General features: G+C 42.9%; 76 protein-coding genes (2 of these 76 only partly in view). 47 read left to right on the top strand and 29 right to left on the bottom strand.

What is annotated here, in order from left to right; translation table 11 throughout:
* The 23 genes from FGG15_RS10795 to FGG15_RS10685 all read left to right on the top strand — a co-directional run.
* Positions 1–90 carry the 3' portion of a Fur family transcriptional regulator gene (locus tag FGG15_RS10795; protein ID WP_138836106.1) on the top strand. Its footprint begins 339 nt before the window's first position, so only the last 90 of its 429 coding nucleotides appear in the window; the start codon falls outside the window, past its left edge; it ends in the stop codon at positions 88–90.
* A gap of 108 nt (positions 91–198) precedes the next feature.
* Positions 199–3,333, top strand: coding sequence for a tetratricopeptide repeat protein (locus FGG15_RS10790; protein WP_138836104.1), 3,135 nt, complete (start codon positions 199–201; stop codon positions 3,331–3,333).
* A gap of 277 nt (positions 3,334–3,610) precedes the next feature.
* A complete protein-coding gene (locus FGG15_RS10785) occupies positions 3,611–4,126 on the top strand; it encodes a hypothetical protein (RefSeq protein ID WP_138836102.1) in 516 nt (171 codons plus the stop codon).
* A gap of 99 nt (positions 4,127–4,225) precedes the next feature.
* The gene (locus FGG15_RS10780; RefSeq protein ID WP_138836100.1) at positions 4,226–4,996 is read left to right on the top strand and encodes a sterol desaturase family protein; all 771 of its coding nucleotides are present in this window, start codon (positions 4,226–4,228) and stop codon (positions 4,994–4,996) included.
* The gene (locus FGG15_RS10775) at positions 4,989–6,308 is read left to right on the top strand and encodes an NHL domain-containing protein (protein ID WP_138836098.1); all 1,320 of its coding nucleotides are present in this window, start codon (positions 4,989–4,991) and stop codon (positions 6,306–6,308) included. The genes FGG15_RS10780 and FGG15_RS10775 overlap by 8 nt, the downstream gene beginning before the upstream one ends.
* Positions 6,309–6,328: 20 nt before the next feature.
* Positions 6,329–7,603, top strand: coding sequence for an IPT/TIG domain-containing protein (locus FGG15_RS10770; protein ID WP_138836096.1), 1,275 nt, complete (start codon positions 6,329–6,331; stop codon positions 7,601–7,603).
* Between the two features lie 25 nt (positions 7,604–7,628).
* Complete coding sequence (locus tag FGG15_RS10765; RefSeq protein ID WP_161991957.1) at positions 7,629–8,963, top strand: IPT/TIG domain-containing protein; 1,335 nt, start codon at positions 7,629–7,631, stop codon at positions 8,961–8,963.
* A 241-nt stretch (positions 8,964–9,204) separates the two neighbouring features.
* A complete protein-coding gene (locus tag FGG15_RS10760) occupies positions 9,205–9,726 on the top strand; it encodes an AAA family ATPase (RefSeq protein ID WP_138836092.1) in 522 nt (173 codons plus the stop codon).
* Between the two features lie 11 nt (positions 9,727–9,737).
* Positions 9,738–10,661: a homocysteine S-methyltransferase family protein gene (locus FGG15_RS10755; protein WP_138836090.1), complete on the top strand. Its 924-nt coding sequence runs from the start codon at positions 9,738–9,740 to the stop codon at positions 10,659–10,661.
* 106 nt (positions 10,662–10,767) lie between these two features.
* The gene (locus FGG15_RS10750) at positions 10,768–11,208 is read left to right on the top strand and encodes a nucleoside deaminase (protein WP_138836088.1); all 441 of its coding nucleotides are present in this window, start codon (positions 10,768–10,770) and stop codon (positions 11,206–11,208) included.
* 1 nt (position 11,209) lies between these two features.
* Positions 11,210–11,839 carry a pyridoxamine 5'-phosphate oxidase family protein gene (locus tag FGG15_RS10745; RefSeq protein WP_138836086.1) on the top strand — a complete coding sequence of 210 codons (630 nt, stop codon included), beginning with the start codon at positions 11,210–11,212 and terminating at the stop codon, positions 11,837–11,839.
* Positions 11,840–12,015: 176 nt separating this feature from the next.
* Positions 12,016–13,380: an aldehyde dehydrogenase gene (locus FGG15_RS10740; RefSeq protein WP_138836084.1), complete on the top strand. Its 1,365-nt coding sequence runs from the start codon at positions 12,016–12,018 to the stop codon at positions 13,378–13,380.
* A gap of 322 nt (positions 13,381–13,702) precedes the next feature.
* Entirely contained in the window at positions 13,703–22,585 is an 8,883-nt protein-coding gene (locus FGG15_RS10735) for a PKD domain-containing protein (RefSeq protein ID WP_138836082.1), read from the top strand.
* A 37-nt stretch (positions 22,586–22,622) separates the two neighbouring features.
* Positions 22,623–23,543 carry a PorP/SprF family type IX secretion system membrane protein gene (locus FGG15_RS10730; protein WP_138836080.1) on the top strand — a complete coding sequence of 307 codons (921 nt, stop codon included), beginning with the start codon at positions 22,623–22,625 and terminating at the stop codon, positions 23,541–23,543.
* Positions 23,544–25,493: an OmpA family protein gene (locus FGG15_RS10725; protein WP_138836078.1), complete on the top strand. Its 1,950-nt coding sequence runs from the start codon at positions 23,544–23,546 to the stop codon at positions 25,491–25,493.
* Between the two features lie 263 nt (positions 25,494–25,756).
* On the top strand, positions 25,757–26,296 hold the full coding sequence (locus FGG15_RS10720; RefSeq protein WP_138836076.1) for an RNA polymerase sigma factor: 540 nt from the start codon (positions 25,757–25,759) through the stop codon (positions 26,294–26,296).
* Positions 26,296–26,841 carry a hypothetical protein gene (locus tag FGG15_RS10715; protein WP_138836074.1) on the top strand — a complete coding sequence of 182 codons (546 nt, stop codon included), beginning with the start codon at positions 26,296–26,298 and terminating at the stop codon, positions 26,839–26,841. Before FGG15_RS10720 ends, FGG15_RS10715 begins: the two co-directional genes overlap by 1 nt.
* On the top strand, positions 26,822–27,910 hold the full coding sequence (locus tag FGG15_RS10710) for a DUF4097 domain-containing protein (protein ID WP_138836072.1): 1,089 nt from the start codon (positions 26,822–26,824) through the stop codon (positions 27,908–27,910). The genes FGG15_RS10715 and FGG15_RS10710 overlap by 20 nt, the downstream gene beginning before the upstream one ends.
* A 50-nt stretch (positions 27,911–27,960) precedes the next feature.
* Complete coding sequence (locus FGG15_RS10705; protein ID WP_138836070.1) at positions 27,961–28,674, top strand: hypothetical protein; 714 nt, start codon at positions 27,961–27,963, stop codon at positions 28,672–28,674.
* Positions 28,664–28,843 (top strand): hypothetical protein, encoded by a 180-nt coding sequence (locus tag FGG15_RS10700; RefSeq protein WP_138836068.1) that lies wholly within the window; start codon positions 28,664–28,666, stop codon positions 28,841–28,843. Before FGG15_RS10705 ends, FGG15_RS10700 begins: the two co-directional genes overlap by 11 nt.
* 18 nt (positions 28,844–28,861) lie before the next feature.
* Entirely contained in the window at positions 28,862–31,204 is a 2,343-nt protein-coding gene (locus FGG15_RS10695) for a TonB-dependent receptor (protein ID WP_138836066.1), read from the top strand.
* 15 nt (positions 31,205–31,219) lie between these two features.
* Positions 31,220–32,053, top strand: a complete 834-nt coding sequence (locus FGG15_RS10690; protein ID WP_138836064.1) for a GIN domain-containing protein — start codon at positions 31,220–31,222, stop codon at positions 32,051–32,053.
* 80 nt (positions 32,054–32,133) lie between these two features.
* Positions 32,134–32,730 (top strand): precorrin-2 dehydrogenase/sirohydrochlorin ferrochelatase family protein, encoded by a 597-nt coding sequence (locus tag FGG15_RS10685; protein WP_138836062.1) that lies wholly within the window; start codon positions 32,134–32,136, stop codon positions 32,728–32,730.
* Positions 32,731–32,740: 10 nt separating this feature from the next.
* Here the strand turns inward: FGG15_RS10685 and FGG15_RS10680 are convergent, their stop codons facing one another.
* From FGG15_RS10680 to FGG15_RS10620, 13 genes are all read right to left on the bottom strand, one after another.
* Positions 32,741–34,423, bottom strand: coding sequence for a DUF5723 family protein (locus FGG15_RS10680; RefSeq protein WP_237561805.1), 1,683 nt, complete (start codon positions 34,421–34,423; stop codon positions 32,741–32,743).
* 557 nt (positions 34,424–34,980) lie between these two features.
* Positions 34,981–35,922 carry an ROK family protein gene (locus FGG15_RS10675; RefSeq protein WP_138836060.1) on the bottom strand — a complete coding sequence of 314 codons (942 nt, stop codon included), beginning with the start codon at positions 35,920–35,922 and terminating at the stop codon, positions 34,981–34,983.
* 2 nt (positions 35,923–35,924) lie between these two features.
* On the bottom strand, positions 35,925–37,364 hold the full coding sequence (locus FGG15_RS10670) for a sugar MFS transporter (RefSeq protein ID WP_138836058.1): 1,440 nt from the start codon (positions 37,362–37,364) through the stop codon (positions 35,925–35,927).
* 71 nt (positions 37,365–37,435) lie between these two features.
* Positions 37,436–40,768, bottom strand: coding sequence for a VCBS repeat-containing protein (locus FGG15_RS10665; RefSeq protein WP_138836056.1), 3,333 nt, complete (start codon positions 40,766–40,768; stop codon positions 37,436–37,438).
* Positions 40,769–40,932: 164 nt separating this feature from the next.
* Positions 40,933–42,618 (bottom strand): SusD/RagB family nutrient-binding outer membrane lipoprotein, encoded by a 1,686-nt coding sequence (locus tag FGG15_RS10660; protein ID WP_138838248.1) that lies wholly within the window; start codon positions 42,616–42,618, stop codon positions 40,933–40,935.
* An 11-nt stretch (positions 42,619–42,629) separates the two neighbouring features.
* Positions 42,630–45,764 (bottom strand): SusC/RagA family TonB-linked outer membrane protein, encoded by a 3,135-nt coding sequence (locus FGG15_RS10655; protein ID WP_138836054.1) that lies wholly within the window; start codon positions 45,762–45,764, stop codon positions 42,630–42,632.
* Between the two features lie 228 nt (positions 45,765–45,992).
* Complete coding sequence (locus FGG15_RS10650; RefSeq protein WP_138838246.1) at positions 45,993–48,221, bottom strand: GH92 family glycosyl hydrolase; 2,229 nt, start codon at positions 48,219–48,221, stop codon at positions 45,993–45,995.
* Positions 48,221–50,563, bottom strand: coding sequence for a GH92 family glycosyl hydrolase (locus tag FGG15_RS10645; protein WP_237561804.1), 2,343 nt, complete (start codon positions 50,561–50,563; stop codon positions 48,221–48,223). The genes FGG15_RS10650 and FGG15_RS10645 overlap by 1 nt, the downstream gene beginning before the upstream one ends.
* Before the next feature lies 1 nt (position 50,564).
* Positions 50,565–52,811, bottom strand: a complete 2,247-nt coding sequence (locus FGG15_RS10640) for a GH92 family glycosyl hydrolase (RefSeq protein WP_138836052.1) — start codon at positions 52,809–52,811, stop codon at positions 50,565–50,567.
* Positions 52,812–52,832: 21 nt separating this feature from the next.
* Positions 52,833–53,921: a carbohydrate-binding family 9-like protein gene (locus FGG15_RS10635; protein WP_138836050.1), complete on the bottom strand. Its 1,089-nt coding sequence runs from the start codon at positions 53,919–53,921 to the stop codon at positions 52,833–52,835.
* A 7-nt stretch (positions 53,922–53,928) separates the two neighbouring features.
* Positions 53,929–54,918: a glycoside hydrolase family 130 protein gene (locus tag FGG15_RS10630; RefSeq protein ID WP_138836048.1), complete on the bottom strand. Its 990-nt coding sequence runs from the start codon at positions 54,916–54,918 to the stop codon at positions 53,929–53,931.
* A gap of 27 nt (positions 54,919–54,945) precedes the next feature.
* Positions 54,946–56,823, bottom strand: coding sequence for a sodium:solute symporter family protein (locus tag FGG15_RS10625; protein ID WP_138836046.1), 1,878 nt, complete (start codon positions 56,821–56,823; stop codon positions 54,946–54,948).
* A 21-nt stretch (positions 56,824–56,844) separates the two neighbouring features.
* Positions 56,845–59,094 (bottom strand): GH92 family glycosyl hydrolase, encoded by a 2,250-nt coding sequence (locus tag FGG15_RS10620; protein WP_138836044.1) that lies wholly within the window; start codon positions 59,092–59,094, stop codon positions 56,845–56,847.
* Positions 59,095–59,321: 227 nt separating this feature from the next.
* On the opposite strand from FGG15_RS10620, the gene FGG15_RS10615 reads away from it, so the two are divergent.
* From FGG15_RS10615 to FGG15_RS10585, 7 genes are all read left to right on the top strand, one after another.
* Positions 59,322–60,407, top strand: a complete 1,086-nt coding sequence (locus FGG15_RS10615; protein WP_138836042.1) for a sensor histidine kinase — start codon at positions 59,322–59,324, stop codon at positions 60,405–60,407.
* Positions 60,404–61,120 carry a LytR/AlgR family response regulator transcription factor gene (locus FGG15_RS10610; protein ID WP_138836040.1) on the top strand — a complete coding sequence of 239 codons (717 nt, stop codon included), beginning with the start codon at positions 60,404–60,406 and terminating at the stop codon, positions 61,118–61,120. The genes FGG15_RS10615 and FGG15_RS10610 overlap by 4 nt, the downstream gene beginning before the upstream one ends.
* A 140-nt stretch (positions 61,121–61,260) precedes the next feature.
* A complete protein-coding gene (locus FGG15_RS10605) occupies positions 61,261–63,609 on the top strand; it encodes a PSD1 and planctomycete cytochrome C domain-containing protein (protein WP_237561803.1) in 2,349 nt (782 codons plus the stop codon).
* Positions 63,610–63,611: 2 nt separating this feature from the next.
* Entirely contained in the window at positions 63,612–65,102 is a 1,491-nt protein-coding gene (locus tag FGG15_RS10600) for a DUF1501 domain-containing protein (RefSeq protein WP_138836038.1), read from the top strand.
* A complete protein-coding gene (locus FGG15_RS10595; protein WP_237561802.1) occupies positions 65,099–66,136 on the top strand; it encodes an NHL repeat-containing protein in 1,038 nt (345 codons plus the stop codon). The genes FGG15_RS10600 and FGG15_RS10595 overlap by 4 nt, the downstream gene beginning before the upstream one ends.
* Positions 66,133–66,984 (top strand): chitobiase/beta-hexosaminidase C-terminal domain-containing protein, encoded by an 852-nt coding sequence (locus FGG15_RS10590; protein ID WP_138836036.1) that lies wholly within the window; start codon positions 66,133–66,135, stop codon positions 66,982–66,984. Before FGG15_RS10595 ends, FGG15_RS10590 begins: the two co-directional genes overlap by 4 nt.
* A gap of 9 nt (positions 66,985–66,993) precedes the next feature.
* Positions 66,994–69,039, top strand: coding sequence for a DUF2231 domain-containing protein (locus FGG15_RS10585; protein ID WP_138836034.1), 2,046 nt, complete (start codon positions 66,994–66,996; stop codon positions 69,037–69,039).
* On the opposite strand, the gene FGG15_RS10580 is transcribed toward FGG15_RS10585, so the two are convergent.
* The 4 genes from FGG15_RS10580 to FGG15_RS10565 all read right to left on the bottom strand — a co-directional run bounded on the left by FGG15_RS10580 (position 69,032) and on the right by FGG15_RS10565 (position 72,935).
* Positions 69,032–70,168, bottom strand: a complete 1,137-nt coding sequence (locus FGG15_RS10580) for a formylglycine-generating enzyme family protein (RefSeq protein ID WP_138836032.1) — start codon at positions 70,166–70,168, stop codon at positions 69,032–69,034. The two genes, FGG15_RS10585 and FGG15_RS10580, sit on opposite strands and share 8 nt — an antisense overlap.
* A gap of 11 nt (positions 70,169–70,179) precedes the next feature.
* A complete protein-coding gene (locus tag FGG15_RS10575; RefSeq protein WP_138836030.1) occupies positions 70,180–71,220 on the bottom strand; it encodes a UDP-glucose--hexose-1-phosphate uridylyltransferase in 1,041 nt (346 codons plus the stop codon).
* Positions 71,221–71,222: 2 nt separating this feature from the next.
* Positions 71,223–72,353: a galactokinase gene (galK, locus tag FGG15_RS10570; RefSeq protein WP_138836028.1), complete on the bottom strand. Its 1,131-nt coding sequence runs from the start codon at positions 72,351–72,353 to the stop codon at positions 71,223–71,225.
* A gap of 252 nt (positions 72,354–72,605) precedes the next feature.
* Positions 72,606–72,935, bottom strand: a complete 330-nt coding sequence (locus tag FGG15_RS10565) for a YegP family protein (RefSeq protein WP_138836026.1) — start codon at positions 72,933–72,935, stop codon at positions 72,606–72,608.
* Positions 72,936–73,163: 228 nt separating this feature from the next.
* Between FGG15_RS10565 and FGG15_RS10560 the strand changes: the two genes are divergently transcribed.
* Entirely contained in the window at positions 73,164–73,994 is an 831-nt protein-coding gene (locus FGG15_RS10560; protein ID WP_138836024.1) for an amidohydrolase family protein, read from the top strand.
* Between the two features lie 6 nt (positions 73,995–74,000).
* On the opposite strand, the gene FGG15_RS10555 is transcribed toward FGG15_RS10560, so the two are convergent.
* From FGG15_RS10555 to FGG15_RS10535, 5 genes are all read right to left on the bottom strand, one after another.
* The gene (locus FGG15_RS10555; RefSeq protein ID WP_138836022.1) at positions 74,001–75,335 is read right to left on the bottom strand and encodes an alpha-L-fucosidase; all 1,335 of its coding nucleotides are present in this window, start codon (positions 75,333–75,335) and stop codon (positions 74,001–74,003) included.
* 29 nt (positions 75,336–75,364) lie between these two features.
* On the bottom strand, positions 75,365–77,509 hold the full coding sequence (locus tag FGG15_RS10550) for a GDSL-type esterase/lipase family protein (RefSeq protein ID WP_138836020.1): 2,145 nt from the start codon (positions 77,507–77,509) through the stop codon (positions 75,365–75,367).
* Positions 77,506–78,510 (bottom strand): metallophosphoesterase family protein, encoded by a 1,005-nt coding sequence (locus FGG15_RS10545; RefSeq protein ID WP_138836018.1) that lies wholly within the window; start codon positions 78,508–78,510, stop codon positions 77,506–77,508. The genes FGG15_RS10550 and FGG15_RS10545 overlap by 4 nt, the downstream gene beginning before the upstream one ends.
* Before the next feature lie 8 nt (positions 78,511–78,518).
* Entirely contained in the window at positions 78,519–81,299 is a 2,781-nt protein-coding gene (locus tag FGG15_RS10540) for an NPCBM/NEW2 domain-containing protein (protein WP_138836016.1), read from the bottom strand.
* 81 nt (positions 81,300–81,380) lie between these two features.
* A complete protein-coding gene (locus FGG15_RS10535) occupies positions 81,381–82,862 on the bottom strand; it encodes an alpha-L-fucosidase (RefSeq protein WP_138836014.1) in 1,482 nt (493 codons plus the stop codon).
* An 880-nt stretch (positions 82,863–83,742) separates the two neighbouring features.
* Between FGG15_RS10535 and FGG15_RS10525 the strand changes: the two genes are divergently transcribed.
* From FGG15_RS10525 to FGG15_RS10505, 5 genes are all read left to right on the top strand, one after another.
* A complete protein-coding gene (locus FGG15_RS10525) occupies positions 83,743–84,804 on the top strand; it encodes an aldose epimerase family protein (protein ID WP_138836012.1) in 1,062 nt (353 codons plus the stop codon).
* A gap of 216 nt (positions 84,805–85,020) precedes the next feature.
* A complete protein-coding gene (locus FGG15_RS10520; protein WP_138836010.1) occupies positions 85,021–88,425 on the top strand; it encodes a G8 domain-containing protein in 3,405 nt (1,134 codons plus the stop codon).
* Positions 88,426–88,427: 2 nt separating this feature from the next.
* Positions 88,428–89,144: a hypothetical protein gene (locus FGG15_RS10515; RefSeq protein WP_138836008.1), complete on the top strand. Its 717-nt coding sequence runs from the start codon at positions 88,428–88,430 to the stop codon at positions 89,142–89,144.
* 90 nt (positions 89,145–89,234) lie between these two features.
* Entirely contained in the window at positions 89,235–92,564 is a 3,330-nt protein-coding gene (locus FGG15_RS10510) for a T9SS type A sorting domain-containing protein (RefSeq protein WP_138836006.1), read from the top strand.
* Between the two features lie 29 nt (positions 92,565–92,593).
* Positions 92,594–94,522, top strand: a complete 1,929-nt coding sequence (locus FGG15_RS10505; protein WP_138836004.1) for a hypothetical protein — start codon at positions 92,594–92,596, stop codon at positions 94,520–94,522.
* A gap of 31 nt (positions 94,523–94,553) precedes the next feature.
* Here the strand turns inward: FGG15_RS10505 and FGG15_RS10500 are convergent, their stop codons facing one another.
* The 3 genes from FGG15_RS10500 to FGG15_RS10490 are packed head-to-tail and all read right to left on the bottom strand — an operon-like array spanning position 94,554 to position 98,217.
* A complete protein-coding gene (locus tag FGG15_RS10500) occupies positions 94,554–95,684 on the bottom strand; it encodes a hypothetical protein (RefSeq protein WP_138836002.1) in 1,131 nt (376 codons plus the stop codon).
* 14 nt (positions 95,685–95,698) lie between these two features.
* Positions 95,699–96,661: a sugar-transfer associated ATP-grasp domain-containing protein gene (locus FGG15_RS10495; protein ID WP_138836000.1), complete on the bottom strand. Its 963-nt coding sequence runs from the start codon at positions 96,659–96,661 to the stop codon at positions 95,699–95,701.
* A 2-nt stretch (positions 96,662–96,663) separates the two neighbouring features.
* Positions 96,664–98,217: a 7TM domain-containing protein gene (locus tag FGG15_RS10490; protein ID WP_161991956.1), complete on the bottom strand. Its 1,554-nt coding sequence runs from the start codon at positions 98,215–98,217 to the stop codon at positions 96,664–96,666.
* A gap of 98 nt (positions 98,218–98,315) precedes the next feature.
* On the opposite strand from FGG15_RS10490, the gene FGG15_RS10485 reads away from it, so the two are divergent.
* Genes FGG15_RS10485 through FGG15_RS10475 form a run of 3 tightly spaced genes read left to right on the top strand, consistent with a single transcriptional unit; the run spans position 98,316 to position 102,394 of the window.
* Complete coding sequence (locus FGG15_RS10485) at positions 98,316–98,831, top strand: RNA polymerase sigma factor (RefSeq protein ID WP_138835996.1); 516 nt, start codon at positions 98,316–98,318, stop codon at positions 98,829–98,831.
* Between the two features lie 51 nt (positions 98,832–98,882).
* Positions 98,883–99,800: a FecR family protein gene (locus FGG15_RS10480; protein ID WP_138835994.1), complete on the top strand. Its 918-nt coding sequence runs from the start codon at positions 98,883–98,885 to the stop codon at positions 99,798–99,800.
* Positions 99,801–99,808: 8 nt separating this feature from the next.
* Positions 99,809–102,394 (top strand): TonB-dependent receptor, encoded by a 2,586-nt coding sequence (locus FGG15_RS10475; RefSeq protein ID WP_138835992.1) that lies wholly within the window; start codon positions 99,809–99,811, stop codon positions 102,392–102,394.
* Positions 102,395–102,402: 8 nt separating this feature from the next.
* Here the strand turns inward: FGG15_RS10475 and FGG15_RS10470 are convergent, their stop codons facing one another.
* The 3 genes from FGG15_RS10470 to FGG15_RS10460 form a co-directional block, all read right to left on the bottom strand.
* A complete protein-coding gene (locus FGG15_RS10470; protein WP_138835990.1) occupies positions 102,403–103,623 on the bottom strand; it encodes an ROK family transcriptional regulator in 1,221 nt (406 codons plus the stop codon).
* 243 nt (positions 103,624–103,866) lie between these two features.
* The gene (locus FGG15_RS10465) at positions 103,867–104,289 is read right to left on the bottom strand and encodes an L-rhamnose mutarotase (protein ID WP_202619549.1); all 423 of its coding nucleotides are present in this window, start codon (positions 104,287–104,289) and stop codon (positions 103,867–103,869) included.
* Between the two features lie 33 nt (positions 104,290–104,322).
* The gene (locus FGG15_RS10460) at positions 104,323–105,210 is read right to left on the bottom strand and encodes a carbohydrate kinase family protein (RefSeq protein WP_138835988.1); all 888 of its coding nucleotides are present in this window, start codon (positions 105,208–105,210) and stop codon (positions 104,323–104,325) included.
* A 411-nt stretch (positions 105,211–105,621) separates the two neighbouring features.
* Here FGG15_RS10460 and FGG15_RS10455 point away from each other — a divergent pair, with 411 nt between their 5' ends.
* The 8 genes from FGG15_RS10455 to FGG15_RS10420 all read left to right on the top strand — a co-directional run bounded on the left by FGG15_RS10455 (position 105,622) and on the right by FGG15_RS10420 (position 114,828).
* Entirely contained in the window at positions 105,622–107,241 is a 1,620-nt protein-coding gene (locus FGG15_RS10455) for a sodium:solute symporter (protein ID WP_138835986.1), read from the top strand.
* Positions 107,242–107,304: 63 nt separating this feature from the next.
* Positions 107,305–108,324: a zinc-dependent alcohol dehydrogenase gene (locus FGG15_RS10450; RefSeq protein WP_138835984.1), complete on the top strand. Its 1,020-nt coding sequence runs from the start codon at positions 107,305–107,307 to the stop codon at positions 108,322–108,324.
* Positions 108,325–108,359: 35 nt separating this feature from the next.
* Positions 108,360–109,520, top strand: a complete 1,161-nt coding sequence (locus FGG15_RS10445) for an iron-containing alcohol dehydrogenase (protein WP_202619548.1) — start codon at positions 108,360–108,362, stop codon at positions 109,518–109,520.
* A gap of 123 nt (positions 109,521–109,643) precedes the next feature.
* A complete protein-coding gene (locus tag FGG15_RS10440; protein ID WP_138835982.1) occupies positions 109,644–110,888 on the top strand; it encodes an ROK family transcriptional regulator in 1,245 nt (414 codons plus the stop codon).
* A gap of 10 nt (positions 110,889–110,898) precedes the next feature.
* On the top strand, positions 110,899–112,407 hold the full coding sequence (locus tag FGG15_RS10435) for a sulfatase family protein (RefSeq protein WP_138835980.1): 1,509 nt from the start codon (positions 110,899–110,901) through the stop codon (positions 112,405–112,407).
* A gap of 15 nt (positions 112,408–112,422) precedes the next feature.
* Positions 112,423–113,145 (top strand): GDSL-type esterase/lipase family protein, encoded by a 723-nt coding sequence (locus FGG15_RS10430; protein WP_138835977.1) that lies wholly within the window; start codon positions 112,423–112,425, stop codon positions 113,143–113,145.
* Between the two features lie 49 nt (positions 113,146–113,194).
* A complete protein-coding gene (locus FGG15_RS10425) occupies positions 113,195–114,124 on the top strand; it encodes a sugar phosphate isomerase/epimerase family protein (protein WP_138835974.1) in 930 nt (309 codons plus the stop codon).
* 26 nt (positions 114,125–114,150) lie between these two features.
* Positions 114,151–114,828: a 3-keto-disaccharide hydrolase gene (locus tag FGG15_RS10420; RefSeq protein WP_161991954.1), complete on the top strand. Its 678-nt coding sequence runs from the start codon at positions 114,151–114,153 to the stop codon at positions 114,826–114,828.
* Positions 114,829–115,132: 304 nt separating this feature from the next.
* Here the strand turns inward: FGG15_RS10420 and FGG15_RS10415 are convergent, their stop codons facing one another.
* A protein-coding gene (locus FGG15_RS10415; protein WP_138835970.1) for a LamG domain-containing protein crosses the window boundary here: on the bottom strand, positions 115,133–115,343 show its 3' portion. Its footprint extends 1,976 nt past the window's final position; the window shows 211 of its 2,187 coding nt (coding positions 1,977–2,187); its start codon lies off the right edge, out of view; its stop codon occupies positions 115,133–115,135.

Here is a 115,343-nt window from a genome sequence, read left to right as displayed (position 1 = left end):
GGGATGACGGAAATTCAAATGAAGGTCCCCAGTGGATTTAAGGCCAAAAATATACAGACCATTATTAGGGGAACCTGTGCCAATTGTTAAAAGGTTCTTTATTCTTCAAAGGTAATCCGCTACTTCCCTAACAAACAGAATCTAAGCACGGGTCTACCGCTATAACCCAAGGGTAATTTTACTATCTTGTTCTTGACTATGGGAAGCGTTTCTACCACAAATAGAGTGTTTAGGCAGTTGTTGTGTTTTGTACTTTTTTGGAGTTCCACGATGGGTTTTGCCCAATCTGAAAGAAATGCAGAATTGGAAAAGCAATTAAAGTCATTGTCGGGGGAAGCGTATTTCTCTAAAGCCAATGATATTGCCGAAACCTACTACGCAAACTCAACAACACAGGCCCAAGATTTTATAGAAGAGCAAAGCTTGGAAGCCGGGATACAGGAATACCCCCTGCAACATGCAAGATATTTAATCTTAAAAGGAAAACTGCTCACCTTGCAAGGTAAATACGAGGAAGGCGGTTCGGTATTGAATCAATCCATCTCGATTTTACAAAATGGAGAAAATGCAAACTTCTTGGCACAAGCGTATTCGGGATTGGGAGGCCTCCTTATCAGGAAGGGAGATTACAAGGCTGCCCGAACGAATCTTGAAAACGGATTGGCTCTCTTTCAAACTGGCGAAGTCAACATTACCCTTGCCAATATCCATTTGCTATTCGGTAGGTTAGAGAATATTGAGGACAAACTAGATGCTGCTTTGAATCATTATGAACAGAGTATCCAAATCAACGAGCAATTAGATCACAAAAAGGGAATTTCGGACGTATACTACCGCATTGCGGTACTTTATCTGGATAAGAACAATGAAGAAAGGGCACTTCAGTATTTCCAGGATGGAAGGGCAATCAAGGAAGAAATCAAAGATGAAAGAGGCTTGGCAAATTTTAATTTGTCACTGGGTGTCTTGCACGAAGAGAAAGGGCTTTTTCAAACCGCTCTGGATTATTATGCCCAAAGCTTAAAGGGCTATCAACGTATAGGAGACAAGGCCAATCTGGCCAAGACTTTTAATAACATAGGAGTGGCTTATGTGGACTGGCAAAAATATGACAGCGCTCAAGCGTACCATGAAAGGTCAGTGAAACTTCACAACGAACTCAAATCTCCACTGGGGATGATTAGGGCATTGTCCAATCTTGGGGAAGTGCATTATCTGAAAGAGGATTACCCGGAAGCGCTCAAAAACCATTGGGCGGCCAGAAAAGTAAGTGAAACAACCGACAGGAAAATCATGTTGGGGTGGGTCACCAATAATATAGGGAAGGTACATTTGGCAACCGGGCGTTTGGATAGTGCAACTATATACTTGAATCGCTCCTTGCAAATCAAAAAACAACAGGATAATTACCTTACGCTTCGCCAAACCTACAAGGATCTTTCAGAGCTGAAAGAAAAGCAAGGGAATATGGCAGAGGCCTTGGCCTATTTTAAACTATATAAAGAAGTTCAGGACAGTCTTTCTAGAAAGACCAAGACCCGAGAACTGGCAGAAATGCAAGCGAGGTATGACAACGTTAGGCAAGAAAAGGAAATTGATCAATTGCAGCAAAAGAACAAAACCCAACGTTTATGGCAGAACATTTATGCCATTGGTGCACTGCTGGCCTTGATAGCCGTTGGATTTGTTTTTCAGTTCTTCAAGTTTAAAAATAAAAAGAACAAGGAGCTTTTAGCAATTGAAGCTCAACAACGCCAGCAACTGGAAGACATTGATCGGTTAAAATCCCGTTTTTTCAACAATATTTCCCATGAATTTAGGACCCCGCTTACCCTTATTTTGGGACCTCTTGACAAATTGAGAAAAGGTGTGGATAACACTTTGCGTCCCACTATCGACATCATTGACCGCAATGGCAAAAGATTGTTGAAGTTAATCAATCAGTTGTTGGAATTGTCCAAAATTGAGGCAGGAAAGACTTCACTAAAAACCTCATTTATTGATATAGTTCCATTGCTCAAGGGCTGGGTGTTATCTTTTCAATCCATGGCAGAAATGAAAGATGTTGACCTGTCCATCCAAACTGAAAAAGAGTCCTATTTTCTCTATATCGATAAGAGCAAAATAGAAGAAGTCGTTATCAATCTATTATCCAACGCCCTAAAATACACCCCTTCAGAGGGCAATGTTTCCGTAAGCCTACAGCAGATGAATAAGGACGGCAATGAAACTTTGTCCATTAAGGTTTCAGATACAGGCAAGGGAATTGCCAAGGAAGAACAACCTTTTATATTTGATCGTTTTTATCAAGCGGCCAATGCGGATGCAGATAATGTGGTTGGAACGGGCATTGGGCTATCACTCATAAAAGAGTTGGTGGATTTGCATAAGGGATCCATTTCGGTGAAAAGTGAACTGGGTGTCGGAAGTACTTTTGAAGTGCTGCTTCCCTTTGGGAAAGAACACCTATCTGAAGAAGAGGTACAGATGATAGCCACCACAACCCATTCTACTCCTATGGATATTCCAGCTGGGGATTCCAAATCCCCTGAGGTGGGTGAAACGGATATTGATGGTGAGGAACTGCCCATGCTCTTGCTCATTGAGGACAATGAAGACCTTAGGAATTACATCAAAGAGGTGCTTGGGAACGTATATGAAGTATTGGAAGCCAAAGATGGGGAAGTCGGCATACAACAGGCGCTGGAACATATCCCGGATGTCATAGTCAGCGATTTGATGATGCCCAAGGTGGATGGATTGGAGGTGTGTAAAATCTTGAAAGAAGACGTTCGAACCAGCCATATCCCCATTATTTTACTGACGGCACGATCCTCCAAAGAGGATAGAATAGAAGGACTTAAAAACCTGGCAGATGACTATCTTACCAAGCCGTTCGACAATGAGGAACTACTGATAAGGGTGGAAAATTTGATAGCCACTAGGAAAAAAATGCAAGAGTATTTTTCCACCGGGGATATACTTAAACCTAAAAAACTCAAATTCAGTTCCATTGATCAAGACTTCATAAAGAAGGTTACTGAAATATTGGAACTCGAAATAGACAATGAAAATTTTGGGGTGGTGGAACTTGCAGATGCAGTCGCACTTAGCCGATCTCAACTATTCCGTAAAATTAAGGCAATTACCAATCAGACCCCTATAGAATTTATTAGGTCTTTCCGTTTACATAGGGCTATGGACATGTTGCAACAGCAAAGTGGTACGGTGGCAGAAATTGCGTACAGTGTGGGCTTCCAAAATCCTTCCTATTTCTCCAAATGTTTTCAAGAACAATTTGGAATGTCTCCGAGTGCTGTTTCCCGGCGTTAAACACCTTTGAGGTACTCTGATTTTTGCAATGTGTTCCTAGACTCAATTTAACACTTTGCAACATTTGTTGCAGACTATGCAACATTTCTTCCATTTGCTGTAACAAATAGAACTTCAGCGATTTACATTCAACATTTTTAATTGATTTTGACACATCCCAGGTTGTCCTCAGGGATGGTGTACGGATACATTTGTCCCATGATTTTGAAATACTTGAAAGAAAAGAAAACAGTGTTTCAATAGATAACGAATTAGTAACAAACAAAAAAGTAAAATCATGAAAAATGTATTAATGGGCCTATTATTTATAGGTATGACAAGTATGGGTTATTCACAATATGACCCGATGAACGGTAACATCGAGAATGACAGCTTCGATTTTCTATTTGCAAATCTTGACTATCTGGATGGGGTACAAGGTAAGACAACGCCCGATCAGGTAAGATTTCTGGAAGGAATTGTTGCGGATTGGGACGTGAGCAAAGTGTCACAATTTGATGGACGTAGTGAGCTCTTCAGAGTAGTTTTTAAATCCAATAAAGGTCAAATAAACGTGGCATTTGATGGAGAAGGTAAAATTAAATTGGCCACGGAGAAGTTCAAAAATGTGAAAATGCCAGCGCATATCCAGCAAATGATTAAGGAAAAATACCCACAGTGGAAACCCATAGAGAATTTGTATTTGGTTACCTATAGAAATGGAAGAAAAACCACAAAAACGCTTAAGGTAAAACTTGAAAAAGGCAATAATACAAAACATTTAAAGGTAACGGACAGCGGACTTCTGCTTTAAGCCAACCCTTTAAGGCTTGGTGCAAGTAGGCGCGCCTTAAGCCGCCAACTGCCCGCTTAAATTCATTAAAAATAGTTGTTGAACAAAAATATATATATCATGCCAACACCATTAGAAATTTTATTAGACCCAGTATCGTTGGCAGTTTTGGCCATCTATGCGGTACTGATGATTTGGGAAGGATTGTTTCCCGCAAGAAAACTACCGAAAGTAAAATTTTGGAAATTGAGAGGGTTGGGTGCTTTTGCATTCTTCTTTTATTTATCGTCCTACTTACCCTTATTTATTGACCCCTATTTAGAACCTTTTCGGTTGTTGGACCTCACGGACTTAACAACAGTTATTGGTGGACTAATAGGTGTGGTGGTATATGAATTTGGGGTGTACATATGGCACAGAGCTTTGCATAGTTCAGAATTTTTATGGCGCACTTTTCACCAGATGCATCACAGTGCTGAACGGTTGGACACCTACGGGGCTTTCTATTTCAGTCCCATGGACATGATTGGATGGACTGTTTTGGGAAGTATTTGTTTTGCCTTGTTTGTGGGATTGTCTCCGCAAGCCATCACTTTTACCTTATTAGTGACCAACTTTTTGGGGATGTTCCAGCATGCAAACATAAAGACACCCACTTGGCTGGGATATATTATTCAACGTCCTGAAAGTCATACAGTACACCACGCGAAAGGGATTCACAAACACAACTATTCCGATTTACCCATATTCGACATCCTGTTCGGCACCTTTGAAAATCCAAAAAGATATGAGCACCATACGGGGTTCTATTTGGGAGCTTCCGCCAGGGTATGGGATATGTTGACTTTCAAAGATCTTAACAAGGAACAGCAAAAAAAAGACCATGCCTAAAAAAGTAAAAGAGCTTTTCTGGATACTGTTGATTATGGGTCTTATTGTTGGATGCAGCAAAGAGGAGACGACCCCAATTGAGCAACAACAGGAGTTGCCAGAGGAGGCTCATAATGGTCCAAAACTGGGCGAGGTGGCACCCTTGTCTGGAACTGCAGGAACCCTAGTGACCATAAAAGGAGAGTATTTAACAGGGGTGACGAAAGTCTATTTTAATGGAGTAGAATCTGCATCAATACTATCCGGAGGAGAAAACGCAATCATTGCGGAAGTACCCTTTCGGGCGTTCACTGGAACCATTAAAATTATGTTTGAAGAAGAAGAGCTCATTGGGCCAGAGTTTGAATACCTATCGAGTAACAGAGTGAGCACTGTGGCAGGCAGTAGGATGGGTTATGCTGACGGAAATGGTGAGGAAGCCGAGTTTAGCCACCCAAGAGGTATTGTTCTAACAGCAGCTGGTAACCTGTTAGTTTCTGACTATAATCACAGGATACGTTCCATCAGTTCGGAAGGTGTTGTTAGCACCTTGACAGGAAGCACTGCTGATTTTGAAGATGGGACTTGGGTGAATGCCAAGTTTAATAACCCAGGACCCATGGTAGCTGATCCATTTGGGCACATATTCATCTCGGATGTCTATAACCACAAGATTCGCAAAGTAATATCTACGGGTTCCGTAGTGACATGGTCTGGAAGTTCTAGAGGAAATGCGGATGGTTTCGCTATGGCCCAATTTAGCGAACCTAAGGGATTGGCAATGGACTCCGAGAACAACATTTATGTTGCGGATTCTAATAACCATCGTATTCGAAAAATCGGCATAACAGGAACGGTAACAACGATTGCAGGTTCTGATAGGGGATTCAAGAATGGTGTAGGGACGGAAGCCCAATTTAGTTATCCCACTGGCATTGCTGTAGACGATGAATACAATATTTATGTGGCTGACGCCATCAATAACCGCATACGGAAAATAAATCCCCAAGGAGAAGTAAGTACTTATGCAGGGGGCGACCTTGGGTTCAAGGATGGGCCAGCTTCGGAATCACAATTTGTATCACCAACAGGACTTGCTTTGGATACAGATGGAACACTGTATGTAGCTGATGCAAACGGCAATCGTATTCGGAAAATAAACCCTGACGGTATGGTTAGCACCATTGCGGGTGGGGAAAAAGGCTACTTGGATGGACCAGGGGAGGATGCCCAGTTTAACCATCCTTGGAACTTGGCGTTGGATAAAGAAAAGCACATACTTTATGTGACCGATTTTCACAACCACAGGATTCGAAAAATTCTTTTGGATTAAAAATAAGTAAAGAAACTAAAATGAAAACAGGTATAAAGATCGGCATAGTGATGCTGGTAATGGGAATACTTTGCAGTTGCAGCAAAGAGGAAGATGCAGCTTTGATACAAGATACCAAAGCATCAATATCGTCCTTAAGTCCTAGTAAGGGACCCAAAGAAACCTTGGTCACCATATCGGGCAAAAACTTTGGGGCAGATATAAACGGGCTAATGGTGTTTTTTAATGATAGGGAAGCTATTGTTGAAAGCATAAAAGATACGCAGATTGTTGTAAAGGTTCCGGTCATGGGCCAAACAGGGCAAGTGCACTTGCAAACAGCACTGGATGAGATTATAACAGGGCCTCAATTTGTCTACGAATACACCGCAGATGTGACCACATATATTGGGGCAGATGCGGAAATGAGAAGTCCAAGAGGGATTGCCATAGATTCAGATGGCCGATTGTATATCGCTGATAAGTTTAACAATAGAATCCTTACCAAAGGTCCTGCAAGTGAGGTTGAAGTATTTGCTGGATCAACCCAGGGAATGGTGGATGGCCCCATTGATCAGGCCAAGTTTTATAATCCTGAAGGAGTTGCTGTTGATGACCTTGGTAATGTTTACGTGGCGGATTCCGGGAACAGCAGAATTCGTAAAATCACTCCAGATGGAATGGTCAATACCCTTGCCGGGGCAAGATCCGGGGACGCCGACGGGAGCGGATTGTTTGCACAGTTTAAACATCCGGTAAGGATTGCAATTGACACTAGCGGTGATCTGTACGTTTCGGATGCGGGAAACAACAGGATTAGAAAGGTTTCTCCAGAAGGTGATGTGATCACATTTGCAGGCAGCTCCAAGGGTACTGCTGATGGGGTAGGGACCACAGCTCAATTCTATAATCCCATGGGGTTGACGTTGGATGACCAAGGAGTAATCTATGTGGCCGACAATGAAAACCAAAGAATCCGGGTAGTTACCCCAGAAGGTTTAGTGACCACTCTTTCAGGTTCAACCGAGGGGTTTGAAAATGGTGCATTGGAAACAGCGCTTTTTGATTACCCTTCTGATGTAGTCTTTGATACGTTTGGAAACTTAATCATCGCGGATACTGACAATCACCAAATAAGATGGATTTCTCCTGAAGGAAGTGTAAAAACATTGGCCGGTTCCTCACAAGGACAAATAGACGGAAAGGGCACTGAAGCAAAATTCAAAAACCCGTATGGCATTTGCAAAGGTCCTGATGGAATCTTTTATGTCACCGATACGGGAAATAACACCATACGTAAAATCACATTGGAATAAAATCAAAAGAATTAAATATCAAATTATGAAGACGTTAATAAAATTTAGTGTAATACTAATGATAATGTTGGCTGCTCATGGTTGTAGCAGCGATGACCGTGCAATAATAACGGAACCCGAAGGTACAGTTGAAGAGGTCAAGACACCAACTATATCCGAAATCAACCCAACAAAGGGTCCAAAGGAAACAGAAGTAAGCATTACAGGGAAAAATTTTGGGACAGACCCAAATAGGGTGGAAGTTTATTTTAATGACAATTTAGGAACTATAAAGGAAGTCACGGACAACCAAATAAAGGTTGTGGTCCCACAAATGCCGGGCTATGCCTCCGGAACTGGCAATATAGTGGTCAAAGTAGAAAACATGGTGTTGGACGGTCCCGAGTTCACTTACCTTTCCACAGGTTTGGTGAGTACCTACTCTGGAAGTTCGGAAGGTGATGACGACGGCCCTTTGGAACAGGCTAAATATAGCAGACCAATTGGGATTGCTATGGATAACCTAGGACATATTTATATTGCTGATGCGGAGAACCACCGAATTCGGCAGATAGCACCGGATGGATCCGTGATTACTTTGGCCGGTGGTAAAGCGGGCGATAATGACGGAGTAGTGTCATTAGCCCTTTTTGATAATCCACGAGGTATTGCGGTGGATGAATTGGGGACTATTTACATAGCAGATTTTAACAACCATAAAATCAAAAAAATAACCAATGTAGGTATAGTGGTAACTGTGGCCGGTAGTACAGAAGGATTTCAAGATGGGCAAGGAACAGAAGCTAAATTTGCCTACCCCGAAGATATTGCGTTGGATGGTCAGGGAAATATTCTTGTAGCGGATGGATATAACAGCCGAATCAGAAAAATAAGCCCGGATGGCGAAGTCACAACTTTGGCTGGTGGTGATGAGGGTTTTGCTGATGGCCCCTCTCATTTGGCCCAATTCTACTACCCCTCCGGTCTTGCCGTGGATGAGGATGGAAATATATTTGTGGTGGACGAAGGCAACCATAAAATCAGAAAAATTACGCCCGAAGGGATGGTGAGTACGTTGGCGGGAAGCGATAATGGATATGCTGACGGCTTTGGAATAGAGGCAGCATTCCAATACCCAAGCCGATTAGCTACGGATGCAAATGGCAATGTATACGTGACGGATTTGTTCAACTACAAAATTCGAAAAATCACTCCTGATGGATTGGTCAGTACACTGTCAGGCAGTGATAAAGGAAATAGGGATGGACTTGGAGAAGAGGCCCAGTTTGATGCCCTACACGGAATTGTGGTGGACGAGCAGGAGACTGTGTTTGTGGTGGACACCGGAAACAACAGCATCCGTAAGATAATTCAGGAGTAGAAGGTGAAAAATTTCAAGTTGCAAAACGCCTGTATCCTATTGGCTATAATCTGGATTGATGTGGTTGCATACGTATTGATGGTAGAATTGTTGTCTGGAGATCATTCCTTCAGACAGCTTTTATCCATGACCATATACCTATGGCATGGGGTAAATTTGATTTTAATAGGGTATCTTATTTACTTGACAGTCAAAAATATAGGTCGCAGGAAAACAGTGCAAATAGTAAAAAGCAACAAAAATGATATTCTTACTCATAGGCCAAAAAGGAAGCGGTAAATCCTATATAGGAGAGCTTTTTGAAACGTATTTCGATATCAAGTTCATTAGGGTGGAAGACTGGGCCAAAGCGCTCAAAAAATCCAGGAACGCCATGGACGGGGAGTATGTTTCGGAAGTTTTTCAAACCATAGAAAATGGGATTAAAGAATCCATGAAGCGCTATCCTTCGGTGGTATTTGAGTCCACTGGACTAACGCCTTATTTTGATAGAATGCTCATCCGTTTACATGCTGATTTCAAGGTTATGACCATAGGAGTGAAGGCAAATTCAAAAACTTGTATGGAACGAATTAAGACTAGGGATGCCAGCATCCATATTCCCATTCCACTAGATCAGATTGAATCCATTAATAAGCAGGTAGTAAGGAAAAATGTACAAACAACATATACAATAGAAAACAACAACGAATCCGAAGATACCCTAAAAGAGAAGATTGCAGAAATATTGAAAGGAACAGGTGCTGATCAATCGGATTTTTAAAATATAAGACCATGGAACAAATAACAAAAAATACAATACTAACAGATGGCGGATTGGAAACTGATTTGATTTTCAACCATCAAATTGAACTGGAACATTTTGCTGCTTTTCCATTATTGGAAAATACAGATCAGGTACAAACCTTGGAGAATTACTATCGGGAGTACCTGGAATTGGCAAAATTGAACGGAACAGGGTTCATTTTGGAAAGCCCTACCTGGAGAGCTAATTTGGATTGGGGCAAGGCATTGGGTTATGATGAAAAGAACCTCATCCGTGTCAATAAGTTGGCTATTCAAAAAATGAAACAGCTAAAACAAGAGTACAAAGCTTGTGTCGATAACGTCATGGTGAGCGGTCAAATTGGTCCGAGAGGCGATGGCTATCGGGTAGACACCGCGATGGATCCAGATGAGGCACGAATTTACCATAACCTTCAGGTGCAGGTATTTAAGGCAGCCAAAGTTGATATGGTCACGGCCATTACCATGACGTATATTAATGAAGCTCTGGGAATAGTTGAATCGGCCAAAATGCACAAGATTCCTGTAGTGATATCCTTTACAGCAGAATTGGATGGTAGTTTGCCCAGTGGGGAAACTTTAGAGAAAGCTATTACAACTATTGACATGGCCACGGACAATTATCCAAAATATTATATGATCAACTGTGCGCACCCAACACATTTTATGCCCGTACTTGAAGGAGCAAAAAGTTGGAAAGACCGAATTCAAGGTTTAAGGGCCAATGCTTCATGCAAAAGTCACGCAGAATTGGACGAATCAACCGAGTTGGATGTTGGTAACAAAAATGAACTGGGTCAACTGCACAAAAAGTTGCAACAGTTGTTGCCCAATTTGGAGGTATTTGGCGGTTGCTGCGGAACGGATGCATCTCACCTAAAGGCCATATGTGATCATATTTCTTTGGTATAACTGTTTTAGCTGCCAATTATTTGGTTGAATTTTGGAGAGCCGGGATTTTTGTCTCGGCTTTTTTGGTTAAAACTGGAAATCTTGTCTTCTATACCCTGTAAGGTTTTTGGCATTTTTATGGCTAAGGGATGTGATGAAGAACGCCACCTATTTTATGGAACGCTGCGAAGTATTGGCTGGCCAAGCCGCATCCAAGGGTAACAGCGCCGTTGGAAGCTTGATCGTTGTGGATGATACAATTATTGCGGAGGCCGAGGAAGCAGCAACCTCCCAACAAGATGTGAGCTGCCATGCAGAGATGGAGGCAATAAGAAGAGCCAGGGCCATTCTTGGTAAGGATATGTCCAATGTTGTCCTGTACTCCAACAAGGAGCCTTGTGTAATGTGCAGTTATGCCATACGGGTACATCGTATCGGAACAGTTATTTATAAGGAGAAATCTGGGGAGATGGGTGGAGCCAACGGGACTTTTGATGTGCTTGCATCGGAAAATGTTCCGGAAGGCTGGGGACCTCCTGTCCATTGTATTCAATTGGAACAAAATTAAAATGAACTATTCAAGATTAGCATTTACAGACACGATTAAGGAAATTCAAAAGGATCAGGGGAGCAGGCATGCTTATGAGCGGGTGGAACGCATGGAATTGCCGGATGGCCTCTCCTTTAGGGAGATGAGTTTTATTAAGGAGCGCGATAGTTTTTATATGGCTTCCTTTGGGGAAAATGGTTTTCCATACATACAGCATAGAGGAGGCCCAAAGGGTTTTGTAAAGATGATAGATGTGAAGACCTTGGCCTTCCTGGATTTTACCGGGAACAAGCAATACATCTCTACTGGAAATGTGAAAACACATAAAAAAGTTTCCCTTATCCTCATGGATTATGTCAATCGCGCCCGTTTAAAGATCTACGCGGAAGCTGAAATTGTGTCTTTGGAAGAAAACCCAGAGCTGGTTGAAAAATTGGAATTGGATTACGATTACAAGGCAGAGCGTATTTTTCTATTCCATATTAAGGCCTTTGATTGGAATTGCCCCCAGCATATCACCCAGCGATATACGTTTGAAGACATCTCCAAATTAAATAAGCAACGGGATGATTATATCCAAGACTTGGAGGAGCAAATAGAAGGACTCAAAAAGCAGATAAAGGAGAATTTTTCAGAGCAAAAGGGTTAACCACCTTTATCATTGTGTATAGTGACTTTAGTCTAATGTCTATCTAGACCTAGGCTTGCTTCTATGGCGCAGCCTAAGAGGTTTCGTCAAGTTTGTTCTATATTTAGGGTTGGGTAATTGGATTAAGTCGATTACCCTTGATTTTCCCAATACAAGGCACCTCTGTTTATGAATCTATGGACATACTAAACCTACATCGCGAATTCTTTTCAACCCAAAAAAGTAAAGATGTTTCTTTTAGAAAGAAGGCTCTGAAACGCTTGCAAAAGGAAATCGTTAAGCGGGAGGATGCCATTTGTGAAGCCCTTTATAAGGACTTTAAAAAACCCAAGTTTGAAACCTTGGTTGCGGAGACCCAATTTGTGCTAGCTGAAATAAAGACGGCATTAAACAACTTGGAACTGTGGGCACGCCCGGAACGGGTTTCCTCAATTCTGGCCAATTGGCCTTCGACGGATTATCTATACCGGGAGCCCTATGGCACTGTGTTGCTCATAGCCCCTTGGAATTACCCGTTCCAGCTGGTTTTTGCCCCCTTGGTGGGTGCGGTGGCAGCTGGAAATACGGTCGTAATAAAACCTTCCGAATTAACCACCAACACATCCAGAATTTGTAATGAAATTGTTGCTGCGGTATTTGAACCTGGACATGTTTCCCTGATTGAAGGTGGGGTGGAAACCTCACAGAAATTGTTGGCTCAAAAATGGGATTATATTTTTTTTACCGGAAGCACTAAGGTTGGACGAATTGTGTATGAAAGTGCGGCCAAACATTTAACGCCCGTGACTTTGGAGCTGGGAGGTAAAAACCCTTGTATTGTGGATAGTTCAGCTTCCATTAAACTGTCAGCTAAACGCATTGCATGGGGCAAATTCCTGAATGCAGGGCAGACCTGTATTGCACCAGATTATGTGTTGGTGCACAAAAGTGTAAAGAGCAAACTTATAGCTGCTTTGCAAAAAAGCATTGAAGAAGGGTTTGGGAGTCTTGAAGATCCTTCGGATGATCTAGCCAGGATAGTTAACGAAAAAAATTATACTAGATTAAAAAAACTGCTGGCTGATCAAAAAGTGATTTTTGGCGGTTTTTTTAAGGATGAGGAGAATTATCTGTCTCCAACTTTGGTTAATGAACCCGTATTGGATAGCTCCGTCATGCAGGACGAAATTTTTGGCCCTATTTTACCAATCATCGGTTATGAAACGGATGATGACTTAGCTGAGGTTTTGGAACGCTACGAAAAACCCTTGGCTACCTATGTGTTTTCCAATAAAAAATCTTTTCAGAAGAAGATATTGAAGAACTATAGCTTTGGCGGTGGTGCTATTAACGATACCGTCATCCAAATAACCAATAAAAAACTTCCTTTCGGTGGTGTTGGGGCTAGTGGACTTGGAGGTTACCATGGGAAAGCCTCATTCGAGATTTTTTCCAATGCAAAAGGAATCATCAAAAAGGCCAATTGGTTGGATGTCCCCTTACGTTATCCACCATATAAACTCCCCATAGGAATTGTGAAAAAAATAAAGCACTTGTTTTAAAACTTCTGCTGCTACGAATTAGCGGTTTTAATACTACATATTCCTCGCAATTTCATAATTCCAAACCCTTATTTCGATTGTCCATCAAACTAGTGCTAAAACACTAGCATTCAGTAGCTATAAGAGCATTTTCTGTCCTTTAAAAAAACAATTAGCACGTATAATCCTACAGAACACTCTGGAGTTCAGTTAAAACACCCATCGATTATCCGATGTTTCACAACAAATGATCGATGAAATACAACATATATTCTATTTAACCGATGCTAGTAGATATGTTTGAATATTCTTACATGCTAAGAAAAACCTCATTTTTTTGATTATGAAAAGACCGCTAACCCCCCAAAAAAAAGGAACTTCATATTTCTTTTTTTTGTTTTTGCTCGCTTCATTGCAGTGGAGTTATGCACAAAATTGTTCAGTTAATGCGGGAATTCCTGAAACCATATGTGAGAACATCGGAACGTACAACCTTTCGGGTTCCACTTCAGGATTGGTACAAAGTGGTCCAACATGGTCGCAAGTAGGTGGGCCATCCGTTATTATCAACGATCCTTCCAACCCAACCACTTCCATTTCCGGTCTTGTTGGTGGAAACACCTACACTTTTAGATTGAGTGCGGTTTGCACTGATGGAACACCACAATTTCAAGATGTTGATATTACGGTACAACCTATTACAGTTTCAAATGCGGGAACCAATATTGCGTCTTGTCCAGATAATACAGGGAGTGTAAGTACGAATGCTAAGACCCCATTGAATGCTGGTGAAACTGGGCTATGGAGCATTGTGGGAGCCAATAATGCAGGTGTAACCATTAATGCGCCAAGCTCTCCAACAACAACCTTGACCCTAGCCGAAACCAATGCTGGAACCACAACCTTACAATGGACTATAACAGGTCCGGATTTCGCACCAGGACAATCTTGCGAATCCAGTTCTACGATTACCGTAACCAATTACGGTGGGGAAACCCTAGTGGATGCAGGACCGGATCAAAGTTTGGATAATTGCTATTCACTTACCCAGTCGACTAACTTTGCTGGTAGTTTTGGCGGAAACAATATCAATGGTCAAGTAGGTACCTGGAGTTTTGTAAGCGGACCTAACACGCCAGTAATTGCAAACCCAAATAGTAATAATTCCAACGTTTCAAACCTCGTCGAAGGGGTTTATACTTTTCGTTGGTCGGTAAGCGGACCATGTGCCAATGGTCAGGACACTATGACCATAACGGTTGCTGGGGCAACCCAGGATATATCCACAGCGACCATTCAAAATAATGATATTCGCTTTTGTGATGCCAGTATTACAACAGTGACTCTTGTAGGCTCACTACCCTTATTTACAAATGAAACTGCAACTTGGACCCAGACGAGTGGGCCTGTAGCAGGTGTTAATATCATCAGCCCAAATTCCAGTACCACACAGATCACAGGATTGGATGGGAGTAGTACATATGAGTTTACGTACACGATTGAAAATGGAACAACGCTTTGTAGTGATTCAGATATCGCTAGCATTAATTATTCCACTACCCCGGTTACTATCTTGGCAAATGGGGGAAGTGACCTAACCGCGGTATGCGGTGTAACAAGTGTGGATATTCCATTCACGACCACTGGAAATGGAACCAACACCTATAGTATTATTAGTGGGCCAGCCAGTTCTACTTTGGTGGATCCTTCCACTTTTACCAATGCGGGAGGAACACCCCTAACGATCAACTTTGATGCAGAAGGGACATATACCGTCCTTTTTAGAAGAGCACTGAGCGGCTCCATCCAAACCGGATGTGATGTAGGCACCAGTACTATTAATATCAATGTTGCTTTAACACCAACAGCGGCCAACGCTGGAACGGACCAGACCTTGGCCTGTAATGTCACTGATACCGATATTACTGGAAACGCCGCCGCCGTTGGAAATACCCTTTGGTCGCAAATCAGTGGGCCCAATACAGCTACTATTGCATCTCCTTATGCCCAAACAACAAACGTTTCCAATTTGGTACCTGGAACCTATGTGTTCCAATATGCCATATCAGGAGGAAATTCTTGCGCACCCTCTGAGGAAGATACAGTCCAGATAGTTGTATCCTCGGATACAGCAGTGCCGACAGATGCTGGATTGGACCAATCCATCTGTTTTGGGGCGCCTACGCAATTGGCGGGTAATGCTCCACCAACCATAAACTTGGTTGGAACATGGACTGTTGATTCTGCTCCAGTTGGAGCCACCATTGTTTTTGCGGATGAAAATGACCCGAACACTTTGGTGTCCGGTTTGGATGATGCCAATGAAACTTATGTTTTCCGATGGACGATAGCCAATCCCAATGATGCTACTTGTCCAACCCCTGGAACGGATACGGTTACCATAACAACCGGTGCAACCCAAGGCCCTACTTTGGCAGATGCAGGTGCTGACCAATGTTTGGGAACTGGTATAACCACTACAACTTTAGCGGGGAATCAACCTGCTGTTGACGAGATAGGAACCTGGACGGCTTCTCCAGCTATTGGCATTGCTTTTGACGATGCTAATCAATTTGATACGGATGTAACTATTTCCGTTGAGCAGAGCTACAATTTGACTTGGACCATTTCGAAAATTGCTCCAGGTTGTCAAGATACGTTGGATGAAATGGAACTGACGATTGGACCGGATGCCGTTGCGGACGCTGGACCCGATCAGACGGAATGTCAGTCCATGTTTACCATGGATGCTACAGCTTCTGTGGGAAGTGGCGGGTTTTGGACCCAGATTTCAGGGCCAGGAGGTTACATCATTGATGATTCCACCAGCCCAACAACACAGCTTACATTTTCATTTTCAGGACAATATGTTTTTGAATGGACAGCCACCAATGGAAGTTGTTCTTCGGATACAGATCAGGTTACCCTTAATGTAGGAATTCCTCCGACCACGGCGGTTGTGACCACTCCTGCTGAAACCATTTGTTCATCCACTACGGTAATCCTCGATGGTAACGCATTTGACTCCAATATTGAAAACGGTTTTTGGACACTATTGTCTGGCGCACCAAATACACCCACTTTTTCAGATGTAAATGATCCAAATGCTACGGTAACCGGAATGGTATCCGGCTCTTATACTTTTAGATGGACCATTGCTGGGGATAGTAATTGTCCCAGCAGTTTTGCAGATAAGACCGTGGATGTTTATGTCCCTGCCAATGCTGGCCCGAATATGGAACTCTGCAACGTACAAAACTTTTTGTTGGAAGCCACTTTTGGCTCTACTGGAACCTGGACCCAGACCTTTGGCCCCGGTGTTGGTGGTGCTCCTGGAACTCCAGCGACCATTACCCAAAATCCTGCAGGCAGTAATGTTGCTGAAGTAAGTGATATTATCCTTGGGAGTTTTTACATCTTTGAATTTACTACGAACTATCCTGGCGCAACAGGATGCGGAAATACTTCCGATCAAGTTCAGGTGGAATCCAGTGGCCTGCCATCGGTTTTACCGGATGCAGGGCCAGACCAACTGCTGTGCTTGGGAGATTTGGTTGTACCTAATCAGACAACCTTGGCAGGAAACATGCCTCCGGATGATGTAGATGAGGCTACATGGAGCTTTACGGAACAACCTGCCGGGAGCACAGCTGTGATTAGCAATCCCAATGACCCAACATCCACGCTTACTGGATTGACGGTTCCAGGCATCTATATTTTGGAATGGAATTTTGAAGCTGGGTTTTGTTTTAATACCTCGGACATAGTTCGGATTGAAGTATATGAAACTCCGTCCACAGCGGATGCAGGACTTGATCAAGTCAATGCCTGCCAGTTAAGTGCTCAATTGAACGCGGTTCCGCCAACAGTGGGTACGGGAACATGGACATTTACCGCTGATCCATCAGGGGGAGCAGCCGTTATCGATAATCCCAATTCACCCACTTCCACCATTTCCAATATTACGACTACGGGTACCTATACATTAACATGGACCGTGGCCCATAACGGGGTGACTTTTGTAGATAGCCCTTCGGCTTGCGACCCTTCTTCCGATACTGTGGATATTACCTTCCCGGATAATGCTCCGTCTACAGCAGATGCAGGCCCTGATCAAGAATTTTGTGCCGCCACCCAAACTAATATGGCTGCCACAGCTTTAGTTATCGGAACCGGAACCTGGACCCAAACTACAGGACCGGGTGTGGGAGGAACCCCTGGAACACCAGCTAACATTGTTGCTCCAAACAGCGAAACAACATTAATCGACACCTTGGAACCAGGTACATACGAATTTACCTGGACGGTGGTAAATGGAGGATGTACTTTTGATGACACCATCGAGGTGATAATTTATGCAGACCCCATAAGTACCAATGCAGGACCGGACCAATCACTGGAACAATTTTCTTCAATTGTTTTGGCTGCTGATGCTCCCACTGTTGGGACAGGTATATGGACGCAGGTTTCTGGGCCTACCACAGTTGGCTTTGTCAACGAAAATGACCCGGCTACGGAAGTTTTTGGAGCCACATCTGGTACTTATGTATTTGAATGGACCATTAGCAATGGCAGCTGTACTCCAGTATCCGATACCGTTGAAGTGTCCCTGTTGGGAGTGGATTTGGAATTGACCAAATCGGTTTCTCCAACTACCGCCAATCCAGGAGATACTGTAACATTTACCTTGGACGTCTTTAATGATGATGCTTCCAGTGCCTCCAATGCCACAGGGGTTTCTGTGCGTGATGTAATTCCATCGGGATATACTTTGGTGCCTGGAACTGTTAGCAATGGAGGGGTCTATAACATTGGCGATTTTTCTATTACTTGGTCCAATTTATCCATAAGCAATGGAGCCACCTTAAGTTTGACATTTGATGCTACCGTAAATGCTTCTGGCCCATATCAGAATACTGCAGAAATTACAGCCAACGACCTTTTTGATATCGATTCCACAGAAGGCAATGGTATAGCAGGGGAAGATGATCAAGATTCAGCCCAAGTTACTATCCTTGCTTCTGATTTAAGCTTGACGAAAGATATTAGCGGTGCTTCCAGTGCCACACCCAATGTTGGCGATACCGTGGTTTTTGAACTTACAGTTACTAACGCTGGACCTGATGCGGCTACCAATGTAAGCGTAGAGGATGTCGTTCCATCCGGATTGACCATAGGAACCATAAACGATGGAGGCATAAATACTTCAGGTACCATTGCGTGGACAATTGCGAACCTAGCTGTTGGCTCCACTACCCTAAGCTATGAGACTACGGTTAATGCTCCTACAGGAGCTACCGATGAATACCGAAACACGGCTGAGATAACCGCTTCCGATCAATATGATTCAGATAGTGATCCAGGGAATGATGATGGAGATCAAAGTGAGGATGACGAAGCCTTTTATGTCATTACACCTCAAGTAGCTGATTTGGAAATATCGATGCAGGCGAGCAATCCAACTCCGGATGTTGGGGAAGTGGTGACTTTTACCATTAATGTCAGCAACCAGGGAACATCACCAGCTACGGGAGTATCCCTAGAAAATCTGGTGCCAGCGGGGTATGCAACTATCACAGGAATTAGCAACGGCGGCACATTTAGTTTCATAACAGATATTATTACCTGGACGGGACTGAATGTTCCTGTGGGAACCAATACCTTGTCCTTAACATTTAATGCAACTGTTCAGAATCCTACTGGAGCTGTTGGGGAATTTACCCATATAGCAGAGGTGACCTTTGCCGACCAATTTGATTCGGATAGTACACCCAACAATGATGATGGGGACCAAAGTGAAGATGACGAAGCTGCGATAACCGCAGCTCCAATTCAGTCTGATCTTTCGTTGACCAAAATTGTGGTTGACAATGATATAAATCCCAACGTAGGTGAGGAGATTAGTTTTGAAATAACAGTTTCCAATAGCGGTCCAGATGATGCTGCAAATGTGGTGGTGCAAGACCTGTTGCCTACCGGGTTCAACTATGTACTTTATAGCGCCACGGCTGGAACTTATGATGATGCTACGGGACTTTGGCAAGTGGGTACATTGGCCAATGGGACCAACGAGACTTTGATTATAGATGTCTTGGTAAATACTACTGGCGATTATACCAATGTAGCCCAAATTACTGCTTCGGATGGTTTTGATATTGACTCTACTCCAAGTAATGGAGTGGGTGCAGAGGACGATCAGGATGAGGTAACTATAGCCCCTGTTGCGGTGGCGGATTTATCCTTGACCAAAGATGTGGACAACGCCAACCCGGATGTAAATACCAATGTCGTATTTACGATAACCATATCCAATTCTGGACCGAGCGATGCTACCAATATTGTGGTAACGGATCTATTGCCTTCGGGTTATACCTATGTTTCGGATGATGCGGGTGGGGCGTATACTGATGGAACTGGAATCTGGAATGTCGGGGGCATCGTCAATGGAGGAACATCTTTTTTGAATATTACTGCCACTGTAAATCCGACTGGAACTTACACCAATATTGCTGAGATTACAGCAGTAGATCAGCCCGATAGCGATTCAACACCTAACAATGCCATTGCTGCCGAAGACGATCAGGATGATGCTGTGACAAACCCCAACCCTCTTGTGGATATTTCCGTGACCAAAACTGCGGATGACCTTACACCCAACATGGGCGAGCAGATTGTTTTTACCGTATCCGTTTTCAATGATGGACCCAATGATGCAACCAATGTGGTGGTAACGGATTTCTTGGCTTCTGGATATGAATTTGTCAGCGCTGTTCCTTCAATTGGAGTTTACGAACCTTTGAATGGTTCATGGACCATTGGAAATTTGGCCAATACAGCTACAGAAACTTTGGTAATTACGGCCAACGTTCTGGCCACTGGCGATTATACCAATATTGCAGAACTTACAGACTTGGCGGAGACCGATGTGGATTCGGTTCCGGCCAATAATGATGATACAGAAGATGATCAGCAGACCGTAGAGCCTGTTCCCGTATTGGTTTCCGATTTGATTCTTCGTAAATCCGTTGATATTCTAAGTCCGTTGGTGGGTGAAGAAGTGATATTCAATATCAGCATTTCCAATCTTGGACCGAGTGATGTGACCGGAGTTCAAGTACTTGATCTTTTGCCTACTGGGTATACCTATATTTCCAATAATAGGACGGCGGGAGTGTATACGCCAGCAACCGGAATTTGGGATTTGAATGGTACTATTCCAAACGGGACCACGGAAACGTTAAACATTGTTGCGACGGTTAATGCTACTGGGGATTACTTCAATGTTACGGAGGTGATAGCTTCCGATAATTTGGATCCAAATTCTACACCAAATAACAGCAATGTTTTTGAAAACGACCAAGACAGTGCTGGAACTACACCTATTCCAAGTTCGGACCTTAGTCTGACCAAAATAATAGATAATCCAAGCCCTGATGTGGGATCAAATGTAATATTTACGCTAAGCTTGACCAACGATGGACCAAGCGATGCCACCGGAGTAGAGGTATCGGATGCTTTACCATCTGGTTATGCCTATATATCGGATGATTCCGGTGGAACCTATAGCGATGCCAGTGGATTATGGAGTGTTGGTACGCTTCCTTCAGGTTCAAGTATCGATTTAAATATTACTGCCCAAGTGAACGCCACTGGAGATTACAACAATGTGGCAGAAGTGGTCGCTGTAATTCAACTGGATCCTGATTCAACCCCAGGGAACAATAACCCCAATGAGGATGATCAAGCGGAACAATCCATTGCGCCAAGAACGGTAACGGATATTTCCGTCACCAAAACGGCTGATTCCCTTAGCCCATCTGTGGGAGAGGAAATTGTATTTACCATCACCGTAAATAATGCAGGACCCAATGATGCCACGGGAATTGTGGTGGAGGATTTGTTGGCCTCCGGTTATAGTTTGGTTTCGGTACTTCCGTCCACAGGAATTTATTATGGACTTACCGGTTCTTGGGATATTGGAGACCTGGCCAATGGCGCTACTGCTACCTTGCAGATTACCGCCCAAGTTCAGGCTAGCGGGGATTATAGAAACACCGCGGAGTTGATTGCCCTGGACACGTTTGACCCAGATTCTACTCCCAACAATAATCTAGCGACGGAAGATGATCAGGATACCATAGAGGCAATACCTAATGGTCAAGCGGATTTGGAACTGACCAAAACGGTAGATAATGCAACCCCCAATGTGGGAGATGTAGTGGAGTTTACCTTGAATTTGACCAATAATGGATTTAGTGATGCCACAGGGGTTGAGGTAACCGATTTACTTCCATCCGGATATACCTATCAATCCCATATTTCAACAGCAGGTATTTACAATGAATCCACCGGATTATGGACCCTGAATGGACCTGTTTTCAACCAAAGCACGGAGACCCTGGTGATTCTGGCCACGGTGAACACTCCAACCGGGACTATGGACGAATATTTGAACGTTGCCGAAATAACCGCCAGTGATTTTAATGACCCGGATAGCAACCCTAATCAAGGGATTTCCGAAGATGATCTTTCGGATGGCAATCTCGATGATGACGAGGCCATAGCATCTGTTACCCCACAGACTACGGATATAAGCATCAGCAAAAATGTGGATAATACCGCTCCAAATATCGGAGATCAGGTGGTCTTTACCATTACCGTTTCTAATCAAGGAAGCGTGGAGGCGACCAACATTGGCATTGAAGAAATACTACCCTCTGGATATCGGTTGATTACGGTCCAAACATCAGAAGGAACCTATGATGAGGTTTCAGGATTCTGGGAATTGGATCAATTGGCAGCGCAAGGAACGGCCAACCTACAACTTACTGTAGAGATACTGGACGTAAATGATTACCTCAATACAGCAGGTCTGGCCTTTGTGGATCAATTGGATACCAATAGTTCCAACGATTCGGATCAAGCAGAAGTAACACCATCTTGCTTAACCATATATAATGAGTTTTCGCCCAACGGTGATGGCGTGAACGAATTCTTTAAGATCGACTGTATTTCCAGATACCCTAACAATGTGCTTCAGGTCTATAACCGATGGGGCAACATTGTGTATGAACAGCGCTCCTATAATAATGAGTGGGATGGTACTTCCAATGGAAGGGCCACCGTTCAAAAAGGAGATCAATTGCCAGTGGGCACGTATTATTATGTCTTAGATCTGGGCGATGGCTCGGAACCTCGAACAGATTGGCTATACATAAACAGATAGGAAGATGGGTATCAGAACAAATAGAAAAGCGCAACGAATGAAAAGGCAAGTCCGAACTAGCTGTTTTGTAGCCCTGTTGATGGGAATACTATCTATTTCCGCACAGCAAGATCCGCAGTTCACCCAATATATGTACAATACGCTCAACGTGAATCCGGCCTATGCCGGCTCAAGGGGACATTTGACAGCCTTATTGTTGCATCGCTCGCAATGGGTAGGGGTAAATGGAGCCCCGACGACCCAAGTTTTGGCGGTGGATGGACCTATGGGGAACAATGTGGGACTTGGATTGGTACTTTCACATGATGCTTTGGGACCCGCTTCGGAGGTTTTTGTGGATGCCAATTTTTCCTATACAGTTAAACTGGATGATAAGGACAAACTGCTTTCGTTTGGATTAAAAGGAGGAGGAAGGATGTTCAATGTGGATTTTTCCAAAGGATTGGTTGAAAATCCGGATGTTGCATTTCAGAATAACATTAAAAACAAGTTTTTCCCAACCGTAGGTGCCGGGATTTACTATCATAATAAAAAGAGCTATTTAGGTTTGGCTGTGCCCAATTTCTTTGCCCAAGACCATTATGATGGAGAAGAACAGGAAATAGCGGCCGAACGCTTACATTATTATCTGATCGGAGGTAAGATTATGGATCTTACTCCAGACATCAAGTTCAAACCGGCCTTCTTTGTAAAGTGGGTTCCTGGAGCACCCGTCATTGCGGATATTTCTGCCAATGCCATGCTTATGGAAACCTTCACGGCAGGCTTGGCATACCGCTGGGACGATTCCTTTTCAGCTCTATTGGGATTGCAAATATCCCCTGACCTTAGCATGGGTTATTCCTATGATCTGACCACTTCTGATTTGAGAAGTTACACGAGTGGGACTCACGAAGTATTTCTTCGGTATGAGTTCAAGACCGTGGAAAAACGCTTAAAATCCCCTAGATTTTATTAGATGATGAGTATTAAAACCAACATATCCGTTCTTTTTTTATTGGTGGGCGGTTTCTTGCACGCTCAACTAAAGTATAACGACGCCGACATCAATTTTGATAATTTGCTGTATGTAAAAGCAGCCAAACAATACGAAACCTTGGTCAGGAAAGGTGAGGACTCCCAACGGGTATTGCAACGTTTGGGAGACGCCTATTTCTATAATACCGACATGGAAAATGCGGTAAAATGGTACGGGGTACTTTTTTCCAAATACGAAAAGGTGTTGGAGCCAGAATACGCCTTTAAATATGTACATGCCCTAAAGGGTGTTGGAAACTATAAAATGGCCAAGGGCATTATGAAAATTTATACCGAAAAATTGGATGTATCCGAGTTTAAGGTGGCACAAATGCGAAATAATGATGATGCCTTGGATGAATTGCTGAACAGACAGCCTCAATACTACGTTAGCAACTTGGGTATCAATACACCAGTAGCCGATTTTGGTCCTATATATTACAAGGATAAAATTGTGTTTTCTTCCAGCCGCGATTCCTTACGGTTTGAGACCCGGGTCTATGAATGGAACCGACAGCCGTATTTGGACTTTTTTATGGCGGATACCACTGGGTCGGGTTCAGATTTGGCCCATGTGAGATCCTTTTCTTCCGTTTTGAACACTCGTTACCATGAAGCAGCCGCTACCTTTATTCCCGAAGGGAACGTGGTTTATTTCACCCAAAACAACTACACCCATCAAACTTTGGGACGAGACGGTGAAGGCACCAACCACTTAAAAATATATACCTCCGAATTACGGGGTGGGGAATGGACGGAAGCAGTGGAAGTACCATTCAACAGTGAGGATTATTCGGTTGGGCAACCGGCCCTGAGTCCTGACGGGCGTAAGCTGTATTTTGTTTCTGATATGCCTGGAAGCATTGGAGAAACGGACATTTTTGTGGTTGATGTTTTGCAGAATGGCGGTTTTTCAGAACCTAAAAACTTGGGCCCAACCATCAATACCAGCGGAAGGGAAATGTTTCCTTTTGTAACCCAAGGGAAACTCTACTTTGCCTCTGACGGGCATTTGGGTCTTGGTGGCCTTGATGTGTTCGAAAGTGAATGGGGCAACGCCGGATTCGAAACTCCAAATAACCTTGGAAGACCCTTGAACAGCAATCGAGACGACTTTGGATATATTGTGAAGGAAACTACCCAACGCGGTTACTTTTCTTCCAATAGAGAGGGGGGTAAGGGAGATGATGATATCTATTCGTTCCAACGAATGGAAGAGACTTGCGAGCAGACCGTAAAAGGTAGTGTCATCCGAAAATCCAATGCCCAGCCCATGGTAAATGTGGTTGTGGAATTGGTGGATTCCGATGGAAACTCCTTGGGAAGAACAGCCACAGACCCTTATGGGGCATTTGAGTTTGAAAATGTGTTGGAGTGCGAAGCAGGGTATGAAATCAAAATCAGCAAGCAAGGTTTTTTGCCCAATGATGCTGCCTTTAGTACCACCAAACAAAAAGATTTTGTAAACGATGTGCCCTTGGAAATTACCAAAGAGCTCAACAAATTGATCGTTCGGGAGAACGGAGTGCTCAAGATTAAGATTGACAATATTTATTTCGATTTGAACAAAGCAGAAATTCGCGAGGATGCCGCTCAGGAATTAAATAAGATTGTAGAAGTGATGAAGGAATACCCTAAAATGGTCATTAAAATTGAGGCGCATACGGATTCTAGGGGAAGCGACCGCTATAACGAACAGCTTTCTGATAAACGGGCCAAGTCAACTGGAAACTATATAGTTTCACAGGGCATTGAGGCTAACCGAATTGAAAGTGCCATTGGTTATGGAGAAAAACAGCTGCTTAATCAATGTGATAATGGTGTAAGATGTAGCAATGAGGAACATGATGTGAACCGCAGATCGGAATTTATTATTGTAAACCTAAATTAACCCAACCATCAATAAACACTACCCTCAAACCTTCAACTTAAGTTGAAGGTTTTTTGTTCCCCAACTTCCTTAGCTGTCAGGTCGAGCGCAGTCGAGACCTAGAAATCCAAAAACAAAGACCTCTCGACTGCGCTCGAGGTGACTTAATTCTACTTTTTTGACCTTAAAACATCCTAACATGCAACCCTTAGAGTTTTGTTTTGTCTTTGGGTTAGATGAATAAGGATTATTTTTAGCCGTCATTGAATAATCGTCCAGGATTTTTGGAAGCAAACGTACGTTTTACGCACCAGGCATTGGTGGAACAGAGCAAGGCAGGAGATCGGAACGCCCAATATCAATTGTATGGGTTGTACGTGGATGCCATGTTCAATGTAGCCATGCGGTTACTTACAATAAGGGAAGATGCCGAGGATATTTTGCAGGAGAGCTTTGTGGAGGCATTTAGAAAAATGGACACGTTTAGGTTCGAAAGCACTTTTGGTGCTTGGTTGAAACGCATTGTGATCAATAGGAGTATCAACCATCTTAAATCGAAACGCTTGTTGTTGTCTTCTTTGGAAAATGAAGGGGAACCGCTTGAAGAGGATGAATTCCAAGAGGTTGATCAACTGGAGATTGATAAGGTGAAAACAGGACTAAGTCAGTTACCGGAAGGTTATAGGCAAATTATAACCCTTTATCTCATTGAAGGGTATGATCATGTGGAAATTGGAGAAATCTTGGGGATATCCACCTCAACCTCCAAATCGCAATACCATAGAGCAAAAAAGAAATTGATTCAAATTGTAAATGAACTGTGATGGACAATTTTGAAAAGTATATCAAGGAAAACAAAGAGGCGTTCAATGTCCACAAAGTGGACAAGGACAAATTGTGGCAGGGTATTGCCGGCGCCTTGGACGAAAAAGAAACCCCAAAAGTCATTCCGTTGTGGAGATCTGGCAAATTCAGGATAGCGGCATCCGTTGTCTTTTTGGTTGGTCTGTCCTTGGTGGCCTTCCTTATGTTGGGCAATCCTAATGCACAGGAAATGGAAGGTTATGCCAGCGAGGAACTTTTTGAAATAGACCTGCACTATAAAAATCTGGTGTATCAGCAGGTGCAATTGGTCAAGAACCATCCAAAACTATCAGCTGCGGACAAAGATGAGTTTCTATCCTTTATGGATGAACTGGACGAGGAATACGAACAGCTGAAACTGGAAATGAAGAACAACCTGGACAATGAGCGGGTTTTGGAAGCCATTGTCAACAACTATAAAAAGCGCATTGAACTGATTGAGAATTTGCTGAGGCAAATCAATGCATCTAAAAATGAAATGGATTATGAAGGGTATATTTTATAAACATATTGTAATTACTGCTTTTTGCTGTTTAATTGCTGCTAGGGCAACAGCTCAAAGTGAGCAGACAAAGGCTTGGTCAAAAAGTTATGACCTTCCGGCTACGGGATCAGTTCAGATTGAGAATAAATATGGCAATGTGGTGATCAATGGCTGGGATCAAGAGGAGTTAAAAGTGTCCATCGACATCAAGGTGGTACATCGAAAGGATGAAAATGCCAAAAAGTTGATTGACCGGATCCAACCTAAGGTGACCCAAGCTGGGGATTTTATTCGCATCACCTCCGAAATTGTGGATAAAAGTTCCAGTCTATTCAGTAGATATTTCAACAAGGCCAACCCCTTCGACTTTGATAAATCCAATATACAGATTGATTATGAGGTTTATATGCCAGTAAATGCCGAACTCAATGTGATCAACAAATTTGGGGATTTGGTAATCGGAGCTTGGCATGGCGATTTGGATGCCAATGTACAACACGGGGATATCTGGGTCAACGATGCGATATCCACCGCTAAAATTGACATGAAATTTGGCAAGCTCAATTTAGGGGGGATCGATTATGGTAGCATTAAAATGAGCAATGGAGCCATTGATGTTGAAAATGGTCAAAAACTGAAAATAATCAGCAGTGGGAGCGATCTTAATTTGGACAATGTCTCAAACCTTGAACTGTATTCCAGCAAAGATGAGGTGATACTTGAAGCTATTGGAACGCTCCGAGGCGATTTCAAATTCTCCAATGTGGATATTGCCAGTGTGGATTCGGAAATGTTCCTGACCCTAAGAATAGCAGAGGTGGAAGTTCGGCAAATTCTTTCGCCCAGTCCGGAAATTGACATTGTACAGGAATCTTCTGAGATAAAACTGGATGTTTCAGGACTTTCCTTTGACTTTAGGGCCACTTTGGAACAAGGTTTGTTGCGTGTTCCCAAAACATTCACCAACATAAAGACCAACGTGACCAATGCAGGGAAAAAAACCAGGGAGATTACCGCTAAATACGGCTCAGGAACAACCGGCGACTTTACCATCAACGGAATTAAAGGCGCTATTGTGATTACCGATTAGTACCATCAATTCAACAATCAAAAAATAATTCAAAAAAAAAATCAAAAAACATGCAACCTTCCAAAAAAAGCATTGTCCTTAGAGAGACAACCATTACCAAAACCATGATTCAGCGGATATTGCTACTCGCATTCTTATTGGTAAGTTCTCTTTCTTGGGCGCAAGATCAAGATGATGCCGATTACATTGAATTTAATGATCGCAAAAACGTGGTACACGGAGTCTACCTGGGTCTTACCACCTATTTTGGGGAAATAGACGGCAAGGACACTTATATAGGAGGGCTTAAAGTGGCCTATGTGGCCAATAGGAAATTTGAAGTAGGCTTTGTGGGCAACTTTCTGTATTCAGAACAAGATAATCCCAGAACGATCAACGAAGATTTGATTGCCGCTTATGGAGGCTTGCATATAGAGCCTATTCTATTTAGTGAATCCATGGTCAATCTTTCATTTCCTGTGCTTATTGGCGCAGGTGGGGTGGGTTATTTTGGGAACAATTTTGACGATCCCATTGACGATAATATTGACGAGGATGAAATCGATGCAATTTTTGTTTTTGAACCTGGAATGAGCGTTTTGTTCAATGTGTCCAGGTATGTGCAATTGGAGGCCGGGATTAAATACCGCTTTTCCAATAAACTCGACTTGGATTTGAACCCATTGGATAGAATCAATGGGTTTTCAGGAGGTTTTGGCGTCAAAATAGGGGTTTTCAATATGGGAAGAAATCGATACAAAAAACATTTGGACGATGAACAATAACAAATCAAAAAACGAACAATCAATCAATCACGGTCTGGCGGCCAAACATGTATTCTCGGAAAACGGGTCGGTCTTTGTAAGGAGCTCCCAAAACCTGGAAAAGGACGAATGGTCCGTCATCAACTTCTTCTGGATGCCAGTTTTGAACCTGGAAAAAGAACTGCGTTAGAATCAACCAATTAAAATCATGAAAACACTAAAATTACGCATCTCCATTACCCTGGGGCTGGTCTTTGCATCCATATTTTTAGGTTTCGGACAAGATTTAAAGCAAACTGTAAAGGGAAGGGTAACCGATATTGTTACCGGAAGTCCCTTGATGGGCGCTACCATTGTACTTCTCAATGTGGAGCCACAGCTAGGCGTGGTTACAGACATGCAGGGATTCTTTTCCATGGAGAATGTTCCCGTGGGGCGGCAGTCTTTCAGTTGTAGTTATTTGGGCTATGAGGATGCCTTGATTTCGGAAGTTCTGGTGGGATCCGCCAAGGAAATCAATTTGACCATTAGGCTCACGGAATCACTGAACCAACTGGAAGAAGTTGTAATATCTGCCCGGAAAGATCAGATAAAACCAAACAACAAGCTGGCCACGGTCAGCGCCCGTTCTTTTGGGGTGGAGGAGACCAAACGCTTTCCAGCAAGTATAAGTGATCCGGGTCGGATGGCCTTGTCCTTTGCTGGTGTAACAAACACGGACGATACCACCAATGAAATTGTAATCCGGGGGAATGCCCCCAACCAGTTGTTATGGAAGATTGAAGGAGTGGAAGTGCCAGAACCCAATCACTTTTCCGAAGAGGGGTATTCCCCAGGTGCAGTGAGTTTGTTGAGCACCAATATGCTGGGGAACTCAGATTTTTTCACCGGAGCATTTCCTGCGGAATATGGTAATGCCACGTCCGGAGTTTTTGATATCCGATTACGCAATGGGAATGCCGAGAACACAGAATACGCCTTTCAATTTGGGGTGTTGGGAACCGATTTGGCGATTGAGGGACCTTTTTCCAAAAACTACAAAGGGTCTTACCTTATCAACTATAGGTATTCAACCTTGACCATTCTGAACAATATCATTGAGGTATCTGAAGGATCGGTGCCCACATTTCAGGACCTTTCTTTTAAGGTGAATTTGCCTCTTGGCGATAAAACCAATTTATCCGCATGGGGAATAGGTGGGGTAAGCGAGGACAATCAGGACAATGCCGAACAAGTAGTTCCGGATGTTTTTGAAGATGAGCAGTTCGATTCCAAAACCTATATGGGAGGAATCAACATCAAACATTTTTTTAGCACCAACACCTCCTTGGACGGGGCGCTATCCTATTCCGGAAATCGAAGTGATTACGATTTTTCAGTGGACAATAGAAACACCAATCGTTTTTTCAGGGAAAGGGACATTTTAAGGAATAGTGCCTTTAGACTGAGCGCCAATCTCAATCAAAAGTTCAATGCCAAGACCACCCTAAAAACCGGGTTTGTTTATAGTCGCTTGGATTATAAGGTGCTTTCGGATGAAACAATTGATGCAGCAATAGAAACTTTGGTAAATGCAGATGGCAACGGGACCTTCCTGCAATTTTTCTCCCAGGCCAAATACCGATTTACGGAAAAATTTTCAACCACCTTTGGCCTGCATGCCTCAGCATTTTCCGTTAATGATGATTTTGTTTTGGAGCCAAGGGGAGGCTTTGAGTACCGCATTGCACCCAAACATACCCTTAGTGCCGGGGTTGGATTACACTCGAGACGAATGCCGCTAAACCAGTATTTTATTGAAGTCGAGGATACACAGGGGAATATTACCACCCCAAATAAAGAATTAGACCTTATGCGTGCTACGCATTACGTGTTGGGTTATGACTGGAGAGTCATTAAAAATGGACATTTAAAGGTGGAAGTGTACTATCAAGATTTAAATAAAGTGGCAGTTTCGGCCGATCCAAACAACACAGACTCTTTTTTAAACGGACAATTTATAAGTGCAGGATTAGTAGATTCTGGAAAGGCCAGAAACTATGGTTTGGAACTCACTTTGGAAAAATTCTTTTCCAACCAGTATTATTTCTTGGTGACCAGTTCCCTTTTCGATTCCCAGTATAGGGCGGCGGACGGCAATTGGTACGACAGTCGTTACAATGCCCAATACACTTTTAACGTGGTTGGGGGTAAGGAATTTAAAGCAGGTAGAAATAGCAATAACATCTTTGGGGTAAACGCCAAATTGCTGTGGAACGGGGGTAAAAGGGGAACTCCGGTGGACTTGGATTATTTTGACCAAACAGGAAACGTACGAATCCTTCAAGATCAACGGAATACTTTGGAGTTTGACGACTACTGGAGACTAGATACCAGCTTCTCTTACAGGATAAACAGACCCAAGGTGGCACATATCATTTCTTTGGACATTCAAAATCTGACCAACCGGCAGAATATTGACGAGATGTTTTTTAGCACGCGTACCCGAACCATGGTTCCGGAGTATCAATTGGAGCTATTGCCCCTGCTGAATTATCGCATAGAATTTTAATCAAAAACGAACATTATGAGAACAATCAAAACCACTTTGCTAGCCATAGGTATGGCCAGTTTTATCAGCTCTTGTAGCTATGAAACCATTCGGGTATCGGATGAAGTATCAACCCGTGAATACGATTTTGACAACATTACCGCCCTTACGGTAGCCACGGATTTTAAGGCTTATGTGAATTTTTCAGAAACCGAGGAAGAAGTTCGGATAAAGGCCAATGACAATTTGTTTGGAAAAATAGATATCTATCAAGATGGTGGAAGACTTACGGTAAAACTCAAGAACAATATCAATATCAAGGGAAAGGAAACCCTACAACTTTTTATAACCACCACCCAGATCAGGGATTTTAGGGCTTCATCAGATGCTGCTATTTATTTGGACAGCCCACTGAGTGCGCCCAATGTCTCCGTTGATTTAAGTTCTGATGCGTATTTTGAGGGGGATATTACCACTGAAAGGTTTGAATTTGAAGCTTCTTCAGACAGCGATGCAGATGTTTTTGTAGATGCGAATAGAGTGAATTTGAATCTTTCTTCCAGCGCAAAATTGGTAGGGGAATTTCAGGTTAACGAAGTAAATGCCAGACTTTCTTCAGACAGTCATGCAGATTTAATTGGAAACATTAGGGATTTAGAGGCCACCCTGAGTTCCGACAGTAGGTTTGAAGACTATGGTCTTGTGGTAGACGATCTGGAGATTTCCCTAACCGCAGATAGTGATGCCTACCTTACCGTAAACAACACCATAGATGTGGAGGCCAATTCCGATAGCCGCCTATTCTATAAAGGGGATGCAGAAATTATCCGTCAAGTACTTTCCAGTGATGGAAGGGTGATAAAAAAGTAAGGTATTGATGAATGAGGGATTTGGTTTAGGCATACCTTTGTAAGATAAAGTGAAACTACCTGTCAACAAAGCCTGGAACCATGGAAAGAAATGAACTTTATCCCGTTTTTTTAAAGGTAAACAACCTTAAAGTGCTCATTGTTGGTGGTGGTAATGTGGGCGTGGAAAAGCTTACATTCCTTTTAAAGTCCAGTCCCAAAGCCCAGGTGCAAATGGTGGCGCCGGAATTTTTGGACGCTACCCAACAGTTGGCGGAAAAACACCAAGTGGAGCTGACCCAAGAAAGGTATGATCCAAAGTTCTTGAACGGCAAGCATATGGTTGTGGCCTGCACGGACAAACCTGAAGTGAATGAACAAGTTTACAATGATTGCCGGGAACGGAGCATTTTGGTGAACGTGGCCGATAATCCTCCTTTCTGTGATTTTTATATGGGCGGCATTGTGACCAAGGGCAACGTAAAAGTGGCCATTTCCACCAACGGAAAATCCCCGACAACCGCTAAAAGACTCCGACAATTTTTTGAGGACGTGATTCCTGATAATATCGATGATTTGGTCAAAAACCTCAATGCCTACCGGGAAACATTAAAAGGGGATTTTGAGCAAAAAGTGGAAGCCCTGAACGAATTTACCAAAGGCCTAGTTAAAAAATCTGGGGATGAAAATCAAGATTAAGTCAAAGAGGTTATAGCTTTTTCAAAGCTTCGATCAGCTCGTCTTTTTTTCTAGGGGACAAACTCACATGCATATCGTTGCTCATGATAATGTAACCGCCATCCGCTTTGATATACTTTTTTACTTCCCTTAGGTTGATCACAAAACTGTTATGTACCCTCATAAATTGATGCTCGGCCAAAAGATGTTCATACTCCTTTAAGTGTTTGCTCACCATGAGCTTGCTCTTGTTTCTCAGGACAAAGGAGGTATAAGATCCATCGGCTTTGCAGAGAACAATGTCCTCAATCTTTATAAACTCCATGCCAATGGTGGTGGCCAAACAGATTTTTTCCTGACGGTAGGTTTCTTTGGACAGGTTTTGCATCAAGGTGTCTATCTGTTCTCTATACACATTGGTATCCATGCGGTTCCTGGCTTTCTCAACAGCCTGCTTCAGCTCGTCCAGATCAATGGGTTTTAGCAAATAGTCCAAAGAGCTGAACTTTATGGCTTTAATGGCATATTTTTCAAAAGCAGTGGTAAATATCACCTCAAAGTTGGGATCTTTGATTTGGTTCAAAACATCAAAGCCCTGCCCGGTCTGGAGCTCAATATCCAGAAAGACCACATCCGGACTTACCACGGACAAAACCTTGACGGCTTCTGAAACGTTGCTGGCGGTGGGCAAGCTTGTCTTTGCTGTTGAATTGAGTTCCTGAGCAACATCAAAATTGCCCTGAAGGGCATCTTCCAAGTCCGCGCCCTCAAAATTGGCATAATCCTGAATCTTGTTCAGGTCGTAAATGACCTGTTCGCCCTCTTTATTATTTATTTTCCCAATATCCGTAACCGATACGCCAAATTTCAGTTTGTATTTGTTGGCCCCTTTATTGGTCAACGATTTTCCATCATTATTGGTGGATTTAAACTGGGCATGGTCAGGCCTCCATTCGTATATAAAACCTATATCCGCACCAAGCCCGCTTGAGTTGTTCAATTGTGAAAAATCAAGTGTATTACCTTCACTATTTGAAACATCGTTACCATAAGTGATTTCACCAGTTGTGGTTACCTGGTCGGTGTCAGGGTCATACGCCACATCAATATTCTCTCCTTTAATATAGGCATGATGGGCTCCCATTAAATACTTCATGGTGAGTCCACCTTTTAAGAAATGCTGCTGCTGATTTAGTAAAACCCGGGAATAGGTTGCTCCAATTTCGGACCACAAGTTAATGGCGCCGGATACGTTATCTTCCCGTATGGAGAATGCCTCTTCTTCATTGAATCCACCTTCTTTTTCCAATAATGTTCCATCTACATCATCTACATTAAAGAAGAATCTTCCCCGGGTGAAGATCGCCAAGGAGTTGTTTTTGTTGATACTCAGCATTAAGGAAGGTCCAAGAATATCTAGATTAACCGCTAGAAAGTTGTCCTTTAAGGGTGTCTGTTCTGCTGTATTGAAGGTGTTGCCAATATTTTGGAAGGCATCACCGAGATCAATCCCTATATAGTTGTTTCCGAAATAACCACTGAAACCTGCTAGGTTCAGATCAAGTTTAAGTCTTGAATCAGAAATACTTGCCGGATTTAGGAGTACACCGTGTACGCCATTGTAATTGTCTACCAAAAATCCTGAATAGGATTGGGAGTAGGTGTTGGAAAAAAGCATAATCAAAATTCCAACCATAAAAATTCTTAGTTTCATTCAACGGGGTTGTTTATTATTGCCGTTAAGGCATGGGTTCATATTTTATTAGGGAGCAAAGAGAAATTAATCCATCCGAAATTTGACCCCTAAATGAATGAACCACCCGTTTCAATTGACGGATGACGCTTTTGAGTTCACGGTTGCGTTTTTGCGCTTTCCTGTTTTGAAAGATTTTGGATTGTGGATAGGGTGAATGGAAACTGGTTAAAACAAAAAAAGAACCTGAAAAGGTTCTTGATATTTAAAATTACTGGAAACAAATTATCCATTACAACCAAGGAATTGTTGAATTCCTTGGCGCAATGGAAACCTCAACTAAACTAAACACTTTGTGACCAAAAGCCGAAAAGTGCATCGCTATGTACAGTAGTCAAAAACGGAAGAGAACTTAACTTCCTGCTTCAATAAAACTTAACTACCAACTACAATTCAAACTTAAGACAAGGTTTTGGTTTAATCGTCTCCCAATTAACAGATGGGGCTTTTGAGTTCACAGATACCCGTTTTCAATTGACGGTTGCGGTTTTAAACTTTTGAAAAATGGAATTAACAGCTTATAGTTCTGGCAAGTTGTTTTTGACGTTTTTCCAAAAATGGCTGTCAAAAACCCGAGTGCATCCTATAATGGCACCTTTTTCCATATGATTGGATATTCGGATAGGAATAGGAATACCATTTTCATTGAGACTTGCCTGCAAGGATTGCCCAAAACAAGCGTACGACTTGGAAATATTGCCGCCCATTACCAAGGCATCTGCATGGAATTTTTTCAGCCACGGGGCGAGAAAGTCCCCTAAATCCTTACCAAAATCCTCAAACACTTTCTGGGCAAGGGGGTCAAACGCAAAACGCTTTGCCAGCTCCCAAACTCCAGATACTTCTATTCCACTGAGTTCTTCGTAAGCGTTAATGCAGCCCCGGGTTGAGAAATAGTCATCGGCCATACCATCTTTGTAGGGAAGATTCCAAAGACAACCATTAGGAGGTACGTTGCGACCGTTTACCACTGGGATCCCATTTTCAATGAATCCAGCACCAAACCCAGTTCCCAGGGTTATACACAACTGCCTCTTGAATCCTTCTTCCTCTGCCAGCCAGGCCTCTCCCACGGCAAAAGAAGTAGCATCGTTTAAAAAACGTATGGGGAGGGATTCAGATGTAATGAGCAAAGGTTTTAGATCATGGTCTACCCTGACCTCGTTTAAGGCACCATACTTAAACCCTTCTGGATACAAGGCAATACCCTTCTTGTAATTAAAGGGCCCGGGAATGGCAAAGCCAATACCTTCCAATGCTAAATTATGGGAGGCATTTATGGTCTTGTTCAATGTACTTGCCCAAGTTTCCATGATTACTTCATAGGGTTCCAAGTTGGCAACATGACTGGTGGCGTAGGTTTCCTCCAGAATTTTTTTCTGTTGAACATCAACCACGGCAGAAGATATATGGGTGCCCCCAATATCCACTCCAACTACATATGTACCATTAGCGGACATAGTTATTCTTTTATAGGTTTAACCTGATATCCTTTCAAGCCGTAAAAAATGAGATAAGAATAGCAGAAGACGGGAATTATAAACGAAAGCTGGATACCAATTTCATCAGCCACTGCACCTTGAAGGATGGGAATTAATGCGCCACCCACAATCATCATTACCAATAGGGAGGAGGCTTGACTGGTATATTTGCCCAAATCTTTAATGGCCAAGGTGAATATATTTGACCATAAAATAGAATTGAAAGCTCCAATGGCTATAGCACTCCAAAAGGCGATGGCGCCGTTGGTGACAATCATAATGGCCAAAAGGATAATAACAATGGAAGCGAAGAGCGTTAGTACCCGGTGGGGTTTGGAACCGCCCACCAAGAAAGCCAAATAATTGATGATCAAGAAAAAGATGAAAAACTGGATCTGGGCAAATGGAATCAACTCGAGTGAAAAAGCTCCATCATTGTTTTTGACGCCAGTTATAAAATAAATAACCATAAAGGATAGTACCGAAAGTCCAGCCATAAACAAATACTTTTTTGTCTTGTCTGTCATGCTTCCCATGGCAATGGAACCCAAAAACCTTCCGATCATGGCCCCTCCCCAATAGTAGGAGAGGAACACCCCACCTTGGGATTCGTCCATCCCGGCAATGCTATCCAACTTAAAAAAGTTGATAAGAAAACTTCCAATGGTAACTTCTCCACCTACGTACACAAAAATGGCGATCATGCCCAACACCACATGTCTGAACTTGAGCACGTATAGGCCTTTCTCCAATTGCTCAGTGTTTTTAAAGGAGGGGAGATTGATGAATTTGATAATAATGGCCAATAAAAAGAACATACCGCCATAAATCAGATATGGAATCTTTAGGGAGTCTACAGTGATTTCTCCATTGGAAAAAACTTTGTATAACAAAATGGCGCCTACCAATGGGGCCAAGGTTGCCCCAAAAGAATTAAATCCCTGGGCAAGATTCAACCGACTGGAGGCAGTTTCCTGTTTCCCCAAAATGGCTGCGTACGGATTGGCGGCAATCTGAAGAATGGTCACGCCGGAGGCCAAAACAAAAAGTGCGCTCAAAAAGATTCCGTACCGTTGAAATATGGCTGCAGGATAAAAAAGGCAGCAGCCAAGGCCGCAGAGCAGTAGGCCAATAATAATACCGTTTTTGTATCCAATTTTGGATATGGGATCCCCCTTGCTTACCGAAATGATAAAATAGCCCAAGGAAATGATAAAGAACGCACCAAAAAAGGCAAACTGAATCAAAGCCGCTTGAAAATAGCTGAGTTCAAATACTTCCTTTAGATGGGGGATGAGTACATCGTTCATCACGGTGATGAACCCCCACATAAAAAAGAGGAAGGTTATGGTTAAAAAGGGTTTGCGGTAGTTTTGGGTTGCACCTGTGGGCGCAGTACCGCTATTAGGTAAAACTGCCATGGGCTAGTAGGGTTTTAGAATCATTTATAACAATTAGTGACGCCATTGGGGTATAGCAGGTATTTTCCATTTTACAGGATAGGTTTTGTGGGTACGGATATTAATTCCAAATTTTTGTTGTTCTGTCCCGCAAGGATGTGCCTTTGTCCTAAAATGTCAATGAAACTTAGGTTTTTGACATCCTCTGAAAGAAACAAGCCCGTTTTGTTTGCATTGATAGCCTTAAACTGCCCTTGTCCTATATTTTTAAGAACCATTCCGTAACCTGCATCGTTTCTTGGGGTTTCAATTTCTGATGCAAAAAGGTTTCCGGCCAATATCAAATCTTGAGTGCCATCATTATCCAAATCATAGTCCAAAATGGCATTTATGGAGGAGATTTGGGCCAATTCTGGGAAGGGGACAAAATCAAAATTCCCGTTCCCGTTGTTTATCAGAACTCCACTTTTAAAGTTGTAGGAAAGCAGGTGCAGCGCTTCTGAAAGTTTTTCACTTCCATAGATATCCGCAATGGTTGATTTGCCAAAAAGGTCATAGGACGGAGTTATTTTTTTGATGGAGGGCATTTGTTGCGAAGAGCATTCACGACCTCTTACCGGATACAGTTCCCCAAAATTGTAATAGCCCAAAACCAAGTCCTTTTTCCCATTGTCATCAAAGTCATGGTAATAGACTTCAAAGGGGTTTTCCTTATCGGCCTTGTATTTGTAATTCTCTCCAAGATTGCCCAATACATAATCTTCGTCCCCATCATTGTCCAGGTCAAATGCTTTTATAGAAAAATACCATCCGGAAAGGCCATTTAAGGAGCTTGTGTCCGCTTTGGAGAAAATCCCATTGTTGTTGGTCATAAAAGTGGGTTCCATCCATTCGCCAACAATACTTAGGTCTAAATCGCCATCCTGATCATAATCGGTCCAAGTGGCATCAGTTACAAGTCCTAGGTTGATGAGGTCTGGAGCCGTACTTTCTGTAACATCGATAAATTTGCCACCTGTATTTTTGAAGAGATAGCTACTAGCAGGGGAGGGATAGTCATGGGGAATAAATCTACCTCCTATAAACACATCTTGGTAGCCATCATTGTCATAATCCGCTATGCGAATTTTAGAGCTGCTAACGGAAATTTGAGGGAATAAATCCTTCCGAAGCACAAATCTTCCATTTCTGTTCTCATATAGGCGATCCACATAGTTGGGTGTGTTGGCCTGATACTCGTTGCCCCCTGATGCTACCAACAAATCATTGTCTCCATCATTGTCGTAATCAAAAAATTGTGCATCCACATCTTCGAATCTCGCATCTTTTTCAAAGGTTTGTGCAAGCGCAAAAGAACCATCGGATTTTTGGATGTACACAACGGAAGGGTTTCCTGCGCTTTGCCCTAGGAATATATCATCTCTCTTGTCCCCGTTGATATCGCCCACGGCCAAAGCTGGTCCAAAAGTGGACATCTTATGCGGTAATAACACTTGCATGAGATAATCATCAAATTCATTTTCGGTATGGGCAAGTTCTGGATTGAGTGCTACGGATTTGAATGTTTTATCCCTTAAATCCAGATTTTTGCGAGTTTGATCGCGGTCAGGTTGATAGGCAATGGTTACCGTAGTATTGATATCAGGACTCAAAACGCTTTGCACTTTTTTACCTGGCCAAATAATCAATAAAGAGTCAACCGAACTCTCGGTGCCAAGACCCGCCACAATTTTTGGAGGTACGGAGGATTGATAACCCCTTACACTGTAGTTCTCGTAAACCTGCTCCTTGCCCTGGGTATAGATTTTTACCCTTGCACCAATTCCCATGGAATTTTGCGCCGGCCCTTTGAAGGCCAGTTTTAGATAATTTTTGCTTTGAAGATTGGCATTGTTTCTTAATATGGTTGCTTTGGAATCAACGTTGTTGATAACAATGTCCAAATCCCCATCATTGTCCAAATCTGCGTAAGCGGCCCCATTGGAGTAGGAGCTCTCTGGATTATCTAACCACTCTTTTGAAGTGTTTTGGAAGGTAAGCCCTCCGGTATTTTTATAAAAGTAGTTGATGTGGGGACGATTTGGGGTTGTTTCTATTAGGTGGTTTATTTTCTCTGGATTGCTAAGTGCATCCTGATTTTCACTCAAATATTTTTGAAGGTTGTTGAAATAGTCCTTGTTTCTAAAATCCCTTTTGATGCCGTTGGAAATGAAAATGTCTTTAAGGCCATCATTATCAAAATCCACCATCAAGGGCGCCCAGCTCCAATCGGTATTGGAGATTCCGGCCATTTGCCCAATATCAGAGAAAAAAGGTGTCCCCGAGGAGTCTATATGGCCACTGTTTTTTTGCAGGGTGTTGTACATGTATTGGTAATGCTTTCCTGCGGCAACATTGGTGTTGAATTTTTGGGGATTCATACTAGCCATACTGGTTTTCATCCCATAGTTATCCTCGGATACCATGTCCAAGGTGATAATATCCACAAAACCGTCATTGTCAAAGTCGGCAATATCATTGCCCATGGCAAAATTGGAAATATGGTTGGTAGCTTCTTTGACCACTTCCCTGAAGGTGCCATTCTGTTGGTTGATGTAGAAGTAATCAGGCTCATCGTAGTCATTGGAAATGTAAAGATCAGGCCAGCCATCATTGTTTAAATCGCTTACGCCCACCCCAAGGCCATAGGAAACACCATTGGAGTAGATACCGACTTGCCTGGTCACATTGACAAATTTTCCGTTTTGATTCTCATAAAAACGGTCACCCAGCGGTGAAAAGGTTTCGGTATTTCCCAATGTAAAGGTTTGGGGGTTGTGATTCATGAGGTACATGTCCAGATCACCGTCCAGATCATAGTCGATAAATGCAGATTGGATGGAGTTCCCGGTATCGGCCAATCCAAATTGCTCTGCGGACTCCTCAAAAACAGGGATTCCATTTTTATTTGGGCCTTTATTTATAAATAGCTCGTTTTGGAGCAACGATTTTTTTTCATAGGGACCAGATTTGCATACATATATGTCCAGCAATCCGTCATTGTTGATATCCACCATATTGGTTCCAGTCGTCCAACCCATTTTACCGGTGGTATTAGATATTTTCGTGATGTCCTCGAACTCCAAATCGCCTTCATTGAGGTAGAGTCTATTGCTTTCCAAATTGGAGGTAAAGTAAATGTCTTCCAATCCATCATTGTTGAGGTCACCTACGGCAACACCAGCTCCATTATACACATACTCGTATAGGAAGGAATTGGTAAGCTCGTTTTCCACGTTCACATTCACGAAGTGAATATTGGTGTGACCGCTATCCATGGCTTGAAATAGAAATGAGGAATCTTCATTATCCACCTTACATGAGTTGGTCAAAGCAAGTATTAAAATGAGCATGAAGCCCAATCTCGAGGTTGTTTTCTTTTTCATTAGTTGAGGTTAAATAACAATCTTAAGATGATTGTGGCTAACTTAAAAGAAGTTGTAAAAAAGTAAAGGAAGATTGCTCTTCCTTTACTTAAAATTAATTATGAATCAAACTAACTCAAACTATAAAATTAATCTACTTAATGGATTACTTTACAGTAAGTTTATTATTGAGCAAACCATAGAACAGTTCTCTGCTCATCTGGTCCTTGCGCTGATACAGCTGTTGCGTAATTTGGATTTTCTTGAGCACCAGAACCATATCTTAAACGTTGTGGGTAATCACCGTTCAATTCTCCTAAGGCAAAGAGGATTGGATCGGTAACTCCAGCGGCCAATTCTGCAGGGTAACCTGTCTTCCGTACAACCGCCCAAGCTTCAAAACCATCTGTATAGCTCGCCAACCAACGCTGCAACGCTATTTTTTCCAATCTTTCATCTTCGGTTCCTCCAGTGATATCAGCAATGGGCTGTGCAGCATAGGCTGCAGCATCACCGCCTCCGATGCCCCAAAGTTTCATAGCTTCTTCAATACCAGAATTCATAAGTGCTTGAGCATCTCCAGTCCCAAGGCCTCTTACTACAGCTTCTGCTTGCAGGAAATAGGCTTCTGCGCTGGACAAGATAATCTCTGGGTAACCATCTACTTGCTCACCTCTTGGCGTGATTACATCGTCAGATGGAGTTGAAAACATATCATATCTCATGAAAGGATAGGTGTCACCGTTTACTCTTACAGGTTGACCTATGAACTGTCCAGATCCTACTTCTATTGCGGTTACGGTTCCAACTGTTGACATGGTGTAATTGGCACCAGCAGCATCCAAATTGGCTACGATAAAGTCCAGTCTATCTTGAAAATTAGGGTCTGGTGGATCAGAAGCGGCAGAATCAAATTCAAAACTACCTCCTTTGGCCGGTTGAACGTAAGACGTTAGACGCGGGTCGTTATTGTCTTTCAACAAGTTTACAAGCGTACTTGAAACTGTCCAATCGGATCCTCCACCGAAATCATGCCATACATCGCCATAGGCAGATGAAGACCACTTACTGATTTCAAAATCCTTGATCATAGTAACGCTTCCAGAAGATGCATCCAATAAAGGCGCACCCATGGCCGAGGTAATTGTAGCTGCTGCAAAATCATCTCCAGGAGCACCGAGTGCACGCATTCCTATTCTAAGCTTTAGCGTGTTGGCCAAACGTTTCCACTGTTGTAGATCTCCACCACAGTAGATATCGTTGGAACCTGCATCATCCACACCAAGACCTGTTCGTTCGGTATCACCAATAATGGACATTGCTTCATCCAAATCGGCAATGATACCTTTATAGATAGTTGATTGTGTGTCATAAGCTGGAGTCAAAATTCCATCAACACCTGCTTCAGTGAAAGGAACCATTCCAAAAGTATCTGTGTACATCTGGTAATACAGCCCTTTCATGACCAAGGACATGGCATACATGTATTGGTTTTCGAACTCTCCGCCTTCCGTTGTAAGGTCAGCAAAGGATTTGATGTTTCCAAAATAACCCGCTAGCCAACCATAGGTAGCATCCGTATAACTTGCATTGAAGTTATAGCTCAAACCGTCACTCCACCAAGAGGAATTGTGTCCGAAGGTAAAGTGACCTGCGAATCTATCCGAGTGGATCAAGTGGGCTCTCCAGTACGTAAATCTGTTAGGAGCATAAAGACCCACTTGGGAACTTGTTAAAAAGAACTTGGCACTTACTTCGTCAGTAAGGAAACCTTGTGTGTTTGTGTTGATGTCATCAAAGTCTTTGGTACAGCTGTTAAGAACACATAACGCTGCAACAAGACCAAATAACCATAATTTGTTTTTTCTCATCATTGCAATTTTTAGAAGTTAACATTTAAACTCAAGCCTAGACTCCTTGAAGTGGGTAGGGCATAGAATAAAACACCTTGACCAAAGTTGGATGTAGAGTAGCTAGACTCAGGGTCAAAATTATCGGCCTTTTTATAGATAAAGAACAGATTCCTTCCAATAAAGCTAAGAGATGCATTTTGGATAAATGTGTCATTTAACATTTTATTAGGAAATTGGTAGCTTAAGCTTAACTCCCTGAGTCTGAAGTTAGTTTGCTCGAAAATATACTCTGAACCAATGCTACTGACAGCACCCCAGTAATCTTGGGCACTGATAGTAGTAGTGTTGGGAGAGAATGTTCCATCGCCATTGTCTATTACTCCTTCTACCAAAACCCCGCCATCACGGAATTGCAAAGATCTTTCGGAAACACCGGAGGCATCCATAGCAGAATCGGTAAAGGAGAATACCTCTCCACCAACCCTAAAGTCAACCAAGGTGTTTAGTGTAAAGTTTTTGTATTTAAATGTATTTGTAATACCTCCAGAATAGTCTGGCTGATAGTTGCCAAACTTTTCACGTTCCGCAGTAGCTCTTGGGCGGCCTTCTGCCGTTACAACAAGTTGTCCAGCATCATTTCTTAACCAAGTAGTGGTATAAATATCACCAAATCCTTCGCCAACTTGAGCGCGAACATCCACAATACCACCATTGCTACTACTAAACTGGAAATTTTCTTGACCTTCGATCAAGCTAACCAATTCATTTTTGTTCCTAGAGAAGTTAGCGGAAATATCCCATGAGAAGTTATCCGTTCGAACAGGAGTACCTCCGATAAGGACTTCAATACCCTTGTTGCTGATTTCACCAATATTTTCCCTAAATGAACTAAAACCAGTACCTGGATCAACAGGTACATCAAAAATCAAGTCTTTGGTTGTAATGTTATAGTAGGATACGTCACCATATAATCTGTTACCAAACAATCTAAATTCGGCTCCAACTGTAGTGGTTGTAATATCTTCTGGTCGTAGGCTTTCACTAAACTTAATGTTAGGTCTGTTGATTTGGACGTTGCCCAAGTATCCGTCACCTGCAACACTAAATACGTTCACAATCTGTCGAGCTCCAGTATCATTACCAACGCTAGCGATACTTCCTCTTACTTTTAACATATCAATCGCACCACCTTGCAAGTTGAATACTTGATCCAACAGGATACTTACGTTTGCAGAGCTATAGAAATACGATCTGTTTTCTGGCGCTAATGCCGATGACCAGTCGTTTCTGGCGGTGAGGTCCAAATAAACTGCATCATCATAACCAAAGGATGCTGACCCATACAGGGAATTTACTCTTTTTTCTACAAGGTCACTTTGACTGGCAGTCAACAAATCGGCGTCTGTATTACTCAAGAAATAGCGCCCTGGAATCTTAAACTCAGAACCATTGATTCTTGCATCAATTTCAGTGGTATGCCTCATGTTACCACCTGCGTTGGCGGTCAAGTTCAATTTCTCGGTTATGTCTTTGTTAAACATCAATAAGAAATCGTAGTTGGTTTCTGTTTTATCATTTTTACGGAACCCAATGCCTCCACGTGGGAAGAAATGGTGTCCAACTGCGGTGTATCCTTCCACATCTTGGGTCACCTGGTCAGTACCTGCCCTTGCAAAAGCTGACAACCAATCGGTGAACTGATAATCCACCTTTACCAAACCGGTAAACCTCTTTCGCTTATCACTGTTGTGATCGTTCTGTAAAATCCAATATGGATTACCTCCAGATGAGGTAGGGGCAATTACACGGAAAGGATCTTCTGGGTTGATTGGGTTTTCAGTATCCTGAAAAACCTGAAGATCAGAATTCCTTACGTTACGCGCAACGGTCCATAAATAGGCCATTACACCTTCTGTACCTTGACTTGGTCTATTTTTGGCATCTTGCAGGAAATAAGTAGCCTTGGCATCAACTGTTAGGCGATCTCCTAATTTTGTAAAGCCTCTAAGATTGAAGTTGTTACGTTTTACATTGGAATTAGGTAGCATGGACTCCAAATCCGAGTTGGTATAGGAAAACCTTACGGAAGAGTTTTCTGTTCCTCCGGATAGGGCTACGGTATTTACCAAACTTGTTCCCGTTCTGAAGAAATCCTTTACATTGTTTGGTTGAGCGGTATAAGCTCTTTGTTGACCATTGTACGCCAATTGTTGGGAACCATCAAATCTTGGTCCCCATGATCCTGTTGATGCAACTGCATTTACCTGGGTGGCCAATGGATCACTTGGGTTAATTTGAGGGAAGTTTCCATCTGTACCCCTACCAAACTCATTTTGATATTTAGGGAGCACTAACGGATCTTCAAACGTAACACTAGCTGTGTAGTTAACACCAAGGCCTCTGCCCAAAGTTCCTTTTTTGGTGGTAATGATGATTGCCCCATTCGCAGCTCTAGATCCATAAAGGGCCGCAGCGTTGGGTCCTTTCAGTACAGAAATGGATTCAATATCATCCGAGTTGATATCGGAAATACCATTACCCAAATCTGGAACACTAAATTCTCCAGCACCTGCAGTACCTAATGTAGAGTTGTCAATTGGGATACCATCTACAACATACAGTGGCTGGTTGTTACCGTTAAGAGAGTTGTTACCACGGATTACCACTCGAGTACCACCACCAACACCGGAAGTTGATTTTGAAACAACTACACCGGCAACCTTACCTGCCAGGGAACTGGCAACATTGGATTCCTTTACTGTTGAAACGGCATCTCCGGAGAGTTCGGTAACTGAGTATCCCAGGGATTTCTTCTCCCTGCTCAGACCCAAAGCGGTCACCACAACCTCGTCTAAAGACTCAACATCTTCTCCTAGTGAGACATTGATAGTTGTTTGTTGGCCAACGGCAACTTCCTGTTCGGTAAAACCGATGGCAGAAAACACCAAAATGGCGGCATCATTTGAAACAGTGATGGTGTAGTTTCCATCAAAGTCAGTGGAAGTACCATTTCTAGTACCCTTCTCCACAACGTTAATCCCGGGAACAGGCTCTCCTGTACTTGCATCCGTAACGTTTCCTGAAATTCTTTTTTCCTGTGCCATCGTTGCCGTGAGGCATAAAAACGACACAAGTAGTAGAAAGTAATGAATTTTTCTGTTCATACTAAATGAGTTAGGTTATTAGTTTCTAAAGCTCATAACAAGCTCTAAGTTCGCAATGATAAAAGTTCGAATTCCTTATATATATAGGAAAATTTTTCGACTAATAACGACGCTCAAAGGCTAAAGAACATTGTAACGAAAACGTTTGAAATAAGGTTTTCCCCAAAGATTTGGGAAATTTATGGCACAATCAAGGATAGGTTTCCCTTGGATTTCAATGGATTGGCCTTACCTGAATTCCACTGTTTTGGAATTTGTAAGTTTTTGATGGGAAAGAAAATAGCTGTTATGCTTTTTACCATCAATAAAAATATTTCCTATAGCCGCTTTGGTTTCTCCCAATTTTGTGCTGATTACCACCTTCTGGTTGGTATAATACTCCGCATCCAAATGAATGGTGATTTTTTCAAATTTGGGTCGGGTCAACGCATAAATAGGTTGGGCGGGATTTACAGGATAAATCCCCATCATGGAAAACACGGCCCATGCGCTCATGGTTCCGGTATCGTCATTTCCTGGGAGTCCGTCGGAGCTATTCTTAAAATATTTTTGAAGCAAATCCGATACGGTTTGTTGTGTGCGCCATTCCTCCCCTTTTACATAATTGAAGAGATAAGGATAAGCAATATCCGGTTCGTTGGCCATATCAAATTGGTTCTTGTCAAAAACGTTTTGCAGCTGTTTTGAATACGCTTTGCCACCGCCCATTAGTTTCATTAGTCCCTTGGCATCATGAGAGACCATAAAGGTGTACTGCCAAGCATTGCCTTCAATAAAACCAAGGTTCTTGACAAAGTTTGCACCGGTCTCCGGATTGTAGGGGGTGAGCCAACTGCCGTCATCATTTTTGGGCCGCAGTAAATTAAATTCATTGTCAAACAGCTTCCGATAGGAAAGGCTGCGTTTGGAAAAACGCTTATAGTCCTCTTTCTTTCCCAATGCTTTGGCCAACTGTGCAATGGCATAATCACTGATGTTGTATTCTTGGGTGGTGGAAACGGAACCGCTATTGATTGTTTTTGTGGTCAAATAGCCCTTTTCAATATAATCTTTAATACCTGGGCGTAGGGGGTTGTTCTCCAACTGATCAGCACTTTTTACCATGGCCTCATAGGCTTTCTCCACATCAAAATCTTGGATTCCCTTTAGATAAGTATCAGCAAGGACAATACCGGCCGGATCACCAACCATGGTGGTCGTCTCGGTAGCGTTAAGTTCCCATTTGGGTAACCAACCTGACTCGTCATAAATTTGAAGGATGCTCTTCACCATATTGGATTGTTGCTTGGGGTATACCAAACTCATGAGTTGGTGTAAATTGCGGTACGTATCCCAAAAGGAAAACACAGTATATCTAGTACCGTCCGTTTTCAGGGTTTCCCGGGTTCGCATTTTCGGATATTCCCCATTAATGTCGTTCAAGGTACTGGGGTGGATTAAAGTATGGTAAAGTCCTGTGTAAAAAATCGTTTTATCGTCCTGACTTCCGCCTTCAACTTCAATCTTGGAAAGGTATTGGTTCCATTCTTGTTGGGTCGCTGCCTTTATATCATCAAAGGATTTGCCTGCGGTTTCCTTTTCAAGGTTTTCCCGAGCATTTTCAATGCTAACGTACGAAACCCCGATTTTCATTTCCACTTGGGTAGGGATTTTGAAGTCGTATCGCATATAGGCACCAATGCTATCGCCGACAACCGTTTTGGTAAAACCTTCCATGAGTCGGGTTTTTCCGTTATAACCCATCCATTGTGCTTCCACACCTTTATAAGTAGTTGGCTTTTTCCAGGTTCCAAAGGAGGAGGCTGGTTCGGAGAATTTGGCCACGAAGTAAACCGGATAGGCTTCCTCGGGTTTGTAATAACAGAAAGACCCAACACTCCTGACCCCTTCAATCTCCGTAGGAGAAACAATCTTTACCTGGGCCCCTTGTTCATTTGTAAGACCCAAGCCAAGATTTAAAAGAATATTTGCCTTGCCAGCTGGGAAGGAATATTTACTGACCCCAGTCCTGGTAGTGGCTGTTGCCTCCACCTTGATGTCGTATTTGTCCAACTGGGAAGAGTAATACCCCACTTTCGCTATTTCATCGGAATAGGTAGAGCCGTATTTCTCATGATCCGTTTCCAGTTCACCAGTGGTAGGCATAGCAAGAATCACACCGAGCTCTGGACAACCCACTCCGCTCAAGTTTACATGACTGAAGCCTGTTAGGAATTTGTTTTCATGAACGTAGGGAGTAGAGAACCACCGACTGTCCTTTTCCAACGGAAGATTTTGAGAGCCCGCCACATTGAAGGGAGAGACATTGGCCATTCCCCTAACCGCTATGGGGCCTGGATTGGTCGTGCCAAAGTTGGAGGTGCCAATGAAGGGATTCACATAATCAATGGCTTGGTTTTGCGCTATGGTTGCACAACTAAAAAAAATAAGAAAATACCCTAGGAAGTTTTTTTTCATCATTCTTTGGAATTGGATAAGGAATATGGTTTGGAATCCTCAGCTGTTGCCCAAGATTCATTGGGCTCACTTCCCATGTTAAATTGTAATGTGCCCCCGTTCTGAACCATTTCTGTGGAAAGCCAGGTTTGATCAAAACTTTTCCCATTCAATGTGGCATTCTGAATGAAAGGTTGGCCTTCGCCATTACTAGCCGCAACTACGTTAAAAGTATTTCCATTTTGTAAATGAAGCGTCGCTTCGTCAAACAGAGGCGCTCCAATAACGTATTGGTTGGTGGCAGGTGCTACCGGATAGAATCCTAGTGAACTAAAAACATACCATGCGGATGTCTGACCATTATCCTCATCTCCACAATACCCATCTGGGGCTGGCGTGTACAATTTCGTCAGTACCTCCCGTACTTTTTGTTGTGATTTCCAAGGCTGTCCGGCATAATTGTACAAATAGATCATATGCTGTATGGGTTGGTTGCCATGGGCGTAGTTGCCCATGTTCATGATCTGCATTTCCCGGATTTCATGAATGGTAAATCCGTAGTAGGAATCGTCATATTCCGGAGGCATGTTAAAAACCCCATCCAGCATGCCGGTAAATTCTTCATCTCCTCCCATAAGTCCAATAAGACCTTGCACATCATGGAAAACACTCCAAGTATAATGCAGACTGTTGCCTTCTGTAAATGCATCACCCCACTTTAGTGGGTTAAAAGGTGACTGGAAGGAACCATCCTTGTTTTTACCACGCATCAACTTGGTGGACGGGTCAAACAGTTTTTTGTAGTTCAGGGATTTTTGGTAGTAGGTATCTGCCAAATCATCTTGTCCCAAAGATTTTGCCATTTGGGCAATGGTGAAATCGGCATAAGCATACTCCAGGGTTCTAGCTGCATTTTCATGAATGCCCACATCGTAAGGAACATATCCCAATTCATTGTAGTAATCCAAACCGGCTCGACCTACACTGTTAACTGGCCTTCCATCTGGTACGGTTGCGTTTTTGATGATGGCATCAAGCAAAACTTCCTTGTCAAAACCTTCAATGCCACTTAAGTGGGCATCAGCAATGATGGGTGCCGAGTTGGAACCGATCATACAATCCCGATGTCCGGGACTGGCCCATTCCGGTAGCCAACCTGATTCTTTGTAGGTATTGACCAAGCCTTCCATGATGTTACTGTTCAACTCAGGGTACATCATGTTGAAAAATGGAAATACCGCCCTGAAAGTATCCCAAAAGCCATTGTCCGTGAACATATATCCAGGTAAAACTTGGCCGTTGTATGGACTGTAATGCACAATTTGATCATTGCTATCGTACTCATAGAATTTTCTGGGGAACAACAACACGCGATACAGACAGGAATAAAAAGTGCGCAAATGATCAATATTGTCCGTACTAACCTCAATACGGCCCAATTCCTTCTCCCAAGCCTTGGTGGCCTCATCTCTAGTTTCCTTAAAGGTTTTGGAACCAATTTCCCTATCCAGATTGAGTTGGGCTTGCTCAGGACCAATAAATGAAGAAGCCACTTTTACATGAACGGCTTCGCCTCTTTTCGTCTTAAAACCAATAATGGCACCCACATGTTCTCCTTTGCTTTCCGTTGTGTTTTCATGAAGGGACCAATCATCTCCCCAAGTATGGGTGATTTCAAAATCCTTATCAAATTCAGCTACGAAATAGTTGTGGAAATTTTCCGGTACCCCACCACTGTTGTTGCGGCAGTAGCCTATAATTTTTCGTTCCTCTGGCAACACTTTGACCATGGAGCCTTTAAAAAAACCATCCAAAAGGATAAAAGCTTGATCGGTTTCCGGAAAAGTGAAACGAAAATGGGCAGCTCTTTCCGTAGGGGTTACTTCGGCTACGACATCGTAATCAGCTAAATAAACACTGTAATAATCCGGGCGAACCGTTTCGGCCTTGTGCGAAAAATGGGAAGCGCGTTCCTCTTCTTTGTATTTCAATTCACCAGTAACCGCCATTAAGGAAAAGGCAGCATAATCGTTGATCCAAGGACTGGGTTGGTGGGTTTGTTTGATACCACGAATAGTCTTCTCATCGTATTTGTAGGTCCAACCATCTCCCATTTTAGAGGTCATTGGGGTCCAAAAGTTCATGCCCCAGGGCGTGGCAATTGCCGGATAAGTATTCCCATTGGACAAGCTAAAATCCGAATCGGTACCCATTAACGGGTTCACGTAGGAGAGGAGTTCTTTTTTTGTCTTTGGCGTATCGTTGGAGTCGGTTGTTGTTTGATTTCCGCAGGAAACGAACAGCAGTGCCATCCAAGCCATGGCAATTCCTTTTGGTAAGCAGTTTGTCATTATCAGCTTCATGTCATCTATAAATTTTATTGGTTTCTGGGGAGGCTCCAATTTTTTCGTTAGCCAATTTTGGATCGTTGGTTAAACTAAATTCCAAGGTGCCTCCAGAAGTAATTTCTTTATGGGTAATATAATTTCTATCCAAAACAGCCCCATTGAGGGTGACGTGTTCCACGTATTTCAGCTCTGGTGCATTGGGAGCTTGTATGGTAAAAGACTTGTTATCTGGAAGGGCAAGTGTTGCCTCTTCAAACAAAGGAACTCCGAGATCATAAACTCCTTGGGCCGGATTAACCGGATAAAATCCCAAGGCGCTAAATATATACCAGGAGGACATTTGCCCACAGTCCTCGTTTCCACAATGTCCGTTGGGTTCGTTTTTGTATTGATTTGCCAATATTTCCCGGACCAATTTTTGGGCCTTGGCAGGTTGGTCAATATAGTTATAAAGATACGCAACATGATGGCTGGGTTCGTTCCCGTGCGCATACTGGCCGATCATTCCCGTGCTGAACAAGGGGAGCTTGTCATCAGGTTCGGGGGCGTAGCTGAACATGGAATCCAATTTTTGGGTAAAGCGACCACTTCCTCCAGTCTTGGAAATGAGGCCATCTATGTCTTGCGGCACAAACCAATAGTAGTGCCATGCATTGCTTTCACAGAAATAGGGAGTGTACGCTTTGGGAATAAAAGGTTCTATAAATTTCCCATTAGTGTCTTTGGGCTGTAGCCAGGACCTTTTTTCGTTATAGAGATTCTTCCAATTTTGGGAACGCATCAGAAAACGTCTGTAATCTTCCATTTTCCCCAAATCTTTGGCAAACATGGCAATGCACCAATCATCAAAAGCATATTCCATGGTTTTGGAAACCGACCAATTTTCATGCTGTTCATCCACCGGGATATAGCCCAATTCTTTATAGATGTCGATTTGCCTGTCGTTGACCATCGCACTTTCGCGGCAAGCTTGGTAAGCCAGTTCCGAATCAAACTCAAAACCTTTAAAATAGGCGTCCACGATTACTGGAACTGCATGATACCCAATCATCATATGGGTCTCACTTCCCTGCATGGACCAAACTGGCAACACTCCCGTTTCTTGGTAATGGGCCAGAAGGGATTTGACTATATCCGAAACCCGTTCCTGTTGTACAAGTGTGTACAAAGGATGCGCTGCTCTAAAAGTATCCCAGAGTGAGAAAGTATCGTATCTGTTGTACCCTGAAGCTTTGGCCACGGTATCCGTTTGTGGGAGATGTTTCCCTTGGGTGTCATTGGCTGCCTTGTATTCCCCATTGATATCGCTATACAAGGTGGGGGCTAGCATGGACTGGTACATCATGGTATAAAATATGGCCTTTTGGTCTTCGCTGGCGGTGCTGATGTGTATCTTCTGAAGTTCCTTTTCCCAGCTTGCTTCTGTTTGGGAACGAATGGCATCAAAATCCTTATTGGCTTCAATTTGAATGGCCTTTCCAGCTGCTTCACTGCTCACTGATGACAAACCTGTTTTAACCACGACTTGTTCCCCATTTTCAAGCTCATAGTCCAAGCTTATTTTGGCTGATGTCTTATCTCCATTGATTTGGTAAGATGCAAAGGGTTTGGAAAACTGCATTTCAAAATACAGTTTTTGATTGCGGGCCCAGCCATTGGACATACGATACCCTTGCAAGGTGGAGTCATTTACCACTTCGATGAAAGTGTCCGTAGGACTGTCCCAGTTTAGGCTGTACCCTAAATCCACATGGATTTGGGTTTGCTCGTCTTTGGGAAAGGTATAGCGATGCACACCCACTCTGGCGGTTGCTGTCATTTCGGCTTTTATTCCATAGTCCAAAAGATCCACCCAATAAAAACCTGGAGATGCGCCTTCTCTGGTATGGTCAAAGCTGGAGTAGGGTTTGAAATTATTTTCTTGGATTCGACCCGAAAACCTGCTGTTGGTGGGCATCACCAAAATGTCATAAAGATCCCCTGCGCCTGTTCCGGTTAAATGGGTATGCGAAAAACCAGTGATAATAGAATCCTGATAATAATAGCCTGCTATGCGATCCCAGCCTGGAATACCAATATCGGGACTCAGTTGTACCATACCGAATGGGGTAGTGGCGCCAGGATAAGTATTTCCGGGACCATCCGTCCCAATAAAAGGATTGACAAAATCGATTAGCTGTTCGGTGGAGTTGCCTTTTTCGGGTTGAGGATTGCAAGCGAATACTAAAATGAACAACCCTATATACAAGTGACCCAACTTCATGATCTTATCTTTTGATCTATGTTATTTGCTTAAGACCCTGAACTTCCCGTCTGAACCTACAGCCAAGATTTTTTTAGTAAAAGGGCTTTTCGTCCAAATGGTGAATCCTGTTTTGTGGTTTTCCAGTTCCGCGATTACTTTCTTTCCTTGAATTATTTTTGGTTCAGTGAACTTTTGCCCATCTGCTATCTTCCATTTGAACTTTCCTTTTTGCTGAATCAAATCGCGATATAACTCGTACAGATACCATTTAACGTAATCGTCCTTGGGGATTTCAAATTTGTCCGTTGTGGTGCCCACTTCGTTCTCAGAAAAATATACGTAACCCCATCGTTCGGGTTCATGCATATTGATGACATACTGCGGAGACCAGACCCAGTTGTATTCTGGTAAATGTTTGCCTGTTTTTGGGTTTTTCTTTCTCGAATACTTCCCATCCTTGATATCATGGTCCCAATTCACCCTGGAAAATCCAACCCTCCAAAATTTGCCTTTGGGAACATTGTCTTGGTAATAACCGGTACGTAAATCCTGAAAGGGAATCGCTATTTCCAAGGTCCACCCCTGGTCGATATCGGAAGGATCATTAAGCGTTCCCTGTATGGCGACTGCAGATTGCATTCCCAAAGCCTCCCATCCATTCAAGGTTTCGTTGCCTGCGCGATATGGGGCGGTGAGGTATTGATCCCAAACGGTGTTTAATACGTTCCACTCCAGTTCATAATACCCATGCACGTCTCCTTCGGGATCTAGGAATACCTCGAAATCATTATTGTGGAAAATCACCGCATCATGTTCCGTAATGTCTCCCCAAACGTGTGGTTCTTTCATTCGGGCAAAGAAGTAGATATGGGTTTCATCCCAAAGCATCTTGACTTGGGTGTCGTAGATAGGTTTCTTAACGCCTTCAATGTCGATAAACAAATCGGACCACGGGGCATTTTTCCATGAAGATTCCTCTGCTAGGCCATCAATTTTTATGGTTTCTGTTGCCTTATAGGCAACATATTTTCTAGGAGTTTCTTGAGCAGATAACAGTATGCACCCTACATACAAGGAGAAAAGGATGAAACTGATGAGCTTTTTGTGTTTTTCAGCAAAATCTTTCATGGTGGACTTACAAACTGTTTTCTTTGGTGAATTGGACTATTTCGGATATCCGCCCAAAAGCTAGGGCGGTAACGGTGTCGGCGGCGCCATAATAAATGGCTACCTTGTCTTCTTCAATACTGTGCAAACTTGCACATGGGAATACTACATTGGGAACGTCTCCAACACATTCATACGGGGTTTGGGGCGAAATAAGATAAGGTTGTGTGCGATATTTAACCTGATCAGGTTGGTCCTTGTCCAAAATAGCCGCACCCATGGAATATCGGAAACCATTGCAAGTATTGATAACCCCGTGGTAAAACATAAGCCATCCTTCATCCACTAAGATAGGAACAGAACCGGCCCCAATTTTGGTGCACTGCCATGCACTGTCCTCAAATGGTGAAGCTTTCATGACACAACGGTGCTCGCCCCAGTATTTCATATCGGGGCTATAACTGATGTAAATATCTCCAAAAGGTGTATGGCCATTATCGCTGGGCCTGCTGAGCATGGCATATTTGCCATCTATTTTTTCAGGGAACAGCACGCCGTTTCGGTTGAAGGGCAAAAACGCGTTTTCGCATTGGAAAAACTCCTTAAAATCAAAAGTGTATCCAATCCCTATGGTTGGGCCATGGTACCCATTGCACCAAGTGATCCAATATCGGTCCTCAATAAAGGTAACCCTAGGATCGTATTTGTAATCAGAATCTATCATGGAAGTGTTGCCCTCCTGGAACGATATAGGGTCATGATTGATGTCCCAGTTTAGACCATCCTTACTAAAACCGGCAAAAATGTTCATCTGGACGGCCTTATTGTCACATCTAAAAACCCCCGCATAACCATCTTCAAATGGAACTACGGCGCTATTAAAAATACTGTTGGACGAAGGAATAGCGTCTCTTTCAATGATGGGGTTATCACTGTACCGCCAAATTACATTCGTATTGCCGTCAGGTCTTTCTTGCCAAGGAATTGTATTCACTTTTTCCAATGTTTGATATGCCATAAATTGATTAACCTATGGTTGCGGGTCTTAATTTGGGATTTTTTGGACCCTGTTCAACCAAGTATATTTTAGAATTATTGAAGTTATTAAAAATACCACGAGTGAAACCAGCATTTTTGGGTAGTCCCTTATCAAAAGGTAAATGGGGAGCAGGATCATACTGGATTGCCAAATGATTCCAATGGCACAATTGAGCATGTCCATCCAAAAATCATTGTTCTTTTCAAAGGAACTATCCTCCTGTTTTAACTGGGTGTAAATGGGCTTCCACCAACCCCAAGGTTTTACTTCCTTGTAAAAGGACTTTAAAACTTCAGTGTCCGTTGGTTTTGATAGATACGTGCCCAGATAGGAGCCCAGTAAGGAAACGCCAAAAATAATCGGGAACAGATAAATTGCATGCACATGGGACACTTCGTAAAGGAAGGTGTCTTCGGTAAAATTGCCTTTGTTCTGATCTAGGAAATATTGTAAGCTGGCCACCACAAGACCGGCAACCATGCCCCAAAAATAGCCCCAACCATTAAAGCGCCACCAAATCCATTTGAGGAAATTGGCAGCAACATAGCCGCCATATAGGGCACTAGTAATCCAAAGGGTCAAAGAGTTGATTGAATCTGCAAAGAAACCCATACACACTCCAAGTCCCACTACGGCAAAGGAAGCAATATGACTAGCTTTGATATAGTGTTTGTTGGAAGCTTCGGGCTTAAAGTACTTTTTATAAATGTCATTGACGATATAGGCGGGCCCGGAATTAACGAAGGCTGAAAAGGTGGACATAAAGGCTGCAAGAAGTCCAGCCAATAACAGGCCCTTAACCCCAACGGGGATGTGATTGTTGATGACTTTGGGAAGGATGACTTCCAAATCCCCACCATTCAATCCTGGGTTTGTGCTCATTTCCGGAACAAGGGTGACCAAGGCAATTACTACAATGCCTGCTATCAAGAGATATCGTGGAATATACAGAACCAACCCAGTGAATCCGCTCATATAAGCTGATTCTTTTACAGTACGCGTGGAAAGAATACGTTGGAAATCGAACCCAGGCACAGGTCCCGCCACACTGGCAAAGAATCCCTTAAACAAGGTCATACCGATGAATGCACCAAACATTTTATAACCCTCGGAATCTATTAGATCATTGAAAGCCTGGAATTTATCACTCCAATGTGGCCCAAGCTCGTTATTGAAAAAGATACTCCGCCATTCTGGGGACAACACCGCGTTGATGTCGACCTCAGCAACATTGATAAAGGTGTATCCGGCAACCAAAAGTCCGGCAATGACCATAATCAAATATTGCAGCACTTCGGTGGCTACCACAGAAAACATTCCCCCTTTTATGGTATAGATGGTGGTTAGAACAATAATAATCAAGGCATAGGACTGTTCCGAACTCAACAGAAGCGTTTCACCAACAAACCAGCTAAGGTCCCAGGGCAATATGATGGTCATGAACTTACCGGCGCCTTCAAAGAAATAGGCAATGAAGCCTACTGTGGAAATAATGGCAAAAACCGCAATGATAAAATGCGAAGCCCTACCTGCCCTTCCATCCCCAAAACGGGTCAGGATCCATTCGGAGCCCGTCATAATATTTGACCGGCGAATCCAAACGGCCAAAAACATCATTACAAAAATCTGGTTCCATACGGGCCAAAGCCACATGAACATAAAACTTTTGGCGCCATAGAGGAATAAAATCCCGACCATCCATGCTGTCCCGGACACATCAAACATTCCGGAACCATTACTAAGTCCCAAATAGTACCATTTGATGTTGTTTCCCCCTAAAAAGTAAGAGTCAAGACCTTTGGAGGCTTTTTTGGAGACCCAAATTCCAATGAATAGGGTCAGCACAACGTATATGATTATTATTGACAGGTCTATTAATTCCATATAGTTTTTTCTGGTCCTTGGTTATACTCCCCAACTTTTGTTGGGTTCGGGTCCCATCTCAAATTCCAGGGTTCCTCCCGCTATAAGTTCTTCATGGGTGATGTAGCTTCGTTGGAGCAATGCTCCATTAAGCGTTACTGATTGGATATACTTATTGGTGGGGGAGGTATTCTTGGCTGTTATTATAAATTCGTTGTACTGCGCTACCGAAAGGGTCACTTTATCAAAAATGGGACTTCCCAATTCGTACTGTCCAGAGGCTGGGTTCATGGGATAAAAGCCCATAGCACTAAAAACGTACCAAGCTGACATTTGCCCACAATCCTCATTTCCGCTGAGTCCATCTGGTTGGGTGCTGTATTGGGTATCTAAAATTTCCCGAACCCATTCTTGGGTTTTCCATGGTTTTTTGGCCTTATTGAACAGATAGGCAATATGATGACTGGGTTCATTTCCATGGGCATATTGTCCAATTAAACCGGAGATGTCTACAGAAACATTGTCACCAGAAATTTCGGAACTTTCCGAAAAAAGTTGTTCCAACTTGGTAGTAAACGGCTCTGGTCCGCCATGAAGTTTGATAAAACCGGGGACATCATGCAATACAAACCAGCTGTGCTGCCAAGCGTTGCCTTCGGTATAGTCTGTGTGTTCCCTATGGTTGGAATGCTTGGGGTCAAAAGGTTGGTTCCAGCTTTGTCCATCTTTGGATTTACCACGCATAAAACCCGTATTGGCATCAAAAAGATGTTTATAGGCATTGGAACGATTTAAGAAATAAGCGTAATCTTCATCCTTGCCCAAGGCTTTGGCCATCTGGGCCACACACCAATCGTTATAGGCAAATTCCAGACTAATGGTCACGGATTCATCCAAAGACGTATACGGGATGTAACCAAATTCTTTATATGGAGCAAGCCCCCTTAGGTCTCCCATCATAGTATTTTTTACCGCTTGATAGGCTTTTTCAGTATCATACCCTCGAATACCCTTCAGAAAGGCTTCGGCTATCATGGAAACCCCATGATTCCCTGTCATGGTATTGGTTTCGTTGCCATAAAGCGTCCATACCGGAAGTCTACCTTGCTCGTCGTAGTAGGCCAACATGGACTGAACTATATCACTCGCACGTTCGGGCTGCAAGATGTTCAACAAGGGGTTTTCCGCTCTAAAAGTGTCCCAGAGCGATAGGGTGGAGTAGGCATCCCATCCAGAAGCTCTGGTAATGCTATCGTTTTGTAATCTAAATTCCCCATTGGTGTCGCTGAAGCGAACGGGGGCAATTTGCGTGTGATATAAAGCAGTGTAGAAAATAGTCTTCAGCGAATCCTGCGGTGTTTCCACTTTGATTTTGGAAAGCAATCCCTCCCATTCGCCATGGGTATCGTTCTTTACCTCTTCAAAAGTGCGGTTGGTACCATGGCTTTCCAAATTAGACTTGGCATTGTCAATGCTTACTGAAGAAACCGCTATCTGCAGCTCAACCACATTCCCCGAATCAGGACTAAAGAAAAACTGTCCACCTACTTTTTTTCCTTTGGCTTCGGATGTACCGTCCGAAATGGAGCCATCGGAGATAAGTTCTGACGAGGTGATAGGTAAAGAGGATTTAACCACAAAAAAGAGCTTTTGGTTTTTCGCCCAACCCGTGCTATGTCTATATCCAACCAAGGTCTTTTCATCTTCTTGCACAAGGGAACAATCTACCGGGGCATCCCAGTTGACAGCGTACCCTAAATCCAAAATGAAAGAGGGTTCATCACCCTCCGTATATGTGTATTTATGAAACGCTACATATGCATTGGCGGTAAGTTCAACCTGAATTTCAGGTTCATCCAGTTTTACTTTATAGTAACCGGGTTTGGCCACTTCATTGTGGTGCGAAAATGCTGAGGTATAAGGCAGACTATCTCTTGGTTTGCCAAAAAGGGTCAAGTCCACTTTTTTAGGGGTGGGCATCAAAAGCAAATCGGCCAAGTCTCCAATACCTGTGCCACTCAAGTGCAATTGCCCAAATCCGGATATGATCGAATCGGAAATATGATAACCTGAACACCAGTCCCATCCAGCAGTGCCATTATCTGGGCTGGGTTGAACCATGCCAAAGGGAGCCGTGGCACCTGGATACGTATGTCCATGTTCGCCTGTTCCAATAAAGGGATCTACAAAATCAGTAAGTGTATCCGCAGGAGCCGAAGACGTATTGGTATCTGCACAGGATAAGCTTAAAACAAGCACAGCTACAACCAGAAATATTGCGCTCCTGCTCATTGGTCATTTGGATTAATATTGAGTTTTTTTATACTTTCCCCCAAAATATATTTGATTTTCTTATAGCGTTTGGTTGGATTAGCTGAATCCGTTGGTCGTGTTAGGTTAGAAAAATGTAATCCTAAATATTTATAATTTTATTCGCTGGTCGAATAAAATTAGACCAACAACCAGCCCCAAAAGCTAAACAACAGAAAAACCTACAATCAAAAAAAACACTGCGATTCATGTATATAAATGACAAGTTGGAGGAGCTGTTGAAGGTTGAATCACCCCAGCAGTACAAAATCACCTATAAGCACCATATCATTTTTTGGGGCATCTATTTTTTGCTCAATACTTTACGATGGGGAAGTATCCACAATGATTTTGCTTTATCATTGAAAACCAACTTAATAGGTTTTCCCATTCACATTGCACTTTCCTATTTCAACATCTACTTTTTGATGCCGAAATTTGTGTACACCAGAAAGTATTTTACCTATGCTTTAATGGTGGTAACCTGCCTGTTCATCATGCTCTTGGTAAAGTTCAATCTGACCTATTATTTGGTAAGTACCAATGTAATGCCGGAAGGGCCGGAGCATGTGGACAGCCTTACCCTGAATTATGCCATTATTACCATGTTCGGCGAATTGTATGTGGTTGCCTTTGCCACTGCCATTAAGGTTACTGTGGATTGGCTTAGGGAGCATAGCAAACTGCACGATTTGGAAAAAAGACAGCTGACAACGGAGTTAAAGTTTTTACGCTCCCAGGTTTCCCCTCATTTTTTCTTCAATACCTTAAACAATATTTATTCCCTCACCTTGGAGAAATCAGATAAGGCGCCGGAAGTTATTCTTAAGCTTTCCGGCTTAATGAGGTATTTGCTCTATGCTACCAGAAAACGCAAACAGGATTTAAAAAGTGAGATTGACTGTATCCAAAATTATATTGATTTGGAACGCATACGATTCAATGATACCCTTGAAATTGATATTGGAATTTCGGGGGATTTGGAGAACAAGGAAATTGCCCCAATGTTACTGGTTCCCTTAATTGAAAATTGCTTTAAGCATGGGGCAAGCAAAAACATCGGCGATATGAATATCACTATAGATGTCAATGTCGATGAGGATTTTTTGTATTTTAAAGTATCCAATACCATTCCTAAAAGTGATACCAACAGCAAGGTGGCCACCAGAGGTGGAGGCATCGGGCTTTCCAACGTAAAGAAAAGGTTGGAATTGGGTTATGATCAAAATGATTACGAGCTTTCTATCTTTGAGAAGGAAAAAATGTTTCATGTGGATTTAAAATTAAAAGTATGACGGCTTTGAGAGTGATAATTATTGATGATGAACCGTTGGCGATCAATGTGCTAAAAAATTATGTGGAGCAGGTGAGCCAATTGGAATTGGTGCAGACCTTCTCCAATGCCATTGACGCCAACCTGTTCTTACAGGAAAATGAAGTGGACATCATATTTTTGGATATCAACATGCCCATTCTGGATGGACTCAATTTTCTCCAATCCTTGCAAGTGGCCCCTATGATTGTCATTACCACGGCCCATGAAGAATATGCCCTTAAAAGTTTTGAATTGGAGGTCATTGATTATTTGGTTAAACCTATTCCGTTTCCAAGATTTTTAAAAGCGGTCAACCGTATCATTAGCTTAAAACAAGGAGCTGCAAATTCGGGCCATTCGGCCAATGAAAAACCCAGCATTTTTGTGAAAGTGGATAAGAAGAAGCTTCAAAAGATCTTTATTGATGAAATTGTGGTAGTGGAAAGCTTGAAGGATTACATTCGAATAAAGACCACTTCCGCAAAATATATCATACACAAAACACTGGGGAGTTTTACGGAAGAACTGCCTTCAGACAAGTTTCTTAGGATACATAGATCCTATACCATAGCAATTGACAAAGTGGAATCTATTGAAGGAAATAGCCTGGAGGTAGACGGTATCAGATACACCATTGGGCGTAGCTATTTGAACGAGGCCAAAAGCCGAATTCTCAACGACTCCATTACCTAGAGCTGCACCGTGCTGGTTAACAGCAGCTTCTGGAGATTTACTACATTGATCTTTTCGCATCTGTTATTGGTCGAATTTTTTTAGGTAAGTCGGGTTATCTGGGTAGTTTCAAGGCAAAAGGGATTTAAAATCAATAGGACATGTCCGACGCTTCAAAGACGAGAAGAATGGTTTTATGGGTTTCCGCAGTTTTTGCTGGAACCATACTTCTATTTAGTTGCCAAACCAAAAAAGGGGAATATGCATCGGTAAATACCGGAGATTCCAACAAGCAGATTCCCGACTCAATAGATTTTTCATTCCACATCAAACCCATTTTGTCTGATCGCTGTTTCGCATGCCATGGACCTGATAAAAATGCCATTGAAGGGGGACTTTCCCTAAATAAAGCTGAAGATGCTTTTGCTGCCATTGGAGAAAACAAAGACCGTTATGCCATTGTGCCTGGCGATTTGGAAAAGAGTGAACTGGTGCACAGAATTTTCAGTGAAGACCCCAATTTGATGATGCCTCCGCCTGAATCCAACCTTACCCTGTCCAATTATGAAAAGGAATTACTCAAGAAGTGGATAGCCCAAGGTGCGGAATTTAAAAAACATTGGGCATTTGTGGCCCCTGAGACTCAGCAAGTACCCAAAGTGGAAAATGATGATTGGAGCCAGAATGAAATTGACCAATTTGTGTTGAAAAAACTGGAGGAACAAGGCTTTCAACCCTCCAAAAAAGCAGCAAAGGAGCAATTGATAAGAAGAACCTTTTTTAGTATAACGGGTTTGCCTCCCAATGCAGAACAAGTAAATGCTTTTCTGGAAGACAGCACAGCTGATGCTTTCGAGAAAATTGTGGATTCTTTACTTGAAACCAAGGACTATGCAGAAAACATGGCGGCCGACTGGATGGATGTGGCCCGCTACGCGGACACACATGGCTATCAAGACGATTTTGAGCGAATCATGTGGCCCTGGAGGGATTGGGTAATTCATGCATTTGGCAAAAATATGCCCTATGACGAATTTGTTACCTATCAATTGGCCGGTGACATGTTGCCTAACGCTACCAAAGAATCCATTTTGGCTACTGGCTTTAACAGGAATCACAAGATTACGGCTGAAGGTGGTGTCATTCCAGAGGAGTATAGGGTAGAATATGTAGAGGATCGCACCAACACCTTCGGTACGGCATTTTTGGGACTCACCTTAGAGTGTTCCCGTTGCCATGATCACAAATACGACCCGGTAAGCCAAGAAGAACATTTCCAACTCTTTAGTTTCTTTAATAATGTGGACGAGGATGGACTTATGGCAAACGCCCAGGTCATCCCCAAACCCTATATTTCCATAAGCCCTGATGAGGCCAATGGCGTTTTGGATTTCGTGAACATGACCCACTCCAATGCAGAAGTCAAGGTTATGGTTATGGAAGATATGATGGAACCAAGAGATGCTTTTGTGTTGAATAGAGGAGCCTATGATCAACCCACGGATCAGGTTTTCCCTGCAACCCCCGAAGCAATTTTTCCCTTTCCTGAGGAATTACCTAAAAACAGACTTGGATTGGCCCAATGGTTGTTCCATAAAGATAATCCTTTAACCGCCCGTGTGGCCGTAAACCGTGTCTGGCAACGAATGTTTGGTAAAGGTTTGGTGGAAAGTTCCTATGATTTTGGGAATCAGGGCGCCTTACCTTCGCATCCAGAATTGTTGGATTATTTGGCAATCAAATTCAGACAGGAAGGTTGGGACATCAAACAAATGATAAAATACATAGCCATGTCGGCCACCTTTCAGCAAAGCAGTGAGATTTCTCTTGAAATGCAAGAAAGAGATCCTGAGAACACCTATTTGGCAAGAGCAACTCGACTTCGATTAGGCGCTGAAATGATTCGGGACCAAGCATTAAAATTAAGCGGGTTGCTGAGTGCTGAAGTAGGAGGTCCCAGTGTTAAACCTTATCAGCCCGAGGGAATTTGGGAAGAAACTACCGGAGGAGGCGGGGGAAGTACGGCTAGGTATGTACAGAGTGAGGGCAACGATCTTTATCGTAAAAGTCTTTATACTTTTTGGAAGCGTACTGTGCCACCACCAAGTATGATGACTTTTGATGCGGCATCCAGGGATTTGTGCAGTGTAAAAAGACAGGAGACCAACACCCCTTTACAGGCATTGGTGTTATTGAATGATCCACAGTTGATAGAAGCCGCCAGAGCCATGGCGTCCAAAGCCATGAATATTGGCGAGGTTGAGGAGCAAATCAGTTACATTTTCCAAAATGCCACATCAAGGACTCCTGGGCAGGATGAAATGGAAGTGCTACAAAAGTTCTATGCAAATGCCTTGGAAAAAATCAATTCGGGCGAGATTTTACCAGAGGAATATCTATCCATTGGGGAATTTAAGCCTAGTGAGAATGTTTCCCCAGAGACCCTTACAGCCTTGGCGCTGACTACGCAAACCATATTTAATTTGGATGAAACCATAACAAGAGGCTAATTATGAGCGAAAAGAAAATATTGGCGGATAATGCCCTAAATCTTAACCGAAGGGCATTTCTGGGCAAATCCGCTCTAGGTATTGGAGGTGTGGCCCTAGGTTCGCTTTTAGGCTGTAATTTCTATAGAAAGGATGGCGAATTGCTGGCCAAAGCTGATAATCCAATGGGTATTAAGGGAATTCTCCATTCTCCACATCACTCTGCAAAAATAAAACGGGTTATCTATTTATTTCAAAGTGGGGGGCCATCGCAGTTGGAGCTTTTTGATTACAAACCTGTACTTAATCAGCGTAGGGGAGAAGATTTGCCAGAATCCATTCGCAACGGACAACGTTTGACTGGAATGACCTCCGGGCAGGACAGTTTTCCCTTGGTAGGTTCCCAATTTGGATTTCAACAACATGGGAAAAATGGGATTTGGATAAGTGATTTGCTGCCCTATACCGCCAAGATGGTGGATGATCTCTGTATTGTAAAATCCATGTATACCGAAGCCATTAACCATGATCCAGCGGTTACCTTTTTTCAAACGGGGTCCCAACAGCCGGGAAGACCCAGTATTGGTTCTTGGTTGAGCTATGGATTGGGAAGTGAGAATAAAAATTTACCGGCCTTTACCGTATTGCTCTCAAGGGGAAGTGGTAGGCCCAACGGTCAACCCTTATACACACGCTTATGGGGTAATGGCTTTTTGCACTCCTTACACCAGGGAGTCCAATTTAGAGCCGCGAAGGACCCAGTACTTTATCTAAATGACCCAAAAGGGATTTCAAAAGAAACCAAGCGAGCCATTTTGGATAATCTAGCCGAATTGAATGAAAAGCAATATGAGGAATTTGGTGATAATGAGATCCAAAGTAGGATAGCACAATATGAAATGGCATATCGTATGCAGACCTCGGTTCCAGAGGTAATGAATACGGAAACAGAACCGGATTATATCTACAAAATGTACGGTGCGGATGCCAAAATACCAGGGACATACGCGGCCAATTGCTTGTTGGCAAGGAGATTGGCCGAGCAAGATGTGCGGTTTATCCAGCTATATCACATGGGTTGGGATCAGCATGAGAATTTACCAGATGCCATAGCCAAACAGGCCAAAGATGTGGATCAAGCCTCCGCAGCTCTTGTGGCAGACCTTAAACAACGCGGAATGCTGGATGATACCTTGGTGATTTGGGGAGGGGAATTTGGAAGGACAAACTACTCCCAAGGCTTGTTGACGGACACCAATTACGGCCGAGATCATCACCCCAGATGTTTTTCCATGTGGTTGGCCGGCGGCGGCATAAAACCAGGAATTGTCTACGGGGAGACCGATGATTTTGGATATAACATAACTGAAAATCCGGTACACGTGCATGATTTCCAGGCAACATTGCTGCATCTCTTGGGAATAGATCACGAACGTTTGACCTACAAGTACCAAGGTAGGAGATTTAGGTTAACCGATGTGGAAGGGCATATCGTTAAAGATATATTGGCATGATGAAACGAAGACAATTTATAGAAAAAAGCGGCCTTGCCGGATTGGGATTGGCTTCCATGGGTTCCATTTCCTTTACGGATGATTTTTGGAAGGATGCCGTTATTGGTCATGGCTCTCATCAATACAAAGTAGACCTAAACTGGGGGAAGCTCAATAGTGATAAATTCCCCGTGAAGGATTGTCATGAAATGGTTCAGGATGCAAAAGGGCGCATTATATTATTGACCAATCATACCAAAAACAATATTCTTATCTATGATCGATCAGGAAAACTTTTGGATTCCTGGGGGACTGAATATCCCGGAGGCCATGGGCTTACCCTACATGATGAAAATGGCACAGAATTTTTGTACATCTGCGATAACAATAGGCATGAGGTAATCAAAACCACTTTGGATGGAAAGGTAATCCAAGTGTTGCCATTTCCGAAAGAAAGTGGTAAGTATCAAAAAGCGGAAGAGTACATTCCAACAGAAACAGCTATAGCCAGCAACGGAGATATTTATGTGGCCGATGGTTATGGGTCTCAGTACATTACGCATTACGATGCCAAAGGCAATATCAAAAATATATTTGGTGGAAGGGGAGATGAGCCGCAGCTGTTTAACAACGCCCATGGTATTTGTATAGACGAAAGAGACTCCAATAATCCAACCTTATTGATTACGGCCCGACAACAAAACAAACTGAAGCGATTCTCCATGGATGGGGAACACCTAGAAACCATTGACCTACCCGGAGCCTATATCTGTAGACCAGTCATTCACAATAAGCATGTGTACTTGGCCACTATTTGGTCAGGGGATGGGTCCGAAGGCACTGGCTTTATTTCTATTTTGGATGGAGACAACAAATTGATTTCTGCCCCCGGGGGAAGTACTCCCACCTACGAAAATGGAACACTGAACCACATGCACCAGACCTTAAAAATCTTTAGACATCCCCACGATGTTTGTATTGATGCTGATGAAAATATCTATGTGGCCCAATGGAACTCTTGGGCAACCTATCCCATAAAATTGTTCCGAGTATGACGAGGCAAAAATTAGTTGCAACCTTATATTCTTGGACCAAATCAAATAGCCTTAGCGTACTTTTAATGGCCTTGCTATTTACGGGAATTGCTTCCTGTAAATCCGAAAAAACTACCTTTTTAAGCACTAATGAGGTTCAATTGGCTCCGCCAAGTATCCAAGTGGATTCTGCCCTCTTTATACATTCAGCTTTGGTACAAGTGCAACTGGCAGAAAATGGCTCGACTTTGCGATATAGCCTGGATGGCAATCCTGTGAATGAAAGCTCAGCGGCATATACACAAGCTGTTGAGCTGTTAAATTCTGCTGAGGTAAGGGTAAGAGCCTATCATCCCCAATTTACTGCAAGTGAGGAACGAACCATACGGGTTCGGAAGCTAACACATGATATTTCCCAAGCTTGGGTTGAGCTGGAACCACAGCCCAATACTTCATACCCTGGAAATGGAGCATCATCATTGACTGATGGTCAAAAGGGAAGTGTAAACTTTAGACAAGGAGGATATTGGCTAGGCTTTCAGGAAAATCAAATTGGGGTGAAAATGAAATTGGACGCCGACTTTAGTCCCAGGAAGATCATATTGAGCATGCTTCAGGATCATGGATCATGGATTTTTTTACCACACGCTGTCCAAGTACATTCCAACGGAAAGATTGTGGGATCCAAAGAAATGACCAATAGCTCTGTTTCTGGAGACAAACAACTTCAATACATAGAAATACCTGTTTCACTGGATAACAATCAAGAATTCACAATAAGTATACATCCATTGCAAAAAATTCCGGATTGGCACCCTGGCAAAGGCACCCTTCCCTGGACTTTTATCGATGAGATTATAATAGAATAACCGCACCAAATGCCACCAGGAAATTTACACCCCTTATTTGTTCATTTACCCATAGGAATATTGCTGTTGGCTTTCCTTATGGAATTGTATTATCGCAAAAAACCTCAACCAAAGGACAACGGAACTATATTGTTTGCTTTGGCGATTGGTGCCATTAGCGCCTTAATATCGGTGGTCACAGGATGGTTCTTAGGTGGAAATGGGGGTTATGATGAGCAATTATTGGATTTGCATAGATGGATAGCCATAGCATTTTCGGTGGGGGCCGCAGTCCTGTTCTTTCTGAAGAAATCCAGCAATAAACAAGCTCAAAAGTCCTATATGCCCGTATTTATACTAGTGTTGGTTTTGCTTACCGCAACAGGCCATTATGGGGGAAGCCTCACACATGGAGAGGATTTTTTGTTTGCAGAAAAGTACGAAGACCCAGTCATTGAAAATGTGGAAAAGGCCGCTGTGTATGCTGATATCGTTCAACCCATATTACAGCGAAAATGTGTGAGTTGCCATAACAGTGGCAAAACCAAGGGCGGGTTGTTATTGACTTCTGAAAACAGTTTAATTGCAGGTGGAGATTCAGGATCATTGTTGGATTCTTTGGAACAAGAGGGAATGAGCCTGCTGATGCATCGCCTTCATTTGCCTATGGAAGATGAAGAGCATATGCCACCCAAAGGGAAAGTGCAGCTTACCGCAGAGGAAGTTATGCTTATGGAATGGTGGATGGAAAACGAGCATTGCTTTGATTGCTTGGTAGAAGATTTGCACCATGAGGGGAAGTTAACGACTGCCCTGGAGGCCTTGGAAAAGGACACCTCTACCGAGGCCTTGTTGGCGGAAAAAGTGGATGAGGTTCCCCAAGATTTCATGGATCTTTTGGCACAGAACAATATTTCTGCCCAATTGATTTCAGAAGAAAAACCCTTGCTCTTGATAAACTTTTTACAGCGTAAAAATCTATCCGAAGCTGATTTTGAGTTACTGCAGCGTTATAAGGAAAATGTGGTGCAGTTAAATTTGGGCTATACCAACATGGATAATGAAATGATCAAGTTGCTTAAACCCTTTAAAAACTTATTGAAGTTGCAACTTCAGAATACCCAGATAACCAACGAGGGCCTGAAGGAAATCAAGCGGTTTAAACTGTTGGAATCCCTGAATCTTTTTGGAACCGATGTGGATGATACAGGACTGGATCAGCTGTCCAAATTAGCTAACCTAAAGAAGTTGTTTGTTTGGCAAACCCCAATGACCCCGGAAGGTCTGTTATCTTTTCAAGAGAAGCAAAGGCAGGTGGAAATACAAGGGCAGATCGCGGATAGTGTTTTTGCGGCTAGTACCCTGGGCCCACCCACAATTATTGCAGAGCATGAAGTCTTTAAGGATTCAATCCAAGTTTCCTTGGAGCAGTTTTTCGACGGGGCCAAAATCTTCTATGTCTTGGAAACAACTCAAAACGATACCTTGCCCAAAGAATATGATGAGCCATTTTACATCAATGAGACGGGTAGGTTAAGAACATTTGCCACTTTGGATGGCTGGGAACCCAGCCTGGAAAGCTCTATGGATTTTTTGAAATCTGGTGTGAAAGTGAATAGAATTAATTTGGTATCCGAACCACATCCAAAATATGTTTCCAAAGGAGGCAATACCCTAGTGGACTTTTCACGAGGCACCTCGAATTTTGTGGATGGAAAATGGTTGGGGTTTGAAGCAAAGCATATGACTGCGACTGTGGAATTTAAGGAACCAACTACCATATCCCATATTGCTGTTGGGAGTCTTTCCATACCCACAAATTGGATTTTTAGACCCGTCGGTTATACCGTTTGGGGTTCCAAGGATGGGAGCAGCTACACCCAACTAAAATCCATAGACCTACCTCTTGGACAACCGTCAATCAATATAGAACGGTTGATTTATGATATTGAAATCCCTCCCACCCAGCTGAAAAAAGTCAAACTATTAGTGAAAAGTCCCCTTAAAAATCCAGATTGGCATCCAGTGCCTGGAGGGAAGAGTTTTATATTCTTGGATGAATTGGTGTTTAACTAGGATCTTTTTTATTCGGTCTGGCATCCAGAACCGTTCGGAATCCTAGATGTTCCAATCCTGAATCCAAGCTTGTTGCCATCCGGGAAGAAATCCGATAACTGGCGCAATACGAAGCACTGCAAAGGAAGGATCCTCCTTTTATAACTTTCTCAACCGCATATGGATTGATGCTGTTAAACGCCCGGCTTGCTCCTTGGGGATTATGTTGGGTTTTTCCAACGGCGGCCTGTTCCTTATAGTAGTTGGTATTATACCAATCACTGGTCCATTCCCACACGTTTCCGGCCATATCATGGAGGCCATACCCATTCGGAGGGTAAGACATTACAGGAGCTCTGCGCACATACCCATCACTTTGGTCATTGGTGCGAGGGAATTCACCTGTCCAGGTATTGGCATTTTTGGAAAGGGATTCCACTTCATCGCCCCAATAATGAATCCCAGTGGTATTACCTCCTCTGGCCGCATATTCCCATTCGGCCTCTGTGGGCAATCTTCTGCCGGCCCATTCACAATAGGCAAGGGCATCTTCGTAGGCAATATGAACCACAGGCTCATTGTCCTTACCTTTTATGGAACTTCCGGGGCCGTTGGGTTGTTTCCAATTGGCGCCAATGGTCCATTTCCACCATTGGGAATAATCTTGCAGATTGGTGACCATCCCTTCTCGAAAGACCAAGGAGCCCGGCTGCAAAATGGAATCATGGGGTTTGGGTGTTCCCGCCGGCAGTTGCTTCTTCATTTCTTCCCAGTCAATTTTCCGTTCAGCCAAGGTGATGTAGCCTGTTTCCTTGGTAAACTTAGCGTATTGGGCATTGGTTACTTCCGCAACATCAATAAAAAACCCATCAACTGCCACGGAGTGACTGGGCTTTTCATGGCCCATGGCCATAGGGTCATTGGCAACCGCACCTTGATAGAAATTTCCTCCAGGAATCCATACCATACCCTTTGGAACTTCAATTCCTTCTGGTATTTTCGTAACTACCGATATCACCGCCTCTTTTTTTATGGGTGGTTGGGTAGCTTCAACCTCTTTTGGGGCAGTTTTTTCCTTGCAGCCCACAAGTAAAACCCCCATGACTAAGAGGAAGTTAAAAGAGGACCGGATCAAATTTCCATTCTTCATGCTTTGGTCTTTTAAGATTGACTGTAATGTACTTCGGATAATTCTCTTAAACTTTTAGCCGCCATTTCTGCTGTAATATCGCGCTGAGGATTTCCAAACATTTCATATCCTACCATAAATTTCTTTACGGTGGCGGATCGTAATAGGGGTGGGTAAAAGGACATATGGAAATGCCATTCGGGATGCTCTTGGCCATCGGTTGGAGCTTGGTGAATCCCACCTGAATATGGGAAGGACACCTCAAAAAGATTGTCAAACTTTATGGTCAATGCCTTAATAATGGTAGCAAAAGAGCGTTCCTCGGAAGCGCTTAATTGCCCAATGTTTGAATAATGTTTTCTAGGAATGATCATGGCTTCATAAGGCCAAGTTGCCCAGAAAGGAACCAGGGCTACGAAATCCTCATTCTCAGCAATAATTCGTTCTTTCGCCTCCAGCTCTTGTTTTAGATAATCACCCAAAAGACTTCTTCCATGATCTTGAAAGTATGCTAACTGTGTCGCCGATTTTTTGCGCGGTTCTTCGGGAATGGACGATTGCGCCCAAATTTGTCCGTGGGGATGGGGATTACTGCATCCCATAATGTCTCCCTTGTTCTCAAAAATCTGAACATGGTTGATTGCTTCCAGTGCCCCAAGCTCAGCATACTCCCGTTTCCAAAGTTTGACCACATCGGTAATTCCATCTACCGACATACGTGGTAAAGTGAGGCTGTGATCCGGTGAAAAACAAATAACCTTGCAAATTCCTTGTTCAGAGGATGCTTTGAAAAGGCCCTCGTCGTACTCAGTTTGCTCCCCGTCCATTAAAATGGCGCCAAAATCATTGATAAAGGAAAAAGTGCTTTTGTAATCTGGATTGACCTCTCCGTTGGCCCTGGTGTTGGTAGGGCATAAGTAACAATTGGGGTCGTATTGTGGTCGCTGGTCCGCAGCTGATTTTTCGGTCTTTCCCTGCCATGGTCGTTTGGTCCGGTGCGGTGATACCAAAATCCATTCCCCGGTGAGAATGTTATATCTCCTATGCGGTTGTTCGGTCAACATTTTTGACATGCTTAGCTTACGAGTTTTACCCCATCCCCGATGGCAACCGTGAATGGACTTAGTTGAATATTGAATTTTTCGGAATAGGCTTGGGACGCTGCTGCAATAAATGCATCCACCTGATCATGCTGAACTAAATTGATGGTACAACCACCGAAACCACCGCCCATCATTCTGGATCCAATGACACCCTCAAAACTTTTTGCCAGATCCACAAGAAAATCAAGTTCCGGACAGCTGACTTCATAAAGTTGGCTCAACCCGGAATGGGATTCAAATAGATTTTGACCGAATGTCATCAAATCTCCCTTTGCCAATGCTTCGCTAGCTGCAATCGTCCGTGCATTTTCCTGAACCACATATCGAATTCTATCAAAGGTCTTGGAAGCTAAACCAGGCCCAATTTCATTTACAATTTCCTCTGGAACCTGGGCCAATACTTTTTGACCAGGATATTTGGCTTGTATGGACTTAAGTCCCGATTCGCATTCTTGCCGTCTGAGGTTGTACTCGCTTGTGGCTAAATTATGCGACACATTGGTGTTTAGCAGCACAATGGCGTAGGAGTTAAAATCTGCTGGAACGTATTTATAGGATTGATCGTTGCAATCCAAACGAATTAGATTTCCCTTTTTACCACGAACTACTGCAAACTGATCCATGATACCGCATTTGGTGCCCACAAAATGGTGTTCGGCGTCTCTGGACATGGTTATGATTTCGTCATCAGTGAGCCCAATGGAAAACAATTGGTCAAGTCCTTTGGCAATACCACATTCCAGGGCAGCGGACGAACTGACTCCGGAACCAATAGGTAGTTCGCTTTCCACTATACAATCAAACCCACCAATTTTGTTGGGATGCGCTTGATCAATAAAATGAACAACGCCCAAGAAATAGTTATGCCATTCCTTTTCACTGATTTTGATTTGATTTAGGTCAAACGCGAAGTGATCATCGTAATTTTTGGAGTAGCAATTGCATTTGGAGCTACCGTTTTTTCTAAAATGAAGTCTGACTTTTAGATTGATTGCTGCTGGCAGTACTTGGCCGCCATTGTAATCCAAATGCTCCCCAATAAGATTGATTCTTCCTGGTGACTCAACAAGTATTTCAGCTTCAAAGTTTTTGTAATCCGACATAGTATGGGCAGGATTTTGACCGTAATTCTCCGGTGCGATTTTCGCGTGTCTAATTTCCAATTTTTTTTGGTACTGGGCATTGATTTATTGTCAAAAAGAAAACCCTTTTTGTGATTTTCCGTTTGAATCTTGTTCGGTTGTGTACTTGGATTTGTGTTGTTTTGGCCTGGTAGAAGATATGATGGCAACAAAAAAAACAGCCCAATTGGGCTGTTTTAACTTTTGGATGTAAAAAGATTTCCTTCGTAGGCCTTACGAATTGTCATCTACATCAGCACCGGGAGCATTGCTTTTCACCGATGCAATTCCATTTTCCATGGCAGAAGAGCTGGAATACATTTCACTTGCTCCAATGACCTGACCGTTGGATGCTTTTAAATTGAAATAAGGACTTCCATCCTTGGCCGTTTTTCTATCGTATCGATTGTCATCTTGGGAATTTGTTTTAACGGATTCAATCCCATTTTCGCATGCAGCTTTAGTAGTGTATGCTTCACTACTTAGAATTACTTGCCCGTTGCCTGCTTTTAAATTGAACCTAAATTGCCCTGATTTGTCTGTTTTAATTTCGAATTTACCCATGGTAGTATTTTTTAATTGTAATAAAACTAAGTTTTTTCTTAAAACTATACTAATTAGACACAGCAATATTTATAAAGTCACAATTGATCGCTTGTCGCTTTCGATTTCCCGAATATCAAATTCCAAAAAAGAGAAGGTTTTCGTCACAAAATTCTCCCCAAAATTGAGGTCTTTGCCCAAAGAAAAACACTAGATTTGATACATCCAATCCAATAAAACCAGTGCTAAATGACCATTGATTCCCACCAACATTTTTGGAATTATAATCCTGAGAAACACGCATGGATTGATGATGAAATGGCTGTTATCCGTCGTGATTTTCTTCCGGAACACCTAAAAAAGGTATATGCCGAGAATGACATCAATGGCTGTGTAGCGGTCCAAGCGGACCAAAGTTTGGAGGAAACCGACTTTTTACTGGACCTGGCTGCTACCCATGATTTTGTAAAAGGAGTTGTAGGCTGGGTGGATTTGCGAAGTGTTTCTGTGGAAAAGGAATTGGAAAAATACCAATCCAACCCGCTCCTAAAAGGGTGGAGGCATGTGGTACAAGGTGAACCCGACCATAATTTTTTGTTACGCCCCGGCTTTACCCGGGGGATATCCCTCCTGAAGAAGTATGGTTATACCTATGACATCTTGGTTTTCCCCCATCAGTTGGGAGCAGTTCTGGAATTTGTGAAACAATTTCCCAACCAGCAATTTGTTATTGACCATATTGCAAAACCCTATGTCAAAGATGGCTTTTATGATGGCTGGGCTGTACTTATGCAAAAGATTGCAGAACACAGGAACGTACATTGTAAGCTCTCTGGAATGGTTACCGAAGCCGATTATAAACACTGGGTCCCCGATCAGTTTGATTCCTATATCAATTTGGTTTTGGAGGCTTTCGGACCGGATCGGGTCATGTTTGGTTCGGATTGGCCTGTTTGCCTTGTGGCGGCCAATTACCAACAAGTAAAGCAATTGGTCACCAACGCCATTGCAGGCTTAAGCCAGACCGAAAAAGACAAAATAATGGGTGCCAATGCCATGGCTTTTTACAACTTGAAATAGCTTGTTTTAGTTACTTTCTATAACCGCTCCATCTTCACGGTATAGATCTACTTTTCCATCCAAAAGTAGGGCAAGTACAGTCATTTCTTCATCCAGAACGTGATCCGGGACATTGATGTAGGTGATTCCGGGATAATGGCTCCAGTACACTTTTCCTACTACTTTATGGGACAGTTTAGACCCTTGACCTACCACCCAAATACGGTTGATTTTGTTTTTAAGCCCGCGGACCACTACTTCTCCCTTGGGATCACCTTTAACAAAGAGGTAGAGAATGCTTCGGTCTTTGGATAAAGTGGTTGGGCCATAAAAATGTTCTTTGGGGATACCTGCAACGGTTCCATTGATAGCCTCCTGATGTTTACCGGTCCATCTTCCCAAACCTTTTAGAATGTCAACTTGTTCCTTGGGAATGGTTCCATCGGCTTTGGGGCCAATATCCAGTAAGAGGTTGCCCCCGTTGGCAATTACATCTGAGAAAATTCCTATGATTTGCCCTGTAGTTTTATAGTCGTTATCGTTCTTTTGAAAGCCCCAGGAGTTGTTCATGGTCATGCACAGTTCCCAAAATTTACTTTTGGGTTTGGTAATGGGCATTCCCTGTTCTGGCGTTGCATAATCGCCTTGATCGCGCAATCGGGAATTTAGGATGGTATTTGGATTTTTGTCCAATAACATCTGTCTTACCTTGGGAGCTTCCCATTCCTCGGAGTTATGTTCCCAGTCTCCATCAAACCAATAAAGGTCTGGATTGTAATTCTCGGATAGCTCTTTCAACTGTCCTTGGTAATAGTTGAGGAATTTTTGCCATCGATTGGGTTGTTCTTCAATGGTATAGCGAATGGAATCCCTGGTAAAATGGGTATAATCAGCATAGGACCAGTCGGGTAGGGAATAATAAATTCCCACCTTAAGTTGGTTCTTTCGCAATTCGTTCACAAAAGGGGTCAGCACATCTTTTTTAGCCGCGGAACCTTTGATGGCATTCAATTGGCCAAATTTGGTATTCCACAAAGCAAAACCATCATGGTGTTTGGAGGTAATAACGGAGTATCGTGCACCGCTTTCCTTGATCAGTTGTACCCAAGCTTTTGGATCGTATTTTTTTGCCGAGAATCCCTTGGTTTGCTTCAAGTAATCTTTGTGGGAAATGTACCCGTTAAAAAAAGACCACGATTCATCTATTCCATCCACGGCATAGAGCCCCCAGTGAATAAAAATCCCAAGCTTGGCGTCCTTGAACCATTGCATTTTTTTCTCCTTCCTTGCAACAGAATCCTGCGTTTGGGAGTTCATGGGAAGGAAAACCAGTAAGGTTATGGCAACAATTAGTTTTTTCATTTTAATAGTATTCTATACACTTTTAATTTCTAATTAATGGCTTCCAATTTTTCAACTTGTTCGACAATAAATGCAGCCCAAACCTTGTAGCCCGCAGGCTGCAAATGAATACCATCAGGACTATAATAATTGGTGTTCAGATTGCCTTCTTCATCACTAAAATTTTCAATCAAATTGAAATAATGAACGGACTTTCCATCTCCCAATGGAGTAATGAGCTCATGAACCTTCTCATATTTCTTTCTTCTTTCCGAGCTTTTATCCAGACCAGTGGGGAGCGGGCCAAAAAGTAAAATGTTGGAATTGGGTAATTTCTCCCTCGATAATTCAACGTTCAAGCGAATGCCTTCAGCAATTTCCTCTGCAGAGTTATATGGAAAGTTGTTCACCCCAATGGCCAGAGTGACAAACTTTGGGTTTCCTTCATTATAGTGCCCGTTTTTGATTCTCCAGGCCGTGTGCTGCGTTCGGTCTCCGGAAATACCTGCGCTGACCCAATTCAAGTTTTTGAAATGTTCTTCAGCTGCTGGAAGACCTGGTTTATAAGTGGTCAGCGTACGGTTCCCACCCCATCCTTGGGTTATGGAATTGCCAATCAGCAATAAATCAAGTTCACCAGAATTTCTACTTAAAGAGTCAATGTCCCGCATCTGGTACCACCAACCTTTACCCTCTTTCCATCCGGCAGCGGATCGGTATTCGGAACCAGGCGAGGGGATGGATGCAAAATTGATTTTTCGGCCCGAGGCCCTCAAGATAAAATCCACTATCGGTGTTGAATTTTCCAAACTGTGGGGATGATGGCCTACATCGGGTTTGTAGATTGTTGTAATAGCTCCCCCTGCAGCTTGAATTTCCTGCTCGAAAATCACGGTATTCTCATCAAACGGAACTACATTATCGGCCTCTCCGCACATATGGAGCATAGGAAATCCTGCTTGGGCCAGATCGGAAGTTTTATGGATTGGATTTCCATCAAAATTGTCAAGATCCTTTTCAGAGGAAATACCGTAAACTTCTTTAAATCGTTCCCAATCCGGTGGACTCCCATTGCCCTTGCCTTTGCCTCCTGGCCAGCTAGTTCCATCCAAAACAGGTGCATCGGCATATACGCAGACCACTTTTTCTGGATTGGCGGCTGCCCAGTTATAGATAATCAATCCACCACGACTCATGCCTTCCAAAACTACTTTTTCCGAAAGTCCTGCACCTGTCATTAATTCATAAAAATCGTTCCAATGGCCCACTGCTTTTTCATTACCATAAAGATTGGACACATCACAATAGGCAATATGAAACCCCCTTTCCAACAAAGCTATGTCTGTTTGGGGTTCGTGGCCCCAAAATCGGGCACGAAGCACCCAGGGTTTTCCCTTTGTTGTTCGTTTGGGTTGTACAACTTTACAATTTAAATCCATGTATTGGAAATTGGTATGTTGAAACCCGTGAAAATTTTCCTGGCTTTCAATTTGAACATCTTGATTTTCTAAGATGTTATAAGTCGATATGGTTTTTTGCACCAGCTGTTCATAAACCCGCTGCGCTATTTTAGTGGCTCCCAATGATGAGGGGTGAATCTTATCAGGGAACATGGATTCATCCGCAGCAAATATTTGATTTAGGTCCACGACCTCGCTTCCCGTTTCATAGGCCACTTTTTGGGTAAGTGGGATGATTTTATCCTGGATAATAGGATTCCAAATACTGGTTGAGTCCTGAAGAAAAGAGGGTAGAGGCAAGAGCAATACTATTCTTGCATACGGATGTTGGACTTTAAAAGATTCAATCAATTCTTTATAATCTTTTTCAAAATCAGTGTCCAGATACATTCGGTTTTGAAGCTTGGAGTCGTTGGTGCCCAATTTTATAAGAACAATGAGAGGGTTAAAGTCTAAAGCTTCCTGATATTTGCCGGATGCCCAGTACGGGTTATCTCCCTTTTTTAGAAGTGTGACACCGTTAACCCCGAAATTTTTAACTTGAAATCGTTCTCCCAAAAGACGCTGCAATTGTTTGGGATATGAATTCATATCCCGGTTGGCCATTCCTGCGCCATAGGTGATACTGTTTCCCACACAGGCTATTTTGACGGTTGCTCGTTCAGTAGAGCCTGTATCCCGGCATGACCATAACAGAACTACAAACAGGGTTAGCAAACACAGAAAGTGCCTCATGATTTCAATTTCATTTTGAATCCTGTGATTGTTGGGACAATGGGATCATGCGGGTCGGGTTCGGGCATTCCCATTTCCTTTGGGCCGGGACCAACAAATTCGGTTTTTCTAGGCTCCAAGGTAATTTTGTCTTTTTCGATTTTCATGAAAGTGAACAAAGATTCCTTATAGGGGATTGTGTATTTGATCCATTTATGCTGGGCGTCAATTTCCTTACTATATCGGATAGTTTGATAGTCGCCACCCACCCAGCGATAGGAAGCACTATTGACTTGTACATAATAAATACCATTGATCTTGGTCATAAAGTCTGTGTGGTGATGACCGCTCAGGCAGCAGAGTACTTTTTGATATCCTGCAGATGTATTGGCCTCTTCCAATATCTTTTGAATTTCCTTGAGGTTGGCGACCCCTCCATCCTCCAATTCCAGGGTTTGATGACTGAAGATAATAGTGGGTTTGTCCGTTTTTTCCAAATCTTCTTTGAGCCACCTTTGTTGTTCCTCGCCTATATAGCGATTATAACCTTCCCAAGGTTTTGGATTGGGATCATTGCCATCCAGGACCACAAAGTGGATACCTTTTTTGTCAAAGGAATAGTAATTGGAGGGCATGTCCCAAAATGTTCTGGTTTGCTCTTTGGTAAAACCTAGATCGGTATCGTGATTGCCCAGCACATGGTATTTTGAACCCGAATAACTGTTCCAAATGGACATAAAATTCTTGTTCTGATCTCGTGGAATGCAAAAATCCCCAAGCTGTAATATAAAATCGAGCTTACGTTGGTTGGCTTCATCCATGAACGCTTGCAATCGAGCTTCTGCATCATGCATTATATCCTGATGGACATCTGCAATTAGGCCAATCTCCAGAGCCTCACTTTTTAAGGAAAAGGGAAATGCTTCCAAAGGCAAAATCATGGCTGTACCCGCCATAGCGGAGAGTTTGATGAAATTCCTTCTGCTTTTATGATCTTTGGTTACTTTGCCGGTTGTGTCCATTTTTTTTCTTATTCGATTACGAGCCAGGTATATCCATTAGCTGGAATGTTTACCTCAATATTGATTTTATAATCCCTTGTTAACTTATAGGATTTGAACGACCCTTCCTTTTCCTTGACCTTGGCCGTTTCGGTTAGGCCGGTATAGTATAAAGGGAGGTCAATTTTTCTAATCATATCCTGATCGGTAGGATTGAATGCCATAAGCAAGCCTTTCTCTTTCAATTCAGGATTCACGTGCATAAATCCATCCCAATCCTTTCCTGAAGGGCGTCTTAAATGAATGATGTCGCTATTCAAAATCTCCCGATAGTTCTTGTACCAATCAATGACCTTTTTGACTACCGCTTTGGTTTTTGGGGTGTCGTACAATCGAGGACCACGGTAACAAGCCTGTACCCCGGAACCATAGTTCTGCATCATGTGGCTTTCGTAGGCATCCAAGTGCTCATTTAGTGGTTCAAGCGTAGCTGCGGCTCCCCCACCATGGTATTCGGTTAAGGGAACAAACGTCCAGCACATGCTGGGAATGCTTTTCCAAAGCCCGTCATAAATGTTGCTGCGCCCCAATACCAATTGTCTATTTCTGGGCAAGGACCAATTGACTTCCCTATATCCGATACCCGTTTTATTGGTTCCGGAATTGAGATAGAAATCGGGGACGTTCATATAAATTCCCTGGGCACGCATCCATTGGTATAATCCTTGGATTTGGGCATATTGTTTCCACTGGGAATCTTCCAATCCATTGTGGTGTGCATGACTGGTTGAAGCACAAACATTACCGGGATAAGAACCATCATTTTCAAAGACCTGCATGCCCGTTTTGGTAAAGAACTTTTTGATTTTTCTAAAATAATCGTGACCCCAGTCGCTGCTCAAACAAGGTGACGAACCAAAGATCATACCTCCTCGTTTTCCGGTTTTGGGATTAATGACATCCACTTCTTCGCTGATCCATCTACTGGATAGGAGGGAATAACCGCCAAGCTCCACGCCCTTGGAATTGGCATAGGCTACCAAATCCTTGAATTTTTGATAATAGGTCTCGGACTCCTTTTCCATGTCCAATCCGCTTCCGAAGCTTAAGATAATCATTTCGTAGCCCACTTCGGCACATTGGTCCACGGCGGTTTTTATCTTCTGTGGATCCGTTGAGGTAAGATGCAAAAAAATGGGATTTTCGGTGGTCCAAGGCGAAATGGTCCTGTACATTTTTCTTAAGAAAAGCCCTTTGCGTTCTTTGTCAAAACTGTCGAAAGGGGTTTCCCAAGCCCTGAAGGTGGTCAATGATTCTCCGGGTGGAACACCGGTGTCTGGTCCCAGCGGAGGCCTTACCTCCAAGATACAAGGCAATTTCAAAGGGTAGTTGGTTTGGGAGGTGTATCGTGGATCAATTTCCCAATAGGTGGTTTTATCCGAGGTTTTTTGTTGCATGGCCCCGAAGGCATAATCAGTTTCAATGTGAATGTTCGGTTTTTCAAAATGTTCTGGAACATCCACCAAACTTTCGCCCTCAACCATCGCCAACTGTTCCAATTTAAAATGGTTCAATTGCACCAACAAATCCCCCTCATTGATTACCTCTATCCACTTGCTCAAAGTGGGCAACCCATCGTATAATGCATAGTGAACTTTTACTTTGATATTATCCTTAACCAAGGTAAATACCAATTCTTTTCCTTTGGGCATATTTGGATTTGAAGCCCATCTGACGCGTTTCCATTCCAAGCGATCTTCGATATTTTTTATCTCGAAATCCTGAATCAAAAAGGCATTTGGAGTGGCAGTTAATTGATCTACCCATGTCATTAAGGTATAAGCATATTCGGGTTGTTTGCTGAGTCCACCTATAGTATAAGGTTTGCCGTCTATGGTCAATACTCCTTCATTGGAAACTGCACGGAGCAAACTTTCCCCTGTCATTTGATTGATATAATCAATGGTGGCCAGGTTGGGGGATAATCGGAAAACCCGAGCTACGAGTCCGTTGGAGAGGACAATATCTTTGTTGGTATTGGTGCGATAAATGTTGGCCTTGGCTTGGGAATTGTCCAGAAGCCAATCGTATTTGGGCTGTTCCAAAGGTGTTTGTGTCAGTGGCAAGGCACTTATTTTTTCCATCAAATGCTCTTCAAGGGCCTTGTCCATTGTTGGAGCTTCACTAACGTATTCGGTTTCCACAATGATTGGGGCAATCTCAAAATAATCGATGCTTGGATTTATCCAAACGGCATGGTCTCCGCTGGCTCCGTCTCCACCATCTTCAACAATCAATTCCAAAACGCCGCCTTTTACTTGTAGGTCCACACTTTTAGCCTTATCGCCCTTGCGCATCAAACCACTGTTAAAGACCTCCTTACCATTATGCAGAACTTTGAAAATGGCACTGCCTTCATCGACATTCCCATTGGCCCCTTCTAGACCCACAAACTGTTTGCGGGTATCGGTAACCTGATAAAACATGCGTTTACCGTCGGTTAATGGGATGCTCTTAATGGAACTCCCCGAATAGTCTATGTTGGAATCGTTGATACCGACTTTGGCCGAAAAACTGGATCCATCATACATTTTTATTTTGAGGGAAGAGTTGGCATGCACGCCAATACCCTTGGCAAAATTTTCACCAGCTATGGATAGGGGTTCACCCGTAACAGATTTGTCTTTAACAGGAGCACTATAGCTTTGTTGGGCGTGCGCAATTTCCAAGTCACCAACGTCAACATAGGATTGGGCATTGATCATAGGTGCTCCCGCCAAAAGGAATACTAATATCTTAAGTGTTTTCATCTCATCCACTTTCGCGTTATAGGAAGTTGGTCCTAAAGGATTTTGTCCCTTATTCTATTAATGGTCCAAAATTGCTTGTCCTTATTTTGTTATTCTAAAGGTATAAGCATATAGATCTGTGGGCTTAATCTTGTTGGGATCATATTCTGGCAGTAGCAGAACCATATCCTTACCAGATTGTTTCCAAGTAACTTCTTCCCCTGTGGCTAGTAGTACGACTTTGGTTCCTTTGTTGGGCTTAAAGTCACGTATGCTCAGTTCTTTACCTGGCCATTTGGGGACTATGGCAAAATAGGCTTCTTGGTTTTGTGTGAAAAATGCTTCCTTGACAGCATATCCCTCTTCAGGATCAACTGTTTGTTTCAGTATAAAATCTCCGCCCAAATAATGCTGTTTGGGCTTGTAGTTTTGAATGCCTTCAGACCATTGAAAAGAATACTTCCAAGGCCTGGTTCCATAGATGGCTTCGCCATTGACCTTAAGCCATTTCCCTATTTTCAAAAGGCGTTCCTGCATGATGGGTGGAATAGAACCGCGTCCATCCGGCCCAATGTCCAACAACAAATTCCCTCCAGTACTGACAATGTTGACGAGCATCAAGACCAAGGCTTTGGGGGAGTTGTAATCTTGGGCATCTTCATTTTGGTTGTAGCCAAAAGAGAAACCCATGCCCCTGCATTCCTCCCAGGGTTTGGTAAATTCAGGAGCTTCGGACTCGTATTCCGTGGTAAAATAGCCCCCGTGTATTTTTCGAATCCCTTTGCCCCAACGGTCATTGATCACAATGGAGTTCTTGACAGTGGATTCATTGAAGAGCCAGGCAAGAAATTCCTTGGACTTCCATTTGTCATCTTCCATGTCCCATTCTCCGTCTGCCCACAGCACATCCGGTTCGTATTTTTGCACCAAATCTTTGATTTGGGGAAGGAAGTGCTCATCTACAAAGCGAGGCTTGGCATTTTGCCACCACGGGTGGTACCATTCGTATAGGGAATAGTAAAGTCCCATTTTTATGGAAGTTTTTTTGATGGCCGTAGAAAGTTCGCCAACCAAATCCCTTTTGGGGCCAATTTCCATGCTGTTCCATGCGAAACCTCTATCATTGGCTTGCTCGTTGGGCCATAATGTGTAGCCATCATGATGTTTGGAGGTTAATACAATATACTTGGCTCCGGCTTTCTCAAAAAGTTGTGCCCATTCGTCAGGCTCAAATAAATCGGCCTTAAAAAGATTGCCAAATTGGTAGTAGCTAAAGTCCTCTCCATATTTCTTGTTGTGATATTGGGTAACCTCGTCTCCTTTAAAATTCCCGTTGCCGAATAGGGCGGAGCTTTGTAGCCAATATTGATACCACTCAGAATAGGTTCCTTTGGGCGACCATGCGGGTACTGAGTAGGGACCCCAGTGGATAAAAATGCCAAATTTGGCATCTTGGAACCAATCGGGAACTGGCCTGGAATCCAGAGATTCCCAAGTGGGTTCATACGTTTTTTGAGCTTGAATGGCCGCTGTGCTTAACAAGCAAAATAATATAAGGACAGATAATTTTTTTGAGCTATTCATTTATTGATGTTTTAGTCCAGTTCTTTGGAATTATTGGCGTAAACGTTGTAGCAAGTTGTAAAAATAGCGGCCTTGACCAGGGTTAGCTTCTAGAAATTATGCTTCTGTCGATACTTTTTTTGCTCATCTGGAAAACCGAAGGATTGCATTAGTTGAGTTTTGCCAACTTTTTGAGAAAGATTTAATTGAATTTGGAGGAAGCGAATTTTATAAAGGAAAGGGAAATCATAGCAGTAGAATTAAGGAGCTAAGAATCAAAGCTGGGTATACCAGATATGATATTTTTACCATTGAAAATGGCTTGCACCGCAAAAACTACTGGCGTTTGGAGAAGGGAGAAAATTTTACCATCAACACCTTAATCAGAATACTGAAAATACATGGTATTTCTTTGGGGGATTTTTTCAAAGGAATGTAACTACAACGAAATGATCTCAAAACAAAAAACCCTTCAACTTTGTTGAAGGGTTTTGCGGTCTGGACGGGACTTAAACTTTTCTTTACTCTCTCTCTCTCTCTCTCTCTCTCTCTCTGTTTTAAGGACCTGCCAAAAGGTGGCTTTTTGGACTCACCGTAAGGCTTACCTTTTGACAAAGTTTAACATAATGGAGTATAAAGTCAAACCAAATTTAGATAGCTGTCAAGAATTAGTTTTTAACATAACCAGGTGCACGAATTTAGATGCAAGAACATATTGGACAGGGTTTGAGAATATTTCTTATTAAAACTTAATAATATAATATTATAAAGATTATATTTGCCCATCCTCACGTAATGGATTTAATAAGCATGTGTCTCATTTAAATGTGATATGGCGTTAATGCCCAGGACATTTTCATTCTTGGAAATAAAAGTGAACAAACCTAACCAATATAATTTAATGACTATAGAAGAATCAACTTTTGGCCACACCAAGGAGAACAAAGAAGTGTCGCTTTTTAAGCTGAGTAACGGCTTTGAAATGAAGGTGGAAATTCTTAATTATGGAGGCATCATAAAAAACATATTCGTTCCTGACCGATATGGGAAGGTAGAAGATGTGGTTCTGGGTCATGATGATATCCTAGGTTATGAGGAGAAAAGCGATTATTTTGGATGTATAGCAGGGCGTTTTGCAAACAGGATAAACCAGGGGAGATTCTATATCAACGGAACTCAGTTTCAGTTGCCTCAAAACAGCAACGGAAATAGTTTGCACGGTGGTGTCAAAGGTTTTGATAAACAGGTTTGGGAAGCCCAAGTATTCAATAGAGGAAAGGAGGTGGGAGTTTCCTTGTTTTATCTAAGTAAAGATGGTGAAGAAGACTATCCGGGCAACATGAAATGTTGGGTGACCTACACCTTGGACAATAGCAACCAACTGAGAATCGAATACCGGGCGGAAACGGATAAAACAACGATTGTTAACTTAACCAATCACACCTACTTTAACCTAAAGGATGGAGGCGAGACTAATATTCTCGATCACAATTTGAGGATTTATGCTTCGCACTATACACCTGTAGATTCTAATTTAATACCCTTTGGCACTCTTGATTCAGTGGAAGATACACCTTTTGATTTTCGGGAGTTTGCACCTATTGGCGATAAAATTGACCAAGAGCATACGCAATTGGTAAATGGAGGTGGATACGATCACAATTTTGTGTTGGATAAGAACAATGGAGAGTGCAATTTAATAGCTAGCGTCTATGAACCCATTTCTGGAAGAATGCTGGAAGTTTTAACAACGGAACCTGGGATTCAGTTTTATTCTGGTAATTTTCTTAAAGGTGATATTGTAGGTAAAAATAATGTGCCTTACGAATATCGGTCAGGACTTTGCTTGGAAACACAACACTTCCCCGATTCACCAAACCATAAACAGTTTCCTTCCACAATTTTGAATCCTGGTGAGCAGTTTGAGAGTACCACCATTTACAAATTTGGGGTTGAACCTTAATCGATTGGGCTACGGACTTGAATCCAGTCCATAGGACGTATCTGTCCTGATGTTCCGGAAAAGATTATTTCAAAAACTAACTTCTTAACATAATTTATGTTACTTACTAAAGATTAATAAGTAACTTGTCGTTTGATTTCGACATTTAATACTTAGGGGGTTGGGTAAACCTTATTTGTAGTGTTTATAAGGTTAGTTATAAATATTAATTAAGATATGAGAAAACGACTATTTCGAATAAATCATTTAAAATTCCTGATCGCCATATTGGTCTTGATGGCCTCCGTTTGGAACCTACAAGGGCAGTCTGCCGTCGAAGTGGCAGGTACGGCTACAGTCACTGCCACCCAAAGTGGTAATTGGAGCGCAGTTTCAACCTGGGGAGGCAATATTCCAGGTAATAATGCAAGGGTTTTGATTCCAAACAATGTGACCGTCACTGTCGACGGTTTAATCGCCCAGAATTTCAAATCCATTCGTATTGCCACTGGCGGAAAACTACAATATGCCACCGACGTGAATACTGAACTCAGAACAGAGTTTTTGGTCAGCGAAATGGGGGGGTCTTTTGAAATTGGAACAGAAGCCAATAAGGTAGGTGCAACAGTGACCGCAAAATTGGTATTTGCATGGCTGGGTGGCACCACACAAGCTGAAGACCCTAATCGATTCGCTCCAGGAGCGGTTCTCATGGGGCCGGTTCGTATGCATGGGGCAGACAAGACTAGTTGGACCACACTTGCGGTCCATCCTACCTCTGGAGTTACCCAGTTGTCCCTTGGTTCAACGCCTACGGGATGGAGAGTGGGTGATGAGCTGGTGGTGGCAGGAACGGATATCAACGACTATCAAAGTGATGAAAAGGTTACCATCAGCGGCATTGATGGAAGCACTATAACCTTGATCAACGCATTGACTAAAAACCACCAGCCGCCTTCGCAATTGACCGGTATGGTTGATGTGCATGTGTCCAACAATACAAGAAACATCATTGTTTCCTCAGAAAACCCCAGTGTATCAGTACTTAGCGGAACCAATGGTTTTGGAAAACCAAGGGGACATATGATGTTCATGCACAATTCAGATGTCATTTTAAAATATGTGGAAACCGAGAACACTGGGAGAACGGATAAGGCCATTGAATTGGATGATTGGTCCGTGCCGGAGGAAGGAGAAGAAGGTCAACCCGATCCCAGATTTAGTACTACGGTTCCGTATCCAGCAGGGGAAGGTAAAAACCCGAGGGGAAGATATTCCATTCACTTCCATAGAACTTTGGACACCAATGCCAACAAAGCACTTGTGGAGGGATGTGTGGTCAACAATGACCCGGGATGGGGCTATACAAACCACTCTTCCAATGTGGATTTTATCAATAATGTGAGTTATGAAGTGGTTGGTTCGGCCTATTGTACCGAAGCAGGGGATGAGTTAGGTTCTTTCTTGCGCAACATTGCCATTAGGACCTACAACACTTCAGAACCCTTAAACCTAGGTCGCCCAGCGGGTGGTGAATTGGGAATTGAGGGAGGGCGCACCGATGGTCTTACCGATGGCAGGGAACAAATCTCTGATTTTGCCCATCAAGGGGATGGGTTTTGGGTTCATGGCACGGGAGTTACGATTGAGGGGAATGTGGTCTCTGGGTGTAGTGGACATGCTTATATCTATTGGACCGAGGGACTTTGGGAGAGTCTTAAAGGTCGGCCGCAGATGCAAAACAGGATTGACCTGTACGTAGACCCTGCGGAATTTCCCGAGCTCAATGCCGAAGTAAAAGCTAGGGCCCAGCAATATCCCAATTGGATTTTTGATGTTTGGTACATTCTTCCCAAACCCTTCAAGGATAACATTGGATATACTTCGGCCCAAGGATTTCGTGGAGATTATATCATGACGGAGTTTCATGAAACCAATGATCCGGAAAGCATTGAATTCAATGTAATGCCTCCCAATTATCGCAATACGATGAACTTGGTGATTGAGAACACCTTGTTATGGGGTATCCGAAGGACAGGAATGCAATTTGAGAACTGTGCCCAGATCACCTTAAAGAACAACAAGATATATGGGTATGGTGCTTCCACAGCTTTAGCACCTTGGCGACCCCAACCCAACCCTTATCCCGGACTTTTGGAAGTGGAGCCGCACTCCATTGGTGTGGACTTGGATCAATATCACAATACGCGTAGCTGGATCCTTGAGAATAATACTATAGTAGGGTGGGACGGTGAATCACAAGCATTGACTTTGCCCATGAATGCAGAGGTGTTGGTGAACGGAGGAACTTTTGATAATTCAGGAACGGACATTTTTATTCGGGAAGTGAACTGGGCCAGGGACTGGCAAGATAGGGTAGTAAACAATGAGGAGGTCAATGATCCAGGCAATAATAGTAGAATGATAATTGCCGACCCTACTCCTATAGATAAAACCACACCTTGGAGGAATATCCTCATCCAAGGCAATATCGTTTTTAATAAACCAGATAAAAATATTGTGTTGGATGCCCAGATGCACCTGGTAAATAATGCAGGGGATTCTTTTGCATTGCTTCACCCTGATGGATCTGGTGTGAAAATGACCGGATACTTCTTACTTCCGGACAACATCACCTTAAATTTTGGGCCCTTCAACAATACCAAAGTTTATTTTGATGAACAGGCTGCGGATTTTGTACCGGTTCCCACGGCCAATCTATTAGACCCTCTTAGGTATGATGCGGAAAACATCTTTCCCGAACGTCGTACGCCAAATGTATTTCTAGGAAAAAGCAATCAGGAATTACAAACACTTTATGGAACCTCCTTGGGTGGGAAAATATTGCCTGTAACGGCGAACACGCACCCAATGATCACTGGAGGAAAAGTGATTTATGCTGTTGAGGGGTGCCCCATTGATGATCTGCCGTCCAACAACTTTACCATTAATGTGGTGGACGAGACCTGTGCTGGAAAAAACAATGGAAGCATATCCATCACGAGCCAGCAATCAGGTTCATATCTGGCCAAGGTTAATGGGGCGGAGCAGTCATTTACCACCAATGTGGATTTCAATAACCTGGCTCCAAACACTTATTCAGTCTGCATCTCCTACATAGGTACAACGGTTGAGTGCGAACGCTGTTTCGAATTAGAAATAGGCGGGGGAATTGCCCTTTCGGGAACCTCATCACTAAAGGCAAAACCTGGATTAGGTAATGAAGTAGCGGTAAAAATGGCTACTGGGACAGCACCCTATACAGTTCGAGTGAATGATAAAGTGGTGGGACGATATTCAAACAGGGATTTTTCCATTCCCGTGGAACACCGAGACCGGGTAACAATTACTTCGGATAAACATTGCGAAGGTCAATTGGATTTTCTGGCCGAGTTATATGAATTGATCGAGATTTACCCCAATCCTGTTCTAGACCATTTCAACATCCGTCTTCCTTCAGACGAAATGGATAGTCTTACTGTCGGAATATATACGATGAACGGAACATTGCTCCAACAAAAGGAATATACGATCCAAAATCGTGAGGCTTTAGTAAAGGCGGATGGATTAAAAAGAGGTCTGTATATGCTCAAGGTGGGCTGCGAAGGACATGAACGAAACTTTAAAATAATCAAAAGATAAAAATGAAAATAATAAATAAAAGTAGGGTGGTCCTAGCCCTCGTGGTTTTTTCAGTGATAATGTTCAACAGCTCTTGCTCTAAAGGAGACGATGAACCTGGCGGAGGCCCAGGGCCTGGGCCAGGTAATGAGGTACCCCTTAAAGCAGCAAAATTGGAGTTTCCGACCAATGATCTTATTTGTACCAACTTTAATTTGGAATTCAGATGGTCGGATAGCAATACGGGTACGACTACCCAAGAAATTGAGGTATCCAAGGATAATGGCTTTTCAACCTCTGTGTTCCAGGAAGTGGTTAGCGGAAATACAAAGGTCTATACCCTAGAACGGAATACGACCTATTATTGGCGAATTATAACCAAAAGATCGGGGTCGGAGGAGAACGCTACTTCTGAGGTATGGAAGTTTGTAACGGAACCTGAGGCAACTACAAATAGTGTCCCTTATCAACCAACTTTGGTCTCTCCGGCCAACGAAGCTACGGTTGTTGGAGGCACCGCAGATTTAACATGGTCGGGGGAAGATCCTGATAACGATGCACTTACCTATGATATATATTTCGGGACGTCCAATCCGCCGGCTTTATTGACCGCGGGTGTTTCGGAAACAATCAGAACTGTTGATCTTCAAGGTTCCGGCACCTATTATTGGCGGATTGTGGTTAAGGATGACAAACAATCTGCGTCGGTAGGACCAGTTTGGAATTTTAAGATTGATTGATTTGGATGGTGTGGACCGCCGGCTTGATAGAGACAAAGCTGGCGGTCTTTTTTAGCAACTTATTAGTGAAAGTAAAAACGAGTAGAACGGATGATCAACAATTACATCAATTTGTCAAAAAGAGTTAAGAATTGTAAACACTTTGCTGCTTTTGTGCTGTGCTTGGTGTTTGCACAGTGTGTGGGATTAGGGCAATCACCTGTGGACGTCGCGGGTACCCCAACGATCACAGCCAGCCAAAGTGGCAACTGGAGTGCATCTTCCACATGGGGAGGCAATCTGCCATCGGACGATGACAGAGTTTTGATCCCGAACGGCATAATCGTTACCGTGGATGGGCTTATCGCACAGGAGTTTAAATCAGTTCGAATAGCTCAAGGCGGGAAGTTACAATATGCAACCAATGTCAATACCGAATTACGCACAGAATACTTGGTCAGCGAAATGGGCGGTTCCTTTGAGATTGGGACAGCTGCAAATAAAGTGGATACCTCTGTTACTGCAAAACTGGTTTTTGCGGAAAGAGGAGGGACTACACAAACGTTTGACCCGCAAAGATTTGCCCCAGGAGCTGTGCTTATGGGCCCCGTTCGGATGCACGGAGCGGACAAGACCAATTGGTTGGCCTTTGATAATGCAAATCAACCGGATGCTGGTGCAACCCAGTTGGTCCTCAATTCCGCACCCTCGGGTTGGAGGATTGGGGACAAGTTGGCATTGGCAGGGACTGATATCAATAGCTTTACCAGCGATGAGGTAGTGGAAATATTCGAGATTTCGGGAAATGTAATCACCCTACAAAGCCCATTGACCCTAGACCATAAGGCGCCATCACAAGCTGCTGATCTTGATGTGCACTTGGCAAATTTGACCAGAAACATCATTGTTACTTCTGAAAATCCAAGTGTGACTTCCATCAGCGGGGAATTTCGCAAGCCAAGGGGCCACATGATGTTCATGCACAATCAAGATGTGGATTTGCGATATGTAGAAGCCAACAATACGGGAAGGACAGACAAATCCATCATTTTGGATGATTGGGATTTTGAAGATTTGGAAAGAGGTCAGGACACAGGTTCACCGGTGCCCAACGGAGGGAGGAATCCCAGGGGGCGTTATTCTTTTCACTTCCATAGAGGTGCAGTGGATACCAGTGTGTACCCGGCCAAGGCCTTTTTGCCAGACCCGGCCCATGTGGAAGGTTGTGTAGTCAATAATGATCCGGGGTGGGGTTTTGTGAACCATTCTTCCCGTGTCAACTTTGTCAGGAATGTAAGCTATGACGTAGTAGGGAGTGCATTTTGTACCGAATCGGGGAACGAAACAGGTTCCTTTATAGAGAACATTGCCATACGGACCTATAACCCCACAGAGCCTATGACAGCAGTTCCAAGGCCAAGGAACTCATATTTTGAAGGTGGTCCTACCCAAGCTTTGGCCGATATCAGGGAAGGGAGACAGGATTTTGCTTGGCAAGGCGATGGTTTTTGGTTTCACGGGACCGGCGTTACCGTTGAAGGGAACGTGGTGGCAGGATCTACCGGCCATGCATATGTATACTGGGTAGACGGACTTATTGAAAAAGGATTGGGAATGGCCCGCGGCGATATTGATACCCATGTACCGGCTGCGGAATTTCCTGTTCTGAACCAGGCCCTGAAGGATTGGAAAGCGCATTATCCAGGGTTTGTACTGGACATTTGGTACCTACAGCCCCGTCCGTTTCGCAACAATACTGCCTACACCTTGGCTAGGGGCGTGCATACCTATTATGTGCATACGGAGTTTCACTTGAGCAGAGAGGAAAGTAATGATCCAGAAGAATGGATGAACCTTACTCCGGATATTTATCGCCAACAGCTTAACTTGGTTTTTGACAATACCATACTATGGAACATCAGAAGAAGGGGTTTTGGGCATAACCATACCTCCAACGTGACCATCCAAAACTCCAGGGTGGTAGGTTATAATGCTTCCACGGAATTTGAAAATTATGGGGCCAATCCCCTCCCAGGAGTAGTGGCCGAAGAACCTGTTGCAATTGGGATAGATCTTGATTTTTACCACAATACCTACAACTGGAACTTGATCAACAATACCATTGAAGGTTTTTCTGGGAATGCCGTTGGGCTTACCACTGCATTAAATGCCAATGTAACCATTGATGGGGGAACTTTCAATAATTCAGGGACCGATATTGAGATTAAAAATCCGACCCAGCAACCCAATGAAGATTTTCCTATGGTCTTTGATGGAGGATATCCAAGAGTCGCGATAAAGGAGTCTGCAGGTCCTATCAATTTTTTGAATGCGCACAAGAATATTGTGCTCTTGCCACAACTACACAACCATAATTTTGACCAGGATGGATTTGCCCTGTTGGCGGATGCCAAAGAAGAGAATTGGTTCTTTACCCCACAGAACATTTCCTTTGATTTTGGTCCATTCAAGGATTCTCAAGTCTATTACAATGCGCAAGATGCCAATTACGTTGCCATCACCAATGAAGCCAGATGTACCCTTGAAAATGGTGATGAGTGTATCGATAACCGATATGTTGGTAAGACCAACCAACAGCTAAGTGCACAAAATAATGGGCAGTCCTTTGCCGGAGCTATTACACCTATAACAGCCGTCCCGCATCCTTTGGTTGTTGGAGGCAAGGTTTTGGGCATAAGCGTGGAGGGCTGTCCATTGGATGATTTGGGGCAAAATAATTTTGACATCAAAGTCGTGGGAGAAACCTGTTTGGGAAAGAACAATGGTAGCATCCGCATCAGTAGTGCCCAATCAGGAGTATATAATGCGAAGGTCAATGAGGTAGATTATCCGTTTACAGAAGAAACCCAAATTGATGGGCTGACTTCGGGAAACTACGAATTGTGCATCAGCTATATTGGTGCAGCGAGTGATTGCCAGCGTTGCTACGAGATGGCCATAACGGCAGGAAGTGAAATTTCAGGGAGCACCTACCTTGTTGCAAAAACGGGACAGGACCATCAATTGTCCGTGGAAATTGTCAATGGGACCGCACCCTTCACTGTTCGGGTGAACAAGGATGTTGTAGGTCGTTTTAATAGCAAGGAATTTAAGGTCCCAGTAGAGCATGGTGATAAAATAACAGTGACTTCGGATAAGGCATGTGAAGGACAAATGGGGTACAAGGCAGAGCTGTACGAGCTTATCGAACTTTACCCAAACCCGGTCAGTGATTATTTTACCATAAGCGTTCCATCAAAAAGGATCAAGTCGATAGACGTTGGAATTTTCTCTATGGGTGGGACATTGATCCAACAAGAGGATTACCAGATTGAAGCCCAACAGGCCAGGATTCCTACGGATAGTCTTGTGCCTGGTGCTTATGTCGTCAAGGTAGGTTGTGAAGGCAAAAACGGATCCTATAAAATCATCAAGAAGTAAAACTAGGTCAAACGAAAACTATTTGAAAAATGAAAAATTCAATCAAAAAAGAAATCTTGGAAATTAACCGTATCCTCTCCGCACTTGTATTGGGGATATTTTGTGTTGTGGGAACTTTGGCCCAGGAGGGCAAGCTCTACAAACTACCTTCAGGTCCAGATGGACCGGGGGCGTTTGGAGCCTATTATGCGAAACTGGAGTACGACCCCATTTGGGACAAGGATTGGCGTATTGGGAATCATCCAGATGTGGTGGTGCAATTTGAAGATGGGGGACATAAGTTTGTATTCTGGAGAGGTACCAGTTACATTCCGGCATGGGTGTCGGAAAATGGCGTTTGGTATACCAACGAATTTGTGGAGCGAAGGGATGTACACAGCTCAAACACCACTAGCATTGTGGAGCCCATGAGCGATAAACAATGTCGCTATTCCCAAGTTAGAATTATTGAAAGTAATGATGCACGCGTAGTGGTCCATTGGCGATACGCCCCGGTTGATGTGAGTTATGAGCATCCATTTATAGACCAAGAAACAGGTTGGTTTGATTGGGTGGACGAATACTATACCATTTATCCCAATGCTAAAGGTGTGCGCAAAATCACTGCGCATAGCAGTGGATTGCACAAATGGATGGAATTTCAAGAAGCGATTGTAATCAACCAACCAGGCACGTTGCCTCACGAAAATATTCAAAACGGGGCCATTTCCATTGCAAATATGGAGGGGGAACATATCACCTATGTTTGGGATGAAAATGGAGCCCCGCTTTTCGACAAAAACCCATCCAAGGCCAATATTTTTAAGGTAAACCTTAAAAGCGAGTGGCATCCTTTTGCCTTGGTGTCACCACCAAAGGAGTTTGATAATTTAATAACCCCGTACCGCGGAACTGGAAAGAACTCCTTTTTCAACTGGTGGGACCATTGGCCTGTTTCCCAAGATGCCAGCGATGGTAGGGGGGCGGAAAGTGCGGAAAAACCCTCACATTCTTCCTTGGGCCATATCGCATTGGCCATAGATCCACCTGTGGACAGTTGGGGAAGCTATGGTTATAAAACCATGATCCAAAACCAAGCCCTTCAATGGACGGCAACTGAGTGGGGAGCTATAGACCTGATGTTCGATAAGCCGGAAGACTTAAGGAATGGGATTCGCTTTTCATTCGACTATGCCAATCTATGGACTTCGGATGTCAAGTTGATCATGTATGACCGTTCCTCAGAAATCACCGAGGATATTGATCTTGCCAAATTGGGGACGGGATTTACCTTGAACGATAAAAACTTCAACACCTACACCGCAGATATACAATTAGAGGACTTTAAAGACGAGGCCGATTTAAGCAGAATGTATGAAATTTATCTGGAGATTCAAGGTTCGGAAACACCTAGAACCTTTGCATTGGATAATCTAAAATTGGCTTCTAAGAAGAACGAGTTTGTGTATTCCTTGGATTTTAATGAACCTGATGGCACCATGATCGAAACCTTAAACCTGCCGGATAAGGCCCAATGGGAGCCTTATGCGAAATCCGAAGAGAAGGTGACCAAGTTGATGCTGCATGGAATGACCAAAGGTGAAGTGCAAGCTTTGGTTCCATTTGCCAAAAGTTGGGACAAACCCGCTAAATTGAACGTCATGGGAACTGGATATACAAACAATGGATATGATCCTACCCAAATGGCATATCAATTACAAAATGGGCAGAATGCATTTAGCACATTGACCTTTACCATAGAGGGAAAGATTGACTCCCCCATCATCGACCCCGCCATTGTTGTTGGGAATTGGAAAGGTGGGGAAGACCTGAGATTATCCATGAACGGCAATCGACTCCAAAAAGGGAAAGACTACCAAGTTGGAATCAGCAAGACCCTACATGGAAACGACCTTATACTTTGGTTGGATATGGAATCTGACCAATCCATCGAAATACAGGTGGAAAAGTCCAACTAGCTAGAGAGGGAACTATGGATGCACTAAATTTTCATAGTTCCCATTTTATTCCGATCCCGGCATATTGATTTCGGTACCCCCTAAAAGATCGGGCTGCCAAATCTGAATAATTCGTGGTTCTCAACCTACTGTATAGATTGCCCGTAAGGGAAAAACTACTATGACTTAGTTGGTGCTCAAAACGTAGAGAAAAATCCGTGTAATTGTATGTAATGTTCTCTTCCAATAGGCCTTCATTGTCTCGTGCCAGTATATCGGTATAATTCCGTTTCAGGTATTCAATTTGAGATCGTATTCTGGTTCTTTTGGTTTTTACATAGAGACCCAAAGAGGGGCCATATTGCCGAAATCCAGAACGATTGGCCAATGGGTCCATACGTTGGTAATAGGTGACACTGGGTTTTAATCGTATGGATTTGCTGATAGGATACTCGTAATACGCAGTGGCTCTGATATAGCGCCAATCCCGATTACCTTCACTGGATATTTCAGATGCATTGAAGGTGTTGTACAACCGCACTTTGTAATAAGCAAGAAACCCAAGGGTGTGTTCTAAATCCTGTTTCTCAAATTCCTTTTCCAATTTAAGCTGACTACCAAATTCGTGGTATTCCAAATCTCGGGTCCCAAAGGCATCAAAATTCTTGAAATTATGGAAAAGCCCAATTCGACTGATTACATTCTTGGCGTTGGTACGTTCCAATTCCAGTTCAGAACCTAAGAGGGTATACCCTAATGGATTCACCAATACATCTTGGGCTCCATCCAACCCTTCACGGTTCATTCTTTTGAAGTTCAAGCCTGCAAAGAATCGTGTTTTTCTATTGAACTTATGATCATATTTGATTTTGGAATCGATACTCCAATAACTGTCGTCCATGTTCTCTTGAAAAATTCTGGCATAGGGGAGGGCATAGAACCGTAGGCGATCAGCCCCCCATTTATAGCGAAAACCGTAGTCAGCGCTAATGTCTTGATAGAAACTGCTGGAAATCAAATCTTCTTCGGTTAAAATGCCATCATCAGTGCTGATCATGGTAGGACTTTTAAAATAGTTGTACTCATAACCACCCAATGTGGCAATTTCCAATTGATGTCTTTCCTGTCCAACAAGGACAAAGGAAACCAAGCTTATACAAATGCTGATATATATTTTTTTCATGACTGGATTATGTTTTAGCCTACTAGTTGTTCGCCAATAGGTTTAAGAATTGGTGATTCTTTGTATTGAGATAATTTTCGGATGGGGACATACTTGCTTTGTTGTTCTTCAGCAAGCGCAATGGCCTTACGCAACCCCATTTTGTTGACCAACTGAATGCCCAAGCCTGGTCTTACGTTTACTTCCATTACTTGTGGCCCCTTTGTTTTGTCAATGACCAAGTCGATGCCCAAGTAATCCAGCGGAAATGCTTTGGCCGTCGCTTTTGATATTTCGATAAGCTCATTCCAGTAAGGAATGGGCTTCCCGGTAATGGGTTGTGGGTTGTCAGGATGATGGTCCAAATAACGCCTCCCGTCAAAGACCTGGGTCAAGGTCCCTTTGTTGATGTCAATCCCGATACCTACGCCCTTCTGGTGCAGGTTTGCCTTTCCATCAGATTTTGAAGTGGGCATTCGGAGCATAGCCAAAACAGGTTTATGTTTAAGGGTAATGATCCTAAAATCAGGAACCCCGGTGCCGTATATTTCACCAAAAAATGGATGGGGAACAATGCATTCCTCAATAAGGCAACTGTCCGTGGAGCCCATAGAATATACCCCAGAGATAATGCTCATGATATGCTGAACCACTTGTTGGTCACTGATCATCTTGCTACCACTTATCCAGGTGTCGTGCAGCTCTTTTCGCAATATTTTGATACCGTTTCCCCCACAACCATTGGCAGGTTTAATGGCCAGGGAATCATACTGCTTGCATGAATTCCAGGTTCGCTTTATCTCACTTACACGGTTGATGACCGCGTACGTTTCCGCACAGGCTATATGGTTTTTATGTAAGATTTCCTTGGATTTAACCTTGTCGTCCGCAAGTGCATAGTGCTTTCGTGGATTGTTCGGATAAATAAGGTTTAAATTCCTGTCGTTGAGTCCCACAACTTCTGAATTGGGACCTATATTGAAAAATCTGCCTAACATATTCAAACTGATTTTGGGGTTAGTAAAGGATTAAAGCGAAGAACTTCGGTCCAACGTAATCCTATATATTTTCCAAGGACAATGGATAACATGATAACCCAGATCAAAATTTCTGGAAAAAGGATCAGTACAGTGGGAAGCCATTCATTAGCTATCACGTAATAACAGATGGACACCGCCATCAAGGTTTGTAGCAAGGTGCCGGAAGCTTTTTGAAAACCATCTTCTTGGATCAAAGTGGTAAAGCGTTCCGCCGAAATAGTAAGAATAATGGTTGGGAAAATCGTAAGCGATGTTAGCCATACAATCTCGGTTTTGATACCTAAATAGGAGCCTACGGCCATGACCATGACCATCAAAGTGAGAGAAATGACCATTTTGGGAGTTTGCAACAACCCCATCTTATTGAACGGGTGTGCTGCCAACCCAACGAACATGATCAATCCCAAAAAAATTAAGATTCCTTGGGCAAACCCAGTTTCCAAAAGCGCCATGGCAATGAGTACCGGTAAAAACACACCAAAAGTCTTCAGGCCCACAACATTTCTTAGAAAGGCCACCAGTAATCCGCCAATGGGAAGTAATAAAAGCAGATTGAGACCCTTTTTTGGCAAGACTTTTTGTTCTACAAGTCCCCAAAGCGAAAAAGGAGAGATGCTACTGAATTGTTCTGAGTTCATGCTGAGAAAGGGAATTTTGTCCAGTTCCTTAATCTCGTAGGTATAGTCCAATTGCACACCTGCCGTATGAACCAAAAGGAATTCGTCACCAGCATACAATTCCAGAAAGTTGGATGGAAGGTAGGCAAAGTGCCCATTGAGGGCATCAAAGGGAACCCATTGGTCATTGACCAATATTTCTACCCATGCATGCGAGGTTCTTTTTCGGGTATGTTCCAACAAGATTCCGCCCTTAATTCGGGCAGGATATCCTAGATTTCGTGCCAGCGCTACCAACAATCTACTTTTGCCATTGCAGGAGGCCCTGTTTTGTTCCAAAGTGGTAAGTGCATCCGTGAAACTAATGATGGGAGCAGAAGGAATGGAATGAACAAAGTTGAACAGACGCTGTATGGATTCCAGATCACCTTTGGTGCCCAAGACCAACTCCCTTGCCTTTTGGGAAATTTTCGGATGAAAAGCCTGGATGTGTTCAGTTTCATTCAGATAGGGGTGCGTTGCCTCCAAGGTACTTTTGAAGTTTTGGGGAATATGGAACTGTTTTGCCTTGCCCTCGTACATGAACTGATAGTCCACATTTTGGAATAAATTGGGCTTGTTGGCGGTCCAAACGCCCATCAGGTTTCCGTCTTGGGCAACCCGTTCAAATTGAATGCCCTTTTTTGCTCCTGTTTCTTCGGCACTGATTCGTTGTCTACTATTATTTTTTGGCAAATAGGTTTTAATAGTGGTGTTGCCATTATTGTTCTTAAAATAATAGCGGTAGGTTACCAAGTACATTTCCTCAGCATAAAAATCGTCCAGATTTTTAGAAACCGGAATCACCTTATATAAAAGTGACAATCCGGTGAGGAAACTAATGACCAGTAATGCCATCTTTAAGTTTTGGGGTGTGTGCATAATACTATATCTTTACTTTTTTACTAAAACCGGTCAATCGAACTTTACCCAACCCCAGGGAAATTTTTCTCTTCATGAACACCCCTGAACAGTCTGTTTGCGACGAAAAAGTTTATAACACTATATTCGAAAGATATTCAGAGTCCCTTCGCAACTATATGTATTATCAATGCAAGGATTTGGATCAGGCTGAGGATTTGACCCAAGAAGCCTTTATCAAATTATGGCAGCATTGTGCCAAAGTGCTGTTCGAAAAAGCAAAAGCTTTTCTGTTCACTGTGGCCAAGAACAAATTTTACAACCAAGTGGCACATAAAAAGGTGGTGCTGGACTATGCGAATTCCAAACCCCACAAGACGGCCGATCATGAATCCCCAGAATTTCTTTTGGAAGAGGATGAATTCATGAAAAAGCTGCAGTCTGCCATAGATGCATTGCCAGATGGACAACGTGAAGTATTCCTTCTGAACCGTATCGATAAAAAAACTTATAAGGAAATGGCTCAAATGCTGGGTGTTTCAGAAACAGCAATTGAAAAAAGAATGCAAAAGGCCCTGTTAAAATTGAGAGCCATAATTAAAGAAATATAACGGGGTTGGGTAAATGGCGTTTGAACGGTTCCATAGATGAGAACGTAAATCATGGCGGATAAACAAACCATATGGGCAAAATGGATGGCCGGTGAACTATCACCGGAGGAGCTATCAACTTTGGAGCAACATCCGGAGTTTGAGGAGCACCGTCGTATCATTCAAGGAATGCAAAGATTCCAGAAACCTGCATTTGATAAGGAGGCCCTTAGGGCAAAAATAATTCAACACAGGGGTGCCAAGGTCCATTCCAAGCCAAAATCACCCAAAGTGGTATCGCTAAAATGGTGGGGTTATGTAGGAGCTGCAGCAGCGGCATTTGCATTGCTCTTTGGGTTGTTATTTAATGAGGTGCAATATAGCACGGCACCTGGCGAAACACTTGTAGTGGAACTACCGGACGGGTCCCAGGTACAATTGAACTCGAACAGTAGTCTGAGCAGAAAAGGATTTTTATGGAATTCCTCTAAAGAAGTTGCCCTTGAGGGGGAAGCTTACTTTAAAATTCAAAAAGGAGACGGATTCATGGTCCAGGCCAATTCCGGGATAGTGGGAGTACTTGGAACAGAGTTTAATATAAAGGATAGGGGAGCCGCGATGGAAGTAGCTTGTTTTGAAGGAAAGGTGAGGTTTAATTCGAGGGACGGTCGGCACGAATCGTATTTGACTAAAGGAATGCTGGTTAGATTAGAAGGAGACCAATTTAAAGAAGGAACTTTTAGCAAGGATAGTCCGGACTGGATGCAGGGAAGAAGTGTATTCAACACTATTCCGCTAGGCGAGGTATTGGTAGAGTTGGAAGCCCAATTTGGAATAAGATTTGAAGTCAATAATGCAGATATTTCGCAAAAATTCACTGGGAGTTTTGCTCACCAAAATGTTGATATTGCTTTGCAAACGGTATTGGTTCCCATGGGCATCCCATATCAACTTGATCCAGATAAAAAAGTGGTAATTTTAGGACAATAAGGTCCCATATGCGCAACCTTCCCTTTATTTTATTTCTTTTTTTTAGCAGCTGCTATTGGGGTGTTGCCCAGGACAAAATCTCAGCGGATTATTCAGCTGTGCCGCTCAAGGAAATCATCAAGGATTTAGAAAGCAAAAGTGCCCTTTATTTTTCCTATTCTGAAGATGTGATTGCAGATAAAACGGTTTCAATTCGCTTTGAACATCTAGAGACGGACCAAATCTTGGAATTACTGACAACGGAAACAGGTCTTGTATTTGAAAGGGTATCAGATACGGATATCATCATAACCTTGCCAACGCTGTCCATGGATATTTGTGCATATATCCACGAACGCCCTACTGGGAAACCTTTGGAAGGAGTGACTGTGACCATAAGCGGCAGTGCGCGAGGAAGTATTAGTGATAACAATGGTTATTTTGAGTTTAAAGCAGTTCCCATAGGTTCTGAAATTAGGTTGGCTCATTTGGGGTATAGGGATTTGGTTATTGTGGTTGGGGATGTTTCCCTATCGGATTGCCCCATTTTGTTTTTGGAGCCTGGATTGGAGACCTTGAATGAGGTCGTGGTAACCAGCTATTTGACCAAGGGGGTGGACAAAAACAGTGATGGGTCATTCAGTTTGACCAACAATCGTTTGGGGGTATTGGCTGGATTGGTTGAGCCAGATGTTTTCCAAAATATCCAAAACCTGCCCGGTATCACCAGCTTGGATGAATCAGCGGCGGGAATCCAGATTAGAGGTGGATCCCCTGACCAGAATTTGGTAATTGTGGACAATATTAAAATGTACAATACGGGCCATTTTTTTGATTTGATCTCTGCTATAAACCCCTATCTCATTGAAGGTGCTAGAATATACAAAGGAGGGGCAAGCCCAAAGTATGGCGATCGGGTCTCGGGAGTGATCGATATATTTTCTGATAGGGCGGTGCCACAAAAAACTACTGGGGGTCTGGGCATTAACGGAACCCATGGGGATGCATTTCTAAAAACACCATTGGGCAAACATGTAGGGTTGTTGATTTCCGGTAGGCATTCGTATTCCAATATATTCCAAACCCCAACCTTTAACGTGCTTTCCAATAAAGTTTTTCAGAATGAAACTTTGGTGACTGATGCGGCCGGCGGGATCTTTGAGCAATCAGAGGACAGAGCTATAAAGGATGATTTTTTCTTCTATGATAGTCATGCTAAACTTCTTTTTCAACCAGGGAAACAGGATACGATTTCGGTAAGTGGAATTATCACCAAAAATGACCTTGATTTTGTAGTTCAATCGGATGAGGATTTGGTATCGGACAGGTTGATCATTGAAAATCAAGGGGTCGGGTTTTCTTGGGAAGGTACTAGAACGAAATGGTTCAACCACTCCCTATCTGCCTATTATTCCTCTTTGGATAGCAGTTATAAAAATGAAATCTCTGAAGAAGCGGTTTTGGAAGAAGAAAGTTTTAGGTCTAACACCGTGGAAGACTACGGACTTGGATTGGATCTGGCCTTCGGACTTAGCGGACATCATTGGCTACATAGCGGATTTCAATGGTCCAATACCAACGCTTCCTTTCAGTTTACACGAACAGAAAGCAACGATGAGAATGAAATTCCCGAAAATAGCGCAACTGAACGCAACGGTGAGTTTTCTGCCCATGCAGCTTATTTGGAATATCAATATAAACCGGATTCCAAAGCAGTTTTTAATGCTGGAATTCGTGTTTCCAAATATTCAATTTTGGATGGTATTTTTTGGGAGCCACGGTTAAATTTGGAACTGCCCATATTTGATCAGAACCTGAGATTTAAGATCACATTTGAAAATCGGTATCAACCCATAAGTCAGCTCATTGAGTTTGAGGACAGTCAAACCCGTTTGGAAAATAAAGTATGGACCGTTTCCAACGGGGAGGATTTTCCATTGCTCAAAAGCACACAGTTCTCTGCAGGATTGCTGTTGAGCAAAGGGGGTTGGACTTTTGAACTGGATGGTTATCGCAAGCAGCTCGACGGCTTGACCTCCTTCACCAATGGTTTTACCAATTTGGTTGAAGATTATTCGGAAGGGGAAAGCACCATTATGGGAATTGATATGTTCCTCCAAAGAAAATTCAAGAATTACAGTCTGGTTTTGGGATATACTTTTAATGATGTGGAATATACATTTGAGGAGCTACAGGATGGCTCATTTCCAGGCAATAATGACGTGCCCTCCAATTTTAGCATATCAAACATTTTTGAAAAGGACAATTGGGAATTCGCTTTGGGATGGACCATAAGATCTGGCGCCCCTTATACCCCTTCCACCAGTCTGGATGATGAAAATGAGATTGGGTTTGGCGCTATCAATAGCCTTCGATTGCCCGGTTATCATAGACTGGATGCCTCTCTGCGTTACGGATTTAGTTTTTCATCATCTTCCAAAACCAAAGGAGCCATTGGCTTATCTGTATTGAATATATATGATAGGCGAGTACCATTGTTTGTTTCATACCGTGTGGATGATGATCCGGTAACAGATGAACAGCAAGTTACATTGATAGAGCAATTGTCTCAAGGGTTGACACCCAACATATCACTGCGGATCAACTTCGAATAGCGATCTGTTTAAAGATCAAATTGGAAAATACGGTGCAGAATTATGGAAAGCGCACCGATTAAAGAGGCGTCCTCACCAAAAGAGGAGGGAAGAATATGTACCTCTCGCTCCAATTGTTGGAAACGGTTTTTAGCAATATGCTCCTTGATCTTGTCAAAAAAGATATCACCATTTTTAGTAAGTCCTCCTGTTAAAACTATGGCTTGGGGGTCAAACATCTTAATCAGCATGTCCAGGCCAATTCCCAAATGACCCATGGCAGTATCAAAGATCTCCGTAGCCAAGGAATCTTCTTCCTTGGCACAATCAACCACAATTTTGGCGGTAATATCTTCCTTTTTTCCATTGACTTTGGACAAGATGTTGCTTTTTGGATTGCTGGCTACTTTTGCCTTGGCAATTTCGGCGATTCCATACCCAGAAGACAAAGATTCCAAACTTCCCCTTAGTCCATCTTTGCCCACAAAATCACTTTCGCTATCCACAATGATATGGCCCAATTCTCCAGAAAAACCCTTGTTGCCATATAATGGTTTACCATCGATAATAACCCCAGAGCCAATACCGTAGCCGGCGTTGACAAAGATGAAATTGTCATATTTTTTTCCTATTCCATGAAGGAGTTCCCCAAAAGCAGTGACTCGCGAAACATTGTCGTAAAAAAGGGGGAGGTCCAAATGCTTGCTTAATTCGTTCTTTAGATCCACCTTCTTCCAATTGAATACCGGAGAATATTCAATAATGCTGCTGTTAAAATCGATAAGTCCGGCAACAGCGAGACCCATTCCCAAAATTTTCGAAACGTCCAGATTGGACCGTTTTTTAAGCTTATCGACCAATTGTGCAATTTGATCGCATATTTTTTCAACTCCTCCACTAAGATCGGTAGGAGTTTCCACCTCGATAATAATATTCCCTTTAAGGTTTGATATGGCACCACGAATGCTGGTAGAGCCAAGGTCAATACCGATTACATATTCCTGGCTACCATCAAATTTCAGCATTTTGGGAGGTCTTCCACCTGTGGAGTCCCCTTCACCAACGACTACCGCAAGACCACTTTCCACCAGGTCGTCAACTATTCGGGTAACCGTGGGGGCACTAAGCTTGGTGAGTTTTACAATTTCTGCCCTTGATACCAATTCAGTATCCCTGATTATTTTGAGGATCTCAATTTTGTTAAGCTTGTTGATATAAGAAGCATCCTTCCCCAGTGAAAGCCTGTTCATAAGTTATTCCGAATTTAACTTTCGCTAATATAAACAATCTAGATACTTTTTAACGGTATTTAAATAAAAATGAAAGCCCAAGAGAGTGTGAAGTCCTGCTTGGTCCTCCTGGATGAATTACACAAGTTTTGGAATGGAACTTAATTTAATCTTGTGATTTGGTCAAACTAGTGTGAAAAATGCCCAACCATTTCTGTTATTCCGCCTCCGATAAGGTGGTTTTTGTTCGGTTTAGTTCTACCGTTATTGATTGAAGTAAACCTGTTCCATGGTAGTCCAACTGGTGGCACCTTTCAAGGGAATTTGCATCGGGTCACAAACTTTTAACCATTCAATGGTTCTTTTTTCATCGGCCATTTTTTCCATGTCTCCCTCAAAATCTTCACCCACATATTCATAATAACCAAATTCGTAAAATTCCCCAGGCTCCAATTCATGCAGAAAGATGGAAAAGTTCCGAATTCCATATTTGGTCAGCAAATCCCTCACCCCAGGATTCGAATCTGCATGAAGGGCCTTGTATTCATTGATAAATTTGGGATTAAGCTTAATGACCATGCCTATCCTTTTTACCTCTGGTTTGGAATTGACTTTGGAAGTTGTACTGCAGGAAGACATAACTATTGCAATGATTAAAGGGAGAACTTTCGGGAAGTAATTTTTCATTTGAAATTTATTTTTTAGAAATAGAACTGTTGTTTATGTCGCCATAAGTTGATGGATGGCGTTTGGTTTTAAAATTGGGTTGGACCCTGCACTTTGTGCGACCAATGCTCCTATGGCGCAAGCAAAATCCAATGCCTCTTGTGGACTATTGAGAGTAATCAATTTGGTGATCAAACCCGCTAGAAAGGAATCACCGGCGCCCACTGTGTCTACCACAGCCACAGGATATCCAGGGTTATAATAAAATGCATTTTCATGATATAAAACCGCGCCCTTGGATCCTTTGGTAACACACATGCTTTGGGTATTGGTTTGTTTGCAAATTTCAATAATGGTGTCCTCGGTGGAGCTTGTTTGTAGATTATATGTTACGGAAACAATTTCAAATTCCTCTTCACTCATTTTAATGAAATTTGCCTTTTCCATAAAGTTGTGCAAAGTGCCATTATGATAATGTGGAGATCTTAAATTTAGGTCCAGTACCCGGTATTTGGCATAGGAGAGCAAAGCCATTAATGTACTTCTCGAGGTCAAGTCCCTGGCGGCAAGCGTTCCATAAATGAAAACATCGGCTTTTGAGGTTGCTCGTATGGCATTTTCGTCCAAGGCAATATTGTCCCATGCAACGGGATATCGAATCTCATAGGTGGCATTTTGACGCTCGTCCAAAGTAACTATGGCCTCCCCGGTAGGGTAATTGTTGGTGATTTGAAAGTGTTTAGTGGAAAGCCCTAGGTCTTGAAGAAACTTTAAAGCTCTTGATCCATCCTGATCGTTCCCCACAGCGCTTATAAAATCGATGTCACATCCCAAGGACTGCATACGCAGTCCTACATTTAAGGGGGCACCCCCTATTTTGGTTGCGTTCGGAAATTTGTCAAACAGGACCTCACCAAAACAAATAGCTTTTATTTTTTCCATAGGTTTAGATAGCATTGACAAGCTGGCGACTGGTTGGTCTCCGGAGTTTAAATTTAAGTATGGGTTGTACGAATTTTTATCCGTTTGATCAAAGGGATGAGGTGCAATAACACCTTCATTTCCCATTATTTTTCCAAAAACATTGTAAAGGTATGTAAAAAAGTTATATTTGTAAGGTTGATTTTTTGAAAATCGTTAAGTTTTCTAAATTAAAAGTTCTGTAAAGTCTTGTTTTCAGGGTCTTAGGATATTAAATAATAATACTTTTGATAATTTAGAAAGAATATAATTTTAACTATATTTATTCGCAAGAATGAGCTTATGCTGTTTTCTTGGTTGTTAATTGAGAATGTTTAACCAATTATCTGGATCTTACTTGTGAATTAAGAAATACTAAACCAAATAAAATACATGGAAATTTCTTTTTTGGATTCGGCAATAATCGTAGCCTATTTAGTTGGAATCGTTTTGGTGGGGCTTTTCGCGACCCGAAAAATGAAAATGACGGGGGAAGGCTACTTTTTGGCAGGCCGGGGTCTGGGTTGGGCAACCATTGGAGCGGCATTGTTTGCATCCAATATTTCAACCATTCACTTAACAGGTCTGGCAGCAGACGGTTTTGATATCGGGCTGGTTGCCGGGAATTATGAATGGATGGCCGCATTTACATTGATTCTACTAGGATTGGTTTTTGCCCCCTTTTATTTTAAGACCAAGATTTCCACATTGCCGGAATTTCTAGAGAGACGTTTCGATTCCAGATCAAGGACCTTGTTGGCTTTTATGGCCATTATTGGGGCCTTGTTTATTCATATAGGTATGAGCTTGTATGCCGGGGCAAGCGTTTTTGAAAAGTTTTATGGGGTAAACATGTATGTTTCTATCATAGTCATTTCGGCCATAACGGCAATTTATACCGTGGCAGGTGGACTGAAGGCGGTAGTGGTGACGGAAAATATTCAAACGATTATTTTGTTGCTGGGATCCATAATATTGACAGTTTTAGCAATTTATGCGGTTGGTGATACCGGCATTTCCAATTTTGAGGAGCTTAAAGCGGCAATGAAGCCCGGACAATTGGAGATGTTGCATGCTCCTGACTCTGAAATTGCACGGACCAAGGGATATTCATGGTATGCATTTTTCTTGGGATATCCTGTCTTGGGGATTTGGTATTGGTGCACTGATCAGACCATAGTGCAAAGAGTCTTGGGGGCCAAAACCCAGAACGATGCACAGTACGGCCCCTTGTTCGCCGGTCTCCTCAAGATACTTCCAGCTTTTATTCTGGTATTGCCAGGGGCACTAGCCTATGTGTTGTTCAAAGACCATATTTCAGCTCCGATCGAAACGCTTCCGGTATTAATTGACCGTTTGCTGCCGGTAGGGCTTAAAGGGGTTTTTGCGGCAGCACTACTGGCAGCTTTGATGAGCACCATTGCTGCGGCACTTAATAGTTGTTCTTCCCTGGTGGCTTTGGATATCGTTAAACGGATCAATCCCGAAGTATCGGATAAAAAGCAAGTGCGGATTGGTAGGATTACCGCTGTGGTGGTCATGCTTGTTGCTATTTTATGGTCCACCCAAGGGGGTAAGTTCGGAAGCATATTTCAAGCGATAAATGATATGGCAGGAGCCTTGGCTCCGCCGATTTCAGCTGTATTTCTTTTAGGGGCCTTTTATCGAAGAGGAAGTAAGGATGCTGCATTTTATACGCTGTTGATCGGTTTTGTTTTAGGGGTGGTTCTATTCTTATTGGATTTCGCCCCGGTAAGCGGTTATAGATATATCACAGACGGTTTGGGAATAGCATTCTTGATGCGCACGTGGTGGATGTTTTGTCTTTGCTGCATTTTGTTTGTGGCGCTAAGTTTGGTCACACCTAAACCAGATGACGCCCAAATAGCGGAAACGACATTCAGGAATCCACGGGAGGTTATCAGTGGAAAAGTGGAAAGTTGGAAAGATGTTAGGGTTCTTGCTGGTCTGCTATTATTGGTCATAATTATACTGTACTCCATTTTTGAATAGGATAGAACATTAGGTGTTGAAATAAGAATATAAAAGTAACTTACTAACTATAAAAAAGAAATAATGAGACAAGCGGTGATGCCAAAACCTGGCACGATAGATATACATGAAGTTGAGAAGCCTATGTTGTCCGATGATTCGGAAGTTTTGATTGAAGTGAAGAAAATTGGGGTATGTGGAAGTGATATTCACGTGTATCATGGAAAGCATCCATTTACGCCCTACCCTGTGATCCAAGGACATGAATATAGTGGGAAGGTGGTTCAAGTTGGGGCCAAGGTCAACAAGGTCAAAATAGGTGATAAGGTAACTGCAAGACCTCAATTGATCTGCGGTGTTTGTGGCCCGTGTTTAAGGGGAGATTATAATATCTGTGATGTGCTTAAAGTGGAAGGTTTTCAAACCCCAGGGGTTGCCCAAGACTTTTTTATCCTTCCAGAAGACCGTTTGATCAAGCTGGCCGATGGAATGTCGTTTGAAATGGGAGCATTGGTAGAACCTACCGCTGTTGCAGCTCATTGTACCCTAAAAGCCAGGAATTTAAAAGGAAAAAATGTGGTCGTGACCGGTGCTGGACCCATTGGAAATTTGGTGGCCCAGTTTGCACAGATCAGAGGTGCCAATGTCTTGATCACGGATTTAAGTGACTATAGGTTGGACAAGGCCAAGGATTGCGGAATTGAACACGTCAGCAATCCCAAAACGGAAAGCTTGGCTAAGGGCGTTGATCGCGCATTTGGTTCCGAAGGTTTTGATGTGGGATTTGAATGTGCAGGGGTGGAAATCGCCTTAGATCAACTTATCCAAAACATCAACAAAGGTGGTGATGTGGTGGCTGTTGCCGTGTATGGGGACAAACCCAGGGTGGATGTTTCCATATTGGGAGATAGGGAGCTATCACTCATAGGAACTTTGATGTACAAACATTCCGACTATGAAGAAGCGGTTAAATACATTGAAAGTGGTGAAATTAGTACCGCACCCTTGATTACGAAAAATTTCCCCTTCGAATCCTATTTGGACGCCTATAAATACATAGACAAACAAGGAGATGAGACGCTAAAGGTGATCATCGATTTATAACAATACGCAATAAACACATTCAAATCATTCAATTTATGATGAAATCATTTACATACCATCAACCTACGGAAATCATATTTGGTTCAGGAAAAGTGAACGAAGTTGGTGAGGTTGTCAAGAAATATGGAACAAGATGTCTAGTGGTTACTACCCCTGCGGTGGAGGCTACTTTGCCCATGTACAATAAGGTAAAACAGCTGCTAGAAGATGCCGGGATTTCGGTGGCTCATTATGATCAGGTCATTCCCAACCCAACTACGGAGGTTAGTGCCGAAGGGGCCAAAATGGCCATTGAACACAGGGCGGACGTGATTTTGGGACTTGGTGGAGGATCCAGCATGGATGCAGCCAAGGCCATTGCAGTTGAGGCCTCGCACGAAGGGAGTGCCTGGGATTATCTGTTCTATAAAAAGCCGCCCACAGAAAAAACACTGCCCATTGTGAGCATTAGCAGTACCTCTGGTACAGGCTCACAGGTAACGCAAGTTTCTGTGATCACCAATACGGAGGAAAGGGACAAAAGCGCTTTGTACCATCCTCTGATTTTCCCTGATGCTTGCATCGTGGATCCGGAGTTGATGACCACCTTGCCGAGATTTGTGACTGCAACTACTGGTTTTGATGTGTTCTGTCATGCATTTGAAAGTGCAATCCATCCCAACCGCGGGGCCTATGTGGACTTGCTGGCATGGGAAGCCATTGAGTATGTTGCTGAATTTTTACCAAAGGTGTTGGACGAGCCAAAAAATGTGGCGTATCGAGAAAAAATGGCTTGGGCAGATACCTTGGCAGGTTTATGTATTGCCAGTGCTGGGGTGACTTTGCCGCACGGAATGGGAATGGCCATTGGGGGAATGTATCCGCATGTGGCCCATGGTGAATCCTTGGCAATCGTTTATCCTGCCTGTACAAGGTTTACCGCTGATTCTGCTCCCGAGCAGTACGGACGGATGGCCCAACTTTTTGATTCCGATCTGAAAGGACTAAGTCTGGAAGAAGCTTCAAAACATGCCGAAAGTGCGGTGATCAAGTTTTTGAAAAAGATCGGTCTCTATAAAAAATTGAGCGATGTAAACATGCCGGAAGCTGAAATTGAAGCTTTGGCAGAACAATGTATGGTATTACCAGATTATGAATCCAATCCAAAAGTGGCTACTAAAGCCGAAATGATTGAGCTGGTAAAAGCCTCTTATTAAGTATTGTCGCACGTTCAAAACCCCATGAAATACAACCTCACTTGCTGTTAGTAACTGAATCGGAAAACGGGATTTTGACCAAGCTTTTGATTCAGGTTTCAAGAGTAAATAAAACTATAGCATATGAGTGATAAAAAATTACCGGTCGGTAATTCCATATATATCAATAGATTAAACAAAATCAGGATCCTACATCTCATCAGGAACGAAGGGAAAATAAGTAGGGCGGAAATTGTCAAACGAACTGGGCTAAGCGCACCGACCGTTACCAGGATTTCCGATGATTTGATCAATAAGGAAAAACTGGTTTCCATTATTGGAAAAGGAGAATCAAGTGGTGGAAGAAGGCCAAAGATCCTACAATTTAATTCCAAGGAGAACTATGTGGTGGGTATCGATTTGGGAACCACTTTTATACGAGGTGTCCTTTCCAATTTGGATGGTGAATTTATCATGGAACGGGAAATTCCTACCAAGATAGATAAAGGTTTTGATAAGGTCATGGAGCAGATTGGTGGGCTAATTGATAGTTTAACATCCCGTGAACTGGCTAAGGGAAAAGATGTATTGGGCGTGGGACTTGCCGTTGCTGGATTGGTCAATAAGAACTCAGGGATAGTGGAATATTCCCCAGTTTTTAAATGGAAAAATGTAAATGTTCGGGAATCGCTCAAACAGCTTACCAATTTACCAGTGTTCTATGATAATGTTTCGCGCTTAACAGCCCTAGGCGAGTTGTGGTATGGGATTGGCAAGGACTGCCAAAACTTTATTACCGTGAACTTGGGCTATGGAATTGGAGCCGGGATTATTGCCAAAGGAAAACCTTTTTCCGGTGTGGACGGTTATGCCGGGGAGTTGGGGCATATCATTGTGGACCAAAATATAGCGTCAGAAGGGCGGTCTGGGCTTTCGGGTACCCTGGAGGCCTTATCCTCGGGTTATGGCATAGCCCAAATGGCCAGCAAAAGACTAAGGGAGTCCAACGAACCTGGATTATTGGCAAAAATGGTAAAGTCCAATGCTGGGGAGGTAGACGCTAAAATGGTAACTAAAGCGGCCATGGCGGGTGACCCGATTGCTTTGGAAATATACGATAAGGCTGTATCCTATCTTGGAATTGGTGTTGACACCATGGTCAAACTGTTCAATCCGGAATGCATCGTTTTATCTGGGGGGCTTACCGGGGCCAAGGAGTTTTTAACGGACAAACTAAAGGTTGAACTGGAGAAACATGCGATGGGGAAATTAAATAGGGAAATCCAGATTTTGGAATCGACTTTTGGGGAGAATGCTGCTCTGATGGGTGCCTTCTCCCTTATCTTAAATAAGGTGCTCAATCTAAAGATTGGGAATAGTCAAGACTAAAAACAAGTAAATGAAATTAAGAATGAAATGCATGTTTCAAACCCTCTTGGTAATTGCGGTTTTTACACAAGTGCATTCGTGCAAAAAGAGCAATGACAAAAAGACTCAGGAAGAAGTAACGATCAATAAGGTCGCTAGCAAACCCAATGTGATCATCATCTATGCAGATGATTTGGGATACGGGGATGTAAGCAGTTACTATGCTGAATCAAAAATAAACACGCCCCATATAGACCAACTGGCATCTGAAGGCATGAAATTTACAGATGCCCACAGCCCGGCATCCTATTGTACACCATCCCGTTACAGCATTTTGACAGGGAATTATTGTTGGCGATCCACCAATACTGTGGAACTGCAAGAAGGGTATGGGGCACCGATTATTGCAAAAGACGAAAATACCTTGGGGAACTTATTTCAGGACAACGGGTATAAGACCGCAGCTATAGGGAAATGGCACGTGGGGATGGATTGGACATTTAAAGATCCAAACGCAGAGCCGGAGGAATCCAATGTAGATTTTGAAGCGCCCCTAATTTCGACTCCAATGGATCAAGGATTTGATTATTTTTTTGGCACATCAGGCTGCACCAGCGACGATTCACCATTCGCCTTTATTGATCGAAACAAGCTGCATGGCTTGCCTCTAAAAGAACTTAAAGACATCAACGTACCTGGTGATTTTAACTGGCAGACCAAGGAAACCCACTACAAAGATGTGCTGGCAGCACATGATTGGGAGCATGAAAAAGCAGATACAACATTCACCAATCGAGCAATTCAGTTTATGAAGCGCACGGTGGCGGAAGAAAAACCCTTCTTTGTGTATTTGCCACTTTCCTTACCCCACATTCCGTGGTCACCTGCTGAATTTGTTAAAGGAAAATCCAATGCAGGCCCAAGAGGGGATTTGGTTGTTCTAACCGACTATTGCGTTGGTCAGATTACCAAAACCATCGAGGACTTGGGGGTCGAGGACAACACCATTGTAATTTTTACTAGTGACAATGGCCCCAGGGAATCTTATGATGGACATAAATCCGCCGGAAACCTAAAAGGATATAAAGGTTGGATAGAAGAAGGAGGTCACCGCGTGCCATTTATCGTAAAGTGGCCGAACAAAATAAAATCCAATTCGGTAAGTAACGAATTGATAAGTCAAGTTGATTTATATGCCACCTTGGCTAGTGTGCTGGAATCGTCCTTGGGCGATGATGATGCGCCGGACAGTTTTGATTTTGCCCCAGTTTTATATGGTGAGCAATCGAATGGCCCTGTTCGGGATTCTTATATTCATTTGGGGTACGCTACCCGAAAAGGGGATTGGAAACTCGTTTTCGATTTGGAAGAATCTATAGAAGAGGCTACTGAAGAACATTTTAAGCCCACTGCCCTTTATAATCTTGCGGATGATTTGGCGGAAACCAATAACCTAATGAATCAGCATCCGGAAATTGTCCAAGCGCTATCCAAGCTGTTTTGGGATGTGAATAGAAAGGGAAGCTCTAGACCAAGATAAAAAACCAAAGGCCCTATGGAGAAGTTAGTTTACGTTTTGTCTGTGTTCTTTTTACTGAATTGTTCCACAGACAAGAAATTAAGTAGAGAAGAACCGGGGCCTACGGCAACAACGGTCAAAATCCTTTCCTTGGGCAACTCCATTACAGAAGGAGAATATTATAGATATCCACTTTGGAAGAAATTGGTGGATGCCGAATATCAACACGTTTTTATTGGGAATCGTGGTGATGCCGACCATGGATTACCGGGATATAAAGGGCAAGGATTTAATAACAAACACCAAGCGGTGAGCGGAATCACCGCTATTGATATTGCCAATAACCAGATTGATGCTTGGATGAACGACTTGGCGGTTGCGCCAGACGTGGTACTGGTGCATTTGGGCACCAATGATGCTGAGGTAATTTTTGAAGATGCCGCAACCTTGGAAAATGTGGAACAAAGTATGCGTACCATAATTCAAGCGCTTCGAAACAAGAATTCCAATGTAAAAATACTTTTGGCGCAAATCATTCCTTTGAATACCGAATTTCCAACACAAAATGATTTGGTGGCCCAAATTAATGGACGATGGTCCAATTTGGCCAACGAGCTGAATACAAACCAATCACCAATCGTATTGGTCGATTGCAATACCGGATTTTCAGCTGCGGACCTTGAAGATGCCTGGCACCCAAATGTGCAAGGAAGTGAGAAGATGGCCCAGCGTTTTGCCCATGCAATTCTGCAGAAATAATCGAACCGTACAATAGTATTAAACTGCAATTGGAAACAACATAATAATCATGGAAAGAAGAAGATTTATCCAGAATGCAACAATGGTGTCGGCCCTGGGCCTAATGGCTCCTTGGGATGCGATATCCCACAATTTAAAAGACAGCGCACTCCCAGTATATTGCCAAGAATTTACTTGGCTGACCTATTTTGATAGGGAAGGGAAGGAGTGGCACAAGGATTTGGCCAAATCGCTGGACAAGCTGGCGCCAAACACCTTGCATGGTATGGAAGTTCTTATGGAAATGCATCAGGGATTTCCGAAGACCTTTTCCCAAATTCAAAAAGCACAATTAAAACCGATTTCCATGTTTGCCAGTCCAACCTTGCATTTGGAAGACACGGCCGAACGCCATATTTCTAAATTGCTAAAAATTGGAAAACGGCTAAAGCAAATGGGAGTAAATGTTATTGTGGTGAATCCGGAAGCCAAGGAAGAGGGTCCTGTGGAACATAAAACGGATAACGAACTGATCATCCAAACCAAGGCTCTTGATGTTTTGGGGGCTGGATTTCGCAAAATGGGGATACGTATGTTATTCCACAATCATGAGATTGAAATGCAAAACGATGCCAAGGAATTTCTACATGCCTTAAATGGTACTCAACCTGAAAATATGGGACTTTGTGTAGATGCCGATTGGATTTATAAAGGCACAGGTTCGCTGCAGACGCTGTACGACCTTGTTGGGACCTATGTGGGCAGGATTGGTGAGCTTCACTTGAGACAAACTGTTGATGGGGTATGGGCAGAAACCTTCGGGCAGGGTGATATTGATTATGGTCATATTGCCGATTTACTACTTCAAAACGGACAACGGCCTGCACTGGTCTTGGAGCAGGCGGTGGATGATGAAACCCCGCATACCATGGCTCCTATGGAAGCTATGAAGATCAGTTTGTCCAACGTTCGGGAAGTATTCTCGGAATTTGGAAAATAGAGATGCACAACTTAAAATTTAACCAGATGGGAAAGTCAGTAATAAATTCGGTTTTATCAGCTTTTTTGGCAGTGTTGATGGTATCCAGTTTTATGGGTGTCGCCCAAGAGCATAGATCTGACCAAAATGGAACTGCAATTTCATTGTTTAATGGGAAAGATTTAACAGGATGGAAGGGAGAAAATCAGTGGTGGAAGGTAGAAGACGGTATGTTGGTCGGCGCAACCATATCCAAGCGAAATCCGGAGGACCCATCCTGGCTGATCACCGAGAAGGCCTTTGAAAATTTTGAGCTGACTTTATGGTGCAAGCTTGAGGGGGATGGTAACCGAAATTCAGGAGTGTACTATCGTGGAAAATGGAATGCCGAAAAACAAGTGTTAGGATATGAGTTCGATCTAGGGGGATGGGCTGGAGAGAAGGAACTTTGGTGGGGAGAACTGCACGATCCCTATGGCAGACAACTTAGTGTAAGTGACCTTGACAAATCAGCTATTAAACAATTGTATAACAAAAAAGGTTGGAACCATGTCCGCATCCGTGTTCAAGGAGACCACATTCAACATTGGTTAAATGGGATAAAAACCGTTGATTGGTATGAATCAGATTCTTCCATACAAAAATCAGGATTTATTGGGTTTCAAATTCATCCAGAATCAAGATATAAGGTTAGTTTTAGATCAATCAAACTCGCCAAATTATAGAAGGCCATTTCCAATTTATCGGATAAACTTTCCAGGGATTCTTAGCACAACCATTTTGTTTATTTTACCCTACATGAATAGTTAACAAGGTTTTTTTGACCAGAGAACAGTATTCCTGTAGTTATTAAGGCAGGAAAATGAAGGCGTTCGGATGGTTTGGGAAAGATTTTATGCCTTGAATGAGTGGAAAATTGGGCAGGCAAAGGAGCGATATTGGGTTAACCATAAAAAAAAAGAACCCCGTCTACATCCTGTAAAAAGTGTCAACGGGGTTGAAAATACTGGTTCAAATTTTGCCTTGGACCTAGTTTTGAGCTGCTATATCAATAGTGATTGGAGCATCTGATTCTGCTTTTACCCATACGATGAGGTCAACGCTGTTGAGGGAGTTCTTGAATCCGTATCTACCATCTTTAGCATTTAAGGCCTCTCCATTTACCTCTATGGAAGAGAGATTTCGCTGTCCCCAATTCTCAACCACAAAAGCCGGATTCAATACCGGGGACTCCTTGGAA

The organism is Flagellimonas algicola, assembly GCF_005937185.1.
Lineage (GTDB): Bacteria > Bacteroidota > Bacteroidia > Flavobacteriales > Flavobacteriaceae > Flagellimonas > Flagellimonas algicola.
The sequence above is the reverse complement of the archived record's forward strand: the minus strand, read 5'-3'. Positions and strand labels throughout refer to the sequence as shown.

What these genes read in the sequence shown, in the direction of transcription:
- FGG15_RS10790 (WP_138836104.1), top strand. Translation starts at nt 199, where the DNA reads ATGGGAAGCGTTTCTACCACAAATAGAGTGTTTAGGCAGTTGTTGTGT.
- FGG15_RS10785 (WP_138836102.1), top strand. Translation starts at nt 3,611, where the DNA reads ATGAAAAATGTATTAATGGGCCTATTATTTATAGGTATGACAAGTATG.
- FGG15_RS10780 (WP_138836100.1), top strand. Translation starts at nt 4,226, where the DNA reads ATGCCAACACCATTAGAAATTTTATTAGACCCAGTATCGTTGGCAGTT.
- FGG15_RS10775 (WP_138836098.1), top strand. Translation starts at nt 4,989, where the DNA reads ATGCCTAAAAAAGTAAAAGAGCTTTTCTGGATACTGTTGATTATGGGT.
- FGG15_RS10770 (WP_138836096.1), top strand. Translation starts at nt 6,329, where the DNA reads ATGAAAACAGGTATAAAGATCGGCATAGTGATGCTGGTAATGGGAATA.
- FGG15_RS10765 (WP_161991957.1), top strand. Translation starts at nt 7,629, where the DNA reads ATGAAGACGTTAATAAAATTTAGTGTAATACTAATGATAATGTTGGCT.
- FGG15_RS10760 (WP_138836092.1), top strand. Translation starts at nt 9,205, where the DNA reads ATGATATTCTTACTCATAGGCCAAAAAGGAAGCGGTAAATCCTATATA.
- FGG15_RS10755 (WP_138836090.1), top strand. Translation starts at nt 9,738, where the DNA reads ATGGAACAAATAACAAAAAATACAATACTAACAGATGGCGGATTGGAA.
- FGG15_RS10745 (WP_138836086.1), top strand. Translation starts at nt 11,210, where the DNA reads ATGAACTATTCAAGATTAGCATTTACAGACACGATTAAGGAAATTCAA.
- FGG15_RS10740 (WP_138836084.1), top strand. Translation starts at nt 12,016, where the DNA reads ATGGACATACTAAACCTACATCGCGAATTCTTTTCAACCCAAAAAAGT.
- FGG15_RS10735 (WP_138836082.1), top strand. Translation starts at nt 13,703, where the DNA reads ATGAAAAGACCGCTAACCCCCCAAAAAAAAGGAACTTCATATTTCTTT.
- FGG15_RS10730 (WP_138836080.1), top strand. Translation starts at nt 22,623, where the DNA reads ATGAAAAGGCAAGTCCGAACTAGCTGTTTTGTAGCCCTGTTGATGGGA.
- FGG15_RS10725 (WP_138836078.1), top strand. Translation starts at nt 23,544, where the DNA reads ATGATGAGTATTAAAACCAACATATCCGTTCTTTTTTTATTGGTGGGC.
- FGG15_RS10715 (WP_138836074.1), top strand. Translation starts at nt 26,296, where the DNA reads ATGGACAATTTTGAAAAGTATATCAAGGAAAACAAAGAGGCGTTCAAT.
- FGG15_RS10710 (WP_138836072.1), top strand. Translation starts at nt 26,822, where the DNA reads ATGAAGGGTATATTTTATAAACATATTGTAATTACTGCTTTTTGCTGT.
- FGG15_RS10705 (WP_138836070.1), top strand. Translation starts at nt 27,961, where the DNA reads ATGCAACCTTCCAAAAAAAGCATTGTCCTTAGAGAGACAACCATTACC.
- FGG15_RS10700 (WP_138836068.1), top strand. Translation starts at nt 28,664, where the DNA reads ATGAACAATAACAAATCAAAAAACGAACAATCAATCAATCACGGTCTG.
- FGG15_RS10695 (WP_138836066.1), top strand. Translation starts at nt 28,862, where the DNA reads ATGAAAACACTAAAATTACGCATCTCCATTACCCTGGGGCTGGTCTTT.
- FGG15_RS10690 (WP_138836064.1), top strand. Translation starts at nt 31,220, where the DNA reads ATGAGAACAATCAAAACCACTTTGCTAGCCATAGGTATGGCCAGTTTT.
- FGG15_RS10685 (WP_138836062.1), top strand. Translation starts at nt 32,134, where the DNA reads ATGGAAAGAAATGAACTTTATCCCGTTTTTTTAAAGGTAAACAACCTT.
- FGG15_RS10680 (WP_237561805.1), bottom strand. Translation starts at nt 34,423, where the DNA reads ATGAAACTAAGAATTTTTATGGTTGGAATTTTGATTATGCTTTTTTCC.
- FGG15_RS10675 (WP_138836060.1), bottom strand. Translation starts at nt 35,922, where the DNA reads ATGTCCGCTAATGGTACATATGTAGTTGGAGTGGATATTGGGGGCACC.
- FGG15_RS10670 (WP_138836058.1), bottom strand. Translation starts at nt 37,364, where the DNA reads ATGGCAGTTTTACCTAATAGCGGTACTGCGCCCACAGGTGCAACCCAA.
- FGG15_RS10665 (WP_138836056.1), bottom strand. Translation starts at nt 40,768, where the DNA reads ATGAAAAAGAAAACAACCTCGAGATTGGGCTTCATGCTCATTTTAATA.
- FGG15_RS10660 (WP_138838248.1), bottom strand. Translation starts at nt 42,618, where the DNA reads ATGAGAAAAAACAAATTATGGTTATTTGGTCTTGTTGCAGCGTTATGT.
- FGG15_RS10655 (WP_138836054.1), bottom strand. Translation starts at nt 45,764, where the DNA reads ATGAACAGAAAAATTCATTACTTTCTACTACTTGTGTCGTTTTTATGC.
- FGG15_RS10650 (WP_138838246.1), bottom strand. Translation starts at nt 48,221, where the DNA reads ATGAAAAAAAACTTCCTAGGGTATTTTCTTATTTTTTTTAGTTGTGCA.
- FGG15_RS10645 (WP_237561804.1), bottom strand. Translation starts at nt 50,563, where the DNA reads ATGAAGCTGATAATGACAAACTGCTTACCAAAAGGAATTGCCATGGCT.
- FGG15_RS10640 (WP_138836052.1), bottom strand. Translation starts at nt 52,811, where the DNA reads ATGAAGTTGGGTCACTTGTATATAGGGTTGTTCATTTTAGTATTCGCT.
- FGG15_RS10635 (WP_138836050.1), bottom strand. Translation starts at nt 53,921, where the DNA reads ATGAAAGATTTTGCTGAAAAACACAAAAAGCTCATCAGTTTCATCCTT.
- FGG15_RS10630 (WP_138836048.1), bottom strand. Translation starts at nt 54,918, where the DNA reads ATGGCATATCAAACATTGGAAAAAGTGAATACAATTCCTTGGCAAGAA.
- FGG15_RS10625 (WP_138836046.1), bottom strand. Translation starts at nt 56,823, where the DNA reads ATGGAATTAATAGACCTGTCAATAATAATCATATACGTTGTGCTGACC.
- FGG15_RS10620 (WP_138836044.1), bottom strand. Translation starts at nt 59,094, where the DNA reads ATGAGCAGGAGCGCAATATTTCTGGTTGTAGCTGTGCTTGTTTTAAGC.
- FGG15_RS10615 (WP_138836042.1), top strand. Translation starts at nt 59,322, where the DNA reads ATGTATATAAATGACAAGTTGGAGGAGCTGTTGAAGGTTGAATCACCC.
- FGG15_RS10610 (WP_138836040.1), top strand. Translation starts at nt 60,404, where the DNA reads ATGACGGCTTTGAGAGTGATAATTATTGATGATGAACCGTTGGCGATC.
- FGG15_RS10605 (WP_237561803.1), top strand. Translation starts at nt 61,261, where the DNA reads ATGTCCGACGCTTCAAAGACGAGAAGAATGGTTTTATGGGTTTCCGCA.
- FGG15_RS10600 (WP_138836038.1), top strand. Translation starts at nt 63,612, where the DNA reads ATGAGCGAAAAGAAAATATTGGCGGATAATGCCCTAAATCTTAACCGA.
- FGG15_RS10595 (WP_237561802.1), top strand. Translation starts at nt 65,099, where the DNA reads ATGATGAAACGAAGACAATTTATAGAAAAAAGCGGCCTTGCCGGATTG.
- FGG15_RS10590 (WP_138836036.1), top strand. Translation starts at nt 66,133, where the DNA reads ATGACGAGGCAAAAATTAGTTGCAACCTTATATTCTTGGACCAAATCA.
- FGG15_RS10585 (WP_138836034.1), top strand. Translation starts at nt 66,994, where the DNA reads ATGCCACCAGGAAATTTACACCCCTTATTTGTTCATTTACCCATAGGA.
- FGG15_RS10580 (WP_138836032.1), bottom strand. Translation starts at nt 70,168, where the DNA reads ATGAAGAATGGAAATTTGATCCGGTCCTCTTTTAACTTCCTCTTAGTC.
- FGG15_RS10575 (WP_138836030.1), bottom strand. Translation starts at nt 71,220, where the DNA reads ATGTCAAAAATGTTGACCGAACAACCGCATAGGAGATATAACATTCTC.
- galK (WP_138836028.1), bottom strand. Translation starts at nt 72,353, where the DNA reads ATGTCGGATTACAAAAACTTTGAAGCTGAAATACTTGTTGAGTCACCA.
- FGG15_RS10565 (WP_138836026.1), bottom strand. Translation starts at nt 72,935, where the DNA reads ATGGGTAAATTCGAAATTAAAACAGACAAATCAGGGCAATTTAGGTTC.
- FGG15_RS10560 (WP_138836024.1), top strand. Translation starts at nt 73,164, where the DNA reads ATGACCATTGATTCCCACCAACATTTTTGGAATTATAATCCTGAGAAA.
- FGG15_RS10555 (WP_138836022.1), bottom strand. Translation starts at nt 75,335, where the DNA reads ATGAAAAAACTAATTGTTGCCATAACCTTACTGGTTTTCCTTCCCATG.
- FGG15_RS10550 (WP_138836020.1), bottom strand. Translation starts at nt 77,509, where the DNA reads ATGAGGCACTTTCTGTGTTTGCTAACCCTGTTTGTAGTTCTGTTATGG.
- FGG15_RS10545 (WP_138836018.1), bottom strand. Translation starts at nt 78,510, where the DNA reads ATGGACACAACCGGCAAAGTAACCAAAGATCATAAAAGCAGAAGGAAT.
- FGG15_RS10540 (WP_138836016.1), bottom strand. Translation starts at nt 81,299, where the DNA reads ATGAAAACACTTAAGATATTAGTATTCCTTTTGGCGGGAGCACCTATG.
- FGG15_RS10535 (WP_138836014.1), bottom strand. Translation starts at nt 82,862, where the DNA reads ATGAATAGCTCAAAAAAATTATCTGTCCTTATATTATTTTGCTTGTTA.
- FGG15_RS10525 (WP_138836012.1), top strand. Translation starts at nt 83,743, where the DNA reads ATGACTATAGAAGAATCAACTTTTGGCCACACCAAGGAGAACAAAGAA.
- FGG15_RS10520 (WP_138836010.1), top strand. Translation starts at nt 85,021, where the DNA reads ATGAGAAAACGACTATTTCGAATAAATCATTTAAAATTCCTGATCGCC.
- FGG15_RS10515 (WP_138836008.1), top strand. Translation starts at nt 88,428, where the DNA reads ATGAAAATAATAAATAAAAGTAGGGTGGTCCTAGCCCTCGTGGTTTTT.
- FGG15_RS10510 (WP_138836006.1), top strand. Translation starts at nt 89,235, where the DNA reads ATGATCAACAATTACATCAATTTGTCAAAAAGAGTTAAGAATTGTAAA.
- FGG15_RS10505 (WP_138836004.1), top strand. Translation starts at nt 92,594, where the DNA reads ATGAAAAATTCAATCAAAAAAGAAATCTTGGAAATTAACCGTATCCTC.
- FGG15_RS10500 (WP_138836002.1), bottom strand. Translation starts at nt 95,684, where the DNA reads ATGAAAAAAATATATATCAGCATTTGTATAAGCTTGGTTTCCTTTGTC.
- FGG15_RS10495 (WP_138836000.1), bottom strand. Translation starts at nt 96,661, where the DNA reads ATGTTAGGCAGATTTTTCAATATAGGTCCCAATTCAGAAGTTGTGGGA.
- FGG15_RS10490 (WP_161991956.1), bottom strand. Translation starts at nt 98,217, where the DNA reads ATGGCATTACTGGTCATTAGTTTCCTCACCGGATTGTCACTTTTATAT.
- FGG15_RS10485 (WP_138835996.1), top strand. Translation starts at nt 98,316, where the DNA reads ATGAACACCCCTGAACAGTCTGTTTGCGACGAAAAAGTTTATAACACT.
- FGG15_RS10480 (WP_138835994.1), top strand. Translation starts at nt 98,883, where the DNA reads ATGGCGGATAAACAAACCATATGGGCAAAATGGATGGCCGGTGAACTA.
- FGG15_RS10475 (WP_138835992.1), top strand. Translation starts at nt 99,809, where the DNA reads ATGCGCAACCTTCCCTTTATTTTATTTCTTTTTTTTAGCAGCTGCTAT.
- FGG15_RS10470 (WP_138835990.1), bottom strand. Translation starts at nt 103,623, where the DNA reads ATGAACAGGCTTTCACTGGGGAAGGATGCTTCTTATATCAACAAGCTT.
- FGG15_RS10465 (WP_202619549.1), bottom strand. Translation starts at nt 104,289, where the DNA reads ATGAAAAATTACTTCCCGAAAGTTCTCCCTTTAATCATTGCAATAGTT.
- FGG15_RS10460 (WP_138835988.1), bottom strand. Translation starts at nt 105,210, where the DNA reads ATGGAAAAAATAAAAGCTATTTGTTTTGGTGAGGTCCTGTTTGACAAA.
- FGG15_RS10455 (WP_138835986.1), top strand. Translation starts at nt 105,622, where the DNA reads ATGGAAATTTCTTTTTTGGATTCGGCAATAATCGTAGCCTATTTAGTT.
- FGG15_RS10450 (WP_138835984.1), top strand. Translation starts at nt 107,305, where the DNA reads ATGAGACAAGCGGTGATGCCAAAACCTGGCACGATAGATATACATGAA.
- FGG15_RS10445 (WP_202619548.1), top strand. Translation starts at nt 108,360, where the DNA reads ATGATGAAATCATTTACATACCATCAACCTACGGAAATCATATTTGGT.
- FGG15_RS10440 (WP_138835982.1), top strand. Translation starts at nt 109,644, where the DNA reads ATGAGTGATAAAAAATTACCGGTCGGTAATTCCATATATATCAATAGA.
- FGG15_RS10435 (WP_138835980.1), top strand. Translation starts at nt 110,899, where the DNA reads ATGAAATTAAGAATGAAATGCATGTTTCAAACCCTCTTGGTAATTGCG.
- FGG15_RS10430 (WP_138835977.1), top strand. Translation starts at nt 112,423, where the DNA reads ATGGAGAAGTTAGTTTACGTTTTGTCTGTGTTCTTTTTACTGAATTGT.
- FGG15_RS10425 (WP_138835974.1), top strand. Translation starts at nt 113,195, where the DNA reads ATGGAAAGAAGAAGATTTATCCAGAATGCAACAATGGTGTCGGCCCTG.
- FGG15_RS10420 (WP_161991954.1), top strand. Translation starts at nt 114,151, where the DNA reads ATGGGAAAGTCAGTAATAAATTCGGTTTTATCAGCTTTTTTGGCAGTG.